The 110,248-nt window shown below is 63.4% G+C and carries 119 protein-coding genes (1 of these 119 cut by a window edge); 54 read left to right on the top strand and 65 right to left on the bottom strand.

What is annotated here, in order from left to right; all coding sequences use genetic code 11:
- The 4 genes from narH to Mgrana_RS01870 form a co-directional block, all read right to left on the bottom strand.
- On the bottom strand, positions 1–1,378 hold the 5' portion of the coding sequence (gene narH, locus Mgrana_RS01885) for a nitrate reductase subunit beta (protein ID WP_119355905.1). It extends 131 nt beyond the left edge of the window; only the first 1,378 of its 1,509 coding nucleotides appear in the window; its start codon is at positions 1,376–1,378; its stop codon lies off the left edge, out of view.
- Positions 1,379–1,472: 94 nt separating this feature from the next.
- Complete coding sequence (locus Mgrana_RS01880) at positions 1,473–5,063, bottom strand: nitrate reductase subunit alpha (RefSeq protein ID WP_119355904.1); 3,591 nt, start codon at positions 5,061–5,063, stop codon at positions 1,473–1,475.
- Positions 5,060–5,860, bottom strand: coding sequence for a c-type cytochrome (locus tag Mgrana_RS01875; RefSeq protein WP_119355903.1), 801 nt, complete (start codon positions 5,858–5,860; stop codon positions 5,060–5,062). Before Mgrana_RS01875 ends, Mgrana_RS01880 begins: the two co-directional genes overlap by 4 nt.
- The gene (locus Mgrana_RS01870) at positions 5,857–6,060 is read right to left on the bottom strand and encodes a hypothetical protein (protein WP_119355902.1); all 204 of its coding nucleotides are present in this window, start codon (positions 6,058–6,060) and stop codon (positions 5,857–5,859) included. Before Mgrana_RS01870 ends, Mgrana_RS01875 begins: the two co-directional genes overlap by 4 nt.
- 100 nt (positions 6,061–6,160) lie before the next feature.
- Here Mgrana_RS01870 and Mgrana_RS01865 point away from each other — a divergent pair, with 100 nt between their 5' ends.
- The 4 genes from Mgrana_RS01865 to Mgrana_RS01850 all read left to right on the top strand — a co-directional run bounded on the left by Mgrana_RS01865 (position 6,161) and on the right by Mgrana_RS01850 (position 9,997).
- Complete coding sequence (locus Mgrana_RS01865) at positions 6,161–8,125, top strand: AfsR/SARP family transcriptional regulator (protein WP_119355901.1); 1,965 nt, start codon at positions 6,161–6,163, stop codon at positions 8,123–8,125.
- Positions 8,126–8,159: 34 nt separating this feature from the next.
- Complete coding sequence (locus Mgrana_RS01860; protein ID WP_119355900.1) at positions 8,160–8,828, top strand: Crp/Fnr family transcriptional regulator; 669 nt, start codon at positions 8,160–8,162, stop codon at positions 8,826–8,828.
- 61 nt (positions 8,829–8,889) lie between these two features.
- Positions 8,890–9,195: a cupin domain-containing protein gene (locus Mgrana_RS01855; RefSeq protein ID WP_119355899.1), complete on the top strand. Its 306-nt coding sequence runs from the start codon at positions 8,890–8,892 to the stop codon at positions 9,193–9,195.
- 4 nt (positions 9,196–9,199) lie between these two features.
- Positions 9,200–9,997 carry a YwiC-like family protein gene (locus Mgrana_RS01850; RefSeq protein WP_119355898.1) on the top strand — a complete coding sequence of 266 codons (798 nt, stop codon included), beginning with the start codon at positions 9,200–9,202 and terminating at the stop codon, positions 9,995–9,997.
- Between the two features lie 20 nt (positions 9,998–10,017).
- Here Mgrana_RS01850 and Mgrana_RS01845 read toward each other — a convergent pair whose 3' ends face one another.
- From Mgrana_RS01845 to Mgrana_RS01790, 12 genes are all read right to left on the bottom strand, one after another.
- On the bottom strand, positions 10,018–10,464 hold the full coding sequence (locus Mgrana_RS01845) for a hypothetical protein (protein ID WP_119355897.1): 447 nt from the start codon (positions 10,462–10,464) through the stop codon (positions 10,018–10,020).
- 18 nt (positions 10,465–10,482) lie between these two features.
- A complete protein-coding gene (locus Mgrana_RS01840) occupies positions 10,483–10,749 on the bottom strand; it encodes an indolepyruvate ferredoxin oxidoreductase subunit alpha (protein ID WP_119355896.1) in 267 nt (88 codons plus the stop codon).
- A 162-nt stretch (positions 10,750–10,911) separates the two neighbouring features.
- Positions 10,912–12,306 carry a protoporphyrinogen oxidase gene (gene hemG / locus Mgrana_RS01835; RefSeq protein WP_119355895.1) on the bottom strand — a complete coding sequence of 465 codons (1,395 nt, stop codon included), beginning with the start codon at positions 12,304–12,306 and terminating at the stop codon, positions 10,912–10,914.
- A gap of 1 nt (position 12,307) precedes the next feature.
- A complete protein-coding gene (gene hemH, locus Mgrana_RS01830; RefSeq protein WP_119355894.1) occupies positions 12,308–13,261 on the bottom strand; it encodes a ferrochelatase in 954 nt (317 codons plus the stop codon).
- Between the two features lie 14 nt (positions 13,262–13,275).
- Positions 13,276–14,091 (bottom strand): chlorite dismutase family protein, encoded by an 816-nt coding sequence (locus Mgrana_RS01825; RefSeq protein WP_119355893.1) that lies wholly within the window; start codon positions 14,089–14,091, stop codon positions 13,276–13,278.
- Positions 14,084–15,154, bottom strand: coding sequence for a uroporphyrinogen decarboxylase (hemE, locus tag Mgrana_RS01820; RefSeq protein ID WP_119355892.1), 1,071 nt, complete (start codon positions 15,152–15,154; stop codon positions 14,084–14,086). The genes Mgrana_RS01825 and hemE overlap by 8 nt, the downstream gene beginning before the upstream one ends.
- Positions 15,151–15,963 (bottom strand): response regulator transcription factor, encoded by an 813-nt coding sequence (locus Mgrana_RS01815; protein WP_119355891.1) that lies wholly within the window; start codon positions 15,961–15,963, stop codon positions 15,151–15,153. The genes hemE and Mgrana_RS01815 overlap by 4 nt, the downstream gene beginning before the upstream one ends.
- Positions 15,960–17,105: a sensor histidine kinase gene (locus Mgrana_RS01810; protein WP_240631206.1), complete on the bottom strand. Its 1,146-nt coding sequence runs from the start codon at positions 17,103–17,105 to the stop codon at positions 15,960–15,962. The genes Mgrana_RS01815 and Mgrana_RS01810 overlap by 4 nt, the downstream gene beginning before the upstream one ends.
- 11 nt (positions 17,106–17,116) lie before the next feature.
- Positions 17,117–18,223, bottom strand: a complete 1,107-nt coding sequence (gene hemB / locus Mgrana_RS01805; RefSeq protein WP_119355889.1) for a porphobilinogen synthase — start codon at positions 18,221–18,223, stop codon at positions 17,117–17,119.
- Positions 18,220–18,909: a uroporphyrinogen-III synthase gene (locus Mgrana_RS01800; RefSeq protein WP_240631205.1), complete on the bottom strand. Its 690-nt coding sequence runs from the start codon at positions 18,907–18,909 to the stop codon at positions 18,220–18,222. Before Mgrana_RS01800 ends, hemB begins: the two co-directional genes overlap by 4 nt.
- A complete protein-coding gene (gene hemC / locus Mgrana_RS01795) occupies positions 18,906–19,808 on the bottom strand; it encodes a hydroxymethylbilane synthase (RefSeq protein WP_186813094.1) in 903 nt (300 codons plus the stop codon). The genes Mgrana_RS01800 and hemC overlap by 4 nt, the downstream gene beginning before the upstream one ends.
- Positions 19,801–20,985, bottom strand: coding sequence for an NAD(P)-binding domain-containing protein (locus Mgrana_RS01790; RefSeq protein WP_119355887.1), 1,185 nt, complete (start codon positions 20,983–20,985; stop codon positions 19,801–19,803). Before Mgrana_RS01790 ends, hemC begins: the two co-directional genes overlap by 8 nt.
- A gap of 89 nt (positions 20,986–21,074) precedes the next feature.
- Between Mgrana_RS01790 and hemL the strand changes: the two genes are divergently transcribed.
- Positions 21,075–22,403, top strand: coding sequence for a glutamate-1-semialdehyde 2,1-aminomutase (hemL, locus tag Mgrana_RS01785; protein ID WP_119355886.1), 1,329 nt, complete (start codon positions 21,075–21,077; stop codon positions 22,401–22,403).
- A gap of 7 nt (positions 22,404–22,410) precedes the next feature.
- Here hemL and Mgrana_RS01780 read toward each other — a convergent pair whose 3' ends face one another.
- The 6 genes from Mgrana_RS01780 to Mgrana_RS01755 all read right to left on the bottom strand — a co-directional run bounded on the left by Mgrana_RS01780 (position 22,411) and on the right by Mgrana_RS01755 (position 25,662).
- On the bottom strand, positions 22,411–22,686 hold the full coding sequence (locus tag Mgrana_RS01780) for a DUF3467 domain-containing protein (RefSeq protein ID WP_119355921.1): 276 nt from the start codon (positions 22,684–22,686) through the stop codon (positions 22,411–22,413).
- A gap of 17 nt (positions 22,687–22,703) precedes the next feature.
- The gene (locus tag Mgrana_RS01775) at positions 22,704–23,057 is read right to left on the bottom strand and encodes a roadblock/LC7 domain-containing protein (RefSeq protein WP_119355920.1); all 354 of its coding nucleotides are present in this window, start codon (positions 23,055–23,057) and stop codon (positions 22,704–22,706) included.
- 11 nt (positions 23,058–23,068) lie between these two features.
- Entirely contained in the window at positions 23,069–23,413 is a 345-nt protein-coding gene (locus tag Mgrana_RS01770) for a roadblock/LC7 domain-containing protein (protein WP_240631204.1), read from the bottom strand.
- Between the two features lie 82 nt (positions 23,414–23,495).
- Positions 23,496–24,083 (bottom strand): recombination mediator RecR, encoded by a 588-nt coding sequence (gene recR / locus Mgrana_RS01765; RefSeq protein WP_119355885.1) that lies wholly within the window; start codon positions 24,081–24,083, stop codon positions 23,496–23,498.
- Between the two features lie 49 nt (positions 24,084–24,132).
- Positions 24,133–24,447, bottom strand: coding sequence for a YbaB/EbfC family nucleoid-associated protein (locus Mgrana_RS01760; protein WP_119355884.1), 315 nt, complete (start codon positions 24,445–24,447; stop codon positions 24,133–24,135).
- A gap of 36 nt (positions 24,448–24,483) precedes the next feature.
- Entirely contained in the window at positions 24,484–25,662 is a 1,179-nt protein-coding gene (locus Mgrana_RS01755; RefSeq protein WP_308629366.1) for an MFS transporter, read from the bottom strand.
- 188 nt (positions 25,663–25,850) lie between these two features.
- Between Mgrana_RS01755 and Mgrana_RS01750 the strand changes: the two genes are divergently transcribed.
- Positions 25,851–26,558, top strand: coding sequence for a metallophosphoesterase family protein (locus Mgrana_RS01750; protein WP_119355882.1), 708 nt, complete (start codon positions 25,851–25,853; stop codon positions 26,556–26,558).
- Between the two features lie 3 nt (positions 26,559–26,561).
- Here Mgrana_RS01750 and queG read toward each other — a convergent pair whose 3' ends face one another.
- Positions 26,562–27,647, bottom strand: a complete 1,086-nt coding sequence (queG, locus tag Mgrana_RS01745; RefSeq protein WP_240631203.1) for a tRNA epoxyqueuosine(34) reductase QueG — start codon at positions 27,645–27,647, stop codon at positions 26,562–26,564.
- A gap of 28 nt (positions 27,648–27,675) precedes the next feature.
- On the opposite strand from queG, the gene Mgrana_RS01740 reads away from it, so the two are divergent.
- The 7 genes from Mgrana_RS01740 to Mgrana_RS01710 are packed head-to-tail and all read left to right on the top strand — an operon-like array spanning position 27,676 to position 32,616.
- On the top strand, positions 27,676–28,692 hold the full coding sequence (locus Mgrana_RS01740) for a homoserine dehydrogenase (RefSeq protein WP_119355880.1): 1,017 nt from the start codon (positions 27,676–27,678) through the stop codon (positions 28,690–28,692).
- Positions 28,693–28,714: 22 nt separating this feature from the next.
- Positions 28,715–30,004: a threonine synthase gene (gene thrC / locus Mgrana_RS01735; RefSeq protein WP_119355879.1), complete on the top strand. Its 1,290-nt coding sequence runs from the start codon at positions 28,715–28,717 to the stop codon at positions 30,002–30,004.
- A 51-nt stretch (positions 30,005–30,055) separates the two neighbouring features.
- The gene (locus Mgrana_RS01730; protein ID WP_119355878.1) at positions 30,056–30,448 is read left to right on the top strand and encodes a hypothetical protein; all 393 of its coding nucleotides are present in this window, start codon (positions 30,056–30,058) and stop codon (positions 30,446–30,448) included.
- A gap of 12 nt (positions 30,449–30,460) precedes the next feature.
- Positions 30,461–31,201: a signal peptidase I gene (gene lepB / locus Mgrana_RS01725; RefSeq protein ID WP_119355877.1), complete on the top strand. Its 741-nt coding sequence runs from the start codon at positions 30,461–30,463 to the stop codon at positions 31,199–31,201.
- 25 nt (positions 31,202–31,226) lie between these two features.
- The gene (locus tag Mgrana_RS01720) at positions 31,227–31,541 is read left to right on the top strand and encodes a hypothetical protein (RefSeq protein ID WP_119355876.1); all 315 of its coding nucleotides are present in this window, start codon (positions 31,227–31,229) and stop codon (positions 31,539–31,541) included.
- Positions 31,542–31,544: 3 nt separating this feature from the next.
- Positions 31,545–31,883, top strand: a complete 339-nt coding sequence (locus Mgrana_RS01715) for a hypothetical protein (protein WP_119355875.1) — start codon at positions 31,545–31,547, stop codon at positions 31,881–31,883.
- Positions 31,849–32,616, top strand: coding sequence for a nitrilase-related carbon-nitrogen hydrolase (locus Mgrana_RS01710; RefSeq protein WP_119355874.1), 768 nt, complete (start codon positions 31,849–31,851; stop codon positions 32,614–32,616). The genes Mgrana_RS01715 and Mgrana_RS01710 overlap by 35 nt, the downstream gene beginning before the upstream one ends.
- On the opposite strand, the gene Mgrana_RS01705 is transcribed toward Mgrana_RS01710, so the two are convergent.
- From Mgrana_RS01705 to Mgrana_RS01675, 7 genes are all read right to left on the bottom strand, one after another.
- On the bottom strand, positions 32,580–32,933 hold the full coding sequence (locus tag Mgrana_RS01705) for a hypothetical protein (protein WP_119355873.1): 354 nt from the start codon (positions 32,931–32,933) through the stop codon (positions 32,580–32,582). The genes Mgrana_RS01710 and Mgrana_RS01705 overlap by 37 nt on opposite strands.
- 19 nt (positions 32,934–32,952) lie before the next feature.
- Positions 32,953–33,402, bottom strand: a complete 450-nt coding sequence (locus Mgrana_RS01700; RefSeq protein WP_119355872.1) for a hypothetical protein — start codon at positions 33,400–33,402, stop codon at positions 32,953–32,955.
- 66 nt (positions 33,403–33,468) lie between these two features.
- On the bottom strand, positions 33,469–34,686 hold the full coding sequence (locus Mgrana_RS01695; protein ID WP_119355871.1) for a DUF4127 family protein: 1,218 nt from the start codon (positions 34,684–34,686) through the stop codon (positions 33,469–33,471).
- A 71-nt stretch (positions 34,687–34,757) separates the two neighbouring features.
- Entirely contained in the window at positions 34,758–35,627 is an 870-nt protein-coding gene (locus tag Mgrana_RS01690; RefSeq protein WP_119355870.1) for a CPBP family intramembrane glutamic endopeptidase, read from the bottom strand.
- A 46-nt stretch (positions 35,628–35,673) separates the two neighbouring features.
- On the bottom strand, positions 35,674–36,189 hold the full coding sequence (locus Mgrana_RS01685; RefSeq protein ID WP_119355918.1) for a hypothetical protein: 516 nt from the start codon (positions 36,187–36,189) through the stop codon (positions 35,674–35,676).
- Between the two features lie 19 nt (positions 36,190–36,208).
- Positions 36,209–36,400, bottom strand: a complete 192-nt coding sequence (locus Mgrana_RS01680; protein WP_119355869.1) for a hypothetical protein — start codon at positions 36,398–36,400, stop codon at positions 36,209–36,211.
- 116 nt (positions 36,401–36,516) lie between these two features.
- Positions 36,517–36,855 carry a LiaF transmembrane domain-containing protein gene (locus Mgrana_RS01675; RefSeq protein ID WP_147021085.1) on the bottom strand — a complete coding sequence of 113 codons (339 nt, stop codon included), beginning with the start codon at positions 36,853–36,855 and terminating at the stop codon, positions 36,517–36,519.
- A gap of 187 nt (positions 36,856–37,042) precedes the next feature.
- On the opposite strand from Mgrana_RS01675, the gene Mgrana_RS01670 reads away from it, so the two are divergent.
- From Mgrana_RS01670 to Mgrana_RS01660, 3 genes are read left to right on the top strand one after another with little or no spacing between them, the layout of a single operon-like run.
- A complete protein-coding gene (locus Mgrana_RS01670) occupies positions 37,043–37,396 on the top strand; it encodes a VOC family protein (RefSeq protein ID WP_147021086.1) in 354 nt (117 codons plus the stop codon).
- Positions 37,397–37,427: 31 nt separating this feature from the next.
- A complete protein-coding gene (locus tag Mgrana_RS01665) occupies positions 37,428–38,063 on the top strand; it encodes a response regulator (protein WP_119355866.1) in 636 nt (211 codons plus the stop codon).
- Positions 38,060–39,559 (top strand): histidine kinase, encoded by a 1,500-nt coding sequence (locus tag Mgrana_RS01660; protein ID WP_119355865.1) that lies wholly within the window; start codon positions 38,060–38,062, stop codon positions 39,557–39,559. The genes Mgrana_RS01665 and Mgrana_RS01660 overlap by 4 nt, the downstream gene beginning before the upstream one ends.
- Before the next feature lie 116 nt (positions 39,560–39,675).
- Here the strand turns inward: Mgrana_RS01660 and Mgrana_RS16670 are convergent, their stop codons facing one another.
- On the bottom strand, positions 39,676–39,966 hold the full coding sequence (locus tag Mgrana_RS16670) for a hypothetical protein (protein ID WP_147021087.1): 291 nt from the start codon (positions 39,964–39,966) through the stop codon (positions 39,676–39,678).
- A gap of 60 nt (positions 39,967–40,026) precedes the next feature.
- Between Mgrana_RS16670 and Mgrana_RS01655 the strand changes: the two genes are divergently transcribed.
- The 11 genes from Mgrana_RS01655 (at position 40,027) to Mgrana_RS01605 (ending at position 51,226) form a co-directional block, all read left to right on the top strand.
- A complete protein-coding gene (locus Mgrana_RS01655) occupies positions 40,027–41,430 on the top strand; it encodes an HD-GYP domain-containing protein (RefSeq protein ID WP_240631202.1) in 1,404 nt (467 codons plus the stop codon).
- On the top strand, positions 41,316–41,933 hold the full coding sequence (locus Mgrana_RS01650; protein WP_119355917.1) for a DUF5317 domain-containing protein: 618 nt from the start codon (positions 41,316–41,318) through the stop codon (positions 41,931–41,933). The genes Mgrana_RS01655 and Mgrana_RS01650 overlap by 115 nt, the downstream gene beginning before the upstream one ends.
- Positions 41,934–41,966: 33 nt before the next feature.
- Positions 41,967–42,974: an isocitrate/isopropylmalate dehydrogenase family protein gene (locus tag Mgrana_RS01645; protein WP_119355864.1), complete on the top strand. Its 1,008-nt coding sequence runs from the start codon at positions 41,967–41,969 to the stop codon at positions 42,972–42,974.
- Positions 42,975–43,309: 335 nt separating this feature from the next.
- On the top strand, positions 43,310–44,446 hold the full coding sequence (gene pilM, locus Mgrana_RS01640; protein ID WP_119355863.1) for a type IV pilus assembly protein PilM: 1,137 nt from the start codon (positions 43,310–43,312) through the stop codon (positions 44,444–44,446).
- Positions 44,439–45,104 carry a flagellar protein FliT gene (locus tag Mgrana_RS01635; RefSeq protein ID WP_119355862.1) on the top strand — a complete coding sequence of 222 codons (666 nt, stop codon included), beginning with the start codon at positions 44,439–44,441 and terminating at the stop codon, positions 45,102–45,104. Before pilM ends, Mgrana_RS01635 begins: the two co-directional genes overlap by 8 nt.
- Positions 45,085–45,744: a type IV pilus inner membrane component PilO gene (locus Mgrana_RS01630; RefSeq protein ID WP_240631201.1), complete on the top strand. Its 660-nt coding sequence runs from the start codon at positions 45,085–45,087 to the stop codon at positions 45,742–45,744. The genes Mgrana_RS01635 and Mgrana_RS01630 overlap by 20 nt, the downstream gene beginning before the upstream one ends.
- Positions 45,741–46,754 (top strand): hypothetical protein, encoded by a 1,014-nt coding sequence (locus tag Mgrana_RS01625; RefSeq protein WP_119355860.1) that lies wholly within the window; start codon positions 45,741–45,743, stop codon positions 46,752–46,754. The genes Mgrana_RS01630 and Mgrana_RS01625 overlap by 4 nt, the downstream gene beginning before the upstream one ends.
- 11 nt (positions 46,755–46,765) lie before the next feature.
- Positions 46,766–48,304 carry a secretin N-terminal domain-containing protein gene (locus Mgrana_RS01620; protein WP_119355859.1) on the top strand — a complete coding sequence of 513 codons (1,539 nt, stop codon included), beginning with the start codon at positions 46,766–46,768 and terminating at the stop codon, positions 48,302–48,304.
- Positions 48,305–48,395: 91 nt separating this feature from the next.
- Positions 48,396–49,547, top strand: a complete 1,152-nt coding sequence (aroC, locus tag Mgrana_RS01615; protein WP_119355858.1) for a chorismate synthase — start codon at positions 48,396–48,398, stop codon at positions 49,545–49,547.
- A gap of 82 nt (positions 49,548–49,629) precedes the next feature.
- The gene (locus Mgrana_RS01610) at positions 49,630–50,217 is read left to right on the top strand and encodes a shikimate kinase (protein WP_119355915.1); all 588 of its coding nucleotides are present in this window, start codon (positions 49,630–49,632) and stop codon (positions 50,215–50,217) included.
- Entirely contained in the window at positions 50,195–51,226 is a 1,032-nt protein-coding gene (locus tag Mgrana_RS01605; protein ID WP_119355857.1) for a 3-dehydroquinate synthase, read from the top strand. The genes Mgrana_RS01610 and Mgrana_RS01605 overlap by 23 nt, the downstream gene beginning before the upstream one ends.
- Positions 51,227–51,236: 10 nt before the next feature.
- Here Mgrana_RS01605 and Mgrana_RS01600 read toward each other — a convergent pair whose 3' ends face one another.
- The 4 genes from Mgrana_RS01600 to Mgrana_RS01585 all read right to left on the bottom strand — a co-directional run bounded on the left by Mgrana_RS01600 (position 51,237) and on the right by Mgrana_RS01585 (position 55,892).
- Complete coding sequence (locus Mgrana_RS01600; protein ID WP_119355856.1) at positions 51,237–52,520, bottom strand: NAD(P)/FAD-dependent oxidoreductase; 1,284 nt, start codon at positions 52,518–52,520, stop codon at positions 51,237–51,239.
- Positions 52,521–52,680: 160 nt separating this feature from the next.
- Complete coding sequence (locus Mgrana_RS01595) at positions 52,681–53,745, bottom strand: LacI family DNA-binding transcriptional regulator (RefSeq protein ID WP_119355855.1); 1,065 nt, start codon at positions 53,743–53,745, stop codon at positions 52,681–52,683.
- 20 nt (positions 53,746–53,765) lie between these two features.
- A complete protein-coding gene (melA, locus tag Mgrana_RS01590) occupies positions 53,766–55,115 on the bottom strand; it encodes an alpha-glucosidase/alpha-galactosidase (protein WP_119355854.1) in 1,350 nt (449 codons plus the stop codon).
- Between the two features lie 150 nt (positions 55,116–55,265).
- Entirely contained in the window at positions 55,266–55,892 is a 627-nt protein-coding gene (locus Mgrana_RS01585; protein ID WP_119355914.1) for a rhomboid family intramembrane serine protease, read from the bottom strand.
- 317 nt (positions 55,893–56,209) lie between these two features.
- Here Mgrana_RS01585 and Mgrana_RS01580 point away from each other — a divergent pair, with 317 nt between their 5' ends.
- From Mgrana_RS01580 to Mgrana_RS01570, 3 genes are read left to right on the top strand one after another with little or no spacing between them, the layout of a single operon-like run.
- Entirely contained in the window at positions 56,210–58,219 is a 2,010-nt protein-coding gene (locus Mgrana_RS01580) for an ABC transporter permease (protein WP_119355853.1), read from the top strand.
- A gap of 59 nt (positions 58,220–58,278) precedes the next feature.
- Positions 58,279–59,607 carry an ABC transporter ATP-binding protein gene (locus tag Mgrana_RS01575; protein WP_119355852.1) on the top strand — a complete coding sequence of 443 codons (1,329 nt, stop codon included), beginning with the start codon at positions 58,279–58,281 and terminating at the stop codon, positions 59,605–59,607.
- Between the two features lie 35 nt (positions 59,608–59,642).
- Positions 59,643–60,665 (top strand): aldo/keto reductase, encoded by a 1,023-nt coding sequence (locus Mgrana_RS01570; RefSeq protein ID WP_119355851.1) that lies wholly within the window; start codon positions 59,643–59,645, stop codon positions 60,663–60,665.
- 70 nt (positions 60,666–60,735) lie between these two features.
- On the opposite strand, the gene rplI is transcribed toward Mgrana_RS01570, so the two are convergent.
- The 5 genes from rplI to der all read right to left on the bottom strand — a co-directional run bounded on the left by rplI (position 60,736) and on the right by der (position 64,185).
- The gene (gene rplI / locus Mgrana_RS01565) at positions 60,736–61,185 is read right to left on the bottom strand and encodes a 50S ribosomal protein L9 (RefSeq protein ID WP_119355850.1); all 450 of its coding nucleotides are present in this window, start codon (positions 61,183–61,185) and stop codon (positions 60,736–60,738) included.
- 10 nt (positions 61,186–61,195) lie between these two features.
- Positions 61,196–61,471 (bottom strand): 30S ribosomal protein S18, encoded by a 276-nt coding sequence (rpsR, locus tag Mgrana_RS01560; RefSeq protein WP_119355913.1) that lies wholly within the window; start codon positions 61,469–61,471, stop codon positions 61,196–61,198.
- A gap of 11 nt (positions 61,472–61,482) precedes the next feature.
- Positions 61,483–62,319: a single-stranded DNA-binding protein gene (locus tag Mgrana_RS17200; RefSeq protein WP_119355849.1), complete on the bottom strand. Its 837-nt coding sequence runs from the start codon at positions 62,317–62,319 to the stop codon at positions 61,483–61,485.
- 124 nt (positions 62,320–62,443) lie between these two features.
- Positions 62,444–62,746, bottom strand: coding sequence for a 30S ribosomal protein S6 (gene rpsF, locus Mgrana_RS01550; RefSeq protein ID WP_119355848.1), 303 nt, complete (start codon positions 62,744–62,746; stop codon positions 62,444–62,446).
- 95 nt (positions 62,747–62,841) lie between these two features.
- Positions 62,842–64,185, bottom strand: a complete 1,344-nt coding sequence (gene der / locus Mgrana_RS01545) for a ribosome biogenesis GTPase Der (protein WP_119355847.1) — start codon at positions 64,183–64,185, stop codon at positions 62,842–62,844.
- Positions 64,186–64,278: 93 nt separating this feature from the next.
- On the opposite strand from der, the gene Mgrana_RS01540 reads away from it, so the two are divergent.
- The 3 genes from Mgrana_RS01540 to sucD all read left to right on the top strand — a co-directional run bounded on the left by Mgrana_RS01540 (position 64,279) and on the right by sucD (position 67,093).
- Complete coding sequence (locus tag Mgrana_RS01540) at positions 64,279–64,956, top strand: SDR family NAD(P)-dependent oxidoreductase (protein WP_119355846.1); 678 nt, start codon at positions 64,279–64,281, stop codon at positions 64,954–64,956.
- Between the two features lie 122 nt (positions 64,957–65,078).
- On the top strand, positions 65,079–66,218 hold the full coding sequence (gene sucC / locus Mgrana_RS01535; protein ID WP_119355845.1) for an ADP-forming succinate--CoA ligase subunit beta: 1,140 nt from the start codon (positions 65,079–65,081) through the stop codon (positions 66,216–66,218).
- Positions 66,215–67,093 (top strand): succinate--CoA ligase subunit alpha, encoded by an 879-nt coding sequence (gene sucD, locus Mgrana_RS01530; protein ID WP_119355844.1) that lies wholly within the window; start codon positions 66,215–66,217, stop codon positions 67,091–67,093. The genes sucC and sucD overlap by 4 nt, the downstream gene beginning before the upstream one ends.
- Here the strand turns inward: sucD and Mgrana_RS01525 are convergent.
- From Mgrana_RS01525 to Mgrana_RS01495, 7 genes are all read right to left on the bottom strand, one after another.
- Positions 67,090–67,938 carry a hydroxymethylglutaryl-CoA lyase gene (locus Mgrana_RS01525; protein WP_119355843.1) on the bottom strand — a complete coding sequence of 283 codons (849 nt, stop codon included), beginning with the start codon at positions 67,936–67,938 and terminating at the stop codon, positions 67,090–67,092. The two genes, sucD and Mgrana_RS01525, sit on opposite strands and share 4 nt — an antisense overlap.
- Positions 67,935–68,285: a DUF5615 family PIN-like protein gene (locus Mgrana_RS01520; protein WP_119355842.1), complete on the bottom strand. Its 351-nt coding sequence runs from the start codon at positions 68,283–68,285 to the stop codon at positions 67,935–67,937. Before Mgrana_RS01520 ends, Mgrana_RS01525 begins: the two co-directional genes overlap by 4 nt.
- Positions 68,286–68,305: 20 nt before the next feature.
- Positions 68,306–69,940, bottom strand: coding sequence for an MDR family MFS transporter (locus Mgrana_RS01515; protein ID WP_119355841.1), 1,635 nt, complete (start codon positions 69,938–69,940; stop codon positions 68,306–68,308).
- Entirely contained in the window at positions 69,933–70,370 is a 438-nt protein-coding gene (locus tag Mgrana_RS01510; protein ID WP_170146371.1) for a MarR family winged helix-turn-helix transcriptional regulator, read from the bottom strand. Before Mgrana_RS01510 ends, Mgrana_RS01515 begins: the two co-directional genes overlap by 8 nt.
- A 100-nt stretch (positions 70,371–70,470) precedes the next feature.
- Positions 70,471–70,677 (bottom strand): YgaP family membrane protein, encoded by a 207-nt coding sequence (locus Mgrana_RS01505; protein WP_119355839.1) that lies wholly within the window; start codon positions 70,675–70,677, stop codon positions 70,471–70,473.
- A 79-nt stretch (positions 70,678–70,756) separates the two neighbouring features.
- Complete coding sequence (locus Mgrana_RS01500; RefSeq protein WP_119355838.1) at positions 70,757–71,293, bottom strand: DinB family protein; 537 nt, start codon at positions 71,291–71,293, stop codon at positions 70,757–70,759.
- Between the two features lie 44 nt (positions 71,294–71,337).
- A complete protein-coding gene (locus tag Mgrana_RS01495) occupies positions 71,338–71,559 on the bottom strand; it encodes a hypothetical protein (protein ID WP_119355837.1) in 222 nt (73 codons plus the stop codon).
- A 296-nt stretch (positions 71,560–71,855) separates the two neighbouring features.
- Between Mgrana_RS01495 and Mgrana_RS01490 the strand changes: the two genes are divergently transcribed.
- Positions 71,856–72,650 carry an enoyl-ACP reductase FabI gene (locus Mgrana_RS01490; protein WP_119355836.1) on the top strand — a complete coding sequence of 265 codons (795 nt, stop codon included), beginning with the start codon at positions 71,856–71,858 and terminating at the stop codon, positions 72,648–72,650.
- A 504-nt stretch (positions 72,651–73,154) separates the two neighbouring features.
- Here Mgrana_RS01490 and Mgrana_RS01485 read toward each other — a convergent pair.
- Positions 73,155–73,748, bottom strand: coding sequence for a hypothetical protein (locus Mgrana_RS01485; protein ID WP_119355835.1), 594 nt, complete (start codon positions 73,746–73,748; stop codon positions 73,155–73,157).
- A gap of 302 nt (positions 73,749–74,050) precedes the next feature.
- On the opposite strand from Mgrana_RS01485, the gene Mgrana_RS01480 reads away from it, so the two are divergent.
- From Mgrana_RS01480 to Mgrana_RS01460, 6 genes are all read left to right on the top strand, one after another.
- Positions 74,051–74,467, top strand: a complete 417-nt coding sequence (locus Mgrana_RS01480) for a hypothetical protein (RefSeq protein ID WP_119355834.1) — start codon at positions 74,051–74,053, stop codon at positions 74,465–74,467.
- A 51-nt stretch (positions 74,468–74,518) separates the two neighbouring features.
- Positions 74,519–76,630 carry a S8 family peptidase gene (locus Mgrana_RS01475; protein ID WP_119355833.1) on the top strand — a complete coding sequence of 704 codons (2,112 nt, stop codon included), beginning with the start codon at positions 74,519–74,521 and terminating at the stop codon, positions 76,628–76,630.
- A 3-nt stretch (positions 76,631–76,633) separates the two neighbouring features.
- Entirely contained in the window at positions 76,634–76,825 is a 192-nt protein-coding gene (locus Mgrana_RS01470; RefSeq protein WP_119355832.1) for a hypothetical protein, read from the top strand.
- Positions 76,826–77,346: 521 nt separating this feature from the next.
- On the top strand, positions 77,347–77,838 hold the full coding sequence (locus Mgrana_RS01465) for a cupin domain-containing protein (RefSeq protein WP_119355831.1): 492 nt from the start codon (positions 77,347–77,349) through the stop codon (positions 77,836–77,838).
- A gap of 12 nt (positions 77,839–77,850) precedes the next feature.
- On the top strand, positions 77,851–77,973 hold the full coding sequence (locus Mgrana_RS17195; RefSeq protein ID WP_276309136.1) for a hypothetical protein: 123 nt from the start codon (positions 77,851–77,853) through the stop codon (positions 77,971–77,973).
- Positions 77,970–78,317, top strand: a complete 348-nt coding sequence (locus Mgrana_RS01460) for a nuclear transport factor 2 family protein (RefSeq protein WP_119355830.1) — start codon at positions 77,970–77,972, stop codon at positions 78,315–78,317. The genes Mgrana_RS17195 and Mgrana_RS01460 overlap by 4 nt, the downstream gene beginning before the upstream one ends.
- Positions 78,318–78,371: 54 nt before the next feature.
- On the opposite strand, the gene Mgrana_RS01455 is transcribed toward Mgrana_RS01460, so the two are convergent.
- The 4 genes from Mgrana_RS01455 to Mgrana_RS01440 all read right to left on the bottom strand — a co-directional run bounded on the left by Mgrana_RS01455 (position 78,372) and on the right by Mgrana_RS01440 (position 80,787).
- On the bottom strand, positions 78,372–79,166 hold the full coding sequence (locus tag Mgrana_RS01455) for a hypothetical protein (protein ID WP_206075033.1): 795 nt from the start codon (positions 79,164–79,166) through the stop codon (positions 78,372–78,374).
- A 259-nt stretch (positions 79,167–79,425) separates the two neighbouring features.
- Positions 79,426–79,623 (bottom strand): hypothetical protein, encoded by a 198-nt coding sequence (locus Mgrana_RS01450; RefSeq protein WP_119355829.1) that lies wholly within the window; start codon positions 79,621–79,623, stop codon positions 79,426–79,428.
- A gap of 124 nt (positions 79,624–79,747) precedes the next feature.
- Entirely contained in the window at positions 79,748–79,954 is a 207-nt protein-coding gene (locus Mgrana_RS01445) for a hypothetical protein (RefSeq protein ID WP_147021088.1), read from the bottom strand.
- A gap of 263 nt (positions 79,955–80,217) precedes the next feature.
- Positions 80,218–80,787, bottom strand: coding sequence for a hypothetical protein (locus Mgrana_RS01440; protein ID WP_119355827.1), 570 nt, complete (start codon positions 80,785–80,787; stop codon positions 80,218–80,220).
- Positions 80,788–81,057: 270 nt separating this feature from the next.
- Here Mgrana_RS01440 and Mgrana_RS01435 point away from each other — a divergent pair, with 270 nt between their 5' ends.
- A complete protein-coding gene (locus Mgrana_RS01435; protein ID WP_119355911.1) occupies positions 81,058–81,870 on the top strand; it encodes a DUF5602 domain-containing protein in 813 nt (270 codons plus the stop codon).
- 217 nt (positions 81,871–82,087) lie between these two features.
- A complete protein-coding gene (locus tag Mgrana_RS01430) occupies positions 82,088–82,468 on the top strand; it encodes a c-type cytochrome (protein WP_119355826.1) in 381 nt (126 codons plus the stop codon).
- A 4-nt stretch (positions 82,469–82,472) separates the two neighbouring features.
- Here Mgrana_RS01430 and Mgrana_RS01425 read toward each other — a convergent pair whose 3' ends face one another.
- Positions 82,473–85,781, bottom strand: a complete 3,309-nt coding sequence (locus tag Mgrana_RS01425) for an ATP-binding protein (RefSeq protein ID WP_119355825.1) — start codon at positions 85,779–85,781, stop codon at positions 82,473–82,475.
- Between the two features lie 184 nt (positions 85,782–85,965).
- The gene (locus Mgrana_RS01420; protein ID WP_119355824.1) at positions 85,966–86,358 is read right to left on the bottom strand and encodes a S1 RNA-binding domain-containing protein; all 393 of its coding nucleotides are present in this window, start codon (positions 86,356–86,358) and stop codon (positions 85,966–85,968) included.
- A gap of 186 nt (positions 86,359–86,544) precedes the next feature.
- Between Mgrana_RS01420 and Mgrana_RS01415 the strand changes: the two genes are divergently transcribed.
- From Mgrana_RS01415 to Mgrana_RS01400, 4 genes are all read left to right on the top strand, one after another.
- Positions 86,545–87,726, top strand: a complete 1,182-nt coding sequence (locus tag Mgrana_RS01415; protein ID WP_119355823.1) for an acyl-CoA dehydrogenase family protein — start codon at positions 86,545–86,547, stop codon at positions 87,724–87,726.
- A gap of 61 nt (positions 87,727–87,787) precedes the next feature.
- Positions 87,788–88,987: an adenylosuccinate synthase gene (locus Mgrana_RS01410; RefSeq protein WP_119355822.1), complete on the top strand. Its 1,200-nt coding sequence runs from the start codon at positions 87,788–87,790 to the stop codon at positions 88,985–88,987.
- Between the two features lie 43 nt (positions 88,988–89,030).
- Positions 89,031–89,588, top strand: a complete 558-nt coding sequence (locus tag Mgrana_RS01405) for a protoglobin domain-containing protein (protein WP_119355821.1) — start codon at positions 89,031–89,033, stop codon at positions 89,586–89,588.
- Positions 89,589–89,612: 24 nt separating this feature from the next.
- On the top strand, positions 89,613–90,395 hold the full coding sequence (locus Mgrana_RS01400; RefSeq protein ID WP_119355820.1) for an HAD family hydrolase: 783 nt from the start codon (positions 89,613–89,615) through the stop codon (positions 90,393–90,395).
- A 1-nt stretch (position 90,396) separates the two neighbouring features.
- Here Mgrana_RS01400 and Mgrana_RS01395 read toward each other — a convergent pair whose 3' ends face one another.
- From Mgrana_RS01395 to Mgrana_RS01375, 5 genes are all read right to left on the bottom strand, one after another.
- The gene (locus Mgrana_RS01395; protein ID WP_119355819.1) at positions 90,397–91,680 is read right to left on the bottom strand and encodes an ATP-dependent 6-phosphofructokinase; all 1,284 of its coding nucleotides are present in this window, start codon (positions 91,678–91,680) and stop codon (positions 90,397–90,399) included.
- Positions 91,681–91,729: 49 nt separating this feature from the next.
- Complete coding sequence (locus tag Mgrana_RS01390) at positions 91,730–92,068, bottom strand: hypothetical protein (RefSeq protein ID WP_147021089.1); 339 nt, start codon at positions 92,066–92,068, stop codon at positions 91,730–91,732.
- A 34-nt stretch (positions 92,069–92,102) separates the two neighbouring features.
- Positions 92,103–93,248 (bottom strand): NAD(P)/FAD-dependent oxidoreductase, encoded by a 1,146-nt coding sequence (locus Mgrana_RS01385; protein ID WP_119355817.1) that lies wholly within the window; start codon positions 93,246–93,248, stop codon positions 92,103–92,105.
- Between the two features lie 63 nt (positions 93,249–93,311).
- On the bottom strand, positions 93,312–93,554 hold the full coding sequence (locus tag Mgrana_RS01380; protein ID WP_119355816.1) for a sulfurtransferase TusA family protein: 243 nt from the start codon (positions 93,552–93,554) through the stop codon (positions 93,312–93,314).
- 9 nt (positions 93,555–93,563) lie between these two features.
- Entirely contained in the window at positions 93,564–93,977 is a 414-nt protein-coding gene (locus Mgrana_RS01375) for a DsrE/DsrF/DrsH-like family protein (RefSeq protein WP_119355815.1), read from the bottom strand.
- A gap of 180 nt (positions 93,978–94,157) precedes the next feature.
- On the opposite strand from Mgrana_RS01375, the gene ppsA reads away from it, so the two are divergent.
- The 3 genes from ppsA to Mgrana_RS01360 all read left to right on the top strand — a co-directional run bounded on the left by ppsA (position 94,158) and on the right by Mgrana_RS01360 (position 97,655).
- Positions 94,158–96,545, top strand: coding sequence for a phosphoenolpyruvate synthase (gene ppsA, locus Mgrana_RS01370; protein WP_119355910.1), 2,388 nt, complete (start codon positions 94,158–94,160; stop codon positions 96,543–96,545).
- Between the two features lie 62 nt (positions 96,546–96,607).
- Positions 96,608–96,877, top strand: a complete 270-nt coding sequence (locus tag Mgrana_RS01365) for a hypothetical protein (RefSeq protein ID WP_147021090.1) — start codon at positions 96,608–96,610, stop codon at positions 96,875–96,877.
- 16 nt (positions 96,878–96,893) lie between these two features.
- Positions 96,894–97,655: an SDR family NAD(P)-dependent oxidoreductase gene (locus Mgrana_RS01360; protein ID WP_119355813.1), complete on the top strand. Its 762-nt coding sequence runs from the start codon at positions 96,894–96,896 to the stop codon at positions 97,653–97,655.
- A 32-nt stretch (positions 97,656–97,687) separates the two neighbouring features.
- Here Mgrana_RS01360 and Mgrana_RS01355 read toward each other — a convergent pair whose 3' ends face one another.
- On the bottom strand, positions 97,688–99,658 hold the full coding sequence (locus Mgrana_RS01355) for a heavy metal translocating P-type ATPase (RefSeq protein ID WP_240631200.1): 1,971 nt from the start codon (positions 99,656–99,658) through the stop codon (positions 97,688–97,690).
- 186 nt (positions 99,659–99,844) lie between these two features.
- On the opposite strand from Mgrana_RS01355, the gene Mgrana_RS01350 reads away from it, so the two are divergent.
- Positions 99,845–100,753 carry a DUF4032 domain-containing protein gene (locus tag Mgrana_RS01350; protein WP_119355811.1) on the top strand — a complete coding sequence of 303 codons (909 nt, stop codon included), beginning with the start codon at positions 99,845–99,847 and terminating at the stop codon, positions 100,751–100,753.
- 60 nt (positions 100,754–100,813) lie between these two features.
- Here the strand turns inward: Mgrana_RS01350 and Mgrana_RS01345 are convergent, their stop codons facing one another.
- Complete coding sequence (locus Mgrana_RS01345; RefSeq protein ID WP_147021091.1) at positions 100,814–101,155, bottom strand: hypothetical protein; 342 nt, start codon at positions 101,153–101,155, stop codon at positions 100,814–100,816.
- 95 nt (positions 101,156–101,250) lie between these two features.
- Here Mgrana_RS01345 and Mgrana_RS01340 point away from each other — a divergent pair, with 95 nt between their 5' ends.
- Positions 101,251–102,171 carry an aldose 1-epimerase gene (locus Mgrana_RS01340; RefSeq protein ID WP_119355809.1) on the top strand — a complete coding sequence of 307 codons (921 nt, stop codon included), beginning with the start codon at positions 101,251–101,253 and terminating at the stop codon, positions 102,169–102,171.
- Here the strand turns inward: Mgrana_RS01340 and Mgrana_RS01335 are convergent.
- On the bottom strand, positions 102,155–102,790 hold the full coding sequence (locus Mgrana_RS01335) for a VOC family protein (protein ID WP_119355808.1): 636 nt from the start codon (positions 102,788–102,790) through the stop codon (positions 102,155–102,157). The genes Mgrana_RS01340 and Mgrana_RS01335 overlap by 17 nt on opposite strands.
- A gap of 38 nt (positions 102,791–102,828) precedes the next feature.
- On the opposite strand from Mgrana_RS01335, the gene Mgrana_RS01330 reads away from it, so the two are divergent.
- Genes Mgrana_RS01330 through pruA form a run of 3 tightly spaced genes read left to right on the top strand, consistent with a single transcriptional unit; the run spans position 102,829 to position 105,688 of the window.
- Complete coding sequence (locus Mgrana_RS01330; protein WP_119355807.1) at positions 102,829–103,752, top strand: proline dehydrogenase; 924 nt, start codon at positions 102,829–102,831, stop codon at positions 103,750–103,752.
- Positions 103,749–104,144, top strand: coding sequence for an ACT domain-containing protein (locus Mgrana_RS01325; protein ID WP_119355806.1), 396 nt, complete (start codon positions 103,749–103,751; stop codon positions 104,142–104,144). Before Mgrana_RS01330 ends, Mgrana_RS01325 begins: the two co-directional genes overlap by 4 nt.
- Entirely contained in the window at positions 104,141–105,688 is a 1,548-nt protein-coding gene (gene pruA, locus Mgrana_RS01320; RefSeq protein WP_119355805.1) for an L-glutamate gamma-semialdehyde dehydrogenase, read from the top strand. Before Mgrana_RS01325 ends, pruA begins: the two co-directional genes overlap by 4 nt.
- Before the next feature lie 70 nt (positions 105,689–105,758).
- On the opposite strand, the gene Mgrana_RS01315 is transcribed toward pruA, so the two are convergent.
- The 3 genes from Mgrana_RS01315 to Mgrana_RS01305 all read right to left on the bottom strand — a co-directional run.
- Entirely contained in the window at positions 105,759–106,763 is a 1,005-nt protein-coding gene (locus tag Mgrana_RS01315; RefSeq protein ID WP_119355804.1) for a S41 family peptidase, read from the bottom strand.
- A gap of 68 nt (positions 106,764–106,831) precedes the next feature.
- Positions 106,832–107,227: a YkvA family protein gene (locus tag Mgrana_RS01310; RefSeq protein ID WP_119355803.1), complete on the bottom strand. Its 396-nt coding sequence runs from the start codon at positions 107,225–107,227 to the stop codon at positions 106,832–106,834.
- A gap of 234 nt (positions 107,228–107,461) precedes the next feature.
- On the bottom strand, positions 107,462–110,248 hold a 2,787-nt coding region (locus tag Mgrana_RS01305; protein ID WP_240631199.1), incomplete at its 5' end, for an ATP-binding protein.

The raw sequence follows: 110,248 nt of genomic DNA, 5'->3' as shown, positions 1-110,248 counted from the left end.
GCTTGGTGGTGAGCTGGTAAATGGCCTCGATCTCCTCGGGGGTGGTGCCTGCCGCCTCCACGATTTTCAGGGTGGCTGGGTCTATGCTTCCTTCCACACTCTGACGGCGCTTGTAGATGCGTACTGCCAGCAACTTGCGCAGGATGGGTTTGATTACCTCCACATTGCCCGCCGCGAACAGGTTGGCCAGATACTCCAGGGGCAGGCGGGCTTTTTCCAGGTGGTTGAACAGCTCAAAATCTACCTTTTCGGGCGGGAGCTCGAGCCGCACCAGTCCCTCTTCGATGCTGCTCACGATGGGCGAGAGCGGGGGGATGTAGAAGAGCATGGCCATGGTGCGATACTCGGGGTGTAGCGGCAGGGCCAGCTTCCATACCTTGACGAACTTGTACACGGGCGAAGCCTGCGCGGCCTTGATCCAGTCCTCGCCCAGGCCGTTAGCCCTGGCCGCCGCAATCACCTGGGGGTCGAAGGGGTCGAGGATCGCGTCCAGTTGGGCCTGCACCAGTTCCTGAGTCTCGGCGTTCGCCGCCGTAGCAATCCGGTCGGCGTCGTAGAGGATGGCCCCCAGGTAGCGGATGCGGCCCACGCAGGAGTGGAAGCAGGCCGGGGCCTGGCCGGTCTCGAGGCGGGGGAAGCACAGGATGCACTTCTCGCTCTTGCCGGTGGCCCAGTTGTAGTAGACCTTCTTGTAGGGGCAGGCCGCCACACACATGCGCCAGCCCTTGCACTTGTTCTCGTTGACCAGCACCACCCCATCCTCGGCGCGTTTATAGATAGCGCCGCTGGGGCAGGCCGCCACACAGGCCGGGTTCAGGCAGTGGTTGCAGATGCGTGGCAGGTAGTTGAAGGCCACCCGCTCAATCTCGGCCATCTGGGCCTGAATCTCCGGGGCCACGCCCACCCAGTTGGGGTCGTTCTGGGCGTACAGGTTGCTTCCGCCCAGGTCGTCGTCCCAGTTGGGGCCCGCTTCCAGGTTCATGGGTTCGCCGGTAATCATCGAGACCGGGCGGGCTACCGGCTGGTCGTCGCCCTCGGGGGCACTGAAGAGGTTCTGGTAGTCGAAGGTGAAGGGCTCGTAGTAGTCGTCGAGTTCAGGCAGGGCGGGGTTATAAAACAGGTTAGTCAGGCCGCGGGCACGGGAATGAAGCCGGAGCTCCAACTGGCCGTTTTTCTTCTCCCAGCCCCCCTTGAACCGCTCCTGGTCTTCCCAGCCGGTGGGGTAGCCGGTGCCGGGCCGGGTCTCGACGTTGTTCCACCACATGTACTCGGTGCCCTTGCGGTCGGTCCAGAGGTTTTTGCAGGCCACCGAACAGGTGTGGCACCCGATGCACTTATCGAGGTGGAAGGTCATTGAGATGTGAGCACGGACATTCATAGTTCTCCTTCGGAGGTGTCAAAGGTCGCAGGTCGCAAGTCGCATGACAAAAAGCTTTTGATCTGAGACCTGCGACATGAGACTTGAGACATCCTCACCATTTCGGCTCCTCTACCCGCCGCACGTACACGAAGGTGTCGCGGTTGACCCCCACCGGCCCCCAGTAGTTGAAGGCGTAGGTGAACTGGGCGTAGCCGCCGCTCATCAGCACGGGCTTCAGGCGGGCGCGGGTGATGGAGTTGTTCATACCGGCCCGTTTGCCCCGCAGGGGCGACTTGGGGATGCTCAGGGTGCGCTCGGTGGCGTGGTAGACAAAGACCGTGCCCCTGGGGATGCGAGCCGAAACGATGCAGCGCTGCACAAAGACCCCGTTATCGTTGAAGAGTTCCACCCAGTCGTTGTCGCGGATGCCCAGCTCGGCAGCGTCTTTGTCGTTAAGCCAGATGGGGTAGCCCCCCCTCGAGAGGGTCATCATGCGGTGGTTGTCGGAGTAGGTGGAGTGGATGCTCCACTTGCCGTGCGGGGTGATGTAGTTCAAGAGCTTGCCCTGGGCCTGGGCTTTGGAGATTTCGGTTTCCAGCAGCATGGAGTGGTCGGGGCGCGGCTTGTAGGTGGGCAGGTGCTCGCCCCAGGCCAGGTAGTTCGGGTGGTCGAGGTAGAAGTGCTGCCGTCCGCTCAGGGTGCGCCAGGGGATGAGCCGCTCGAGGTTCAGGGTGAAGGGGCTATAAGCCCGGCCCCCATTGATGATGGCGCTCCAGGTGGGGGTGGTGAGCTGGCGACGCGGCTGGGCCACCAGGTCGGAGAAGCTGATGCGGGTGTCGCGCACCGGCTCGGCCAGGTCGGAGAGCTTTACACCGGTTTTCTTTTCCTCGTCTTTGAACGCTCGGTAGGCCAGTTCGCCGTTGGAGACCGGGTCGAGGTAAAGGATGGCCTCGGCGACCTGTTTGGCGTCCTCGAGGCTGGGGTACACGCGCCCGTTTAGCCTGCGGCCCTGGCGCTGGCGCAGGTCGTCGTAGAAGTCGGCTGCCGGAATGGTCAGGCCGTGCATCCCCACGCCGTTCTTTTCGAGGGTGTCGCCCAGCGAGATCATCTTCTCGTACACCAGTGGGTACTGCCGCTCGACGATGCGGAACTTGGGCAGGGTCTTGCCGGGGATGGGCTCGACCTGGCCTTTCTTCCAGTCGCGGTCATCGGGCTGGGCCAGCTCGTCGGGGGTATCGTGCTGGAGCGGAATCATCACGATGTCCTTGACGGGTTTGGAGAGGTGCGTTTGGGCCAGCTCAGAAAACTTCTGGGCCACGGCCTTGTAAATCTCCCAGTCACTTTTCGATTCCCATAAAGGCGGAACCGCCGCCTGCATGGGGTTGATGTAGGTGTGCATGTCGGTGGTGTTGAGGTCTTCTTTTTCGTACCAGGAGGCGGTGGGCAGCACGATGTCGGAGTAGAGGGCGCTGGTATCCATGCGGAAGTTCAGATCCACCACCAGGTCCAGCTTGCCCTGGGGGGCTTCCTTGCGATACCGCACCTCCGAGACGTGCCCATTGGCCTGTTCCTCGGCCACCGCATTGGTGTGCGTACCCAGGTAGTGCTTGAGGAAGAACTCGTGCCCCTTGGCCGAGGTGCCGATGGCGTTGCCCCGCCAGATGAACCAGACCCTGGGCCAGTTGGCGGGCGCGTCAGGGTCGTCTATGGCGAACTCTAATCGCCCCTCCTTGAGTTGCTGCACCACGTGGGCGATGATCTCCGCGTCGGTCTGGGCCCCGGCTTTCTGGGCTTCCTCGACCACTTCCAGACTGGACTTGTTGAACTGCGGGAAGAAGGGTAGCCAGCCCTTGCGCACGGCGCGGGCCTGGTGGTCTATGGTGTGGTCGGTTCTGGAGCCTACGGTCTTGTCGTAGTCCTTGTAGCCCCGCTCGTAGCGCCACTGGTCGGAGTGGACGTAGTGGAAGCTGGGGGTGTTTTGCTGGCGGGAGGGGTAGCCCCAGTCGCCCGCAAAGGCAATGGGCCCCCAACTGGCCTGGTTGGCAAGCTTCTCCTGCCCCACATAGTGGGCCAGCCCGCCGCCGTTCACCCCCACCGCGCCGGTGAGCATCAGCGCCACGATGCCCGCGCGGTACAGCAGGTTGTTGTGGTACCAGTGGTTGGCCCCGGCCCCGATAATAATCAGGTTCTTACCCTGGGTCTTTTCGCCGTTTTCGGCCCACTCGCGGGCGTAGCGGATCAGGGTCTCGCGGTGGATGCCGGTGTACTGCTCCTGCCAGGCCGGGGTATAGGGGCCTGCTTCCTCGTAGGAACTGGGATAATCGCCCTCCAGGCCGCGATCCACCCCGAACTGGGCCAGCAGCAGGTCGAAGACGGTGGTGACCGTAATTTGCTGACCATCCTTGCTGGTGATGTGCTTCACGGGCACACCGCGTCTGGACTTTTTGTCTGCGCCGAAGTCGTCGAACTCGAGCGGTTCCACCCCGTCGGCAACCTCCCTAAAACTCAGCAGTGGGCTAATTTCCTCACCCGTCTTGGCATCCTTAAGCTCTAAATTCCACTTACCTTTCTCGCTCTGCCAGCGAAACCCAATCGTCCCGCCAGGCATCCTGGGTCGCCCGGCCTTCTCGTCCCAGACCAGCAGTTTCCAGTCGCCGTTCTCTTCAGTTGAGTAATCCGCAAGTTGATTGGCCCGCAGATAGCGCCCCGGCCTGCCGTCTTTGACCTCGACCAGAATCGGACTGTCGGTGTAGCGCTTGAGGTAATCCAAGAAGTAGGGCACTTGCTTCAAGACGTAAAACTCCTTCAGGATGACGTGGTTCACCGCCATCCAGAAGGCTCCGTCCTGGCCTGGATTAATCGGCAGCCACCAGTCGGCGTACTTGGCCACCTGGTTGAAGTCCGGGGCAAAAACCGTGAACTTGGCCCCGGCGTAGCGCCCCTCGGCGATGTAGTGGGTATCGGGGGTGCGGGTCATGTTCAGGTTGGAGCCCACCACCGCAATAAAGCGGGCGTTGTACCAGTCGGCGGCCTCGTGCACATCGGTCTGCTCCCCCCAGATTTCGGGAGAAGCGTTGGGCAGGTCGCAGTACCAGTCGTAAAAGCTCAACGGCACCCCGCCCAGGAGCGAGAGGAACCTCGAGCCCGCCGCATACGAAATTTGCGACATGGCGGGAATCGGGCTAAAGCCAATTACCCGGTCGGGGCCGTGCTGCTGGATGGTGTGCACCAGCGAAGCCGCAATAATTTCCAGCGCTTCGTCCCAGCTAAACCGCCGGTAGCCGCCCTTGCCCCGCGCCCGCTGCCAGCGTTTGCGCTTCTCGGGGTCGTTCACCAGGCTTTTCCAGGCCTCTACCGGGTCGGGGTGTTTCTCCTTTGCTTCGCGCCACAGGTCGAGCAGGGCCCCGCGCACGTAGGGGTACTTGACCCGGATGGGGCTGTACAGATACCACGAATAGCTCACCCCGCGCTGACAGCCCCGAGGGGTAATGTCGGGCAGGTTGGGGTCAATGGCCGGGTAGTCGGTGGCCTGGAGCTCCCAGGTCACGATGCCGTCCTTGACAAACACCTCCCAACTACAACTGCCGGTGCAGTTGACCCCGTGGGTGGTGCGGACCCGCTTGTCGTGGGCGAAGCGGTTTCTGTAAAACTCCTCCCACTTGCGTTCGGTGGGGGCTTCGAGTTCCTTAATCCAGTCGCTCATGCGCTCCTCCTGCTGCGTATCCGTTCGGCCAGGCCCACCCGGCGGTTGCTCCAGAAGGTGTACGTCAGAACGAACAGCACCACTACCCCAACCAAACCTGCCAATGCCATGCGCCACATATCGGACTGGTTGGTGTTGGCGGGCTGGCCTGCTGTCTGGGCAAAGAATGCGGTGAGGGCCGAGATTTCTTCAGGGGTGAGGGGTTTGCCCTGGTAGCTTTCGCGCATCACCGGGAAGGCGATGTTGCTGAGTACGCCTTGAATGCCCGCCGCTCCCAGGCGGGTGTGCAGGTCGGTGAGGTTGCGCCCCAGGCTGCCCCCACCCATGGGGCCAAGGTTGCCTGCCGTGTGGCAGGCCATGCAGGGCGCACCGCCGTTCTGCAAGCGGGTCTGCCCACTAAAGAGGGCTCTGCCTTGGGCCGCGAGTTCGGGGCTCGCAGCCGGGGTAGGTTGCGGGGATGCTGCCGGGGGGGAAGCCTTTCCTCCCAAGCCCTTTAGATAGGCCACAATGGCCTTGGCGTCGGCCTCGGAGACCTGGGGCATGGCGGGCATTGTTCCGTTGTAGGCCTGCCCAGCCACCTCGAGCGGCCCACTGAGGCCCTCCCGAATCACCTTGAGCACGTGGGCTTCATCGGCTGCCCGGGGGTTCGCGGCCAGGGGCGGGAAGACGCCTGGGATGCCCTGGGCGGTGGGCCCGTGGCAGCCTGCACAATGGCTTTGGTAGAGGGCCTGGCCATCCTGGGCCCAAGCCAGACCCCAAAGCACACCCGCCCATAGAATCAGGGGGATTCCCTTCATGCCAACCTCCTGTTTGTGCGATCTTGTTCTGATTCCAGCCAGGACAGAAGCGCCTCGAGCTCGAAGAAGGGACGCTCGAGGCCCGTCCGGGCATCCTTGATGCGGCCTTCCCAGTGGCCGGCCTCATCCGGCCACAACAGCACCAGATACACCGGCGACTTGGGCGGGGGTAGGTTGCGGGGGGTGGGCTCCTGGGCCATACACCCCTAGCTTTCCCCTACCCTCTAAACGCCCGCTTACAGCCTCGGGACATTTGCACCATTCGAAGCCTCTAGGCTGTAAACCAACGGGAGGTAAAGTTTGAACCGCATCCGCTGGCAACTGGACCCTCGGGGGTGCATCCGCGCCTGGGGACCCGGTGCGGCGGCCTTTTTTCGTCTGCCAGCGGAACAGGTACTGGGCAAACCCTGCGCCGAGGTAGTTCGGGGCACCGATGGGTTTGGCCGCCCTTTGTGTGGGCGCTGCCCGGTACTGCGCGAGATCAAATACGGGGCCTACCAGGCCAGCACCGCGCTCTCTTGTGGCGGTAAGCGCCTGCGTTGCCAGGGGTTTGCCCATGGCGATATCCACATCGAGCTCAAGCCCGAAAGCCAGCGGGATTCCAGCGAGGTGCTGGCCTCGCTCTCCTGGGCGGTACGCAAGCTGACCGACGAGCCCGAGCGCTTCTTCCAGACCTTGCAGGTTTTCCTGGCGGGTCTGCGCAAAAACCTGGGCATGGAAGCGGCCGAGCTGTTCCTGGCCGACCCCCAGGAGCGCTACCTGGTGCTGACCGCCTACGATGGGGTACACCGCGAGGCGTTCATGGAGAAGCCCTGGTTTGCCTGGGGTGAGGGCTATCCGGGGCTGGTCGCCCTGGGGCACCGGGCCCTGGTTACCCACGACCTGGCAACAGACGCCCGCTACCTGCGGCAGAAGGTCAAGAAGCTGGGCTACAAGACCTATGTGTGCTACCCCCTCGAGCTTCCCCAGGGTCTGATTGGGGTGCTGAACCTGGCCAGCCGCGACCCCCAAATAGACGATGAAGCCCTGCTCGAGCAGCTCTCCCTGATGGGCCCCATGCTGGCAGCCTCGCTGTACATGGTGCTGACCCGGCTGGGCGAGCGAGGGCTGCTCTCCATTGCGGCGGCACTGCGGCAGGGCCACGAATCCCAGGGCCTCGAGGCGTTCCTAGCCCAGGCCACGACCCTCAGCAGGGCTTCGTGTGTGCGGCTGGTACTTCAGGATGGGCGCAACCTCAGCCAGGGCCGCTGCGAAGCGCCGGAGTGCCCGCACGTGCAGCAGTGTCCGGTCTGGCAGGGCAAGGTGCGGGGGGTCAAGGTGGGGTTGGAGCCCTGCCCCCATACCGCAGAAGGGCGGCTCCGCTACTGCTTGCCGCTGTGGTCGGGTGGGAGCGTGGTGGGGGTGCAGCAATTTCACTTTGCCCGCACACCTCAGCCGCCCAGCCAGGCGGTCGCGCCGATCCTGTGGCTGGAGCGTCTAGGGGCCGAGGCCCTCTGGCCCCATTCAGAGCAAGCTGAGAAGGAAAGCCCCTTGCTGGAGATTCACACCCTGGGGGGCTTGCAGGTACGCCGTAGGGGCGAGTTGCTCTCGGCCAAGGCCTTTGGTCGCCGCCAGGCTTACACGCTGTTAAAACTGCTGCTCGCCCACCGGGGCCAGACCCTTTCCAAAGAAGAGCTTTGTGAGTGCCTGTGGCCGGGAGAAGACCCCCGCGAGACCCAGCGCCGCCTGCATGTGCTGATGCACGGTCTGCGCCAGGCCCTGGAAACCGACCCCACCCAGCCGCAGATTGTGCTCCGCGAGGGCGAGGGGTACCGTTTTGCTCCACAGGTTCGCTATTTCCTGGACTTAGAGCGCTTCGAGGCGTTGTTGCACGAGGGCGATGGTCTGGAGGGCACCGCAGCGCTGGAGCGCTACCGCGAAGCCCTGGCCCTCTACAAAGGTGACTTCCTGGCCGACGAGCCCTACGCCGACTGGGCCGAGCTCGAGCGCAGCTACTTGCGTGAGCGGGCAGTGGGGACTTTGTTCCGGGTGGCCCAGATCGCCGAGGCGCTTCACCTGGTGCACGAGGCCCAGTCGGCCTATCGCCGCATCCTGACCCTCGACCCCTGGCGCGAGGAGGCCTACCACGCCCTGATCGGAACGATGGTGCTTTCCGGGCAGGAGTTCGAGGCCCGCAGCCTCTTCGCCCAGTACCGAGCGCGGATGGAACGCGAAGGTTTACCGGTTTCCCCGGAGTTGGCCCATCTGGTGCACATGAGCGCCTGAGGGAAGCCCTGCGGAGCCCAGTAGACTACAGGCGGTGGAAGCCGTTACGGTTTTGGCCCAAAGCCTGCTCTTTCGTGAACTCGAGCCCACAGACCTGAGGGCCCTTGCAGCGGAGGCTCACTTCCGCCTCCTGGCCAAGGGAGAGACCCTCTTTCTCCAAGGTGACCCGGTAGACTCGCTGCACCTGGTGGCCCAGGGGTTGATCAAGGTCTACCGCCCCGATCCCAAGGGGGGCCGGCAGATTGTCCTTCACCTGGAAGGCCCCCACCGCCCGGTAGCAGCCGTTGCAGTGTTTCTGGAGCGGCCCCACTACCCGGCTTCGGCGGAGGCGCTCGAGGAGAGCCGGGTACTGGTCATTCCCCGTGAGGTCTTTGACCGCCTGGTGGACACCCGCCCGCCGGTGGCCCGGGCCATGATCCGCTTCCTGGCCCGGCGACAGCAGCAACTGGTGCATCTGCTGGATCGGCTGGTCTTCCATCAGGTAGGGGCTCGGCTGGCCGAGTACCTCCTGCACCGCACTGAGGTCGAAGGCCCGGGATTTCACCTGCCCACCAACCCCGAGCTGGCCGCTCTCCTGGGCACCGCCCCCGAGCCGGTGAGCCGCAAGCTGGGGCAGTTCTTCCGCGAGGGCCTGATTCGCATGCAGGAGCGCCGGGTTTGGATTGAAGACCCTGCCGCCCTACGGGCTATAGCGGAGGAGTAAGGGCAATTAAGCTTGACCCCAGTCATGGCTCGAGCCCAGCCAGGCATGGTGCCATAGGCCTATGGCCTATCGCTACATCCTCGATCTCCAACAAGAAGCCACCATTCAGGCTAAAGAGGTTGTGAGCCGCTTGCTACACCGCGAGGGAGGTGTACGTACCCGGATCTTCGCCTTCGACGCGGGCCAGGAGCTGGCTGCCCACAGCGCAGCGCATCCGGCCATCCTGCAAGTCCTCTCGGGGCAGGGGCGCTTGACGCTGGGCGAGGCCAAACCCGGCACCTGGGTCCATATGCCCGCCGGACTGGTCCACGCCATCCGGGCCGAAAGTCCCCTAACCCTGCTGCTAATCTCCCTTCCCAAGGAGTGAACCCATGATTGCACCGCCTCGAGGCATCAAAGTTCCGCTAAAGTCTGTAGCCCTGCCTAACGAGCACGGGGGCTGGGGGTTTACCCTCGAGCCCATTCTGTTGGGCTTGCTGGTGGCCCCAAGCTGGGCCGGACTGGGCTTGGGGATTTTTGCCCTGGCGGCCTTTTTCACCCGCCATCCCCTGAAGCTTTGGCTCTCCGACCTGCGCAGGGGCAGGCTCTTCCCCCGTACCCCACTGGCCCGGAGTTTCGCACTGCTGTACGGAAGCCTGGCCCTGACCGGGCTACTCTTGGCCTCCCTCCTGGCCAGAGGGCCCTTCTACTGGCCGCTGCTGACCGCCTTGCCGTTGATGGCCCTTCAGCTCTGGTTCGACGCCCACAACCAGGGGCGCAACCTGCTCCCGGAGATCTCCGGTGCGGTGGCGATGGGCTCTATCGCTTCAGGGATCGCGCTGGCCGCCGGCATGGAACCCTGGCCGGCCCTGGGCCTGTGGCTGGTTTTAGGGATGCGGGCCCTGGCCGCCATCTACTACGCCCGAACCCAAGTGATGCGGGCTCGAGGGGTCAGGGTAAGCCCCCGCTCCGCTTATGGGGCCAGCTCACTGGCGACCGGGGTCTTGGCTGTAGGGGCCGTTTTCGGCCTGGTCCCCTGGCTGAGCGTGCTGGCGCTGGGCTTGCTGCTGCCCGTTTCGCTGTACACCTTCTCCCGCCCACCCACTCCGGCCAAGGTGGTGGGCTGGACGCAGATGGGCTTCGGTCTGCTCATCGTCGTGCTGACAACCCTCGGGGTGAGAATGCCCTGAGGCCAGGCGCTGCCTTTGCCTTATTGCTCTGGGGCTTTGGCCTCCCGCTTAGCCCGGAGCTGGAGCAGCATCTCGCCCGTCACTACCCGCCGGGTCATCGCGTAGATGAAGAGGCCCACCGCCCCGAGTTGCAGCAGCCCCGCGCCCCCCAGAAAGAGCCTCAGAACAGGGTTACCGCTGTGGAGCATCCAGGGCTCGAGCACCAGCCGCAGAATCAGCCCGGTGTTGAGGGCCATATAGGTAGCCGCCTCGAGCCGGTCTTGGCGCAGGCGGCCTGGGCGAGGCATCATCCAATAGGCCACCCCCATCACCATGCTGAGGAAAAACCCCATCAGCCCAGCGTGGACGTGGCCGGTCTTGAAATAGGGGATTAGGCCGGGCCAGAGGTAAAAGGCCGTACCGCTCAGCGCGGTATAGGCCAGGTAGAGCAAGCCGGTACGGATAAACAAAAACTCCCAGAAATACATGCTCGGGGCTCCGATCTGCTAGGGTTCCCCTTCCAAACGATGCCGATTGGGCCCCGCCGATAGCCGGCGGTTTTTCTCCACGCAGCTCGCCCACAGCTCGGGCAAGTCTTCCTCGGGGTAGATGGCTGAGACCGGGCAGGCCGGGACACAGGCCCCGCAGTCAATGCACTCGTCGGGGTGGATGTAGAGCTGATCCCCGCCGTCATAGATGCACTCCACCGGGCAGACTTCCTGGCAGCTTCGATCTTTGACCCCAATGCAGGGCTCGGCGATCACATGGGGCATCGGGCCCTCCGAGGAACTGGGGTGCGAACAGCGGGGATCGGACTCTGCATGCGGCTCACCTCAGCCCCTAGCTTTGAAGCACCAGGGCAACCCTGGCCATGACTCAGGTCATAGCCAGGAGTTTGGGCTTTTCCCAGGGCTCGAGCCACCCCGGCCTGCGGTTCAAACCCCTCCCGGCTCTACTGTCACCGGGGGCAGCGAAGCCCCCTGTAAGAACCCCACCGCCTTCAAGGCCCTCTCCTGGCCCATTCGCACCACCTCAGGCAACCCCACACCGTGATACGCGGCTCCGGCCAAAAACAGCCCCGGCAAGGCTTCGGCCTCGAGGGCCTGCTGCACACGATTCAGGTGGCCCACCGTGTACTGCGGAAGCCCTTGCTCCCAACGAAAAACCCAAGCCCGCTGCGGCTCCGGAAGCCTGCCCCACAACCGACTCAGGTCGACTTTGGCCAGGTTCAACAGGGTGGCCTCGTCCCCGTCCACCCCGGAGAAATACGCCCGCACCAGGCTGTAGCCCTCAGGAGCCCGAGCGGCCCACTTCTGATCGGTCCAGGTAAAGCCCCGTACCCGAAACCCGGCGTTTGCCGCCATCAGCATCCCATGCCCCACGCGAGGGGGCAGCTTCTCCTGGGGAAAGGCCAAGCTCACCGTAGCCGAGCGGCCATAGGGAATCTCCCCCAAGGCTGCGGCGGCAGCAGGGTGCAGCCCCTGGAGCAACCGAGCCGTGACCGGCCCTGGGGTAGCCAGGAGCACCGCATCAGCCTCGAGCCCCCCCTCAGCGGTGAGCACCTGCCAGCCTTCGCCCCGTTGCCTCAGCCCCTCCACTGGGGTGCCCAGGCACACCTCCACCTCAGGCAAATGGGCCCCTAGGGCTTCCACCCAGCTTCCCAGCCCCTGTTTGAGCGAAGCAAAAAGCCCCCCGGCCTCGCGGCTGCCCCGCTCTTTTCGCTGCTGCAAGGCCCCCCGGATCAGGCTGCCGTGGGTTTGCTCGAGGGCCTTGAGCTGAGGGAAGGCCGCCAGGGTGGAGATCGCATAAGGATCCCCACCATAAATCCCCCCCGAGAGGGGCGCAGCCAAGCGCTCCCACAGCTGGGGTCCCAGCCTGCGGGTGATAAAAGCCCCAAAGGGCTCATCCTGCTCTGGCCCCTTGGGCAGGACGAGGTCAAGGGCAGCTCGAGCCTTGCCCAAAGGGCTCAGCAAGGGGCTCATGGCCATCGCCCGCAGATCCCCTGGGATGACCATCTGTAACCCCGGCGGAATCGGCAGGGCTTGATGCCCGTCGTGAATCAGCGCGGAGGGCTGGGTGGGGATGGTTCCAACCATCTGCGCCTCGAGCCCCAGGTCTTTCATCAGGGCGATCGCCCAGGGCTTGTAGCGCACCACCGCGTCAGGGCCGCCCTCGAGCACAAACCCCTCCTCGACCACCGTGGTGATCTTGCCTCCCAGCCGGGCTTCGGCCTCGAGCAGGGTGATCTTCAGCTCCGGGGCCGCCCGCCGGGCGTAATAGGCAGCCGAGAGCCCCGAGATTCCCCCACCGACAATGATTAGGTGCGCCATCTCAACAAAACTCCGCCCATTTCCGAGCCACCACCTCGCGCAACACCTCGATGTAGTCGGGATCGGCATTGAGGCTACGGGTACGCAAGAGGCGAAGCCCTAGCTTTTGTGCGGTGTTTTGAGCCTCATAATCGAGGTCGAAATAGACCTCTAGGTGGTCGCTGGGGAACCCCACCGCCGTCACCACCACCTCTTTGTAGCCTTGGGCAGCCACTTCCTCGAGCTTTTGGTTGATGTCCGGCCCAATCCAAGGCTCAGGGGTCCGCCCCGCCGACTGCCAGGCCGTATCCCAATGCTCCAGCCCCAGGCGCTGGGCCACCAGCTCCGCTGTGGAGCGAATCTGGCCGGGGTAACGCCCGTCCTGTGCGGCCCGCTCGGGGATCGAGTGAGCGGTGAAGAGGAACAAGGCCTTAGAGGGCTCGACCAGGCGCCAGCGCTGTTCCCCCACCCGCGTGCTCACCGCTTGAATATAGCCAGGGTGATCAAAGTACTCCTCTACATAGCGGATTTCAAAGGGGTTGCCCAGCTCAGCCAAGGCCTCCTGTACCTTCTGCTGGTATTCAGCGGTGCTGCGGGCGGAGTAGTGGGGGGCCGCGATGATCCCCACCGCTTGCCGCACCCCATCCTCGGCCATGGCCTCAACCGCCTCCCGGATCAGCGGATGCCAGTGCTTGGTGCCATGATAAACCCGCGCCGGACCGCGCACCCTGGCCCCAGGAGAGGCTTGCAGCAACTGCGGATACAACGGCAGGGTGGCATTGAGGGCGGCCTCGAGCCGCACGGCTTGGGCAAAGGTGATCTCGTTGAGCGGGCTGCGCCCAATGAGGTGGTAGCGCTCCTCGAGCTCCTGCAAAAGCTCTTTGGTGGGGGCTCTTCCCCGGCGGATATCGGTGTAGTAAGGCTCGATCTCGTGACGCTGGTAAGGCGTACCGTAGGCCATAAACAGTATATTCATAGGGTTCCCCGTGGCTAGGCCAGATCCTCCATCACCTCGCGGATGGGCTTCTTGATGCAGGTGAACATCGGCGTATCGGAAAGGGTGTATTGGCTGGCCTCGGTGAAGCGCAGGCGCTGTACCAGATCCACAAACTCCTGGGGGTAATTGGAATCGAAGGCCACCACAAACTCCTGATCGTCAATCCCATAGGAATAGGAGGTGTTGAGGGTTACCCCGGTAAACGGCGCCGAGACATAGATGTGCTCGTCCATCATCCCCTGGCGGGCCTGAGGGGAGAGGTCGTACCAGGGGCGGGTTTTGATGAAGGGGTAGACGAAGAGATACCCCCCCTGCCCCGGCAGCAGATGCACCCCCTCCCCCTCGGGGTTGAAGCGGTCCACATAAATTGAGCGCTTCTGCATCGAGAGAAACGAGTAGGGTTGGCTCAAATACCCCATCAGCTGGGTTTTGTTGAGCTCGGCCTGCATGGCCTGAAACTCGTTTATGCTGAAGGCAATCCGCCAGAGCATGAAGTCCACATCTGCGCGGGTCCCCACCAGCGAATAACTGCGGAGGATGAAGCCCTCTCCGCGCTCCGACCAGCGGCACACCACCTCGGAAAACTCGGCCTTGGCGGCCTCGCGCTCGGCCTTGGGCAAACGGCGAAAGGCCGGATCCAGCTTGTAAAAGGCATAGTTGAGGAACTGGCGCTTGGCCTGGTCGGGGGCCTTGCGGCTGATCAGCCCGGCAGGATCAAGGTCCACCATCCGGCGGGTCTGCTTCTCGCTGTACTCGCGCGGTCCGGAGGCTCGAGGTTGGGTGGGAGGAATTTTGGCTTCGTCAGACATGCTTTGGCTCCTGTAAACGACTAAAGCTGTGTACCACCTCGGCCAGGTGGGCCACATGATCCGGCGGGGTGGTGCGGATAACCCCGTGGCCAAGGTTGAAGATGTGCGCCCCCCCCAACCCCGCCCGCAAAACCTTATGGGCCTCGCGGGTGATGACCTCCCTCGAGGCCAGCAGCACGCTGGGGTCAAGGTTGCCCTGCAGGGTCTTTCCAGGAAGCTGAGGGCGGATGCGCTCGAGGCCCAAGCGCCAGTCCACGCTCACCGCTTCACAGGGCAGCTCAGCGATGACCGGATAGAGGTGCGAAGCCCCCACCGCTAAGTAGATGCGGGGCACCCCCAGCCCCTCCAGGGCGCGCAAGATCGCGCTGTTATAGGGAAGGGCGAACTCACGGTAGGTGGCCGGGTCGTGCAGACCGGCCCAGGAATCAAAAAGCTGGATGGCCTGGGCCCCGGCCTCGACCTGCATCCTCAGGTAGCGGATCGAGACCTCGGTGAGCTTGGCCAGCAAGGCGTGGGTAGCGGCGGGCTCGAGGCGCAAAAAAGCTCGGAAGTCCTCGTACTCCTTTGAGCCCGCCCCCTGAATCAAGTAGGTAGCCAAAGTCAGCGGAGCCCCACCAAACCCAATCAGCGGAACCCCTTGGGGCTCGAGCTCCCTGCGGGTCAGTCGGAGGGCTTCGGCCAAAAAGGGGGCCAGTTCCTCGCTGCTGGGCACCCGCAGGGCCTCAACCTGTGTCTGGGAGCGAATGGGATCGGCCACCACCGGGCCCGGACTAAAGGCGATCTCCACCCCCATCGCGGGGAGGGGGGTCATGATATCGCTGAAGATGATGGCCGCGTCCAGCGGAAATCGCCGCAGGGGCTGCAGGCTGACCTCAGCCGCCAATTCAGGGGTCCTCACCATCTCCCAGAACGAGGCCTTGGCCTTGATGGCCAGGTATTCAGGCAGATAGCGCCCAGCCTGGCGCATCAGCCACAGCGGGGCCCGCTCCGTATCCTCCCCCCAGGCTGCCCGGAGGAACAGCGGGGTCGAGGGCTTTGGGCTAGGATTTTTCTCAAGACTCATGCGGATTCCTCATCAGGCAGGCCTTCCAAGCGATCGGTACGACCGTGCACTTTGTGCATACCCTCCAAGCGGTCGGCACGACCGTGCGCGTTGCGCATATTTTCCAGGCGGGTCTTGGCGTCACCTTCTGGGGTAAACCGGTACCCCACCCCCCAGACGGTGTGAAAGTAGATGGGGCTCGAGGGGTCAGGCTCGAAGAGGCGGCGCAAGCGCAGTACGAAATTGTCAATCGTGCGGCTGGAGGGGAACACCTCCTGGCCCCATACCCGGTCCAGGATCTCGTCGCGGCTCACCACCTCCCCAGCCCGTTCGGCCAGCAGCCTGAAGATGGCCAGCTCGCGCTCGCTGAGCAGCTCTCTGCGCCCCCCTTGCAGGTGGGCAGTCCAGGTGTGGAAGTCCACACGGTACCCACCAAAGCGGTACTCCGACACCGTGCGGTGCTCCTCCCGGCGGCGCAGCAGGTTCTCCACCCGAGCCAGGAACTCCGGCAGGTGAAAGGGCTTGCCCATGTAGTCATCCCCCCCCACCCGCAACCCCTCGGTACGCTCCTCGGGGGCGCCTTTGGCCGACAGGAACAGCACCGGGGCCGAAAATCCCGCCGCCCGCATCCTACGGCAGACCTCGAGGCCACTCAGTTTGGGCAGCATCACATCCAGCACCACCAGCTCAGGCTCCAGCGCGCGCCACAGGGTTTGAGCCGCCTCTCCATCTGTGGCCACAACAACCCTCAAACCCTCGCTCTCGAGGTTGTCGGCCAGAACCTGGGCCATGGCCGGCTCGTCTTCTACAATCAGCACCTGACCCTTCACGCCGGGCTCCTCTCTGGGGCTGAAACCGCCCCGCTGCGGAGCGGCAAGCGCACCCGGAAGCGGCTGCCCTGAGCCAGGGACTCCGCCTCCACGCTTCCCCCCATCAAGGCGGTGATCGAGCGCACCAGGTAAAGCCCTAGGCCCAGGCCCTGGGTCTCCCGGGTCGCCTCCTCACCCGAGCGGTAAAACGGCTCGAAGATACGGGCCAGCTCACCCCGCCGCAGCCCCACCCCACGGTCTTCGACCTCGAGCACGGCCTGGCCCTCCTGGGCCTTCAGGCGCACCCAGATTGGCTTCTCACGCCCAGGGCTGTATTTCAGCGCATTCTCCAGCAGGTTAGAAAAGACCAGTCCGAAGGCTTCAGGATCCAGCTCAACCCAGAGGGGCTGGGGGGCAGGCTCGAAGGTCAGCGAGGCCCCTCGAGCCTCCAGCACCGCGCGTTGGTGAGATAACGCCTGGGCCACAACCGGGTTGAGGTCGTGAACTCCACGATCGGCTTGATGCAGGCCCTGCTCGAGCCGGGCGGTGGCCAGCAAGCGCTCGGAAAGGCTTTCTAAGCGCGAGATTTCCTGGTTCATGTGCTGCAGGTAATCGCGCTGCTTCTCCTTGGGCAGCTCGCGCAGATCCAGGGTTTGCGCCAGCAGGCGCAGGGTGCTGATGGGGGTGCGGAACTCGTGGGTGGCTGCCATCAAGAAGTTCTGCTGGCGCCGCTTGAACTCGCGTTCAGAGGCCAGGCTATGAGCGATGATCCACAACCCCGCCAGCATCACCACCAGGAAAAAGGGGCCCTCAAAAGCGAACATCCGCAGGTAGCGCAGCTGGCTCTCGCGGTAGCTAAGAAGGGGCTCAGGCCGCACATACACGTTATCCCCCTGAATCTCGAGCTGGGGGAAGTCCCGCCGGAGTTCCTCGGCCAGAGCTGGGCGCTCGGCTGGGCGGGTTTCCGCCCAAAGCCGCTGTACCAAGGCAGCCTGCTGCAGCCAGGCCGTCTCGGCATAGGCTACAGTCTGCTGAATGTAGTGCCGCTGGAAAAGGATCCACCATCCTACCTGAGCCACCAAAAACCCCACCACCAGGGCAAAGGTCACCCAAACCCAGCGCCTCGAAAGCCGGGGTTGGAACCGAGGCCGATAACGAAACAACCCATCCCCCCTTACAACCATTCTCCCTCGAGGGCCTGCAGGGCATAGTAGGTGATGATCAGATCAGCCCCAGCCCGCTTGATGGCCTGTAGGGTTTCGCGCACAGCTCGAGGCTCCTCCAGCACCCCTGCCTGCACCGCCGCTTTGAGCATGGCATACTCTCCGCTGACCTGGTAGGCCACCAGGGGCAGATGGGTCTGGGGGCGCAACCGGGTCAGGATATCCAGATAAGGCAAGATCGGCTTGACCATCAGGAAATCGGCCCCCTCGGCCTCATCCAGAGCCGCCTCGCGCAGGGCTTCACGGGCATTGCGCGGATCCATCTGATAGGTAGCCCGATCCCCAAAGCTCGGGGCGCTGTGGGCAGCCTCACGGAAGGGGCCATAAAAGGCGCTGGCATACTTGACCGCGTAGGCCAAAATACCCACCTCGGTCTGTCCAGCGGCGTCCAGGGCCCGGCGGATGTACCCCACCCGTCCGTCCATCATGTCCGAGGGGGAGACGAAATCCACCCCGGCTTCGGCGTGGGTCAGCGCCATCCGAGCCAGCTCAGGCAGGGAGGCGTCGTTGTCAATGATCACCCCCCGGGGAGTCTCCTTGAGCAGCCCACAATGGCCGTGCGAGGTGTGGGCGCACAAACAGACATCGGAGTAGAGCACCACATCGTTGCCAAAAGCAGCCCGCGCGGCCCGCAGGGCGGTAGGGACCGGACCCTCTGGGTCGGCTGCGCTCGAGCCCCGCTCGTCTTTGGCCGAGTCGGGCAGCACCCCAAACAACATCACCGAGCGCACCCCGAGGTTCAAGGCCCGCTCGAGCCCGTGCAAAAACCCCTTCAGGCCCAGCCGGGAGACCCCTGGCATCGAGGCGATGGGCTCCTCGCCCTCACCGGGGATCAGAAAAAAGGGCAGAATCAGGTCGCTCGCCCGTACCACCGTCTCGGCCACGCTCTCGCGCAAAGGGGCACTCGAGCGCAGGCGGCGGGGGCGGTAGGGCAGGAGGTTCTGGTCCTGCGGGCTGTTGGTTGCCGCGCTCTGCTGGCTGTTGGTCAGGACACTCTGCTGGCTATTGGTCTCAGCGCCCCACGGGCGGTGGGTCTGGACCCCGGTTTTGACGGTCATAGTTCTCCTCGTATGGTTTCCACCGCCTTGAGCACCCCTCGAGGGTTGGCCGCGGGGGCGGTTATACAGGACAAACCCCGCTCGAGCAGATGCTTGGCGGTAATCGGGCCAAGGGCTACCAACCGGGCTTCCTCCGCCACCTTAGAGGGCAAGGCGGTGATGGCCGAAGGGCTTCCCAGCACCACGATATCCGGTAGCGGTAGCTTCGGCGGCCAGGGCTTGGAAAGGGTGGTATACACCACCAGGGTGCGCACCTCGAGCCCCCCCCGGCGGAGCTCCTCGGCCAGGGTGGGCAGGGCCAGGTTGCCCTGAGGCACCCCTACCGGCCCCCCTTCCCCGCGCTTCAAAAACGCCCGGGCCAACCCCAGGCCGCTGGCTTCAGTGCTCACCAGCTCGGGCTTAACCCCAGCTTGCTCCAAAGCCTTGGCGGTGCCCTCCCCTATCGCCCCTAGCCGGTGACCCTGGAACCCTCCCCCCAGCTCCTCAACCGCCCGCACCGCCGCTGCGCTGGTAAACAACCACCAGGGGCAGTCCTCCAGAGGCTCCAAGCTGACCCCCCGCAGGGTTCGGGTTTGCACCAGGGGGACCCGCAGCACCTCAAAGCCGTGGGATTCCAACAGGGCCTCGAGCCCCTCCAGCCGGCCCTCGGAGTGGGTCAACGCGACCCGCAGCGCCCGCTCGCTCATCCCCCCACCCCCTGCGGAAACTCGGCTTGAATTTGGCCGAACACCGCCTCGGCCACGGCCTCAGGGGAGGCTGCACGGGCTTGGTAGAGCCGGCCTCCATACCAAGCCAACAGCTCGAGCCCCCCCTCCCCTACAACCTGAGCGCTGGCCCCCAGGGCCAGTTGGCATCCCCCGGCCAGGCGGGCCATCAACCCCCGCTCGGCCGCCACGCTGCGCTGGGCCAGAGGGTCATTCAGCCGGGAGAGCAGCTCGAGCAGTTCGGTATCCGATGCCCGGGCCTCGAGGGCCAAGGCCCCTTGGGCCGGCGCCGGAACCACCAAGCGGGGCTCGAGCACCCGGCTGTGCAACCCCCTCAGGTCCAGCTCGAGCCGGTGGACCCCAGCCTGGGCCAGCAAAATCGCCCCGTACTCCCCCCGGCGCAGCTTCTCCAGCCGGGTGGGCACATTGCCGCGCAACTCCGCCACCTGTAGATCGGGGCGCAGGGCCTCGAGCTGGGCTCGGCGCCGCACCGCACTGGTACCCACCCTTGCCCCCTTCTTGAGGGGCAGCAGCCCCTCCTCTGGAGCGTACTCTTCTGGCCTCACCAGGAGCAGCTCCCGCGCGTCCTCGCGCACCGGGACCGCAGCCAGAGTCAAGCCGTTCACCCCCGCGCTGGGCAGGTCTTTAAAGGAGTGCACCGCCAGGTCCGCTTGTTCGGCCAAAACCGCGTCCTGCACAGCCTTGGTGAAGAATCCCTGTCCCCCCATCTGGGCGAAGGGCAGCCGCTCGCGGTCGCCCTGGGTCTCGACGATCACCAGCTCGCTCCCCCGGCCCAACCGGGCCAGCTCGGCAGCAACCCAGCGGGCCTGCCACAAAGCCAGCCGGCTTCCCCGTGTGGCAATGCGCACAGTCCTAGGCACGCGGGGCCTCCTCGAGATCCGCCCGGCCTAACCCTGCCGCCTCGAGGAACGCCTGGGCTGCTTCCAGGCCGTGTTGCCGGGCCAGGCCCCGCAACCCCTTGAGCGGGAGGTGGGCAAAGCGGTTAGCCAAGCGCTCGAGCTCGCTGGGCTCCAACAGCTCACCCAGCAAATCCTGCAGGGTGGCCTGGTAACGCTGGCGCAGTTGCGCGATGGCCTTTCCAATCTGTCGCTCCGCCCACTCCCCCGAGGCAGCCTCCACTTCCTCCTGCACAATCCGCTCGGCCTGAGCCAGATGCGCCCGCAACTGTTCGCGCCGCGCTTCTCCCAAAGCCTGCATGGCCTCGTGGTCAATCAGGCGGATGCGGGGTGGAACCGCCTGGGGGTTTACGTTGCGCGGCAACCCCAGGTCTGCAATCACCCTAAGCTCGGGTTGACGCTGCATAAACCCTTCCCCCAACAGGAATTCTACCGGGGTTGCACTCACCAGGCCATGGACCCGCGGAGCCTCCCTCAGAAAGGCCTCTAGGCTCATGGCCTGAGCCCCCAGCTCTTCTGCGAGGGCGCGGGCTTTCCCCAACGAGCGGTTCACCAGGAGGAGTTGGGTGGCCGCCCTGGGGGCTAAGCTGCGGGCGGCCAAGCTCCCCATCTCCCCAATCCCCACCACGGCTACCCGCGCTGCCTGCGGCAGGGATCGCTCGAACTCGGGCCGGGCCAGGCTGAAGAGCGAAGCGTTGGCGGGAGCCAGCGGAACCTCGCGACGCACCCGCTTGGCAATGCGCAGGGCGGTCTGAAAGGCAAACCCCACCGTGGGGCCTACCGTTCCGGCTGCGCGTGCCGCCTCGAAGGCCGCACGGACCTGGTTCATGATCTGGTCTTCGCCGGGGTTGAGCGAGTCGAGCGAGGCCGCTACCCGGCACAACTGCTCGAGGGCCGCCTCGCCTTCATAGGCATAGCTCCGCACCCCTTCGGGGGCCAGGGCCGCCCGGGCAGCCTCCACGCTCACCCCCTCCCGCAAGGCCACCACCAGGTCACAGCGGTTGCAGGTGGTGATGGCCACCCTCTCCTGAATCGCCTCGAGCTCCGATAGAGGGCGCTCCTGGAGCCAGCGAGTCCAGGCCTCGAGGGCCTGGGTTCCCCCGCGCCGTTGCGACACCCCAATGAGCACCAGGCGTTCCATACCAAATACTGATTATCACTACCGGTAAAGAACAAGTGTCACCAAAGTGTCAAAGCGGCATCCCTCTCGAGTTGTGCTATGTTCAGGCCATGAGCACCCGTACCCCCCTGATCCAGCGTTCCCAAGAACTGTTCGAGCGGGCCCAAACCGTAATTCCCGGCGGGGTTAACTCGCCGGTGCGGGCCTTCAAGGCCGTCGGCGGAACCCCCCGGTTTATCGCCAGAGCTGAGGGGGCGCGGCTGTGGGATGCCGACGGAAACGAGCTGATCGATTATCTAGGCTCCTGGGGGCCGATGATTTTGGGGCACAAGCACCCCAAGGTGCAAGCGGCCCTGCGCGCGGCCCTCGAGGAAGGCACCAGTTACGGCGCCCCTACCGAGCGTGAGGTTCGGTTGGCCGAGTTGGTGTTGCAGGCTTATCCCAGCTGCGACATGGTCCGATTCGTCAGCAGCGGCACCGAGGCTACCATGAGTGCGCTGCGGCTGGCTCGAGGCTATACCGGTCGGGACCGGATCGTGAAATTCCGAGGCAACTACCACGGCCACGCCGATGGGCTGCTGGTGCAGGCTGGTTCGGGGCTTCTGACCGCAGGGGGAGGCAGCGCTAGATCGGCTCCCAGCAGTGCCGGGGTGCCCCAGGCGTTTGCTGAGCTGACCCTGGTGGCTGATTACAACGACCCAGAAAGCCTCGAGGCGCTCTTCGCGTCACAGGGGCCAGAGATTGCCGCGGTGATCTTCGAGCCGGTGGTGGGCAATGCTGGGGTTCTCATTCCCACCCCTGAGTTTCTCGAAGCGCTGCAAGGCCTGACTCGAGCCCATGGCGCTCTGCTCATCGCCGACGAGGTGATGACCGGATTCCGCCTGGCCCCAGGCGGGGCGGTGGAGCGGCTGGGGCTCGAGCCCGATTTGGTCTGCTGGGGCAAGATTATCGGGGGTGGGCTGCCGGTGGGGGCCTATGGCGGCAAGCGCGAGATTATGGAGCAGGTGGCCCCCAGCGGGCCGGTGTATCAGGCCGGAACCCTCTCCGGAAACCCCATCGCCATGGCGGCGGGGATCGCCACCCTCGAGGCCCTGGCCGAGCACCCTCCCTACGCCCAACTCGAGGCCTACGGCCAGGCCTTGCAGACCGGGCTAGAGGAGATTGCCCGCTCCGCCGGGGTTCCGGCCACGCTCAACCGGGCAGGCTCAATGATCACCCTGTTCTTTCGAGAGGGGCCTGTCCAGACCTATGCCGAGGCCGTGGGCTCCGATACCGAAGCCTTCAAGCGATTTTTCCACGGACTCTTGGAACAAGGAATCTACTGGCCTCCCAGCCAGTTTGAAGCGGCGTTCTTCTCAGCCGCTCACGGCGAAGCCGAGCTCAAGGCCACCCTCGAGGCTGCCGAAGCCGCCCTGCGAAACCTTGCCGCCGGACGCTGACGCCGACTCAGGCCCGGCTGGGGTCCACGGCCTCGGGAATAGGGCCAAAGGTTTGCTCGTAGCGGCTGATGTTTTCGGCCAAACTATGGAGCAGGGCCTTGGCATGCTGGGGCGAGGTGATGATGCGGGCCACCACCAAAGCCCCGACCACATTGGGATCGGTCTGGGGTTGAAGCAGGGCAAAGTCCAGGTAGAACTCATTCTTCTGGTGGGAAAAGACGGCGAAGTTAGCGTACTGGCCACCGGCGGTCTCACGGTCAATGTCAATGCGCAGTTCGGGCATGGTGGGTTGTGCGTCGTTCACGCTAAGGCCTCCTTGAGGCGGGGAATGCTTTTCTTGAGCTGAAGGCGAAGGCGGCCCAGATGTTGCATGGAATCCATCAGCACCACCAGCAGGTAGTTCCGCTCCAGAGGAACCAACAGCAGAGGTCCCTGCGGGTACTCTACCATGACTTCTTCCACCTCCCCGCGCCCCAGCTCTTGGGAAAGCGCCCTGGCCGAGGCCAGAGCGGTGGAAGCCGCCCCCCCCAGAAAATCCACGTCGGGGGCCTGCTCACCCCGTAGGCTTTCCACTATGAAGCCATCCTCGGCCACCAGGGCTGAGGCCAGCACACCGGCAGTGGTTTGCAGCTCTGCAAGCACCATTTGCACCATAGGCATCCCTTTCACAGCGTCTTAGCAAGGCGCAGGGCCAACCGCGAAAGCTCATTCCCCACGCTCTTCCGGTCTGCAGTGCGGTCCACCACCGCCCCTAAACAATAGCGCCCAAACACCACCGCCAACACCTCACGCTGCTCGGTGGCCAGGCTGAAGCGCTTGGGCGACCCCCCCAGGCTCTTGCTGAGGGCCTGGCTGTTCCGCAATAAAGTGGCCAGTTCCGCCGCCAGCAGTTCAGGTTCAGGGCTCGAGTTCCCCGCGCTCTCAATCACCAGACCATCCTGGGAGGTGAGCACCGCTTGACGAATTCCCAAAGGCTCGAGCGACTTGAGCACCAGGTTAAAGTAGCACAAGGCCCTGGGGGGGCTTGGCCCAATTGCACCAAAAACCGGCCTCCGGGGTCACAGGCTCCACCCTGCAGTTCGGGCTGAGGGTTTACGAGTAGCCGCGCCGGTTCTCCAGGGCCCGCGCCAAGGTGACCTCGTCGGCATACTCGAGGCTCCCCCCCACCGGCAAACCATAGGCCAGGCGGGTCGAACGAACCCCCATAGCCGCCAACCGCTCGGCCAGATAGCTCGAGGTGGCCTCCCCCTCGACGGTCATCCCCGTCGCAAGAATCACCTCGCGCACCCCTTGGAGGCGCCCAAAGAGTCCCTCGAGGTTTAGCTGCTCCGGGCCAACCCCCTCTAACGGGTTCAGGGCTCCCCCCAGCACGTGATACAACCCCTCATATTCCCCGCTGCGCTCGATGGCCATGAGGTCATTGATGGTCTCCACCACACAAATTAGACCGTGGTCGCGCTCGCTGTCCGAGCAGATGGGGCACAGCTCGGCCTCGGCCAGATTGCCACACCGCTTGCAGGGGTGCAGGCTTTCTGCCCCCTCAAGACCCTCGAGCAATTCCCTGGCCGCATCTGGGTTTTGCACCAAAAACAACCCCAGCTTTTGGGCACTCTTAGGCCCCACCCCCGGCAGTCCAGCCAAGGCCCGCACCAGCTTGAGGAGTTTCTCAGGGTAGCGCATAGGTCAATCGCCTAGGGCAAGGCAGGGCCCTTCCCCTGCCTCCTCCCGGCTAGAACATGCCCCCCAGCATGTTCCCAATCCCACCCAACTCCCGGCTCATCTCCCGCTCGGACAGCTCGTGGGCTTTGGTTTGGGCGTCCTGAACCGCGACCAAGATAAGGTCTTCCAGGGCTTCTAGGTCTGAAGGATCCACCGCCTCGGGCTTGAGCTTGATCCCCTGGATATGCCCATGGCCATTGGCGGTAACCTCGATGAGCCCACCCCCGGCGCTGCCCACCACGCTCATGCTGCCCAGCTTCTCCTGAACCTCCGCGGCTTTTTTCTGGGCCTTTTGGGCCTCTTTCATAATTTTTTGGATGTTCATCGCTCCTCCGTCAACAGCTCTATTATAGGGGAGCCCTCAAGCAGGTTTGGCTGCCGGAATTCCACCGCGCAGGGCCACTCCAACCACCGAAGCGCTGACCAAAAGCCCCGCCAGCAAGAACACCAGCGGAGCCCCCAGGTGAGGTTCTGCCAGCCCGGCCAAGGCCGCCCCAATGATCTGCGCGGCGGCCATCACCGCCTGGAACGCAGCAAACACCCGACCCCGAATCTCGGAGGGGGTATTGCTCTGAAGGATCGAGCGGGCTGGAATGATAAACAAGGTATTGGCCACCCCCGAGAAAAAGAAGGCGATCAAGGTCCAAGCAAACACCGGCAGCGCCCCAATGCTGGCCTCCAGGATTCCAAACGCGGCCAATCCTAGCAAAAACAGTCGCTCTCGAGGAACCCGCCCACTTAACCCACCAAACCCCAGGGTGGTGAGCATCACCCCCAAGGCCATTGCCGATTCGATCACCCCAAAACCTGCCGCCCCCACCCCCAGCACCTTATTGGCAAAGATGACCATCAAGACCCCTTCTACCGAGCCAAAGCAAGCCGCAGTGAACAGGAGCCCTACGGTGGTTCGTATAGCGGGGTTCGACCATAAAAATCGCACCCCCTCTCTGGCCCGCAGCCAGTAGCCCGCGCTCCCCGTTGCCTCAGGGGCCAAGCGGGGCAGGCCCAGCAACAGCAGGGCCGAAATTACGTAGGTAATGGCGTCGAAGTAAAACGCTATGGCTGCCCCCACCGTAGCCACCAGCACCCCGGCTACCCCCAAAAAGGCCACCTCGGCAAAACGTTGGGTGAAGGCCATCAGGCCATTGGCTTCATCCAATCGCTCGGCTGGGACCAAGTCGGGGATTGAGGCGTTGGCCGCAGGGTCAAACAGGGTGGTCAGGGTTTCCACCAGGAACACCAGCCCTAAAATCACCAGCAGGAACTTTCCCCCCAACAACGGGATCAGCGGTACCAGCACAGCCCGTCCAAGATCAGCCAGAATCATGACCCGGCGGCGGTCTTGGGTGTCGGCCCAGGTGGCCAGCAGTGGCCCCGCCACAATCCGGGCCACAAACTGCGCCACCAAGGTCAGGGAGACCCACGCGGCCTCTCGAGTCAGGAGGTACATCAGGGTGAGCAGGGCAATCCGATGCACCTGGGTGCCCGCTTGCGAAACCAATTGGGCCAAAAACAAACGGCGAAATCCAGGGTGGCGCAAAGAGGTCCACATAGGGGATGTGGCGACATATTACTATACCTTGGTATTGGTTATGCACCCGTAAGCCGGGTGGGTCTGGGCTTACCTGGGGTGAACAGTGCATAAAGGTTACTCAACCTGCCCCTTTGCCGGTTCCACTGAGCCATCTAACCCGCCTTTATGGCTAAATCATGGCAGAATGAGTTGCCATGCGCCTGGGCATCATCGCCGAGATTCACGCCAATCTTCCAGCCCTCGAGGCCGCCCTCGAGGCCTTACGCAAAGAAGGGGTTGAGCAGATATGGGCCATCGGGGATATCGTCGGGTACGGCCCGCATCCCCGCCAAGTGATCCGCAAGCTGGACCGCGAAGGCATTCCCTGTGTACCAGGAGCCGCCGACCTGCGCGTAGCCTACGCCCTCCCAGCTCAGGCTCGGGAGGGCATCGCCGAGACCACCATCCTCTGGACGCGGGCCCAGCTCGGCTCTCGAGAGATGAACTTTTTGCGCAACCTACGCTCGCGCCACCGCCTGGATACCCCAGGCGGACGGCTGATGGCCTTTCACGGCTCCCCCGAAGACCCTGAGCAAAAACTAGACCTCGAGGCCCACCCCGCCGAGATCCTCAAGATGCTCGAGGGGCTGCGTTCGCGCTATGGGGTGGTAGCCGGACGGCACATCCCCTTCCGCCGGGCGGTTCACAAGGGCGTCATCTATGACCCCGGTTCGGTCGGCTTGAGCCTGGGCGGTGAGCCTGGGGCCGATGTGCTGATCCTCGAGGACGACATCAACGGGGATCTGGTGCATCACTTCCTCAAGCTGCCCTATGATTACGGCCAGGTGGCCTTCGATCTGGCCGCCTGGGAGCTGCCCGAGGTATTGGCCGAGGTGGTGCGCCAAGGGCGGTTTCCGCAATAGGGGCTATCGGCCGGCCAGAACCGCCTGGGCTTCCTGGGCCACCTCGGGCTGGGGGTCATGGCCCAGCCGGGCCACCGCGTCCCAATCCCCAAACCGGGCCAGGGCTCGAGCCGCGGTGGCGCGAACGACGGGGTTTACATCTCCAGCCGCCCTGCGCACCAGCGGCAGGTGCTCCTGCCGGTTGGCCAACACGATCAGGGCGTTGCGGGCCATTCGGGTACGGCCTGGGCGCAAGAACACGGTTCGCTCATAGCGTCGGGCAAAGGCCCGGCTGGAGAGCGAGAAGAATTCCTCGAGGTCGGGGTGGGCCAGCTCAGGTTCCGGACGAAACCCCGACCAGAAGACCTGGGGCTTGCGGTTCCAAGGGCAGACCTCCTGGCAGAGATCGCAACCAAACAGCCAATCCCCAATTAGGGGCCACAACGGGGCCGGAATCAGCCCCCGGTGCTCGATGGTCCAGTAGCTGATGCAGCGCCGGGCGTCCAGGGTTCCGTCCCCCAGCAGGGCCCCGGTGGGGCAGGCGGTCAGGCAGCGGGTACAGCGTCCACAGCGGTTGGGATAGGGCGGGGCGGGCTCAGGGGGCTCGAGGCTCGTCAGCAGCAGGGCCAGACTCAGGTAGGCTCCCTCCCCCATCCGCATCAGCATGGCGTTGCGGCCAACCCAACCCAGCCCGCTCAGGACGGCATAGCTCCGCTCCGAAAATGGGCCGGTGTCCACATATCCCTTGGCTTGCACCCCCAGCTTGGCCGCGCAGTCCTCGAGCTCCCTCAGGTAGGGCTCCAGCAGGACGTGGTAGTCCCGCACCCAGGCGTAGCGCGCCACCCGACCCAGCCGCACCCCGCCCTCAGGTGGGCCCGGGTCGGGGTAGGCCTGGGGCGCGGCCAACACCAGCACACTCCTGGCCCAAGCAAAGCGCTGCGCCGGCTCGAGCCGGGTGCTGGGGAGCAAGTAGTCCATGGAGGCGTGGTTTCCCGCCTCGAGCCAGGCTCGGTAACGCCGCTGGGCCTCTTCCGGCAGGCCGAGCGGTGCCCATTCCGCGAGAAACCCCCGCTGCTGGGCTTCTTGGCGTAAGGTAAACCAGGGCTCCACCCCTTCACTTTCCCATATACTTCTGCGCATGGAAACCATTCGGGTTGCACTTTTGGGCGCGGGTACGGTGGGCTTGGCTTTCGCCGGATTGTTGCCTCAGCACCGGTCTCGCTGGGCCGCACTGGACGTACAGCTCGAGCTGGTCAAGGTTTTGGTACGCGATGAGCACAAGCCCCGTCCTGGCCTTCCAAGCCGCCTCCTCACCACCCAAACCCAAGGATTTTTACAGGATGTGGACGTGCTGGTAGAGGTGGCGGGTGGAACCGGCCTGGCCGGGGATATGGTGATCGAGGCCCTCGAGGCCGGAATCCCGGTGGTTACCGCCAACAAGGCCCTTCTGGCCGAGCGCTGGGCCGAGCTGCGGGAGTATGCCGAGGGGGGCGAGTTGTACTACGAAGCCAGCGTGATGGCCGGAACCCCGGTGCTGGGCGCGCTGGGCAGCCTGTGGGGAAACCAGACCCGAGAGCTGCACGGCATTGTCAACGGAACCTGCAGCTACATTCTCCGACGGATGGAAGAGGGCTCGAGCTACGAGGCGGCCTTCAGGGAAGCCGGGGAGCTGGGCTACTTGGAAGCCGATCCCAACCTCGATGTGGGCGGAATTGATGCAGCCCATAAGCTCACCGTTCTGGCCCGGCTCACCGTAGACCCAGGCCTCTCCTGGGAAGAGGTTCGGGCCCGAACCAGAGGGATTGCCCACCTCACCCCCCAACGGTTGCACGAGGCTCGTGTCGAGGGGCGGGCCGTGCGGCTCGTGGCCAGCCTCTATCCCGAAAAGGGGCAGTGGGTTGCGGCGGTGCGCCCGGTCCAGCTCCCCTTGAGCCACCCCCTGGTCACCCTGGGCAGCGGACGCAACGCCCTGGTCTATCGCGGCGACCCCATCGGAGAGCTGGTTTTCGCTGGGGCCGGGGCTGGCGGAGGAGTAACGGCCAGCGCGGTGCTGAGCGACCTGTACAAAGTGCTGCTGGGCATACCGGGTAACCTGCCCATCCCCCAGGCGCTGCCGGCTCCAACTGTGGAGATCGAGCCGCTCGAGGAGGTTTAGAGATGTCGTAACATGGCAACCGATGATCGGCTACTATAGCACCCGTGACCCCCAGAAAACGCCGGTGTCCTTTGAGGAAGCCCTGCTCGAGGGCCTGGCCCCTGATGGGGGGTTATATGTCCCGAACCGCGTCCCCAAAATCCATCCAGCCCACTGGATGGAGGCCGGGACGATCGCTGAGGTGGGGTGCCGGGTACTGCCGGGTTGGTTGGGCCAGGAAATCCCTGCCGAAACGCTGGAATCCATCATCCGAGACGCGCTGAATTTCCCCTGCCCGCTGGTGCGGCTGCGCGACGACCTGTTCGTGCTCGAGCTGTTCCACGGCCCCACCCTCTCCTTCAAGGACTTCGGGGCGCGCACCATGGCCCGGTTGATGCAGCATTTTCTGCGCCAGCGGGGCGAGCGGCGGATCATCTTGGTGGCCACCTCGGGGGATACCGGCAGCGCGGTAGCCGACGGTTTCGCCGGGCAAGACAACCTCGAGGTGGTACTGCTTTACCCCAAGGGCAAGGTCAGCGCGGTTCAGGAGCGACAGCTCATCGTCCGGCGCAAGGGGGTGCGGGCCCTGGCGGTGGAGGGCAATTTTGATGACTGCCAGCGCATAGTCAAGGAAGCCTTTCTGGATCCAGAGCTGGCCCACCTACCCCTGTCCAGCGCCAACTCCATCAACATCGGACGGCTCCTGCCGCAGTCACTGTACTACCTGTGGGCTGCCGCCCAGACGGGCTCCCCCACCCCCCTCAACTTCTGCGTTCCCAGCGGGAACCTGGGCAACCTGACCGGTGGGGTGTTGGCGGCCTTGATGGGCCTGCCGGTGGGGCATTTCATCGCAGCCCACAACGACAACCACTTCTTCCCGGACTTCCTGGCCGGTCGGGCCGAGGCCTACCAGTTCCTACCCACCATCGCCACCCTCTCCAACGCCATGGATGTAGGCTCGCCCAGCAACTTCGAACGGCTGTACGCCTTGCTCAGCCCCGAGCGAATGCGGGAGTGGATCTGGGGCACCACCGTCTCCAACCCCGCGACCCTAGAGCGCATGGCTCAGGTGTACCAAACCCACGGCTACCTGGCGGATCCCCATACCGCGGTGGGCCTCGAGGCCGTCGAGCGTTACCGTGCCCGCACCGGTGACCCCACCCCTGTGGTGGCCCTAGCTTCTGCCCATCCGGCCAAGTTCCCTGAGGTGGTCTCCAAAGCGCTGGGCCTACCCGGACCCAAAGAAGCTGCGCTGGAAGCCTTGTGGGGGCAAGAAACTCAGGTCCACACCGTAGCCCCCACCCTGGAAGCCCTAAAGGACCTGCTGCTGTAGCCCTTTCGAAGGCTTCAGCTTCCCATCATCTGAAGGGTTATCCTGCTAGGAGTGCGCAGCGTTGGCCGCATCCCCTGGCAGGCCGTCTCTCGGCTCTTGCCCTTTTTGGCCCTGCTGCTGATCCCCATCGCGGAAGCCCGTTACCTTTGGGTGGATGCCCTGAGGCCCGTCTATCCCCCGCCCTCCTGTGCTGCTGGGCCCGACTGCACCAAAGCCATGCCGGTCTCGGTGGGGCTGCTGGCGGAGATCCAAGCCACGCCGGCCTCGAGCCCCGCCGTTCTCCCGACCGCCCTCCCCCACCCCATGCCCCAGCAACGCGGGGTAGGCCCGGCCTCGAGGGCAGGCCAGCCCCATCCAAACTCCTCCATCAAGGCTACCCCCAGAGCCCCGCCCTGCATCTCTGAGCCTCAGGTGTCTATGGATCCCTCGTCCCTAACCTCATAAGGAGTACTCCGAATGCTGCAAAACTCCGAGATTGCTCGAGAAGCCCCTTCGTTTTGGCGATACCTTTGGCTGGAGTGGCTGCGCCCAGTGAGCGAAGCCGTGCTGGTGGCTCTACTGGTGACCACCTTTCTCTTCACCACCGTGGGGGTGGTGGGTACCAGCGACCTCCCCAACCTCAAATCCGGCGAGCGGCTCTGGGTGCCCAAATACCAAACCTGGCTGCATCGCTTCGGCTGGGGCAGCTTTCAGCGGGGAGAGCTGGTGGTGGTCAAACCCCCGCTCACCTCGCCCTATGCGGTGCAGCCGCTTCCGGTGCTGGGCCCGTGGGGGGCGACCTTTCGGCCCTTCTTCATCAAGCGAATTGTAGGGCTACCCGGCGATCGCCTGCGGATGGTCGCAGGACAGCTCTACATCAACGGGCGGGCGGTTCAGGAAAGCCACACGGTGCCGTACTGGCAAAAGCTGGGCCAGTGGGATCAGACCTCCGCCCTGGCCAACTCCGACACCTGGCCCTTCCGCCATGGCCAGGCCGGCGATTTTGTGGTTCCCCAGGGCATGTACTTTGTAATGGGGGACAACCGCAGCCCCGGAGGCTCGGAGGACTCGAGGGACTTCGGCCCAGTCCCCCTGAGCCAGATCGGGGGTCAGGCCAGCACGGTGGTGTGGCCCCCTTTGCAACGCGACCTCTACGGGCACTGGCAACTCAACTGGGGCAGCCTGCAGATCCCCCCTGGGCTGCGGGGTCTGCCCTGAGAACGTGATACGCTGGAGCGACGGTATGGCTAATCCTAAAGCAAAAGAAAAACCCAATAAGGAACCCTTCCCTGGGGCCTACTTCCTCGGGCTCGTCATCACCCTGGCCTTGCTGGTGGGCGTGGTAGCGGTGGGGGCTGGACTGCCCCCCGCGGTCTCCGGCTTTTTGGTGACCCTGCTGTTGGGAGTCACGGTAAATCCCAAATACGCAATCGGCTTTCTCTGCGCGGGGGTCTTTTCCGCCGTGCTGGGCTTTGCCGGCAAGGAGCCCCAGGTGGCTTGGGGTGGGGTGGGGTTGATCCTCTCGAGCCTGATCGTCTGGCGGTGGATTAAGTCCTGAGCTATGCGCCCCCGCCTTACCCCTGAACGCCTGGCCCAGACCCTAACCCTGGCTGGGGTGATTGCCGCGGTCTGGTTTTACCTGGTGGCCCGCAGCGATTTTGGGGTGGCTTTGGCGGTCGCCACCCTGGTGGGCAGCGGGGTGGTGCAGTACGGCAGCGGCAAACCCTTTATCATCCCGCTGTTTGCCCTGGTTCTGGGCCTGCTGCTGGTGGTTGAGGCGATCAATGGCAAGCTGGCGGCAACCCTGATTGGAGCGGGCTTGGGAACCGGCCTGCCCTATCTGGTCTATCGCCTGAGGAGGCATCATGAAGGCGGCTCTTCTTCATCTGGCAACCCGTGACACCCCAGAGCGCACCCTCGAGGCCGCCCTGAACTTGCTCGAGCAGGCCTACCAGCAGGGGGCCAACCTGGCGCTTTTGCCAGAGCTTTTCCCCAGCGGGTACCGCTACCCCGACGCGGTGCGAACCCCCCAGGTGCTCTCGGCCTTACAGGGCTTCGCCCAGCGCACCGGGATGGTCGTGGCCGGAGGGGTGCTCGAGACCTCAGGAGAGCGCTACGCCAACCGCGTGCACGTGCTGGGGCCAAGCGGCCCGATGGCCCGCTACACCAAAACCCACCTGATCCCCGCGTTCGGCGAGCCGGAAACCATGGTGGCGGGGAATCAGCTGGTGACCCTCGAGCTCGGGGGCTTTAACCTCGGCCTGGCCATCTGCTTCGACCTGCGCTTCCCCGAGCTATTCCGCGCCTACGCTGTGGACGGGGTGAATTTGTTCCTGGTCCCCTCGGCCTGGCCGGCCAGCCGGGCCTACGCTTGGGAACTGCTCACCAAAGCCCGGGCGGCTGAAAATCAGGCTTATCTGCTGGCGGTGAACCATGCTGAGGAACCCTTTGGGGCCGCGAGCCTGGCCCTGGATCCCCTGGGCATGGAACTGACCCGGCTCGAGTCCGAAGGGGTGCGGGTGGTGGAGCTAACCCCAGACCTGCCCAAGCGCCTGCGCGAGGAGTTCCGGGTGCTCTCGGAGCGCCGCCCCGAGCTTTACGCCGGCCTCTTGAAAAGCCCGGCGACCAAGTAGACCAGGGTCCCCAGCATGAATCCATCCCCCCAGGCCGGAGTGTAGGGCCAGAGCTGATAAAAATCAAAGCGGGCATACAGCAGCAGCGGCCAAGGCAACAGGGCCCAGACCAGCCCATATTGCCGGTATCCCACGGCCAGCAGCGCAGCCAACCCCACCCCCCGCAGATACATCAGCCAGCCCGATCCCATCTCGTTTTGATAGATGAACCAAATGAGGTTGAGCCAGATCCCCATGACCGCCCAGTTCCAGCGCAGGCGGTGCCTCAGCACCCCACCCAGACCAGCCAGACCGATCCACACCAACACATCCAGCATGGCCACAGTCTATCGTGCTCTAACCTCGGCCCTGGCTGAGCCGGGGTTGGTCCAGGAAGAACGCCCTGCGGTTTTCCGGCCACATCAGCCAAATTAGCCCCAGAATTGGCTGAATCAGGGGCAAGAAGCCGTAATCAATCCCGTAGTCGTGCCAAACGGTGCGCCCAATCACCCCCGGCTCGAGCAGGCTCAGGGTGCCCACGAGCAAGACCCCTGCGGTCTCGAGGGTCAAGATCCCGACCGCGAGCCACCAGGCCCAAGGTTTGCGCAACACAAACCCCAAGGTCGCCAGCAGGTACAGCAAGGCCGCCACCGCAGACAGCGCAGGGGGGAATTTATCGGTTACGCCCGGCTTGAAAAAGAGCTGGTAGACGGCTCGAGTCCCCGCCGAGAGCGCCAGCACAGGATAAGAAACCGCCAGAATCTGCCCGATGGCCCGAACCACTGTGGGGGTCAAGCGGTGCGACATGTACCCCAAGCTACCCACAAACAGGACCGGGGTTTGTATGGGAAATCCCGCTTTTGGTCCTGCTCCCTAGGGCACCGAAGCTGCATTTTCCCAGCGCCAGTTGAAATACGCTTCAAAGCTGCGCCGCCAAGGGGTCCAGAGCCCCGTTAGCTCGAGCTTTCCCAGGTCGAGCACCGGGGTGGGCTCGTGCTGTAAGCGCTCCAGCACATAGCGCTGGGCCTCCTCGGTCAGCGGCTCGGGGAAGCGAGCCCGCACCCAGGGCCGACCCACCTCCCCCCACAGGTACTCCAGCCAGGACCGGGCCAGCACCTCGGTACGCCGCAGCTCATCGTTTAGGAACAGTCCTCCCTGGGCCAGCGCGGTCCCGATGTTGTTGGAGGGGGTACCCCAGGCCGAGTAGGCCGCCAGTTGGGGGAGTTCCTGGGTTCCCAAGAGGTATTTCATCAGGGCCGGGTCCCCTCGGTTAACCCGGGCGATATCCGCCACAGCCACCCGCCCTTCGCGCAGGCCACGCAAAATGGTGAGGAGCCCCTGGCGTGGGTCGGGGCCGGTATACGCAACCAGCACCAGATCAGGGTTTCGCTCCACCTGAAGGGCTCCGGCCGATTGGAGCAGGCGGGACACGCTCTCCTCGAGTGGGATGCCGTCATAGCGCACCACCTGCTTGGCTGCGGCGGGGTTGTCGTATAGCACTTTGACCCGTAACCCCGGCCGCAGGGCCCGCAGCAACAATACCTGCCCGGTCTCATCGGCTCCAGGACGGGTAAACACCTGGAGGGTGGCCGCTTCAGCCAGGGCCGGGGAGCCCGGCAGGGCGTCATCCCAGGGCACCTCTACATAGTCGAAACCCGCTTCTGGGGTAAGGGTACGGAGCACCTCGAGGTTGCGCGCCCGGTCTTTGCTATCCGGGGCTCGAGGGATGATTCCAAAAATCAACACCCGCCCACCGGTGCGGAGCTTCCAGGCCAAAGCCGGGGCGATACGCCCCTTGGCCTCCTCAGCGGAGATGGTGGAGGTGCGGCTTTGCACCAGCCCGCCATATACCAGGGCATCCATGCTGACGATGAGCCTGGTGCCTGAGGTGCGATCCAGCCAAGCCGCTAGCTGAGCAGGATCGGCCCCATTCTGGCCCTGATACAGCTCCGGTGGCGGACAAAGAACCAGCCCCCAAGTGCAGGGCAGCCAGTTGGGGGGCCGATTATCGAGAGGAATGTACAGGGTCAAGCCATTCTGAGCATCAGCCAGGCTCCACAGCAGGGTAAACACGAGGGGCAAAAGGCGCATCGTTCTGAAGTCTAGGAGAGGCTCAGATGAGAAACGATTAGACGGCGATATGGATGATCAATATTTTAGAGCTATCCACCCCACACCGCCTTTAGCCGCTTGGCCGGTTCCCAAAGCCGGGTTCCCCGAGCATACACAACATAGGTAAAGCCCAGCAGGGTCAGGGCCAGCAGCACATCGAAAATTAGGCGCTCTGGAGCCGTAAGGCGCTGTGCAAACTGGAATACCCCGATCCCTAGGGAAACCCCGTCATTGTTGCCCTGCAAGAACAGATCGGCAGCGAAGTTGTGAAAGGCATGAACCACAGTGGTCACCACGAGCGAGCCGCTCTTGAGGTACAGGTAGCCCAAGGCCATTCCCACCAGGAAGTGGCTGATCAGCAGAAAATCCGGCTTCTTGAAGAAAAGGTGGGTCAGCGAGAACAACCCCGCGGAGACCAGCAGGGAAACCAAGGCGGGGTACCTCGAGAGGAGCCGCCGAAAGATAAACCCCCGGTTCAGTACCTCTTCCTGCAGCACCCCCAGTTCGCCCAAAAATCCAATCAGCAGAAGCCCCACCGAAGGTAGCTCCACCGTAAACGGGTGGATTCCCACACGGTTCAGGAGCACCATATAGCCCCCGGTGAGGCTCAGGGTCAGGAGCCCTGCACCCAGGGCAAACCCCGCATCCTTACCCCCGAAGGCAAACGAAAAGGCCTTGGCTGGAACCCCCCCCAGTTTCTGGGCATAGAGCAGGAATAAGCCACTCAGCACCCCGGCCAGCAGCACATCGGCCCACATCCGGGTGACGGGATCGTGCATCACTGCGTTGCCCAGCCCAAGGGCCAACAGCAGGCCAAAAACCAAGCCGGTTCCTAGCACAAAGACCCCGATTGCTCCCAGAATTTGGAGGGCGATCTGCCGCAGGGTCGCTTGGTTGGACAAAGGTTTGGATAGGGTCATACGGTTCTCCTCGAGGGATCTACGGATTCAGTTTTGATTTACCGAGCTACGCCAGGGCCTGCCGGGACTGGGCCAGCAGCCTGGCCCGCAAAGCCAGGCCCAGGGTGCGGGCCACAATCATGCTCAGGGCCATCAGCACAAAAGCTGCCCGCCAGGCTTCAGCGCCGGTAATTCCATGTTCGTAGGAAAACCGCCCCACCTGGGAAGCCCAAGCATGGGTCGCTAGCTCAGCGAAGAGCATTCGCCCGCCAATAACCCCAATCCAGACCGCTGCATAGCCCCAACCCGCACGAATCACGATCTGACCTTGATCCCCACTCCAGCGCACGTCCATCAAGGCCAAGGCAAGCAAGCCAAATAGGGCGCCCGCTGCCGAGGCCAAGAGGTACATCGCCCCGTTGCCCCCTTGCAGGGGGAGGCTGCCCAGGAAAAAGAAGGCCACCCCTGTGGTGATGAGTGCGGGCCGCAGATAGGTCCAGCGGTCCAAACGGCGCTCGCCGAGTTGGGTCAGAACCATCAAGGCCAAGAGGCTAAGGTTGAGTACGAGGTCTAAGGTGCTCATGTTCATCTCCTTTGGGGGGTTACAGCGGTTTCCATCCAGTGTTCTTTCGGTTCAGGCGCAACGAAAAGCGCCGCAGCCAGATCAAGGGGAGGTGAAGCCCTGTCGAGGGGGTTCGAGCGGCTCGAGCCCTCCCCTCTTGCCGGGCTTCCGCCCGAAGGGCCTCGGTGTGCTGCTGGGCTAAAGCGATCTGAAGTTCCAGGTTGGCAAACATGGCTCCTCCCTTTGGATCAATCTGAGTGTCGTTTTTCTGCGTCCTATACGCCTTGTCACTCGGCACAAGGCGGTTCTAGTACCTTTGGCCAACCCACGCTGGAGGGCTGCACTCCCTCAAGCTCTGGGGCTATGAGGCCGCACCATTGCGGCCAGACCAAGCCCAATCAGAATCAGTGGCCAGACCCCAGCAAGGGCGAGGTTGAACAAGAAGGATGCGCCCAGCAGGGTCAGCACCCCGCCTCCAACCGCTGCGGCCAAGGCTCTGCCGGAGAAGCCCTGGTCAGCCTCGAAAAAGCCATAGGCCCGGGCCAAGGCCAAAACCCCTGGCCCCAGCAGAAACAAGGCCCACCAGTTGCCGAGATCCAAGCCGGTGAGGTTTTGGATCAGGAAAACCCCACCGAGCGCCACCAGCACCATCCCGCCGATCATCGAACCTGCCCGCTGCGTCTTCATGGCTTCCTCCTGGGGGGCGGCATCGCCGCCGAACCTGGAGGCCATTAGAGCCTTTTCCGGGGCGGGGGCCATCGTCCGGCGGGGACAAAGGGCCATTGGCCTTAAGGACAATGCCCCTTTCCCCCGAGTGGCCTACCCTAGGAGGGTCTTTAGTCGCTAAGGAGCAGACCGCGCTATGATTGACAGCTTGGCAAAAGTACGCCTGTACACCCCCAACCTCGAGGAAGCCCTCGGTTTTTATCAGTTGCTGGGGCTGCATGTGATTGGAGAAACCCCGGCCCGTAAGGGGTATCGGTCGGTCAAGCTGGGATTTGCTAAGGGTCAGGCCCACCTAGAAATCCACAATGACCCCATTCTCCAGTTCGCCGACGTGGTGCTCGAGGTCTCCGACATAGAAGCCATCTACCGCCAGCTCCGCTGTAACCCCAGCGTGCTCTGGCTCCAGCTCCCCACCCAAACCCCCTACGGTTGGAGCGCAAGCCTGCGCGGCCCCGATGGGAACATGATTGGCCTGGTTTCCAAGGGCGCTGCAACCCCCTAACCAAGCCCCAGCCCAGTGGCATACTGAAGCGGTGAGCGATTCTCCCATCAAGGTTCTGCTGGTAGATGACCACGGTGTGGTCCGCCAGGGAATGCGGCTATACCTCTCTGCCGATCCCCAAATTCAGATTGTGGGTGAGGCCAAGAACGGCCAAGAAGCCCTGGAGCAGGTTGAGAAGCTCGCTCCAAACGTGGTGATCATGGATCTTTTGATGCCGGTCATGGACGGTATCAGCGCAACCCGCGAAATCAAGCGGCGCTTCCCTGAGGTGGAGGTGGTCGCAGTGACCAGCGTCCTCGAGGACAAGAAGGTGGTGGATGCGGTACAGGCTGGGGCCATGGGCTATCTGCTCAAGGACGCCGATGCCACAGCCCTCTCCGAGGCCATTCACGCCGCCAATCGAGGCGAGGTACGGCTGCATCCCGAAGCGGCCAAACGCCTGGTGCGCGAGGTGCGCACCCCCCAGATGCGCGAAGCCCTTACCCCCCGGGAAACCGAGGTGCTCCGCTTGCTGGCCAAAGGCCTCTCCAACAAAGCCATTGCCCGTGAGACCGGGGTGGAAGAGCGTACGGTAAAAGCCCACGTGAGCAGCATTATGGCCAAGCTCGAGGTAAGCTCACGCACCCAAGCTGCGCTCTTTGCCCTCAAGGAAGGATTGGTCGAGTGAAACCGCTCGATCCTGCGCTGCTGTACAGCCTGGTGGCCTCCTCTTTGGATGGGATTGTGGTCCTCGAAGAACGCTGGAAGGTGGCCTATGCCAATGCCGCCGCTTGCCGGATCCTAGAACGGCCAGAACAGGAAGTTATAGGGCACAGCATTCTCGAGTTCATCGCTCCACACTACCGCGCTGCGCAGCAAGCGCAGGCTACCCGTGGGGTGGCCGGGCTTTACGACACCATCATTCGTAGGCCAGGCGGGCAGGAGCGAATCGTCACCTACTCCACCGAGCTGTTGGAGAACCCCGAGACCAGCTTTGCCATCCTGCGGGACGTGACCGAAGAACGCCAGGCTCAGGCTGAGCTCGAGCGCAAAAACAAGCAGCTTGCGGCTTTGCTCGAGGTCTCCCGCGATGTGGCCTTGACCTTGGAGCTTAAGCCCCTGCTGGCCCAGTTGTTGGAGAAGCTCGCTGGGTTGGTGGAGTATTCGGGGGCGGCAATTTTCGTGCTGCATGGCGAGGTGCTCGAGCTGCTCTGCTACCATGGCCCACTCCCCCAAGAACAGCTGGTCCAGAGCTGGGATCTACAGGTTGCCACCCATACCGCCGAGGTCATCCGCAGCCGCAATCCGGTGGTCATTCCTGACGTTCACGCCGATACCCAGATGGCCAAGGCCTTCCGGGTGACCGCCCAAACTCAACTGGGGTACATCCCCGAGCGTATCGGCACCTGGATGGGGGTTCCGCTCATGGTGCGTGACCGTATCCTGGGGGTGCTGGCCTTTGACCACCAAAGCCCTCAGGCCTACCGTCAGGAGCAGATCGAGCTGGCCCAGATTTTCGCTCAGCAAGCGGCCGCCGCCATCGAAAATGCCCAGCTTTTTGAGCAGGCTCAGGGTAAGGCGGCGCTCGAGGAGCGGGCCCGGCTGGCTCGAGAGCTCCATGACTCCGTCTCCCAAGCCCTCTACGGCATTGTCCTGGGGGCCAGGGCCGCACTGAACGCAGCCGAACATAACCCCCAGGCCCTGCGTGAGCCGCTCGACTACATTCTCTCCCTCGCCCAGGCTGGGATCGCCGAGATGCGGGCGCTGATCTTTGAGCTGCGCCCCGAGTCCCTGGCCGAGGAAGGGCTGGTGGCCGCCCTAGCCCGCCAGGCTGCAGCGCTCAAGGCCCGGTATGGCCTCGAGGTTGAAACCCATCTCGGTGAAGAGCCTGAGATTCCCCTCGAGGCCAAGGAAGCGCTATATCGCATCGCACAAGAAGCCCTGCACAACGTGGTCAAGCATGCCGAGGCCACAAAGGTTAGCCTCCGGCTCGAGCACAGCCCGCAGCAACTCGTCTTGCAAGTGCAGGACGATGGTCGGGGCTTTGATCCCCACCAGGAGTTTCCTGGGCACCTAGGCCAGCGCACTATGCGCGAGCGGGCCCAGGCCATCGGGGCCCGGCTACACCTCATCAGCGCCCAGGGCTGCGGCACCCGCGTGAACGTTTCGCTCGAGCTGGGCTAGGCTCAGGCCTTCACCTCGAGCTAATCCACCGGTGGCATACTGGTCTTGGATACGTAACGCCCTCTTGAATTTTTTGGTTCAAATATCACAGCGTATCCCGGAAGCACGGCCTAACATTAGCTCAGCCTGCCCATTGCAGGCGCAAATTCTCGGGTTTGTGTTTCTGTTGCAGTTTTGATTGAGTTAAAATCAAGACTTTTTAGTCTTTTGCCTATTGACGGCAAGGGGTCGTATGGGTATGCTCCTGCCAGTTGGAAGCCAAAAACAAAACCCGCTTCCACACCGTCTGGGAGGACACCATGAAAAAGACCGCTCTTAAGATCGCTGCTCTCATTTCCTCCTTGATTGCCCTCGCATTCGCCGCTGGTGCCGCTACCAGCTGGGGTTAAGCCTTCCTGTAAGGCCATTTCGGTGCAGGCTGTGATGCCTGCACCTGTTCTTTTGGTTTTGGGCGGTAGACTCACCCTGTGCGGCCGTGGTTTGAACTGCCCCCCCCTAGGGTACTGGCCTACATCTTGGCCCTTCTAGGGCTGCTAGTCGGGGTTGAAGCCCTGCTGTGGCGGCTCAGCCACCACCAGCCCTTTAGCTGGCTGGACGTGGGGTTTTGGGCGGTGCTGGCCTTCATCGGGACCCGAAGCAGGGTACAGCTCCCCTTCGATGCCTCAATGTCCCACCTCTTTGTGGTGGCCCTGGCCATCGCCGTATACCTTCCTGGCTGGCTGGCCCCGCTGGTGGTTTTTTTGGCTTCTGTGGATAGGAAGTTCGGGCGGCCCGACTACCCTTGGTATAAGGAGCTGTTCAACAAGACCCAGCACGGGCTGGCCACCGGGCTCAGCGCCCTGGTGTGGTATTTTTTCACCACCTACGGGCGGTTCTTGGGTGGAGAAGTAGGGATATACGTAAGCCAGGGGCTGGGGATAGGACTTGCCTCGGTGGTCTTTGTATTCATAAATATTTCGGCTGTTGCTTATGTTATCCACCTGGTCTCGGGGGCTTCTTTCCGAAAGATATGGTTCGAGAACTACAGCTGGCTCTGGAAAAGTTGCCTTATCCTGGCTCCGGTTGGGTTGCTGCTGGCCAAGTCCTACACCACCCCCATCCTGTTCGGCTGGGGGGGGTTTACGGTGTTGTTCCTGATGCTCCTGCTGTACTACTCCCGCTACTACTGGGACGAAAAGGTGAAGCTCGAGGAGGCCTTCGACAACACCGTTGAGGTGTTGATGCGAACCATTGACGCCAAAGACCCCTATACCCGCCTGCACTCCGAGCGGGTTGCTGCCATCGTGGCCGACATGGCCGAGCGCATGGGGTTTGACAACGCCGATCTCAAGCGCATCACCTACGCGGCCCGGATTCACGATATCGGCAAGGTAGCCATCCCCGACTCGGTGTTGCTCAAGCCCAGCAAGCTGAGCGCTGAAGAGTTTGACCTGGTCAAAAGCCACGCCAACCGGGGGGTTGAGGTACTGAGGCCGGTGCTGCCCTTTGTGGCCAAAGGGGTGAAGCAGGTGATCTTGTACCACCATGAGCGCTGGGATGGCAACGGTTATCCTGAACGGCTACAGGGGGAGCAAATTCACCCTTGGGCGCGGCTGGTTTCGCTGGCCGACTCCTACGAGGCCATGACCGCTGGGCGGTCATATACCCAGGCCAAGTCGCCACAAGTCGCCCTTGATGAAATAATAGCTCTGGCCGGGCGCCAGTTTGACCCCGAAGCCGTTAAGGTTTTCGAGCAAGCTTGGCTCGAGAACCCCATCTGGAAAGACCGGGAGGTTTTCTTACGAGCCTATTCCTCGCTGCTGCCCTCGTCGGAGTTGCCCTTGCCCTCCTCGCCGGAGCCCGTCCCCGCGACCTTGCCGGTCTCGAGCTAAAGGCGGGTTGGGCCTTTGTCCTAGCGGCCCTCCTTAACGGGGGGCTAGCCCTCGCTACCTACAAGAACCTGCTCCCCCCCGAGGTCGCCGGGCCGCTGGCCAAGCTGCTGGTGCTGCTGTTGGTGGGGTATGGGTTGTGGCTCAACAACCATCTCAGGGGGTTGTGGTTCGCTACCCTGGGGCTTTTGAGCAATACCCTGGTGATTTTTGCCAATGGCGGTCATATGCCCGTGAGCCCGGTGGCTCTGCGGGCGGCCGGGATGGAGTATGCCATTGACGAGGTGGCGCGAAAATACGATGCGGTGCACAGCCTGATGGACGCCTCCACCCGCTTGTGGATGCTGGGAGACATTATCCCTTTGCGAATCGGGGATGTGTACCATAAGGTCATCAGCATTGGGGATGTGTACCTGGCCATAGGCGTAGCCCTGACGATCCTCGAGGGCGCCCTGCAGGCCCGGCGCAAGGCCGAAGAACCCTTTGACATTGACCTGCGGTTTTAAGTTCAGCGCTACAATGGCCCAGGGTGATTTCACGTGAAGAACAACTACAAGATTTGTCTTATCGAGGGCGACGGCATCGGGCACGAAGTAATTCCAGCTGCGCGCATCGCCCTAGAAGCCACCGGGCTACCGCTCGAGTTCGTCGAGGCTCGAGCGGGATACGAGCTCTTTGAAGAGGTGGGCACCTCAGTACCCGACGCCACCGTAGAAGCAGTCACCCACACCGACGCCACGCTATTTGGGGCCGCAACCAGCCCCACCCAGAAAATCCCTGGGTTCTTTGGGGCCATCCGCTACCTGAGGCGCAAACTCGACCTCTTTGCCAACGTGCGCCCGGCCCGGCATCACCCCGTGCCGGGCTCACGCGAGGGGGTGGATTTAGTGGTGGTGCGGGAAAACACCGAGGGGCTTTATGTGGAGCAGGAGCGCACCTACTTAGGGGGCGAGATCGCCATTGCCGACACCGTAATTACCCGCCGGGCCAGCGCCCGCATCGGTGAATACGCTGCTCGGCTGGCGGCCAGCCGCCCGCGCAAAAGTCTGCATATCGCGCATAAGGCCAACGTACTACCGGTGACCCAAGGCCTGTTTTTGAGCACTGCTCGAGCCGAGGCCGCCAAGCACCCCGAGGTGACCACCCAAGACATCATCATTGACAACTGCGCCATGCAGTTGGTGCGCGCTCCGGAGCGTTTCGATGTGATCGTCACCACCAACCTCTTTGGGGACATCCTCTCCGACCTCACCGCGGGGTTGGTCGGGGGCTTGGGGATCGCCGCCAGCGGAAACATCGGCCTCGAGCATGCGGTCTTTGAGCCGGTGCACGGCAGCGCCCCCGACATCGCCGGAAAGGGCATCGCCAACCCCGCCGCCACCATCTTCTCCGCCGCGATGATGCTGGAGCATCTGGGTGAACACGCCGCCGCAGCGCGGCTCGAGCGAGCGGTTGACAAGGTGCTGGCAGAGGGACCTCGTACCCCCGACCTGGGCGGCAGGGCCACCACCCGTGAGTTTGCTGAAGCGGTGGCTCGAGCCTTCTAGGCCCATTTTCCGTCTATCCGGGTGCGACCGGGGGTCTGAGACGAAGATTAATCTTGCCTTTAGATACGCTTTTCCTGCTTGAGCTTTGCCCTTGGATATCGTAAAACCCCTTGGGCAGGGAATTCTTCGTTGCTCCAGCGCTTAGGCGTCCTCCGCGACTTGCATGGCCCAGGCTGCCCTTAAAACCCCATGAGCATCGAAAGGTTAAGGCCAATGTGCAAATGCCCGCGTAAAACCCCAGAGGTCAAGTAAAGTAGGCGATGTGAGCACGGAAACGCGGTTTTGCCATGCTATACTTACACACACCATGAGATTTGTGTGGGAAAGGGGTCGGCGTGCGTGACTTCTTTGGCGGCTTATTGCGGCCCAGGGTCGAGGCGCTCGGCCTAGAGATCGGGACGTCCAACCTCAAGCTGGTGGAGCTCTCGGGGAACCCACCCTCTCTGCGTGGTCTGGCAATCCGGCCAACCCCCCCTGGGGCCATCCAGGAAGGCTCGATTGTAGAGCCTGGGGCGCTGGCCAACGAACTGCGAGAGATGCTCGGGGAACTCCGAACCCGCAAGCGCTACGTGGTTACTGCGGCCAGCAACCTCTCGGTGATCACCCGCACCCTCCAGGTCCCCAAAATGCCCCTCAAGCAGATGGACGAGGCGGTGCGCTGGGAAGCCGAGCGCTACATCCCTTTCCCCATTGACGAGGTGGTTCTCGATTACTCGCTTCTGGACAGCCATGAAACCATACCCGATGGCGAACAGATGGACGTGGTGGTCGGGGCTGCGCGCCAAGAGACCGTGGCCAGCCTGGTTGAAACCCTCAAAGCCGCCGGCCTCGAGCCGGTGGTCATTGACGTTAAGCCCTTTGCTGGGCTGCGCACCCTCGGGGGGCGGCTCAAGGGAACCGACCGGGAGCCCATCACCCTGTTCCTGGAGATCGGGGCTGAAAGCAGCGCGCTGGTGCTCACCCGGGGCGAGCGCCTGCTGCTGAACCGCATCATCAACCTCTCCGGCAAGGACTTCACCGCCGCCATTTCCAAAGCCTTCAACCTAGACCCGGTAGCGGCGGAAGACGCCAAGAAAAACTACGGTCTGGCCACCATCCCTACCGAGGATGAAGACCTGCTCCTGGACTTTGATGCCGAGCGTGAGCGCTTTAATCCCGCACGAATGTACGACGCCATCCGCCCGGTGTTGGTCGAGCTGACCACCGAGTTGCGCCGCAGCCTCGAGTTCTTCCGGGTTCAGGTCGGAGATCTGGGGGTGGATCAGGGCTTCGTCGCCGGAGGGGGCAGCAAGCTGCGCAGCCTGGTGCCCCTGCTGGCCGACACCCTGGGCATCCCGCTGGAGATTGCAGACCCCTGGCAGGGAATTCAGGTGGACAAGAGCAAGTTCGATCTGGATTACCTCAGGGGGTTATCCGCAGAGTTCGCGGTACCGATCGGCCTGGCCCTACGGGGGGTGAGTCCGCTTGATTAATCTCAACCTGCTCCCTAAAAACCTACGCCGCCGGGTTGAGCCTGGCTGGTGGCGGTTGGCTGCCGGGGTCTTCGTGCTGGCCATCCTGGGTACGGTGGGTATCCTGCACTACAACGCCCTAACCCGGGTACAGGCCCTGGAAAACGAGCGCGACCAGCTTCAGCTCGAGGTCAACGTGCTGCGGCCTTTCATCGCCGAGCAGAACCGGCTCAATAGTCAGCAGCAAGACCTGCAGCGGCTCCTCTCGGTACGCAACGCCCTGCGGACCAAGTTTGTACCCTGGTCCGATGACCTAGCATTGGTCATCAACCAGATCCCCCGTGAGGGCAAAGGCTTTGGGGTAGCCCTCAAGAGCATCTCCAGCAAAGCCCTTACCCCCCAGGAAGTCAGCGCGGGCACCGCCAACGGCGCCTACGACGGCAAACCGGTCAACGTGGAGTTTGCCCTGCAGGGCCAGGCCTTGGGTCAGAATGCCCTGATCCGCTTCGTACAGGCCTTTGAGTCCTCCGATCGCTTCGGCATCAACTTCCAACAGGCCAACCTGGACCAAAACAGTGGGCTTTACAACTTCGGAGCCACCATCGGCTTAATTGCCCCAACCCAGACAGCCCAAGTCAACAACCCAGGAGGTGCGCAAAATGGTAGCCCTTCTCGCTAGAATGGGCCAGCGCGAGTGGGCCATTGTCTCCATTGTGGTGGCCCTGCTGTTGGGGCTGCTGTGGTACTTCTTCGTTACCCAGCCCCTGCAAAACCGTATTCCCGACCTCGAGGCCAACATTCAGCAGCTCCAAAGCGAGCGGGACAAAGGCCGCGCGGCCCAGGCTGCCCTGCCCCAGCTGCGCGCTACCATTGCGCAGCTCGAGGCCGAGCGTCAGGCTTTCCTGCGTGAGCTGCCCCCTACCGAGCAGATCGGTCAGGTGCTGAGCCTGCTGGCCCAGCGGGCCAGGGAGAGTGGGGTGGTGCTCAAAACCCTCAACCGCACCCCCGGCGGCCCCTCGGATGTGGCCAATGTGCGCAGCACCAATCTGGCTATCACGGTGGAATCCCCCTTCCCCGAGTTGTATGTCTTTTTGAAGCAGCTCGAGAACCTGCAACGCTTCTCCACCATCTCCGGGCTCAACCTGGCCTTGGGGGGCGATCAAACCGCCAATCCACCCATCAATACCAGCCTAACCATGACGGTCTACACCTACACCGGACAAGGCTCGGAAGCTCAGCCTGCGGTCCAGGGCCAGCCTACCCAGGGCCAGCCAGGACAAGCCCCTAACCCATCCTCCCAGCCTGGAGGTCGGCCGTGAATTTTCTCCAGCGGATGCCCCAATCAGCCAAGGTTGCCCTGGTCGCAGCTCTGCTGGTTGGCGCGGTGGCCACGTGGTATCTAGGCTTTGTGCGGCCCAATCAGATGGCCCAGCAATCCCTTCTTCCTCCCACCCAGACCAATCCGACCCCCCAAACTGCCCGGCCGTTGGAGGTTTTACCCCTACCTTTCTTGGTCACGGAGGCCCCCAAAACCCCTACAGACACCAAGGGTGAGGCCGTCGCCAGCACCCCTACCGCTCCTGCGCCCAAAGTGACCGTTCCCCCCAACCCCTTTGTACCGCTGATCGTAGAGAACCCGGCTCAGGCTACCCCGGTGGCCCAGGCCACCCCGCCGGCCAGCGCGCGACCCAGCCTGAGCCCCGTCACGGCCCGCCCGATTCCCATGCAAGCAGGTCGGGTCACCGTGCAGCAGCCGATCACCCCGCTGCCTCAAGCCAACCTACCGGCCACCCGGCCCGCACAGCCCAGCACACCTAGCCTGACCGCCGTGCAGGGCCAGGCCCGCCTTAGCCCAGGCGGCAACGGGAACAGCTTGCCGGGATCGCTTAGCCTGAGCAGTGGGGCCCTGCCCATTCGCTTGGCCCCGCTGAGCCGTGAGCTGAGCGCAAGCAGCCCACAGGATCAGACCACTGCTGCCCTAGACCCCAGCCTCGAGAGCAACACCCGCCTCGACTATGCCCGAGCGGAACTGGATGCTCGAGTCAACCAAGTGCTCCAACCCACTAGCAACCTCAGCAAACCCCAAGAGGCTGTGGCGGCTAGTGGCGTGGGGCAGTATGTGCGCGAACAAGGGCTCAAGCTCTCGGGCGTGGTCTTGGGGGCCACCAACGTAGCTATTTTCCAGACCAAAGATGGCTTCGTGGTGTTACCGGTAGGCCGAACTCTACCCGGAAGCGAGATTCTACTCAAAAGCCTAAACACGAAAGAAGCGCTGTTGGTGCGGGGTTCGGAGACTCTGAACCTCCCGGTTGAAGACCAAGCCCCTTGAGGCGGTGAACCATGAGAAGACTTGTTGCCCTTTTAGTGATCCTCAGCCTAGCCATGGCGGGTAGCCTCCCCAAGGACGCCCGTTTCGATCAGCCGGTTACCAACGTGGGGGCCAATATGCCCTTGGCTGCCCTGCTCGAGGCCCTCGCCAAGAGTGTAGGGCTCTCCCCCATCCTCCGCGATATTCCCCAGGTTACGGTCAATGCGGACCTAGACAAAAAGCCCTTCCGCCAGGTCTGGGATCTCCTGATCAACGCCTATGGCGACGGCAAACTGGATTATGCCCTGCTGGACAACAATGTGATCGTAGTAGGGCCGCCGGCCATCGTGCAGCAAGCCCAGGGGCAGCAAGCCCAAACCCCTCCAAGCAGCGAGCCCACCACTCGAGAGTTTTACAATGTTCGCTCCTCGGAACCGGCCCAGTTGGCCCAGTTCATCCAGCAGGAAATACCTGGGGTAAAGGTGAGCGTTACCCCTGGAGCCAACGTGCTGGTGGTGACTGGAACCGCCAAGCAACAGGCCGATGTCAGCGCCCTGCTACAGCGGGTAGACCAGCCCAAGATCACAACTACCGTACCCATAGTGCAGAAGTCGTTCGCCCTTTCCCACGCTAAAGCGGTGGAGCTGGCTCCCGTGCTGACCAACGCCCTGCAAGGGGGAAACCCGGCCTCCTCCAGCGGCCCGGCGCAAGGCCAAGCAGGGGGAACCGGCGCGGCTACAGTGGTTGCGGATGCTCGGTCCAACACCATCATCGTCACCGGGACCCCCGACCAAATTGCCCTGATTGACCGGCTGATCCCCCAGCTAGACCGCCCGGTTCAGCAGGTGCAGCTCCAGATTCGCGTCCAGAGTGTGAATAGCGAGGTGTTTCGCAACCTTGGGGTTACCTGGCAAACCATCTCCGGGGGCAACCTGGTCGGCAGCATTCTAGAAACCGGGCTGAACCTCATCTTTGATGCCACCCGCAGCCTGACCTCGCTCAACATTCGGGCCACCCTAGATGCCCTCGAGGGCCAGAGCCTTTCCCGCCGGCTGAGCGATACCAACCTGCTGGTCGAGGACAACTACGGCGCCGATACCGGCGACCTCAGAACCACCGGAGCCAAGGGGGCCGAGGTCAAGGTAGGAGGATTGCTGATTATCCCGCTCACTACCGCCACCTCCACCGGAACTGCCCAGACCAGCACCCGCGAAGTTGACTATGGCTTGTTGGTGCGGGTACGTCCGCAAATCACCAACGATGGCAACGTGATCTTGGAGGTGTACACCCAGGTTGGCGACGACCCCACCTCTGGCCCGGTCTCTGGCAGCGTTCGAATCCCCCAGCAAACCACCCTGTCCAAGCTGCGGGTCAAGGACGGCCAGACCCTGGTACTGGGGGGCCTAATCCAGAAAACCACCACCAACAGCGAGACCAAAGTGCCCTTTTTAGGGGATATCCCCCTGCTGGGCGAGCTGTTCAAGCAGAGCAAGCGCGACACCAAAGACGATGAGCTCATCGTCATCATCACCGCCAACATCGTCAAAGATCAAACCGCAGCCGCCCGCTAGTCTGGGCTTTGGGAAGGACCGGGGCTTCGGCCCCGGTCCTGCTTATGGGGGAGCCATTTATCCTTCGAACCTACCGTGTTAGGCTGGCATTATGCGTTTTTTGACCGCAGGGGAATCCCATGGCCCCCAACTCACTGGAATCATCGAAGGTCTGCCCGCTCAGTTGCCCCTCAGCGCTGAGGACATCAACCCCTGGCTCCGAAAGCGGCAAGGAGGCTATGGGCGCGGACGGCGAATGGTGATCGAGACCGACACCGTGGAGTTTATGAGTGGGGTGCGGGCGGGTCGCACCACCGGGGCCCCGGTTACGCTTGTCATCCGCAATACCGACTACCGCAACTGGAGCGAGATCATGGACCCGGCCCCCGGCAATGAGCCGCGCAAAAAAGCCCTCACGGCGGCCCGCCCCGGCCATGCTGACCTTTCCGGGGGGATGAAGTACGGCCACAAAGACCTTCGCGATGTGCTCGAGCGGGCCTCGGCCCGGGAGACCGCAATGCGGGTGGCGGTGGGTGCCGTGGCCCATAAGCTGCTGGGGGCGTTTGGGGTCAGGAGCGCAGCCTATGTGCCGGGGATGGCCGGGGTTTGGAGCGAGCGGGCCTTTGACTGGAGCCTGCTCGAGCAGATCGAGGCCAGCCCCGTGCGAATGACCGACCCCAGCGCCGAGGCCGAGGTGATCGGGCGGATAGACGCGGCCAAAGCTGCCGGGAACACCCTGGGGGGGATCATTGAGGCCCGGTTTCAAGGGGTGGTACCGGGACTGGGCTCACAGATGCACTGGGAGCGTAAGCTCGATGGGCGCATCGCTCAGATGGCCATGAGCATCCCGGCGGTCAAGGGGGTGGAGATCGGGGCCGGTTTCGAGAACGCCATGAAGCCAGGCTCCGAGGTTCACGACGCGATCTACTGGGAAGCCGGGCGTGGCTACTACCGCCAGACCAACCGGGCCGGGGGGACCGAAGGGGGGATGACCACCGGCGAGGAGTTGGTGGTGCGGGCTGCCCTCAAGCCCATCGCCACCCTGATGACCCCGCTGCCCACCGTAGATGTGGTGAGCCATACCCCCGCTGATGCCGCTAGGGAGCGCTCCGATACCACGGCGGTACCCGCAGCCAGCGTGATCCTGGAGGCTCTGGTGGGCATCGTGCTGGCCCAGGCTTACCTCGAGAAGTTCGGCGGCGATACCCTGGAGGAGCTCGTCGAACGGGTCGAGCGCTACAAGGCCCGTGTGCTAGCCTATTGAGATATGGCCTTGAGCGTTGACCCTCTACCCTCCGCGGCGGGACCCATTCCTGCTCCGGCACTTTTTGATCCGCGGTTCCCCCATGCTCAAGGTTGAGCGCCCCACCACCTGGGTTGCGCTCACCGGGTTCATGGGCGTGGGCAAAAGCCGCATCGGGCGGGAGCTGGCCCGTGAGCTGATGCTGCACTTTATAGACCTGGATCGCTATATCGAGCGCGAAACCGGGCTCTCCATCCCCGATATCTTCCGCCATCTCGGGGAGAGCACCTTCCGGCAGCTCGAGGCGGAGGCCGTGGCTGAGCTCACGGGGAAAGACTTCCTGGTGCTCTCCCTGGGGGGTGGAACCTTCGTGGGTCCCCAAAACCGCGAAAGCCTGTTGCAGCGCGGGCCGGTGGTGAGCCTGTGGGCCAGCCCGCAAACCATCTACGAACGGGTCAGCCGCCGCCCTGGGCAGCGCCCGATCCTTGACCCTCCCCACCCCGCCCCTGGGGAAGCCCCCAAAGACCTGGCCGAGCTGGCCTACGAGCGCATTCAACGTCTACTGGCCGAGCGGGAAGCCATCTATCGTCAAGCCACCATCCATGTCTCGACCGATGGACGGCGGGTTCCTGACGTGGTGGACGAGATCATCGAGAAGCTGTGGAACTATGCCGACAACGCTCAGGATTGAATCGCCCTTTCCCTATCCCATCCTCCTGGGGCGGGGGCTCGAGGTCCCCCGCTCAGAAGGGCCTAAGGCCCTGCTTTACGACACCGCGGTCGAGGGCTTTGCCCTTGGCTTGGCCCAGCGCCTGGAAATTCCCTACCGCTTAGGGCTGGCAGGGGGCGAGGGGGCCAAGACCCTCGAGACCTATGCCCAGGCGCTGTCCTGGCTAGCCGGGAAGGCCTTGCCGCGCAACACCACCCTCTATGTCGTGGGTGGGGGCACCCTGACGGACCTGGGCGGTTTTCTGGCCGCAAGCTACCTGCGGGGGATTCGGTTCATCAATGTTCCTACCACCACCTTAGCCATTGTGGACGCCTCGGTGGGCAATAAAACCGGAATCAACCTCCCCGAGGGCAAAAACCTGGTGGGTGCTTTTTACGCTCCTGAAGGGGTTTACGCTGATCTAGAGGCCCTGGCCACCCTGCCTGAGACCCCCTTCAAGGAAGGCTTGGTGGAGGCCTTCAAGCATGGCCTCATCGCTGGGGACGAGGGCCTGCTCGAGGTCGAGCCGCTGAGCCGCTCAAGCCCGGCCCTCGAGGCCTACCTGGCTCGAGCGGTGGCGGTCAAGATCGCGGTGGTTGAAGCCGATCCAAGGGAAACCGGTGAGCGCCGCAAGCTGAACCTGGGACACACCCTGGGGCATGCCCTCGAGGCGGCTACCCAGCACCAGCTCTCCCACGGAGCCGCGGTTGCCTACGGCCTGCTGTTTGCGGCCCTTCTGGGCCGGGCTCATGGCGGCACGGACTTGACCCCAGCGGTACAAAACCTGCTGGCCTGGCTCTCCCCTCCCCGGCTACCCCCGCTGGAGTGGGAGGCGCTGGCCCCTTTCATGGCCAGGGACAAAAAAACGCTCGGCACCTCACTGCACTGGGTGGTGCCGATGGGGATGGGCAAGCTAGAAATTCATCCCATCTCCGAAGAGGTGCTGCGCCAAACCTACGCAGAGTTCCTCTCCCTGAGCCCGAACCCCTGAGCTCTTTCGGCTATGTCCTGACCGTCTCCCTCACCTCCTGCGGGCTCGTCTCGGGAAACGCCACCCGTTTGTGCAGAATGCGCACCGCAAAGTCGTAGGTGAAGTAGCTGTAGGCCCAGTTTGCCATTACCAGAAGGCGGTTTCGGAAGCCGATCAGATAGTAGAGGTGTACTACCAGCCACAGCGCCCAGGCCGCGAAGCCCTTGAATCGCAGCCGCCCGATCTCGGCGATGGCGTGGTTGCGGCCCAAGGTTGCCAGGTTGCCTTTGTCGATGTACCTGAACGGCTTTTGCCGCTGTCCCCGCACCGCACGCACGATGTTGCATCCAGCCAAAACCCCCTGCTGGATGGCGGTCTGGGCTACCTGCGGGTACGCCTTCCCATCGTCGCCGGCGAGGGCGTTGGAGTCTCCGGCCACGTAGATCTCGGGGTGCTCGGGGATGAAAAGCTCCGGCGCGGTGACGATCCGGCCTCCGCGCCCGGCGGGTAGCCCCGGAATTGCCACCCCGGTGACCCCCGCGGCCCAGATGGTGCTGAAGCTGGGCACAAAGCGCCCGCTCTGGAACCGCACCCCCCCTGACCCGACCTCAGCCACCGGGTCGCCGTAGACTAGCTCGACCCCCATCGCCCGCAGGAAGCGCTCGGCGTAGCGGCTGCTGGACTCGCTGAAGGCGCTCAGGATGCGCCCGAACCCCTCCACCAGCACGATCCGCATCTCCCCCGCGATCTCCGGGATGTCGCGCGAGATGACGTGCCGCTTGGCCTCGGCGAAGGCCCCGGCCAGCTCCACCCCGGTCGGCCCGCCGCCCACGATCACCGTGGTCAGGAGCGATTTGCGCCGCTGAGGGTCACTCGTGCGAGCAGCCTCCTCACAGGCCGAGATCAGGCGGTCACGGATGCGCAGGGCGTCCTCGAGGCCCTTCATTCCCTGGGCGTACTGCGCCACCCCCGGCAGGCCAAAGTCATTGGTGCGGGTTCCCACCCCGACCAGCAGGTAGTCGTAGGGCAGCAACTGGCCGTCCACCGTCACGGTCTTGGCCTGGGGATCAACCCGCTCAGCGTTGCCCATCAGGAAGCAGGCGTTTGTATAGCGGCGCAGAAAGGCCCGGATGGGAAAGGCGATCTGCGGTGACTCGAGTCCACCTGAGGCTACCTGGTACAAGAGCGGTTGGAAGAGGTGATAGTTGTTACGGTCCACCAGCGTAATCCGCAGCCCCGGCTCACGGGCCAGTTCGCGCACCGCATTCAGCCCAGCGAATCCCGCCCCCAGTACCACCACGTGCTTCTCGGACATGAAGCCCTCCCTGGGCCAGCCCGTCTTACCCAAAAGACACCGACCCTCAGGACATTTGTACTTCTTTGTGAAAGGAAGTACAAGAAGACACCTCACACTTCATCTCGGGCAAACCGGGTCAGGAGGTAGGGCCTCCGGTCTGGGACGGCCTATACGCTGCTCAGCGTTGATACGCCTTGGCCTTTTGTTTAGCCCCACACGAGGCACGGACAATCAGCGGGGCGGGCAGGCGAATCTGGGGGCGCTCCGGCACAACCCCCCGAATCAGCCCGGAGAGCATCTCCACCGCCAGGCGTCCCTGCTCCACTGCCGGAATCTGGATGGTAGTTAGGGGAGGGATCAGGTATGGAGCGGTAGGGATATCGTCATACCCGACCACCGCAATATCTTGGGGGATGCGCAACCCCTTTTCATGAATCGCCGCCATGGCCCCCAAAGCGATGGTGTCATTTCCGGCGAACAGGGCGGTGGGATAGGGTTTTCGCTGCAGAAGCTTCTGCATAGCCTCGTAGCCGCTGGCTGCGCTGTAGTTGCCAAAGCGGACCAGCTTTGGGTTGTACTCCAACCCCGCCGCCTCGAGCGCCAAGCGATACCCCTGATGCCGGGTCTGGGTAGCGAAATAGTTGTCCGGCGAGAAGGTGATGTGCGCGATTCGGGTGTGGCCCAGCCCGATAAGGTGCTGGGTGGCTCGGCTGCTGGCCTCGAGGTCGTCGGTCTCCACCGCGTAAACCTTCTCCTCCAGCTCTGCCCAGCGCCTAAACCCGATCAACACCACCGGAAAGTTGCGCCGGATCAGCTCGGGGAGTTGCTTGTCGTCCGAGCGCAGGTTAAGCACGATCAAGCCATCAATCCGCTGTCCACGCACCAGCTCGAGGTACACATCGGCTCGAGAGACATCTTCAACCGTCTCTAAAAGCACCCGGTAACCGTGCCGATGGCTAGTATGGCTGAGGCTGTAGAGCAGTTGAGGGATATAGGCATCCACCTTCAGGTGCTCGGCGTGGGAAACCACCAAGCCCAGGGTGAGAGTCTGCCCACTCACCAAGCTGCGAGCGGCAGCGTTGGGCACGTATCCCAGTTCTGCGGCTGCCTGCAGCACCCGGGCCCGGGTCTCCTCGCTGATATTAGCCCCAGGCACATTGTTGAGCACGAAGGAAACCGTAGTCCGCGAAACTCCGGCGCGCTTAGCGACTTGATGGCTGGTAACCCGGGATTTGGGCGTCATTTGGGGAAGGTGGCCCTCATTCAGCTCCGCATTACCGGCTTGGAGCGCAGGGGCTCGGGAATCCAGTCTCCGTGAGCAGCCAACAGCTCGTCCACCAAGCTCCAAATCTGGTCCAGATCGAGCTCGGCCGCGGTATGGGGGTCTAACATGGCTGCGTGGTAGACGTGCTCCCGCTTACCGGTGAGCACCGCCTCAACCACCAGCGACTGCACGTTGATGTTGGTCTGCATGAGGGCGGCCAACTGGGGGGGCAGGCTTCCAATGCGCGTGGGCTGAATCCCGTTTTTATCCACCAGGCAAGGCACTTCCACACAGCACCCCTCGGGGAGGTTCTCAATCAGGCCATGGTTGAGCACATTGCCATAGACCACCCGGGGCGTGCCGGTCTCCTGGCTATGGATGATCAGCGAGCCATACTCGTGGCTGCGGTGTACCGGAAGCGGATGGGTGTTTTGCTCCAGCTCCTCGCGCAGGTGTTCCCAACCGGCAATCTGCTCCTCGCAGCGGCGGATGTACTCGTCCAGGGGAATGCCGAACCTCTCGATCAGGTCGGGGCGATCGCGCTTGATGAAATAAGGGGTGTACTCACTGAAGTGCTCGCTGGACTCCGTAACGAAGTAACCCAGGCGGCGAAACATCTCATAGCGCACCTTGTCCGCCAGCTGCACCCCCCCACCATGCCCACGATAGGCCGTTTTGCCGCTCTCGAGAAAGGCCCGAATCTTGGGATAGAGATCCTCGCCGTTTCGCTCGAACCTGAGGTAAAAAGCCATGTGGTTGATCCCAGCACAGAGGTAGTTGATCTCCTCAATGGGCACCTCAATATCCTGAGCCAGCTGCTCGGCGGTGCCCTGCACGCTATGGCATAAGCCCACGGTCTTGGTACGGGTGGCCTTGAGCAGGGCCCAGGTGTTCATGGCCATGGGGTTTACATAGTTGAGGTGCAGCACATCCGGACAGAGCCGCTCCATCTCGTGGCTCATCTCCAAGAGCACCGGGATGGTGCGCAGGCCCCGCATGATCCCACCGATTCCCAAGGTATCCGCGATGGTCTGGCGCAGACCGTACTTTTTGGGAATCTCAAAATCAAGGACCGTCCCAGGCTTGTACCCGGCCACCTGGATCATGTTGATGGCGTAGTCAGCCCCCTCGAGGGCCTGCACCCGGTCCGTGGTCGCGATGATTCTGGGCTTAGCCCCCAGACTCTCCGCTAACTTATGCGCCACAATCTCCGAGGTCTTGAGCCGCTCCGCATTGATATCGTAGAGCACCAGGGTAGACTCCGAGAGCTCCGGAAAGCTGAGGATATCCCCCATCAAGTTCCGAGCAAATACCGTGCTGCCTGCGCCGATGAAGGTGATTTTAGGCATACATCTTCTCCTTACGCTAAGGCCAAAGGGCCTCTTGATCAGGGCTGATTTATCGCCGATTAACACCTGCTACTAACGCGCGTCAGTACGATACCGCGTGCGCTTTTATCTGTCAAGCGTGGGCGAAGCGGTGTCAAAACCCCCGGGAGATCAAGGCCGGCGGTAGCGCTGGGGTACAATGAAAAAGCGCACCAGCAGGGCTCCTCCGATAAACCCCCCGATATGAGCCCAGAAGGCAATCCCTGGCACCCCCCCCGCGCTCTGCCATAGCTGAAGCAGGGCCCAGTAGCCCAGATAAATTAGGGCAGGCACAGGCAGGGGGAAAAAACCCACCAGTGAGAAGATCAAGGCCCTGGGAAAGAGCACAATATACGCCCCCAGCACCGCTGAAATGGCTCCTGAAGCCCCAATCATTGGGGCATCTCCCCCGATCAGGCCCTGGAAAAAAGCGGCAATCACCCCACCCAACAGATAAAACACCAAGAAGCGCCCGTGGCCCATACGGGCTTCTACGTTGTCGCCAAAAATCCACAAGAACCACATATTGCCCAAGATGTGCGCGATGCTGCCATGCAGAAACATGCTGGTAAACAGGGTTGCCCATTGCCCACTGGGGTCGGCGAAAAAACGCGAGGGGACAAAGGCATAGGCCGAAAGCACCTGGGCAGGATCGGTGAGAAAATACGTGTAAATGAAGGCCAAAAAGTTGAGCAAGATCAGTGAATACACCACCACCGGGCGAATTGGCAAACGGTTGAGGTCATACAGTGGGAACATGGCTTCCAGATTACCCCAGTGGAACCCGCAATTAGGAATTGGCCCTTTGGAGCCCACCGAGAGGGCCTTCATCCCCCTTTCATATTAGAAACCTAGAGTGCTCGAGCGCCTTGTGCAAATCGCATGAGGTAGACTTCTGTAAAAGGAGAATATCCCGCCGTGGAAAGCCCTGGCAGTTGCCGACTTAAGCCCGCCCCTGGGGGTTTCTACCTGGCGTCATAGCTATTCCGGCAACCTCCGGGGCCCAATCAAACCAAGGAGGTTGTCATGCATTTCCCCATCTCCAAACTCCACTTCTCCACTCAGGGAGGCCCCCGGTGAACCGGATCTTCCCTACTCCAGAAGCAGTACGCCCGCACCGGCCTTTCTCACGCTGGGATCTACTGGTCATACCTGGCCTGATCGCCTTGTTTGTGCTGGTGGAGCTGGGGCTCAAAGGAGCCGCAGCCCCGTTCGGCCCCAAAACCCCGGACCTCACCGTTTCGCTCAATCCGGCCAACCTGCCCTACTATGGCCTGCGAACGCTGCTGCGCATGGCCGTGGCCCTGGTCTTTTCATTTGGCTTCACCCTGGTCTATGCCACCATTGCAGCCCGGGTCCGAGGGGCTGAGCGGGTGATGATCCCGGTGCTTGATTTTCTGCAATCCCTCCCCATCCTGGGGTTCCTCACCGCAACCACCGCGATGTTCCTAGGGATATTTCGGGGCAGCTTGTTGGGCCTGGAAGCCGCTGCGGTCTTCGCCATCTTCACCTCGCAGGTCTGGAACATGACCTTCAGCTTCTATGCCTCGCTGACCACCCAGCCCAAAGAGCTCCAGGAGGCCGCCCTGATGCTGCGGCTCTCCCCCTGGCAGCGCTTCTGGAAACTCGATGTGCCCTATGCCATGCCTGGGCTGGTCTGGAACACCATGATGTCGGTCTCGGGTGGCTGGTTCTTCGTGGTGGCTTCCGAAGTGATCAGCGTGGTGGGGCGTGATCACCCCCAATTTCTACCCGGTGTGGGCTCGTATGTGGCCCTGGCCATTCAGCAAGCCGATGTCCGAGCCATGATTTACGCTGGCCTCACCGTACTGGTGCTGGTGTTGCTGTATGACCAGCTCTTCTTCCGACCCTTGGTGGCCTGGAGTGAAAAGTTCAAGATCGAGCTCTCCCAAGGACAGGACACCCCCCACTCCTGGGTGCTGACCGCCTTACAGCGGGCTCGGTTTGCCGGGCGGATCGCACAGCTACCCGTGCCCCTGTGGGAATGGCTCTGGCGGGCAACCGCGCTTAAAAACCGACCGGTTCGGGTCAAGGAGGTCCGTTCCATCACCCCCCAGCAGCGGCTATTGGGGTGGGGTTCTACGGCCCTTATCGCCATCGTTGCCCTCAGCTCCCTTGCCTATCTCTGGACCTTTCTATTCGGGCCAGGGTGGGGGTTTGCCCATGGACGCCTTCTCCAGCCCAACCCCAACCTCAATCCTGAGTTTAGCGCCAGTATGGCCAAGCGCTTCGAGGATCTGGGGGTCCGCCGCTCATCGGAAAATGCGGTCTGGTTATCGGAGGTGTGCCGCATCTCCAACAACGGGCAGACCATAAGCCCTGAGCTGGCCAAACTCCTGACGGAATACCGGCTCGAGCCCACCGGATGGCTCGAGCGCTGTGCCAAACCTCTGGCCCCCGCAGGGAAGGTTTCACTGTTAGAGGTGCTTCACGTGCTCAAGCTCGGCTTGTTTACCGCTTTGCGGGTCACGCTGTTCGTGCTGCTGGCCATGCTGTTCTGGGTACCGATCGGGGTTTGGATTGGGTTGCGGCCTCAGCTTGCCGGTTGGGTGCAGCCCCTAGCCCAGTTTGGGGCCGCGTTCCCGGCCAATCTGTTGTTCCCTATTTTTGTCATCCTGATCATTCATTTTCACCTCAATCCGGAGTTTTGGACGGCCCCGTTGATGGTGCTGGGAACCCAGTGGTACATCCTGTTTAACGTTGTGGCTGGGGCCACCGCCCTTCCCTCCGATCTCAAAGAGGCCGCCAAGGTCACCGGCCTCAAGGGATGGAGCTGGTGGCGCCGCCTGGCGCTGCCAGCCATCTTCCCGGCTTTTGTTACCGGTGGGATTACCGCTACCGGGGGGAGCTGGAATGCCAGCATTGTCGCCGAGGTGGTGAGCTGGGGCGATGTCACCCTTACCGCTACCGGCCTGGGCGCTTATATTGCCCACTGGAGCACCGGGGAGTTCAACCCCCATGTGGGTCTGGGCATGGTGGTCATGGGGCTGATGGTACTGGCCTACAACCGGCTGGTTTGGCGGTCCTTGTACCGATTGGCCGAAGAGCGATATAAGCTGGCTTAAGCGTGACCAGCCCGGTCCATTGAAGGCTCTCTGCACCCCTTTCCGAAAGGATTCCCCGCATGACCCCTCCCCCCAAAACCTCCAATCCAGTCATCCTCAGCGCCCAACACCTCTCCAAGTTCTTCGTGAGCCCCGAAGGCAAACCGTTCACGGTGCTCGAGGACATCAGCCTCGAGCTGCGCGAGGGCGAAATTGTGGCCCTGTTGGGCCGTAGCGGCTCCGGGAAAAGCACCCTGCTGCGCACCCTGCTGGGCTTGATTCCGCCCAGCCGCGGCGAGGTGCGTTACCGCGGCCAGCCGGTTACCGGGCCCATGCCCGGGATGGCCCTGGTGTTTCAAAGCTTTGCCCTGTTTCCCTGGCTTACCGTTCAGCAAAACGTAGAGCTGGGGCTCGAGGCCATGGGCATTCCGGCCGCGGAGCGTCGGCGCCGGGCCCTCGATGCCATCCGGCTCATCGGGCTTGATGGGTTCGAGTCGGCCTTTCCCAAAGAGCTCTCGGGCGGGATGCGGCAGCGGGTAGGGTTCGCCCGGGCCCTGGTCACCAACCCCGACGTGCTGTTTATGGATGAGCCCTTCAGCGCCCTCGATGTGCTCACCTCAGAAACCTTGCGTTCGGAGCTGCTGGATCTGTGGGCTGAGCAGAGAATCCCCACCAAAAGCATCCTGATCGTAACCCATAACATCGAAGAAGCCGCCCTTATGGCCGACCGTATCCTGATCCTCTCCGCCAATCCAGGGCGGATGCGCTCTGAGATCCAGGTACCCCACCCCCGGCTCGACAACCGCAACCACCCTGCTTTCAAGGAACTGGTCGAGCAAATTTACCGCATCATGACCACTCCAGCCGGGGGAGCCAGCACCCCCACCCTCCCTGCCGAGCCCCGCAGCCTGGGCTACCGGCTTCCCGCGGCCAGCGCCGAGGCCTTGGTGGCCCTGTTAGAGCGGGTGGGAGAGGAGCCCAACTACGGGCGTGAAGACCTGCCCCGGTTGGCCGATGAGATGCAGCTCGAGGTGGATGATCTCTTTCCCCTGGCCGATGCCGCAGCCCTTTTAGGCTTGGCCGAGGTCAAGGAAGGCGACATCCAGCTCACCCCTCAGGGCCGCCTTTTTGTTGAACAAGATGGCAGCGCCAGAAAAAGGGTTTTCGCGGCCCGTCTGTCTGAGCAGATCCCGCTAATCGCCCATATCCTGCGGGTGCTGGAGGCTCGCCCAGGCCGGAGAGCACCCGAGAACCGCTTCCTGCAAGAACTCGAGGACTACATGTCCACCGAGGATGCCGAAGCGGTTTTGGCCACCGCCATTGATTGGGGGCGCTACGCCGAGCTGTTTGAGTACGACTACAACGCCGGGGTGCTCTCCATGGAAGAACCCGTACCCATCGCCCGCTGACGGGGCTCGAGCCCCGAGGGGTATAATTGGAGCCTATGGCTTATCGAAGACTTGGGAACAGTGGTCTGCACATCTATCCTATCGCCTTAGGCACCATGCAGTTTGGCTGGAGCGCAGACGAAGCCGCCGCTCAAGCGGTGATGGATGCTTTCGTCGAAGCCGGGGGCAACCTGATCGACACCGCTGACATCTACACCGTTTGGTCGGAGAAAGGCGACAACCCCGGCGGGGTTTCTGAGGAGATCATCGGGCGCTGGATGAAATCTCGCCGCAATCGGGATCAGGTAGTCATCGCTACCAAGGTGCGGGGGGCGATGGGGGTGCGGGGCAGCGAGGGGCGAAACAGCCCTTACCAGCGCGAAGGCCTCTCTCGCAAATGGATCCTCAAGGCCTGCGAGGACAGCCTGCAGCGACTGGGGGTGGATTACATTGACCTATACCAGGTTCACTGGGTGGACAATCAGGTCCCCATCGAGGAAACCCTCTCTGCCCTTACGGATCTGGTGCGGCGGGGATATGTGCGCTATATCGGCTGCTCCAACTTCTCGGCCTGGCGCTTGATGCAGGCCTTGTGGAGCTCGGATAAGCACGGTTATGAGAGCTTTGTTTCGATTCAACCGGAATACAGCCTCGTGGCCCCCACCCGCTACAACTTCGAGCACGAGATCGCCCGGGTCTGTGAAACCTATGGCCTGGGAATTATCCCCTACAGCCCCTTGGCCGCAGGGTTTTTGACCGGGAAATACCGCCGCGATCAGCCCCTACCCCAGAGCGTGCGGGCTCAAGAGATCACCCACCGGCGTTACAGCGAACAAAACTGGAACATCCTGGATAAGGTTCTGGAGATCGCCGGGCAGCGGAACGCGCACCCTGCGCAGGTGGCCCTCGCCTGGCTTCTGGCCAAGCCGCAGATGACGGCACCCATCGTGGGGGCCAACACCGTAGCCCAGCTCAAAGATTTGATGCCCGCGGCTGAACTGAAGCTCTCTGCCGAGGAGTTCCAGGCCCTTGAGGAGGTCTCCGGCTGGCAGCGCTCCCGCACCGAGCTCGAGCGCTAAACCTCGCCTCCTGCCCGGCAAACACAACCCCCGCCAGAAGGCGGGGGTTGATGCTTAGAGCGCTTTAGGGTCAAGCCTTTTCGGCTCCCACGCTCACCTTAAGATGAATGGGGACTTCAGGATGGGGCTTGTAGACCAAGGTGTACTCGCCTAAGTCCTTGATCGGCTTCTCCAAAAGCAGCCGCTTGGGATCAATGGTGATCCCGTGTTGGGCTTCCAGCGCCTGAGCCACCTCACGGCTGGTCACCGAGCCGTAGATCTTCTGGTCTCCCGCTTTCACCCGCAGTTGCAGGGTGATGGGCTCCAAAAGCTCCTTCAGGCGCTCCGCCTCCGATTTGCGCTCGGCAGCCTTCTTGGCCTGGGCGCGAATTTTGGCCTCCAGGGTTTTAAGGTTGCTCTCACTGGCTACGGTAGCGAACCCGCGCGGCAGGAGGTAATTGCGGGCATAGCCCGGCTTGACGTTGACCACGGCTCCTACATCGCCGAGGTTTTCCAGGGGCTCGAGCAAAATCACTTTCATTGCGGACCCCCTATTTGCGCACCAGCTTTTCGGTGAAGGGCAGCAACCCCATCATCCGGGCCCGCTTGATGGTGCGGGCCAGCTTGCGCTGATCCTGAGCGTTGAGCCCACTGCGGCGGCGGGGCAAAATCTTCCCGGTCTCCGAGAGGAAGCGCTTCAGGACTTCCACATTCTTGAAGTCGTTGAGGTCAAAGGCCCCTACCGCAGCGGCCACTTTGGGTTTGCGGCTGCGGCGCAATCCCCGCTCACCGCGCTCGGAGCGGTCTTTGGCGCCCCGGTTCTGCATCTTTTTGGTGCTCAAAACGGTAAATCCTCCTCAGGTGGAAAATCGTCTTCTAAGCCTTCATCAATGTTTACCTTGCCCGCACGGCCTTTTGGAGCAGCCGTTGCCGCTCCCTGGGAACCGGCTCCACCTGTATTCGTTCCAGTTCCACGGGCAAGTCGCTCCAGACGGCTGGCCTCCACACGGGTGGTGAAGCGGCGAGTACCATCTTGAGCAGTCCAGGAGTCGTTTACCAAGCGCCCGATTAGGAACGCTCCATCCCCTTTCTTGAGTTCCCCCGCGAACTCGGCCAGCTCTCGCCAAGCCTGAGCCTCGACATAGTGCACCTTCTCCTGCTCTTGCCCCTTGGACACATACCTCTCGTTCACCGCCAACGAAAAGCGGGTCACTGCAGTGCCTTGCGGGGTGTAGCGCAGTTCAGGATCCCGGGTCAGGTTGCCTACCAGCACCACCTGATTGAGCCCGTCCCGCAGGCGCTCCTGGCCCCGGGCATCGGTGATGGTAAGGGAACCCTTCTTCCCCTCTAGGCTGACCACCTCGATCCGATCAGCCCGGATATCCAGGCTGCTCTTCTTCTGCCCGTCCTGTTCCCAGGAGCGGTACTCGAGCCGCCCTTCCACCAAAAGGGCCGTCCCTGCTTTGAGGGAGTCGCCCCAAAACTCAGCGCTTTTGCCCAACAGCTTGACCCGGTGGTACCAGGCCAGTTCACGGGCCTGCCCCTGCTCATCGGTAACGGTGTCATTACCGGCCAGGTTGAGCTCGAGCACGGCCAGGCCGCCCGGGGTGTAGCGCATCTCGGGGTCTTGGGTCAGGGTGCCTATGAGGGTGACGCGGTTGAGGCCTCGAGCCATATGAATCAGTCCTTTTCGTTACGGTCAGTGTACTGCTTGCTCTCCCCTCGACACCCCATGTTTGGGGCTAGAGGCAACGGTTTGGGTCTATGCTCTAAACCTCTGAAACTCAAGCCCTGGCGGGTTACTTCTTCCGCCATTCGGGACGGTCGCGGATGATGGTAACGCGACGGACGTGGTCACGCAGGCGGAGCTCCTTCTCCAGCGCGGCGTTGCTCTCCCCACTCGCTTCCACGGTATAGAACACCACATTGCCTTCCGGGTCCTTCTGAATCGGATAAGCTAGGCGGCGGTTCCCCCAGTCGTCGGTGTTCTGGATGCTTACCCCGTGACGCTCGAGGGTGGCCTTGATGATCTCCTTCTCCTGTGCAGCCTGGGCCGCATCGAGGTTGGGGTTGAGGATCAGACCGATCTCGTATTGAGCCATACTCACCTCCTTTCATCCGGTGCCCCATCAGCACAAAAAAGCGCCGACCTCAGGGTCACGCAACAGCAAAGTATAGCAGATGATGCCCCCGCAAACTAGGCTTCCTTCTCCCCCCCACGCCGCCCCCGGAAAACCATCCGAAAGGGAATTTCCGAGAGGCCCAGGTCCTCACCGATGCGGTTGCGCAAAAACCCCTCAAAAGGCCGGGTCACAAACTCCGGGTAGTTGCAGAAAAACACAAAGGTCGGGGGGGCCACCTCGGGCTGGGTGAGGAAGAACAGCTTGAGGGGCTTGCCCTTGAAGTTGGGAAGCATGGTCTGGGTAGTCCAGAGCGAGAGCCAGCGGTTGAGTTCGGCGGTCTCGAAGCGCACCCTGGCCAGGTGGTACAGCCGCACGGCCTCCGAGAGCAGCTTATGCAGGTTCTGCCCGGTCAGGCTCGAGACATACAGCTTGGGCAGGCGCTCTAGGTGCGAGAGCTGGAGCTTTAGGTCGGCCCGTACCTTGGGGGCTTCAGTTTTGGAGACCAGATCCCACTTGGTCACCGTCAGGATCACCGGTTTACCGGCCTGCAAGGCCTCGTTGGCCAGTTTCATCTCGAAATCGCCCAACTCCCGGGGATCTACCACCACCAGCACCACATCCGACTCTTCAATCACCGCGTGCGAGCGGCGGATGGCCAGCTCTTCAACCCCAGTCTCGGGACGGCGGCGAATTCCGGCGGTATCCACCAACAAGAAGCGGTTCCCGCCGTAGTCAAACTCCACATCTATGGCGTCGCGGGTGGTCCCCGGCAGCTCCGAAACAATCACCCGCTCCTCGCCCAAAATGGCGTTGAGCAGGCTGGATTTCCCTGCATTGGGGCGACCCACGATGGCCAGGCGAATCGGCACCACCTCGGGCTCGGCCTCCCCCTGACGCACCGGCAAACGCTGCCAGATGGCCTCCTCGAGGTCATCGAAGCCCCTCGAGTGGACCGCGCTGGTCGGCACCGCCTGGCCAAACCCTAAGGCATAGAGATCCCCCAGGTAATGCTCGTGTTTGGGGTCATCCACCTTGGTAGCCACCAGAAGCACCGGCTTGCCCTGGCGACGCAGGAAATCGGCCACCTCGAAATCGGCTGGGGCCAGATCGGCCCGGCCATCCACCACAAACAGCACCAGATCCGCACCCTGAATGGCCCGCTCCACCTTGGCCTTGATTTTCTTTTCCCACACGTCCCCAGACCACAGTCCCCCGGTATCCACCAGCTTGAACCGGCCCCGGTCGCTTTCCACCTCGCCCTCTTTGAGGTCGCGGGTTACTCCGGGTTGGTCGGCCACCACCGCAAAGCGCCCCTGACCGGGGCGGCTCACTGGGCCAGGGTGCTTCTGGCCCAGCAGCTTGTTGAATAAGCTGGACTTACCCACGTTGGGGCGACCTACAATGACCACACGATGCATACGTCTCCTCGGTTGCGATGCCGAACAACCCACCCTGCCCCAAATGACCATTGGCCCGGCAACACTCGATGTTAGCATACCGACAGAAGCTGTATGGAGGCGAAGGTTTGTGCCATTGTAGGGATGGGCCGGGGCATTGGCCTCAGCGTGGCCCGGCGCTTTGGGGAGATGGGATACCGTCTGGCCTTGCTGGCCCGCAGCGAGGAATGCCTGCAAAACTACACCGGGGCCCTCGAGCTAGACGGAATTACTTCCCTTCCACTGGCCGCGGACGCCAGCCGCCCCTTCTCCCTCATCTCCGCCGTGCGGGAAGCGGAAAAGCGGCTGGGGCCGGTAGGGGTGCTGATCTACAACGCTTACGCCTGCTGTCCGACCCGGCCTTCGGAGCTCAAGGTGGAGGAGCTCGAGGCCACCCTACGGGTCAATCTCTATGGGGCTGTAAACGCCGCACAGGCCGTACTGCCCTCGATGCTAAGGCGCAAAGCCGGAAGCTTGCTCTTCACCGGCGGTGGGCTGGCCCTGCGCCCCAGCGCCGCCGAGGCCGCCCTTTCCATAGGGAAAGCCAGCCTACGGGCCTATGTCGGAGCCCTGGCCCAGGAGCTGGCCCACGAAGGCATTCACGCCGCTACGGTGACCATTTGTGGAAAGGTTCAGCGCGGCACCGCCCTCGACCCCGACCTCATCGCAGAAGCGTTCTGGAAGCTGCATACCCAACCTAGAGAAGGCTGGCAAACCGAGGTGGTTTTCAAACCCCCGCATGACCAACCCTAGAACCCCCCAGCGCTATAGGCCGGTGAAAACCTGAAGCCGTGACCGTGTAAACGTGCGTTAGGCGTACCTCACTCGCCGCTACTGAGCGACGTATAATACCCGGCGGTATCGGAGGTGCTCTCTTGAACCTGCATGAATATCAAGCCAAAGAGTTGCTGGCCCGCTATGGTATCCCGGTGCCCCCAGGGAGGGTGGCTTATACCGCGGATGAGGCCAAGGCGATCGCCAGTGAGTACGGGGATACCGTGGTGATCAAAGCCCAGGTTCACACCGGAGGGCGAGGCAAAGCCGGAGGGGTCAAGCTGGCCAAAACCCCCGAGGAGGCCCGGGAAAAAGCCAGTCAGATTCTCGGGCTCAACATCCGGGGCTTCGTCACCAAAAAGGTGTTGGTTGGCAAGGCGGTGGATATCGCCAAAGAGTACTATGCTGGGCTGATCCTGGATCGTGTAACCCAGCGGGTGGTGTTGATGCTCTCCAAAGAGGGGGGGGTGGATATCGAAGAGGTGGCTGCCGAGCGGCCTCAGGCCATCCTCAAATACCCCATCAACCCCGCTACGGGGCTGCGGCCCTTTGAGGCTCGAGAGCTGGTCAAGCAGGCCGGTCTCGAGGGCAACCTGGGCAAGCTGGCCGGGGTGCTGGTGCAGCTTTATCAGGCCTATGTGGGGGTGGATGCCTCTACGGCCGAGATCAACCCTCTGGTGGTCACCGCTCAGGGGGAGGTGGTGGCTGCGGATGCCAAAATTGTCCTCGACGACAACGCCCTCTACCGCCACCCCGACCTCTCGAGGCTGCGCGAAGCCGAGGCCGAGCATCCCCTCGAGGTCGAGGCCAGCAACTACGGTTTCGCCTACGTCAAGCTGGAGGGCTCGGTGGGGATTATCGGCAACGGCGCGGGTTTGGTGATGTATACCCTGGATCTGGTCAACCGCAGCGGCGGCAAACCCGCCAACTTCCTGGATATTGGGGGCGGGGCTAAAGCCGATGTGGTCTACAACGCCATTAAGGTGGTCTGCAAAGATCCCGATGTGAAGGGCATTTTCATCAACATCTTCGGGGGCATCACCCGGGCCGACGAGGTGGCCAAGGGTGTAATTCAGGCCATGAACGACGGCATTCTGACCAAGCCGGTAGCCATGCGGGTTGCAGGCACCGCTGAGGAAGAGGCCAAGAAGCTGCTCGAGGGCAAACCCGTGTACATGTACCCCAGCTCGATCGAAGCAGCCAAAGCCATCGTGGAGATGGTCAACGGGGGTGGGCGATGAGCATTCTGGTAGATCAAAACACCCGCGTGTTGGTTCAAGGGATCACAGGGCGCGAGGGCCTCTTCCACACCGAGCAAATGCTCAAGGCCGGAACCAAGGTGGTGGCCGGGGTCACCCCTGGTAAGGGCGGCCAGACCGTGCAAGGCATACCGGTATACGACACCGTAAAAGAAGCTGCGGCCCAGCACGGGGTAGATGCCTCGATCATCTTTGTGCCCGCAGCCGGGGCCGCAGATGCGGCGCTCGAGGCCGCCCACGCCGGAATACCTTTGGTGGTGCTCATCACCGAGGGCATCCCCACCATGGACATGGTCAAGGCTGTGGCCGAGATCAAAGCCCTGGACAAGGTGCGCTTGATCGGTGGAAACTGCCCAGGGCTGATCACCCCTGCGGCTTGCAAGATCGGCATCATGCCGGCCAGCGTGTTCAAGCGCGGCAGGGTGGGGCTGATCTCCCGGTCGGGCACCGTGACCTACGAGACCGCCAAGGCCCTCTCCGACGCCGGGCTAGGGATCTCGACCTGTGTCGGCATTGGCGGTGATCCGATCATCGGCAGCACCTTCAAGGACCTGCTTCCGCTTTTCAACGCCGACCCCGAGACCGAGGCGGTGGTGATCTGCGGCGAGATCGGTGGCTCCGACGAGGAGGACGCCGCGGCTTACGTCAAGGCCCACATGAAAAAGCCGGTGGTGGGGTTTATCGGCGGGCGCAGCGCCCCCAAGGGCAAGAAGATGGGCCATGCCGGGGCCATCATCAGCGGCAATGTGGGGACGCCGGAGTCCAAGCTGGCGGCCTTCGCTGAAGCGGGGGTGCCGGTAGCCGATACCATTGACCAAATTGTGGAGCTGGTGCGGGCTAAGCTGCAGGCTTCCTAACCATACCAGGCCCTTAGGCGAGCGGCTTCCTGTGCAAGCTCCTGAAGGGCCTCGAGCCTAACCCCCACCCCCAGGCCCCTTTCCTCAAGGTAGGGGATCACCGTCTCCGAGGCCAGGTTGCCCACCAGGCTGTCCCCCGCAAAGGGACAGCCGCCAATGCCCCCCAGGGCTCCCTCGAGCCAGCGGATCCCACTGTCCAGCACAGCCTGCACCTTCTCGAGGGTGCCCTCCGGCCTGCTGTGCAGGTGTGCCCCGAGGGAGAGCGGCCCAAACACCTGAGCCACCGCGCTGAGGGTCTCCCCTATAGTCTGGGCGGTGGCCACGCCGTAGGTGTCGGCCAGCGCAATCTCCCGAATGCCTAGCGCGCGCAGCCGACCCACGAATTCCACCGGCAGATCCGGACTCCAGGGGTCCCCATAGGGGTTGCCAAACCCCATTGAAAGGTAGACCACGAAGCGGAGCCGGTCTTGCGCCTGCTCGGCCATGCGGGCCACCACCGCCCAGGACTCCGCGATCCCCCTGTTGAGGTTTTTGCGCTGGAAGGTCTCGGAGATGGAAAAGGGGTAGCCCACGCTGGTCACCTGAGGGGCTGCGAGGGCCCGCTCGAGGCCCTTCTCATTGGCCACAATGACCAAGTACTCCCGCCCTTCAGGGGCAGGCAGTTGGGCTAACACCCGCTCGGCATCGGCATGCTGGGGGACCCAGTGCGGCGAGACCAGGCTGGTCAGATCCAGGTGGGAAAACCCAGCCTCTAAAAGCCTTTTCAGGTACGCCACCTTAACCTCGGTTGGGATCAAGCCGGCAAAGCCCTGCCAGGAGTCGCGCGGACACTCCACCCACTTCATGGTTCACCTGTGTAGCGGGCAATCCCCTCGGGCTGCACCACATACAGCTCCCCCCGGTGCGGAAACCCCTGTCTAAACACATCCCTAAGGCTCATCTCGATCAGCTCCGGGTCAATTACACCTGGGCGCAGCACAATCCGGGGGGACGTGATGGGAAAGCGCATCGGGTCAGAGAAGTCGAGATCCAGCGTGATCAGCACACAGTCTTGGCTCTCAACGTAGCGGTATAAAACGTAGTCCGAGCACCCGGCCAAACCCACCTCCCGAGCGGTGGTGACCTCATGTCCCTGGGTGGTGAGCCACCAGTAGATGCGGGTCGGTATGTTTTCGTCGAGCAGAATTCGCACCGCCCAATTTTACCCGGCCCCTAATCCTCCGCTGCGGAAAAAGCCTGGCGGGTCACCGGAGCGGGCCTCGAGCCCTGCAGCTCGAGCGCCGGCAACTGCAGCACCACCACCAAGGCCAGCATGCTGAGGCCTGCAGCCACGAAAAAAATCTCGCTCAAAGCCCCGCTTAGGGCCAGGCGCAAGCCGTGCACCACTGCATTGGCCAGATCCATCCCTCCCAACCGGGCCAGGGTTTGCTGGGTATGGGCCAAGGCTTCAGGGCTATCGAGCACCTTGGGGTTGACCAGGTCTGCCAAAGCGGAGGGCGAGAGCTTGGCGGCTGCGCCCCCCAGGTTCGAAAGCAGGTGGTGCGCCAAGTAGCTGCTCATGATGGCCCCAAAAACCGTGGCCGCTACGGTAGAACCTATCTGCCGGAAAAACTGGTTGGCACTGGTGGCCATCCCCAGGGCGGCTCGAGGGGTGGCATTTTGCACAGCTACCGTCAGAAGCGAGTTGATCGGCCCTAAGGCCAAGCCCAAAAGCACCATAAACGCGAAGGCCAACCACAGCGGGGTGTCCAGGCTAAGACGGCTGGTCAAAAGCTGAGCCCCCACCATCAGTACCGCCCCCGCTACGATAAAGGGCTTGTATCGCCCGGTGCGGCTAACCGCCCTCCCCGCCCACGTGCTGGTCACAATTAGCCCCAGCATCAAGGGGGCCAACACCAGCCCCGATCCAGAGGCGGTCTCCCCCTTTACGCTCTGCATGTAGAGCGGCAGATAAAGGATCGCTGCGTACATCCCCGCAGTGTTGAGAAAACCGGCCAAATTAGCGATGAGAAAGGTGGGGTTACGGAACAGGCCCAGATCGAGAAGGGGGGTTCTGGCCCTCCACTCCCACCCTACGAACAACAGGCCGAAGATGATCGCCCCGCCCAGCAGGCCAAGGGTTTGCCAGGACTCCCAGGCCTGAGCATTGCCCGCCCAGGTTAGGCCCAGCAACAACGGGACCAAGGCGGCAGCGAGCAGGACAATACCCAGATAATCTACCCGGCCCTCAGCCGGGGTGCGTCTGGCCGGTAGATAACGGGCGATCCCCCAAAATGCGGCAACCGCAAAGGGCAGATTGACAAAGAACACCCAGCGCCAGCCGACATGATCGGTCAGAAAGCCCCCCACGATGGGGCCAACCACGCTGCTAATCCCCCATACCGCACCGGTATAGCCCTGATAACGCCCCCGCTCCAACGGGGTAAAAATATCCCCGATGGTGGTGAAAGCCATGCTCATCAGCATCCCACCGCCCAGCCCCTGCACCCCACGGAAGAGAATCAGCTCGAGCATGTCTCCAGACAAACCTGTGAGGGCCGAACCCAGGGCAAACAACACAATCCCCAGCAGCATCAAGGGCTTGCGCCCATAGAGGTCAGAGAGCTTACCGGCCACCAGCACGGCCAAAGTGCTGGTGAGCGAGTAGCCCACGAAAGCCCAGGCGTAGTATTGCAGCCCCCCCAGCTCGGCGATGACCCTTGGCATGGCCGTGCCCACCACCGTGAGGTTGAGGGAGGACAGAAAGAGCACCACCAGCACCCCCATAAAGGCCAACAGCTTTTCCTGTGCGCCGAGCCCGGAGGCATCGGGTTTAGAGGTCACTCGCCCCTTACGAACCTCAGGCATAGCGGGCCTCCTTGAGGTAAGGCTCGAGGGCCGCCAAACCCGATAGGGCCTCAGACAGCACGGTTTCCGGGATATGGCCATAGTGCTCCTGCAGCACCTGGGCCACGATCTGACGGGTCTTCAGCCGAGCCTGAAGGCCTTGCTCGGTCAGATAAAGCTGGAAGCGCCGTAGGTTGTTCTGGTCCATCCTGCGTTCTACCAAGCCCAGTTCCACCAGGCGGTTGAGAATGCGGCTAACCGTAGGCGGGGGAACCTGCATCTCTCGAGCCAGCTCGCTCGGGCTGTGCACCCCCTCTTCAATCAGCCGCAGTGCGGTTAGCTCGGTGAAGTCCAGGTGCAAGGCCTGCTCCAAGGGCCTATCCAACACCGCTCGAACGCTGCGGGATAGGCGCAAAAGCGCAGAGGCTGTTTTCAGTAATAAGTCTTCCACTTGAAATACTTTATCATGAAAACCCCTCGGCAACAATCCATAGCCCCGGCTGGGGCCGGGGCTATAAGAAATCTGTAGGTGGGGAAGGGTCAAGAAAGCATCAGGCCGAGCTTTTCCCTCGAGTGTTGATCTTGAGCGCGGCCCAGATCGGGCAGAAGTTGAGCGCTGCGGTGACCACCATGATCACACCCAGCAGAGCGAAAATCCACTTCCAGCCTCCCACCGCCACAAACAGCGCGATCAGGAAAAACACCACCGCCAGGATCCAGCGAACCATCCGGTCCGTGCTACCCATGTTAGGGGTCATATCTGCCTCCTTGGGCTTAAGCTTAGCACTCCGCTAAGGGACAAATGCTCCATGTCCCACACAGACCGCCGGAGCTCCGCTAAGAACCCCCTCCAAGCCGCTCCTGAATCTGATTGAGGTGGTGGCGCTCGTGATAGACCAGGGTTTGCAGCCAACCCAGCGCGGTGAGGTCTCCCCAGAATGGATGCCGGTAGACCGGGGTCTGCGACAATACCGCCTGGTTTTCCCCAACTTCTTCCAGTAGCCTCGAGCGCACCGCCTCGAGCCGCGCACGCAGCTCCGCCCGCGAGAGCCCTCCTTTGGGTTCGGTCGGCGGCGGAGCCAGCAGACGCCCATCCTCTCGCACGCGCATTGAAGGCAATGGGGGGGGCAGCTCGACGTCGCCCCGCATCCCCTTGATCAGGCGGCGAATCACCTTGCCGGCCCCTTCTTCAACCGCTGCGATGTGTTCCAGCACCTCTGCTGGGCTCCAGGTTTCGGGAGCCGGTCGGGCGAAAAGCTGGGCCTCCGGAAGGGCCTGCAGCAAGCCCAACACCTCCCGTCGTGACTGCTCGAGCAACCGCACACAGGCCTCAGGGCCACCGTACCGGGCCAACGACTCCGCCTTTGGGGTCATGGCGGCATTCTACTTGGTTATAGGGCCGGCCCCCAGGCTAAAGCCTAAGGCTCGGAGGAAAGCTTGGAGAAGGCTTCCTCTATACGCGAAGACACCGGCAGGCTGATCAACCCCCGCAGGTACAGCTCATTAACCGCATCCACCCCCGCCACCTGGCGAAGCTGCTCGAGCGAAACCCGCTGTTCCCCCCGGGGCAGGCGCACCTTTACCTGATCCATCGTTCCGGGCACCCACTCACACTGGATATCTATCATTGTTACCTGCATTTGACACCTCCTATAACCTTCAGCCCTTCAGAGCCAGGTACCGGATCTCGCGTAGATGTTGAGCCTTGTCCAACAAACTAACGCTCGACGCTGAGGTTCAACTGAGTGGGGGAAATAGGGACCAAAGCCCAACAACACCGTAGTTAAACGGTAGCATCGGGATCGGTGAACAATGTCCCGATGGAGCCTTATGGTGCATCTCGACAAGGTGAACTTCATTAGGAAAGCGCTTCCACTTGACCGGGTAGAAGCTGTGGGCATGGCCACAAAAGCGGATGCGGTAAGATGTTCGCATCATGATTTCCATTGACCTTTCCGGCAAAAAAGCCCTGGTGATGGGGGTAACCAACGAATACAGCCTGGGCTGGGCCATCGCGCAAAAGTTGGTGGCGGCGGGAGCCGAGGTGGCCCTGAGCTATCAGGGGGAGCGGTTGCGCGAGAAACTCGAGAAGCTCACCGCGGACCACCCCCATCGGCGGCTCTATACCGTGGACGTAACCGACGAGGCCGCCCTCAAGGCCATGTTCGAAGATCTAAGCCGCGCATGGGGGCGGCTGGACTACGTGGTCCATTCGATTGGGTTTGCCCCCCGCCCCGCCATGGAGGGTCGCTTTATCGAGACCACCGCCCAGGACTGGAACACCGCCCTTCAGGTCTCGGCCTATTCGCTGGTGGCGGTAGCCCGCGAGGCTGAACCGCTGCTGCACGAGGGGGGAAGTTTGGTCACCCTGACCTATTACGCCGCTGAAAAGGTGGTGCCCAAGTACAACGTGATGGCCATTGCCAAAGCTGCACTCGAGGCCAGCGTGCGTTACCTGGCCTACGAGCTAGGGGCCAAGGGGATACGGGTCAACGCCATCAGTGCCGGGGCGGCCCGCACCGTGGCCGCCATGAGCATTCCCGGATTCCGCAAGATGACGGCCAAATATAGCACCATCGCCCCTCTAAAGCGAATGATTACCCATGAGGAAGTGGGCAATTTAGGGCTCTATCTGCTCTCCCCCTTATCCAGCGGCACCACCGGCCAAACCATCTATGTGGATGCAGGGTACAGCATCATGGGCATGGATCTGGATGATGGCCAGGGATAAATGCAGATCAGGTTCTGAATTCAGAGTATCCGTTTGCCCAGGGAATGATCTGGGCCAGATAGTTGTCTGCCCTCGAGCCGTTCTGATACCCTCTGGACCCACCATATAAGCATGCAGTGCGGCGCACCCGCTTTTAATGTTTGATCAGGTAGCGGGCCCGGCCAGCACCATAGCCCGCACGTCGGCTTGCTGAATGGCCAGGGCAACATACGAGCCCACACCGGGTAGAAATTGGGGGTGATCACGCCCCAAACCGCAGCAGCTTCCAGGCCTCACGGTCCGTGACGTACTGGAGTGAGCCAGAGCGCCACAAAAACCCTGCGCCACCCAAGCTAGAAGCCACTTGGGGAGCCAGGGATTGGCTTCCTCATGGCTGGTCCACCGCTCCCTCGAGCTCTCCTCACTGCTGACCTGAAAAGGGCCGCCCGGCGAGGGCGGCCTGAGGAGGCGAAATCGGGTCCAGGTCGAGCCGAGCGGACCCGTTGCTGGGGCCATGGGTCTCCCCTAGTGGGTTCCCAGGGCCGCGCGGGGGCTCCAGGCTGGGCGACCCTCGGCGAACACCACGTACCCTAGCAAGAGCCAGCCCAGCGCAGTGTGGGCACCAAAGACCCACCCCGGCAGTTCCTGGCCGGTGAGGGCAGTGAGGAGCAGAGTCGCCGGCAGCGAGAGACCGCACAGCAGGGGCACCAGCCGATGCCAACCCGAGAGCCCCCCGCTCAGCAGTACCGCCACGCTCACCGCGAAGGTCAGGACCATGCTCAGCGGCCAGGCCAGGTCGGTAACGATGTAGAACGGGCTCGAGGTGGGTACCTTCAAGATGTCCATCAACGACTGACCGAGGGCCAGGGGCAGCGTCACCAGCGGGGCGGTAGCGAGGAACCTTCCCAGCGAACCGCGCCCGCTGGCCTGTAGCCGCCGCAGGCCGATCATGGCGGCCAGCCAGCCCAGGGCGAAGGCCGCGTAGAGCAGGGCGCCGGTCACGTCGGTTTGTTCGTTGGGGGTCTTGGCGAAGCCGTGGCGCAGGCCCTCGAGCAGCAGGGCGGGGGCGCCGATCATCGCCAGTAAACCAAGGGTGCAGGTCGAGAGGGGTAAGTTCATGGTCTTCTCCTTGGGCTCAACCGAGCCGGGCACAGGCTAGCCGGGGGGCCGTGACGGAAGCGTGACAGGGGACCGGGCACCCTCCTGGACAGGTTTATCCTCTGCCGTGCAGATGGTTGCGGGGGCCAGGATGGCTCGGCGGCCTCGCCCCGAATCCTGCGTTTATCACTCCAGAGGAGGAAATACCCGCGGTGCGCTTGGTCAGTCACTCTCCAGTCACGCGGCCCTCCCCATACTGGCCGCGTTCCCGGCAGAGGCTGGGGGGCCCACAGAACGCAGGAACACCAGACAAGGAGAAGATCATGAAGCAACTTTTCGCGGTTTTGGCAGGTGCGCTGGTGGTGGCGATGACAGCGTGCGGCGGGGGCGGAGCCGGTGGAGGCGTCCCGGACGACGCCATCCAGGGCAGGGTCTCGCTACTGGGCGGCTCGGCCAAGGGCACCCAGGTGATCGCCTGTACCCTCGAGGGCGACACCTGCAACCTGGGCGGGACCGCCGAGGCAGGCTCGGACGGCAGCTACCGCATCCCCGGGCTCAAGAGCGGCCAGAAGTACGTGGTGCTGGGCCTGCTCGACGCCGACAACGACGGCCAGCCCGACTACGGTGGGGTCTACGGCGGCCCCAGCAACCCCACCCAGGTCAGCCCGCCCAAGGGCGGCGTGGACTTCACCCTAAGCGCTGGAAGCAGCCAGAGCCTGCGGCCGTCGTTCAAGCGCTAACGAGAAAGGGCGTCAGGATGAATCGGCCTAAGGCCCCTTTGGAGGAAATCTATGCGACTAAAAATTCTAGGATTCACAACGCTGATGGCCCTGCTCGCAGCCTGCGGTGGGGGCAATGGCGGCACGAACCCGCCCCCGGCGAGCAACACCCTTTCCGGCACGGTGCGGCTGGGGAATAAGGCCAGCAGCGCTCAGATAGCCTCGAGTGGGCGACTCCTCACCTCGGATCAGGAAGAGTTCGTCCCCGGCGAGGTGATCGTGCGGTTCAAACCGAGCCTCTCGGTGCAGTCGGTGAGCAGTTTGAGTGTGGGCGGAGTGAGTCTGCAGCGGGTGCGGGCGCTGGGGCTGGAGTCCACCGGCCTTTACCGCGCCAGCACCGACACGGCGGGCACGCTGCGGCTCGTTCAGGGGCTGCGGGCCAGGGGCGACGTACTGTGGGCACAGCCCAACTTCATCCAGAGGGCGCTCAAAACCCCCAACGACGAGTTTTACCCGTACCAGTGGCACTATCCCGCCATCAACCTGCCGCAAGCCTGGGACATCGAAGACGGCACTTCCAGCCCGGTCACGGTGGCGGTGGTGGACACCGGCGTCCTGGTGCAGCATCCCGATTTCGCGGGCAAGCTCCTTCCCGGCTACGACTTCATCACCGACCCACGCCAATCGAATGACGGCGACGGACGCGACGCCAACGCCGACGACCCCGGCGACGAGCCCGGCGGCGACAGCAGCTACCACGGCTCGCATGTGGCGGGGACAATTGCAGCGGCGACCAACAATGGCACCGGCACTGCCGGAATTAGCTGGGGGGCCAAAATTGTCCCGGTGCGCGTCCTGGGCGTGGGCGGCGGCACACTGGCCGACATCGCTGACGGGATGCTGTGGGCAGCAGGGGTCAGCGTGGCGGGCATTCCGGCCAACCCCAACCCCGCGCAGATTCTCAACATGAGCCTAGGCGGGAAAGGCCGCTGCGCCGACTCCCCGGCCTACCAGGACGTGATCAACCAGCTCCTCGCTAAAGGGATCATCGTGGTAGTGGCGGCGGGCAACTCCAACGAGGATGCCGCCAATTTCCGCCCGGCAAGCTGCTCCGGGGTGATCACAGTGGGGGCCACCGAGTTCCAGAACGCGAGAGCCCGCTACTCCAACTTCGGCCCGCGCATTGACCTGATGGCTCCTGGCGGGGACGTGCAGGCCGACCTCAACAACGACAACTTCGCCGACGGGGTGCTCTCCGAGCACCGCAACGATGCCAAAAACGACTATGACTACGTGTTCTATAACGGCACCTCGATGGCCGCACCGCATGTGGCGGGCGTGATCGCGCTGATGAAGAGCAAAAAGCCCGCCCTGACTGGGGCCGAGGCTTTGGACATCCTGCGCCGCACCGCCCACCCGCTGGATGGCACGGCTTGCACCGGGCAAGGTCCGGATTCCCATCCTGGCTCCGACTGTGGGGCAGGTCTGATTGACGCCTTCGCCGCGCTGCAAGCCCTGGATGGCGGAGGTGGAACAAACCCCAACCCCGACTTCACCCTGAGCCTCTCGCCCAACAGTCTGGTAATCCCGCCCGGCAGTAGCGCCAACACCACGCTCACCGTCACGCGCAGCGGCGGCTTCTCCGACTCGCTTTCCCTGAGCCTCAAAGGGGCTCCAAACGGGGTCACGGGCAGCCTGAATCCCAGTGGCAACAGCGCCACCCTGACCCTAAACGTGGCTGCCAGCGTGAAACCCGGCTCCTACGCGCTCACTCTGGAGGCCGCCGGCGGCGGAAAAACCAAAACCGCGTCCTTGAGCCTCGCAGTGGGGACGAGCGCGGCCAAGCCCACGCTCGAGGGCGCCTACGTAATCGCCTGCTTCTACTTAGGCAATGACTGCGACCAGATTAAGAGCAGAATTATCCAGGTCAAGGGCCAAACCAGCGGGCCATACAGCTTCGGCGACCTTGCGGCGGGCGACTACCTGCTGTTCGGCTGGAAAGACCTCGACGGCGACAAGGATGTGAGCGCCGGTGACTACCTGGGAGCCTACGTGGAGAACGGACAGATCGCCCTGGTGCGCCCCAGCAAGAGCGGCCTCAACTTTGCCTTGGAAGAGGTGCAGGGCACCGGAATGCTCTTGGACCAGGTGCAGCACGCGTTGAGGAGCTTGCGCTCGAGGTAGGTTATGACCACCCCCAAACTCTTCGTGATTCGGGTTTGGCTCGAGCCCACCGGCGAGGGCGGGAGCGTTTGGCGGGCCTCGGCCACGAACACCCGCACTGGTGAGCGCAGGTACTTCCAGCACCCGAGCGAGCTGGTGCAGTTCCTCAATGCCTCGGTCGGCGGCGCGATGGGCGCGACAGAACCCTCGAGCTAACCCGAAACCCTTTTCGCGCATAGACGGACTTTTGCCCGTCTGTGCTTTTTGCTGTCTGGGAGCGCTCTTACAAAAGCTGTTGCTCAGTCACAGGCTCTCGCCTACAGTGCTGGCGCAACCAGGCAAAGCCTGCCATTACCACCAGGCAAAGCCTGTCGTTGCCACCAGGGGAGCCCGTGCAAAGGAGAAGATGATGTTCAAATCCGACGGCAGCACCTGTGGCGGGCGCGGCGGCAACGGCCTAACGCGGGCCTTCATCTACCTCCAAACCCCCGACTATCAAGAATAAGTCCGCGCGACCCAATCGAGCCTTCCCAACCGGGGAGGTTTTTGTTTTAGGGCCGGGGATCATTTGGGCGAGGAGTCCGCGAAGCCATTACCGCGCTAAAGCAGGAATCTCGAGGCGTTATTTCTGCGTCCCAGACGATCGGTTACCGGCGAGGAGCTATCCACCTTTCCCGAGCTGTCACAGGCTGGTCACAGAGACGAGCCTAAGCTACCCGTGTACAAAGGAGAACTCCATGAACCCCATCCCAGCATCCCCGGCTCTAGGCACCTCGCTCAATGTCTTGGGCACCACCGTGACCTACCTCGCCACCGAGCGCGAGACCGCCGGCAACTACGCCCTGTTCGAGCTGACCCTTCCCAGCGGGGAAGGCATGGTGCCGCACCAGCATCCGCTCGAGAGCGAGCACCTGTACGTGCTCGAGGGGCAACTGACGGTCCGCCTGGAAGACACTTTGATGCAGCTCGAGGCCGGGCAGAGTCTGTTCATCCCGCGCGAGGCTGTGCACGCTTTCCAGAACACCGCCGCTGTACCCGCCCGGGTGCTGGCGACGCTCTCGCCCGGCTTCCCACACGAGAAGTTCTTCGCCGAGTTGGGGCGGGCCGCTGACCTGCACGACAAGTTCCTGGCCGAACTGGGACTACGCAGCGGAACCCCGAAGCCCACTGTAGACCTCGAGGTGCTCGTGGCCACCGCCGAGCGCTACGGAATCACAATCCTGCCCTGACAGGAGAACCTCATGCGCCGCCTTATCGCTGCCCTGTATCGCTGGCTGGGCCAACGCCAGCGGAGCCCGCTCGAGGCCCACCCCTGGCTGCTGAGCACACCCGGTGGGCAGTCCCTGAGGGAGTTAGGCTCATGAACCTCCCCCCCCAGGAAACCCTGGTGCGCGAGTTGTTCGGCGCCTTTGCCGGGCATGACCTCGCCACCTTACAAATCCTCCTCTCCCCAGCTTTCGTGCTGCACGTGCCGGACCACCTGCCCTGCGCGGGCAGCTACCGGGGTTGGGAAGGGGTGCTGAGGTTTTGGAGGGAGATGGCTCATCAGGGCAAAAGCGCCCTCGAGGCCGAGATCCAAAGGGTGTTGACCGGCCCCGACTACGCCGCAGTGCTCGCCAACGACCACACCGAGCCCGGCAAAAGTCGGGTGGTTTACGTGCTGCGGCTCGAGGAGGGCCGGGTAGCCGAGTGCTGGATGCACACCTGAGGCTGGGCCTCGCATAGCGAAGGCTTCTCGGCGGATACGAAGCTGGTCGGCGAATCAGGCCAGGCGGTGGTGCATCCACACGTTGGGCTCGACATAGACCGCGTGGTCCTGAGCCAAGGAAACATGCACCGGAACCAAGGCCCCGGGCACCAGGGTTTCCCCGTCGGTGTCGAAGGGCAACCCGGTCCACCCGCGCCAGTCGTCCAGGGTTCCGGCGATCGTCATCGAGTAGGGCGCCACCTTCACCACGGTGCCCCCTGCGCGGGCATGAACCCGCAACCAGGGGTCAGCGGGCAGCCCGTCGGCTCGAGTACGCCGAGCATACTCACCCATCGGCGTGCGCGGCTCGGTGTGCTTTTGGCTGGGGCGCACCGGTGCGAACAAATCCTTGAATCCCAACCGTGCGGCGTTGGCCCGCATCGCCGACAGCATCTGAGCTGAGATTCCCTGACCACTCACCTTGGGGTGCACCACGATCTCCAAGGCCGAAACCGCGTTGGGGATTCGCCCCAGCAGGGCATCCCCGTCGGCCCAGCGCACCACCGTGTCCCAGCCGCCGTTGGGCAACTCGAGGCGGCGGAACTCCGGGCCGAAACCGAAGGGCACACTGCACCCCCGGGCCAGTACGGTATCCGGCTGGCCTTGATCAAAAGCCAGCAGGATATAGTCGTGGAAGCGCTCGAGCCGACTCGGCGAAAAGTACAGGTTGGCAGTGGGGTCGTGAAGCATAAACTCCGGCCAGGCCGATACGAGTTCGTCGGCCCACATTGCCGCCTCGAGGTCGGGGCGCTCGGTCAGGGATACGACTTTGAGGTTCAGAAAAGCCCTCCGATCTAACCACCTGGGCACACTCGATAGCCTCTACCGCAGCGCCTGATCTGGCCTGGGTCGGGACACGTTACAGCACACCGTGCGTCGTAATGGTGGGAAACGTGGCTCGAGCAAGCCCATTTGCGAATCCCGCCATGGAAATATGAAACTCCGGCCATGGATATGGCAGTCTCCTTGTGGAAACCGTAAAGCTCGGGTGGGTCAACCCTAAAGGACTCCGGTCGCTCTTCGGCCCGGAGTCCCAGGGCTAAGGCCGAGCGGGTGGCCCTGTCGCTGGTTAGCCAAGGCTATCCCCTCGGTGGGGGCTCGGCGCCCAAGCTCCGAGGATCTGTGTCAGCCGGGTCAGGGTGGCCTCGAGCCAGGCGCCGGACGAGCGCGGCGGGGCTTGTGGTCGGTCCCGGCGGTGCGCTGCGGCTTGGGCGAGCATCTCGAGGCGGTGCAGTTGGGCAAGGTTACGCTGGAGTTCGAGGTTCATAAGGTTCCTCCCTTGGTTCGCCTAGGATAGACCGGGAGGCGTGACCGGCCTGTGACAAGGTCAAAGTCGCAGCAGAAGCCAAAAACCTCCCGCTAAAAGCGGGAGGTCTGCGGGCCAGGCAATCTCAGGACCAGTAGCAGGTCAGGGCAAAGTCGTGGTTGCTGCTGTTGACCGCCCCACCCATCAGGATGCGCACGGTGGGGACGCGCTCGTCGGGTTGCAGGGCCAGCGCCCGGGCCTGGTCGTCCTTGGCCCCACCGACCGGGGGGATTATCGCGCCGCTGAAGCCGTTAAGCCGCTGCACACTCAATCCGGCTTCGCCACCCTGCAAGATCGGCAGTTTGTCGGTCGCGGGTTGTAGATCGAAAGAGGATTTGGGGTCGGGCTGAGGATTGGGCTTAGACGGCGACGAGCAGGCTGCCAGCAAGCCCAGGACTGCAATCCAAAATGTGGGTTTGAGGTTCGTGGGGTTCTCCTTGGGGTCGGGGCCCCCCGAACGCCGCGCCCAATCTAGGCGCGGCGGTGGGACCAAACTGTGATCACCGCGAGGCCAAGACAAACCGCCGGCCCAGCCGCCGGTCTCGAGCCCTACCCTCAGGCAGCGGTCTTGGGGGCCAGGGGCTGCCGGGGCTTGGGACGGAGTTCGAGGTACACCCGCAGGGCGGCCAGGGCAGCCACGCCCGCCACTCCTACAAGCAGCCCAGGCTTCACCGTCATCAGAAAGACCAGTCCCAGCGCTAGCCCCGAGCGCAGAGCCAGCCAGGCCGAGTAGCCGCGGTCCTCGAGCAGAGCCCGCACTGCCGGGGTCAGGGGGCCTTGCCCCGCCCGCATCTCCCGGCCCAGCGCGGCCTGCCAGGGGGGGTCGAGACGCTTGCTCCCCACGAACACCAGCAGGAAGATTCCAAGCGCCAGGTCGGCCCAGGCGATCCGGAAGCCCCAGGTCGTTACCATTAGGGCTAAGCCGGTGAGGAGCAGCAGCGGTGGGGCGAGCTTGCCCAGTGGCCCGATGGCTTTGAGCAAGGCCAAGGCTGCGCCGAGTCCAACGAAGTCCTTGGCTCTTCGGGCTTGGAGCAGGGCCACAGTCCCCACCCCTTCCGCGGCAAAGAGGGCCAGGGCAGCAAAAACGTGGATCAGCTTGAGTGCGAGGTACAGGGTTGCCAGCATAGGGTTCTCCTCCAGTGTCCCTCAGGACAGGCCCGAGGATAGGGGTTGCACTGTGACTCATTCGTGACTCTTGGGGTAGGGCCCTGGAAACCCCGCCCAACCCGCTCGATGCAGAAGCATTCGCACCTTTGTCCCCTTTCGGTCAAGCTCACCGCACCAGCCCTGTTCGCCGAAATGCGGTGGCGATGGACTTAGCCGGAGCAGTCACAGGCTGGTCACATGGAGGTTTTTACCCTGTGTTCGCAACCCTCAGGGGTGCAAGGAGAGACCATGAACAAAGCGTATAGAGTGGTGGTTGGCTTGGGAATCCTGGGGCTGGGCACGCTGGCGGTGATGGCACAGCCGCAAGGCAAAACGGTGATGGGGTCAGAAGGAATGCTCTTCGGGGCCAAGGTCTCGAGCTGGGCTAAGCTCAACGGCAAAGGCGGGGTGCAGGAGGCCGGGGTCACGATCCCCCTTGCGGCCATCGAGAAAGCTCCCCTGCCCACCCCGAACACCCCGCCCCCCAGCGGCGAGCCGATGATGATGATGCCCACGCTGAGCCTGGAGTTTCCGGATGTGGTCAAAAAGACCACCTTCTTAGACCACCTGGACCTTTACTGGGAGCAGTTCGGCCACCCGCCCGAGCGCTACCTGGCCCCCCACTTCGACTTCCACTTTTTCGGGGTTTCCCAGGCCCAGGCGATGGCGGTGGACTGCAAAGACCTGACCCCGCCCGCGATGGAGATGACCCCCAAGGGCTATGCGCCCGCCGTGCCTCCAGGGGCCAAGGCCGCCGAATTCTGCGTGCCAATGATGGGTTTCCATGGGCTGCCGCTCTCGGAGTTCAGCGCCCCCGGGCAGCTCAAGCCCGGTCTCTTCGACAAGGTGATGATCGCGGGCTTTTACAGCGGCAAGTACACCTTCACCGAGCCCATGATCACGAGGGAGTTCCTGCTCAAAAAGCAGAACTTCAGCTTCGAGGTGCCCCGCCCCGCCAAAGTCGGGCGCAAGACCCTCTACCCTACCGTCTTCACCGCCACCTTTGACGCCAAGGCCAACGCCTACAGCTTCGTCTATAGCGGCTTCGAGGCGGGCGAGTGAGCTGTGATCGCGTTCCAGGAAGCGGCCTTGAACAAGGGTTGGGGGCTGGACGGGGTAAGTCTTTACGGTCCTCTTCAAGGGGCGAACCTCGAGGTTCGCCCCCAAGCTGCAGCTATATGAAACGCATCCGGGCCCCGCAAGCAGACCGCCGAGGTCAAAGGTCTGATTGCAGGCATGGGATTGCCCCTAACACCAAACTCGCCGTAAGGAGAATGCGATGAATCGCCCCTCTACTCTGCTCCTGGTGCTCATCACAACCCTGGTCTTCGCCCAGCCCCCGGCCCCATCCATCTCCACCCAAGCCCAACGGGGGATGGCCCTGGTTTTGCAGCAGTGTGCGGCCTGTCACGGGGCGCGGCTCGAGGGCCGCTACGGCCCACCCTTATCCGGGCCACACTTCCTGGGTCGCTGGGGCGGCAGGGGTGCCGAGGAGCTGCGGCGCTACATCCTCACCCGGATGCCGCTGGGTCGCGCTGGGAGCCTAAGCCAGGAGCAGACCCTGGACCTCCTCGCCTACCTCCTTCAGGCCAACGGCGTTCTCCACGCCGAAACACTGAATCTTGAGGCCCTGCCCAAGCTCGTGCTCCCCCGGCCCTGAGCGCTCAGAGGATTTGCCGGTGCAAGGGCTGATTGAGGAAATCGGCCCGCAAGTCTTTGGGCAGGCCCAAGGCCGTCTGGTGAATCCAGTCCTGGGCGGCCTCGAGCTGCGCCTTGGCTCCCGTGTCGCCGAGGGCCTCGAGGATTTGAAACGCGGCGAACCGCACCTCGGCAGGGCTCAAGAGCGAAAGCGGATATCTCAGGGCTTCCTCGATGGTGGCTTTGGCCTCCTCAAGCCGTCCCAGCTTTAGCAGCGTCCGGGCTTTGTAGGTCAAGGCCGCCGCTTCCACCAGCTTTAGCCCCAACGGCCCGACCAGGTCCAAGGCTTCCTCGCACAGGCTCAGGGCCACCTCGGGAGCAGCGAAGCGGGCCTTCATCAGCCGGAGCTGGGCTTGCAGCTTGGGTTTGGGGATTTGGCCCAGCAGGGCTTCGGCCTCCCCCAGCGGTTGCGGGTTCCCCGTGACCTGAGCCAGCAGTATCTGGGCCGTGACGTTCGACGAGAGGTGGGTATCATGCTGGGCAAGGAAGTCCCTGAGTTCGGCCTGAGCCCGCTGGCATTGCCCTAGCGCGTACAAAACCTGCGCCAGCACTAGATAAGTGACCTTTGGGGGCTCAGCCAGGTCGAAGCGCTCGGCCTCCTGGGCCGCCGCCCAGGCTTCGGGCAAGCGGCCCAGTGCTAGAAAGGTCCGAGCCTCGGCGGCGCACGGCCACACCAGTCCTCGGTCACTCACCGCCACCCGCGCCGCGATCTCCTTGGCCTGGGCGATATCGGCTAGGACAACCTCGGCCTGACCCAGAACCAGCATGCTGTGCGCCCGGCGGCTGAGGATGCGGGCCTTGGCATAGTGGAACTGGTCGTGATGGTCAATCATCGCCAGGGCCGTGTCGAACTGCCGGACGGCCTCGGTGTGGCGGTCCAAGGCGGCCAGCAGGACGCCCTCGTCCTCGATGGCAGCCCCCTGGGCCTCGAGTGCCTGCGGGTCGCCCAGTTCGCCCATCTTCCCGGCCAGGCGCTTGTACGCCGCCAAATGCTCCCAGGCGAGAGCGAAGCGGCCCAGCCGGATGCAGCATATCAGCGCGGTTTGATGCAGCGTGGCCCCGCTCCAGGGGTCGTCGGGCTGGACGCTCGCCAGGGCCTCGTCCACCTTGGCGAGTGCATCGGCAAAACGCCGGGTCATGTACAGCCAAACCGCCCAGTTTGCCAGTGCCCGGGTCTTCTCTTTGGGGTTGCGTGCCAGCTGCACCAGTCGGGCACTGGTCGCCCTCATCTCCTCGAACGAACCGCTCACCCCCAGCACCTCAAACAGCTCGGCCACCGCCTCGTACTCCCTGGGGTCGGAGTGTCGGCGGTAGATGGCAATGGCCCGCTCGCAGAAGTCTCGAGCCTCCGCGGGCAGCGAGCCGTTCATGGCCTGCTGTGAGGCCCGGACCAAGAACCCTGCGGCGCTGGGCTCGTCGCCCGCTTCCAGGTAGTGCTGAGCAATGCGGGCCGGACTCGCGTTCTTAATCCCCTCGAGCCAGCGCGCGACTCTAGCGTGCAAAAGCTGCTTTACCGCGAGTGGGGTTCCCGCCAGCACGGCCTCGAAGACCAGGTCGTGCACGAAGGCGTTACCTCGCAGGATCTGTGCCGCCTCCAACTCGGCGTGGGCCTCGGCCAACTCCATCGCCGGGTGCTCCAGCACCGTGCCCGCCAGCTTCAGCTCGAACTCGCTCCCCGCCACCGCCGCCACCCGCGCCAGGTTGAGGGCAGCCGGCGAGAGCCGCGCCAAGCGCCGCCCGATCAGGGCCGCCACCTTGCCGGGTGGTGCCAGGCGGACCGGTAAGCCCTGCTCCAAAGTATCGGTCTCGATGAGGTGCTTCAGGGTCTCGAGCACGAACATCGGGTTGCCCCCGGTGTAGCGCGAGAGTCCCGCTGCCAGGTACTCCGGCGCAGGGATCTCTAGCCCCTTCAAGAGCGTCAGCACCGACTCTAGCTCCAGCGGCTGAAGCTCGATCAAAACAGCTTGGCCGGTCTCCACGAACTGCAAGGCAAAGTGGTCCATGACCTCGGAGTTGTCGCCGCTGCGGTAGCAGCCCACATATCCACGCAGCCCGGCACCCCCCAGCGGAAACACACTGTTCATCAGGTAAGTTCCCACCTGGTTGCTGGCCTCATCTTGGAACTGCAGGTCGTCGAGCAGCAGCGCGTCGTGGTGGCGCGCCAACAGATCGAAGATTTCGCGGTGGGCCTCGAGAAAGCGTACCTGGTGGAGCGGGCTGAGGTCCGGAGTGGCATCGGCGTCGCCCAGCTCAGGCATCCAGGGAGCCAGGGTCTGGCGCACCCAGGCGGGCAGCGGCTCGCCTGGGTACTTCGCCAGGATGGCCCGTAGGTGGCGGAAGTTGGAGGAGTAGGGCACCCCCACGTCACCTGGGCGGGCCTCGAGGCGAACATAACCGCCCTTGCTCGCCAGGAAGTCGCTCACCAGACGGGTCTTGCCCACGCCAGGCTCGCCCTTGACGAAGATCAGCTTGCCCGCCTCCCACGCCGCCTCCATCGCGGCCCACTCCCGCTCCCGCCCGGCCAGCACCGGCGGTCGCAATACGGCTGCCGGGATCACGCTCCTTTGCAGCTTGGCCGGGGCATCGGGCATGGCAGTGCCCGCCTCGATCATCCGCAGCAGCTTGAGGGTCTCGGGCAGGGGCTGGGTTCCCAGCTCCTGGGCCAGTAGGGTGCGGCAGCGGCCCAAGGTGGCGAGTGCCGACCCCCGGTCCCCCAGCAAGTACTGAAGCCGCGCCACCTGGCGGTAGCCCTCCTCGGAGAGGGGCTCCACATGCAGGCGAATCTGGGCGTATTCCAATGCGGCTTTGAAGTTCCCGGCCCGCTCGAGGCGACTCGCCTCGCCCTCAGCCGCCCGGGCCCGCAACTCGCGGAACTCCTCGCGCGTGCTCTGTACCCATTCGGCGAAGTCGGGCAGGTCGTCGTAGTCGAGCCCCTCGAGCAACTCCTGGTCTTGCTCCAAAAGCTCCAGAGAAGGGGTTTCCAGGTAGGAAAACTTCTTGAGATCCACCTCGACCTCGGGGTGCAGTTCGATGCGGTCCTCACCCAACACCACCTCGCCCCCCGAGAGCCGCAGTCGGCGCAGCAGTTGACGCATATTGTTTCGGGCGGTGGTCTCCCCCGACTCCGGCCATAGCCACCCCGCCAGCTTGTACTTGCTGACCGGTCCTTCCAAGGCCAGGTAGGCCAGCACCGCCGCCGTCTTGCGCTCGAGGGTCACTGTGCCTGAAGGGCCGGTCAGCCGAGGTGCACTGAGAATATGCAACCTGAATCCCATATCCACTCCCCTGCCGGCCTGTCGGCGACCTCAATCATATCTGGCCGGTAGCCGCCGAAAAATGCCCCCTGGGGGCATAGCTTGGTGACCATACGACCAAGCGCTTGGTCGGAACATCGGCCCTTCAGCCCTAAAGCCAGAGCCCACCGAAGCGGTGGGCTCTCTCGAGTTGGGCCCCTGTCGTTTAGCGGCGTTTACGCCCCCCTTTTCCACCGGGCTTTTTACCCCCTCCACCCATCCCACCAAACTCCCCGCCTGAGCCACGCAAAAAGCTCTTGAGCTTGTTCTCAAACTCGGGAGCCTGCCGGGGCAGGCGCTTGGGTCGGGGGGGTTCTACCGGCGGGGCGGTGAGTTCTTTAATCGAGAGGTCCAGGCGGCCTTTTTCATCGCGGCCCAGCACCATCACCTGCACGGTCTCCCCTTCGGTAAGGTGGTCGCGGATGTTTTTAACGAACTCGTGGGCAATCTGCGAGATGTGCACCAGCCCTGATTCCCCCGAGGGGAACTCCACAAAAGCCCCAAAATCCATGATCCGAGTCACGCGACCTTCTACGATAGCACCGGCTTCAAGCTCCATTCAGGCTTTCCTCCCAAAAGCGTAAACCCAACAGCATGCACACACCTCTGCTTGTAGGGGATTCACGGTACATCACTATATCACCTGAAGCTCATTTTTGTGCCAGACCACTGCATTTCTTATATAACGTTTTTATAGTACCTGTTATAAAAAATGATATACTATTGCCATAGGCAGGAGGAGTCTATGGTCACCGATCAGCGCAAGGAGCTATGGTTTGAGCTCGAGCCCGAAGAACGCCAGATCATGGGCGCACTGCGTGAGTTTCTTCAGGCCGAGGTGGCTCCTACCGCACAAGAACGCGACGAGCGCGGGGAATTCCCCTTCGGAATCGTGAAAGAGTTGGGCCAGATGGGGGTCATGGGGGCACAGGTTCCTGAGCAATACGGTGGGGCCGGACTTTCCACCCGCAGCTTCGCCCGTATTATCGAGGAGATCGCAGCCATAGATGGGGCCTTGGCCCTCACCGTAGCCTCGCACAACTCCCTGTGCACGGGCCATCTGCTGCTGGCCGGGAATGAGGCCCAAAAGCAGCACTACCTACCTAGGCTCGCTCAGGGCGAAGTGCTGGGGGCTTGGGGCCTGACCGAGCCCGGAAGCGGTTCGGATGCCGCTGCCATGCGTACGCGGGCCGAGCCCACCCATGAGGGCTGGCGGCTCAGCGGTTCCAAGCAGTTCATCACCCAGGGTTCAGTGGGTGGAATTTATGTGGTCAATGCCCGCACCGATCCCGCCCCAGAGGGCAAGAAGCACCTGGGGCTCTCGGCTTTCATTTTCGAAACCCCCATCGAAGGGTTCAGTGTGGGGCGCAAGGAGAAAAAGCTCGGCCTGAACGCCTCTGATACCGCGCAAATCCTCTTCGAGGGGATCAGCTTGCCCCCAGAAGCCCTGTTGGGCGTGCGGGGTCAAGGTTTTTATGACGTGATGCGGGTGCTCGAGGGCGGACGCATCGGGATCGCAGCGATGGCGGTAGGGCTGGGGCGGGCCGCCCTCGAGTTTGCGGCGAAATATGCCCTGGAGCGCGAGCAGTTCGGCCAGCCCATCGCGGAGTTCCAAGGGGTTTCTTTCAAGCTGGCGGAGATGGCCACGGGCTTAGAAGCGGCTCGGTTGCTCTACCTCAAGGCGGCGGACCTCAAAGACGCCGGTCGCCCCTTTGGGATGGCTGCAGCCCAAGCCAAGCTCCTGGCCTCGGAAGTGGGCGTCCGGGCCTGCGATGAGGCCATCCAAATTCTTGGAGGATACGGCTACCTCAAGGATTACCCGGTGGAGCGCTACTGGCGCGACGCCCGGCTAACCCGCATCGGTGAGGGCACCAGCGAGATCCTCAAGGTCATCATCGCCAAAAATTTGCTGGCCCAGTATAGGTAGGGGCTACGGGGCCTTCCGCTCGAGCTTCCCGCTTGGGGCCTAGGGCCTTAAGCTAGTAGCCGTGCCAGGGATTGCGATCATAGGAGCCCAGTGGGGCGATGAGGGAAAAGGTAAGGTCACCGACGCGCTAGCCGAAGCAGCTGATTTTGTGGTGCGCTACCAAGGCGGAGCCAACGCGGGGCATACCGTAGTGGCCCAGGGCAAAACCTTCAAGCTCAACTTGCTGCCCACCGGGGTCATTCATCCCCAGGCCACCAACGTGCTGGGCGACGGAATGGTGATTGATGCCTACCGCTTCGCTGAGGAGTTGAAGCAAGTACGGACCGAAGGGTTGAACCCCAAGATTCTGGTCTCGGAGAAAGCCCATCTGGTGCTGCCCCACCACAAAGCGGTAGAGGCCCGCCACAACTTCGTGGGCACCACCGGGCGGGGCATTGGCCCGGCCTACTCCGACCGGGCCCGGCGGGTGGGAATTCGAGCCGGGGATCTGCTCGAGGAGACCGTGCTCAGGGAGCGGGTCGAGACCCTGCTGACCGAGAAGCCCAACTCGACCCGGGAAGCCGGTTGGGACAGCCCGCAAAAGGCCCTTGCCGACCTACACCAAATGCGCGACCTACTGGCACCCTATCTTGCCGATACCGGAGCCATACTGCGCGAAGCCATCAAGAGCGGCAAAAAGGTGCTCTATGAGGGGGCCCAAGCCACCCTGCTGGACCTCAACTATGGCGACTACCCCTACGTGACCAGCTCCCACCCCACGGTGGGCGGAATTCTGGTGGGGGCCGGGGTGAACCACAAGGGCCTCAACAAGGTCTACGGGGTCGCCAAGGCCTACGCCACCCGGGTGGGCAACGGCCCCTTCCCCACCGAGCTGCCCGAGGCGGAGGCCGAGTACCTGCGGCAAAAAGGGGGGGAGTTTGGGGTGACCACCGGTCGCCCCCGCCGCACCGGCTGGCTGGATCTGCCCCTGCTCAAATACGCCTGCGAGGTGAACGGCTTCGACGGGCTGGTGCTGACCAAGCTTGACGTGCTGAGCGGCTTCCCCAAAGTGAAGGTAGGGGTGGAGCATACCCCCGGTGGGGTGCGCTATCTGGAGCTCGAGGGGTGGGGTGAGTTAGCCGGGATTCGCACCCGAGAAGCCCTGCCATCGAGCGTGCTACAGCTCATCGAGTTGATCGAATCGTACACCGGGGTGCCGGTGGTGATGTTCTCCACATCCCCGCGCCGTGAAGACACTTTCGGCGCAGTAAGTTGGGTTTAACCGCGCTGATCCCCGCCAAGCGGTTCAGGTACAATCGGTCTACATGGACCCCCAAGAGCTGCTCGAGAAGCTCCTGGCCCGCACCGGGCTGGGCGAGCTTCATATCGCCACCTTGCGCAAGCTCGAGGCGGTGATGGGGCCGCTGGCTTCCGAGGTGGCACTGGCCTTCTATGACTATCTGGGCCGCGACCCGGAGATGCGCGAGATTCTTTGGGCGGTGCCTGGGCGGGTGGAGCGGCTCTATGGAAGCTTCGCCCGCTGGTACCGCGAGCTGTTCTCGGGGTGTTACGACGTAAGCTACAGCGCACAGCGCATTCGCATCGGGCTGATCCACGCGGCGGTAGGAGTCAAGCCCAGCTTCATTATGCCAGCCATGGGGATCGTGCAGGAGCTATCGCTTGAGCACATGCGGGACAGCTTGCGCGGGAGTGAGCTCTTGGCTGGGATGGAAGCCCTCCAGAAAATCCTGGCCATTGATCTGGCCCTGCTGCAGGAAGGGTATAACGCGGCCATGGAAGAGGGGTTTCGCATGGGGATGGGGGTCAGCCAGCGGGAGGCCCTGGCGGCGGGGGCCCGAGTGCTGCTCGAGCGGGCCCAGTAGCCCCGTTTCCCCTACAATGACCCTGTGATTCGGGCAGTGCTGTTTGATCTCGACGAAACCTTAATTCTCGACCATCCTGTTTCCCTGCACGCCCTCCAGAGCTGCGCGTTCTATGCGGCCTCGAGGTACAGCCTGGACTGGGACCGGCTGATCCTGGACTTTAGCCGACACGCCAAGCAGTTGTGGGAGGGCTCACCAACCTTCGAGTACACCGAACGCATCGGCCATAGTTACGGAGAAGGGCTATGGGCGCGCTATGCCCAGACCCACCCCGCGCTGGCCCGGTTGCAGGAGTGGGCCCCGCAGTACCGGGCATCGGCCTGGAGCGCGGCGCTGGCCGAGCAGCAAATTGAGGACCCCGCCCTCACCGAGGCGCTGGTCCAGCGGTTCATCCGTGAGCGGCAGCTCTACCCCCGCTATCCCGAAGTGGATTCCCTGCTGAAAACCTTGGCTCCTGGTTACAAAATCGGCATTGTGACCAACGGGGTTCCTGAGCTACAGCGCGACAAGCTCGAGGGATGCGGCCTGATGCCCTATGTGGAGGCCGTCGCGGTCTCGGGCGAGCTAGACCTGGGCAAGCCCGAGCCCGGTATTTTCCAATCGGTGTGTGCAGCCTTGGGGGTTGAACCCGCCGAGTGCGTGATGGTGGGGGATAACCCCGAGCGGGACGTAGCGGGGGCCATTCGCGCGGGGATGAAATCGGTATGGGTAGACCGGGGGTTCAAGCCAAGGGATGCCCGCTTTCAGGCCGACCTGGAACTGCGAAACCTGCTCGAGCTGCTGCCCTGGCTCGAACAACAGTCCTGACTCAGCTCATATCCGGCTGGCCTGTAGCCCCCAGCACCCTCTGCCACAGCTCGCTCTGGGGGTGAATTTGCTTGCGCTGGGCAGTGGCCAAGGCCAAGGGGACATAGGCAAAATGCCCGTTCCAATAGCCGATCATCAGGTCGGTACGCCCGGCCATTCCGGCATGAACCGCGTGCTGTCCCAAGGCCAGGCAGTACTCCGAGTCCGCGGCGTTGGCCGCTACGCCCCGGATGATGTAGCTGGGGTCAATGTACTTGATGCTGAACTCGAGCCCACAGCCCTGCAGATAGCGACTGATCTCCCCCCGCAGGAAAAGCCCCACATCGCCCAAGCGCAGATTCCCCGAGGCATCGCGCTCCCCGCTAGAAGGGAGCAGTTCCTGCGCGGCTCCTTCGGCCACCGCCACCACCGCGTGGCCTCGAGCCCGCAAGCGGGCCTCGAGCGCCCCCAGGAAAGCCTCTAAGCGGAAGGGCACCTCCGGGACCAAGCAAAAGTTCACGTCGCTGTTGGCTAGGCTGGCATGGGCGGTAATAAAACCGCTGTGGCGACCCATCAGCTTGACCAGCCCAATTCCACCCAAGGCCCCCCGGGCCTCCGCATGGGCCGCCTCAAGGGCTCGGGTGGCTTCTTCCACCGCGGTAGCAAAGCCAAAGCTGCGCTCGACCCAGAGGATGTCGTTGTCAATGGTTTTGGGAATTCCCACCACCGCGATCTCCAGACCGCGCCGCAGGATTTCTTGGGCCAAGGCCGAGGCCCCGCGCAAGGTCCCGTCTCCGCCTACTGCAAACAGCACCCGCACCTTTAGCCGCTCGAGGGTCTCGATCATGTCACCCAGCTCCTGCGGGCCGCGCGAGCTGCCCAGCAGGGTTCCGCCTTTGGTGTGGATGTCCTCGACCACTGCGGGGGTGAGGGAAAGCGGCTCGAGGCCGTTTTTTGCCGCCAATCCGGCATAACCGTAACGGAAGCCATAGATCGTGGGCACCCCGTAGGCATAGGTCAGGCTCAGCACCACCGAGCGCAGCACATCGTTGAGGCCGGGGCACAACCCACCGCAGGTTAGAATTCCACAGGCAATCGTGCTGGGGTCGAAAAAGAGCTCGCGGCGCGGCCCGGCCATCTCAAAACTGGGCGGTTCGCGGTGCAGGTAGGGCTCGAGCTCCTGCAGGGTGGAGGGCAACAATACCCGATCCCGCTCCACAAAGGTGGAGCGGATCTGCAACAGGGGGTTGGGAAAACGGGTGGGGCCTAAAACCTTCACCTGGGTGGAGAGGGAATCCGGCAGCATGGGGCGATTGTAGCGCCTGGGGACTGCGGATGAAGCCGCAGCCCCCGGCTCAAGGGGAGGAGGGCTCGAGCAAATGGGTGAGGCGGTTGCGCTGGAGGTGCTCGAGCACCTCTGCCGGGATGGGGTCTTCAGCCGCACAATAGTCGGTGGCGCAAACCTCTAACCCCGCCAGATAGGCCTCGTTGTGGGCCCAGAGGTGGAGCAGCCAATTGCTTTGGGGATCAAAATCCACCGCCCCATCCAACCCCCGCGACAGCCAGACCAGGGGGCCTTTGCCATAGGCCAGGGCGTAGAGTTCAGCCCGAAGATGGCGGGCAAAGGCCCCGTTTCCCTCCACCAAAGCCCCCGTTCTCAGCACGGTACCGTCGCTGAACCTCCAAAACGCCACAACCGCCTTCCTTTCCGTTCCTACCCGGGCTTTCTCACACCACCCCTGTGGGCACCAAGTACCAGTAGGCCTTGTTGAAGGCTATTTTTTCGAAGTGGACCAGGGTGCTGGGGGCGGCGGGCTGGGGTGGACGCTCGTAGGTGAAATCAAGCAGGCTAGCCTTGTTGTGCCCGGTCTCGAGGAAACACATCACGTGTCCGTCATAGGTGGCATGCTTGGAATCGGGGTTGCGCTCTTCGATGGCGGCGGTGATTCGTTCAGCAATGACCGGGGCCTCGAAGTGCGCGGTAGAGCCCGCCTTGGAGATGGGCAGGTTGGTGGTGTCCCCCAGGGCGTAGATGTTGGGGTAATCCCGAACCTGCAGGGTGGTGCGATCGGTGTACACCCAGCCTTGGGCATCGGCGACGGGGCTGCCCTCGAGGAACTTAGCCCCCCGATGAGGCGGTACCATCACCAGCAGGTCGTAGGGAAGCTCGGTGCCCTCGAGGCTATAGGCAATTTTCTTTTGCGGGTCCACGCTCTCGAGGTTAAAGAAGGTCTCGGCCTTGATTCCACGCTCCGCCAGCAAGGGCTCGGCGATCGCGGCCACGCTTTCGATGGAGAACACCCGGTTGATGGGGTAGGTATAGGTGATCTCGGTGTTCGCCCGAATGCCCCGGCGAGTCAGGTACTCGTCGAGCAGGAAGGTGAATTCCAGCGGGGCTACCGGGCACTTATGCGGCAACCCCCCAACCCCTACCACGATCTTGCCTCCTTGGAACTCCTCGAGCGCGGCGTGGAGCTTCCAGGCGGCTTCCTCGGTGTAGAAGTGGTGGCCCCCCTCAACCAGCCCCGGCACGTCTTCGGGGGTCACCCTCGAGCCCGTGGCGAGCACCAGATAGTCATAGTTGAGGGTTTGGTCCCCCTCGAGGGTGACGCTCTGGGTTTCGGGATGCAGGGCCACCACCTTGCCGATCTCCAGGTTGACCCGTTTGTTCAAGAGGCTCCGCAAGCTACGCGAGAGGGTACGGGGGTCTTGCCAACCGAAGGGCACATAGAGCCAGCCCGGCTGGTACAGGTGACGTGAAAGTGCGGAAACAAGGGTAATTTCAGCACGATCTTGCAGCTTTTTCGCCAGAAGGTTGGCGATCAGGGTCCCGCCTGTACCGCCTCCAAGTACCAGAATCTTAGGTGTGCTCATAATTGCCTCGCATGCCTCAAGAAAACCCTTCCCTAAGCGCGTATCGCCGCCCGCAGGCCCCGGCTAGTGCGTTTTTCGCACGATGAAGCGTGTGGCCCCGCCTTCGACCTCCTCGAGGCCTACCAGCTCGTGGTTGGCCTTGGCCACCCAGGCCGGGATATCCTTGGCCGAGCCAGGGTCGCTGGAGAGCACCGCCAACACATCCCCCACCTGAGCAGATTTAATCGTGCGGATAAGCTCCATCAGTGGGCCAGGGCAAAAGCTGCCGCGAGCGTCAATCTCTTGGGTGATGGGTACAGTAGTCATAGTAACCTCCTAAATGAACACCGTCTGGGCGCCTTCAGATTTCTGAATGAAGGTGGCAACCCCTACGACCTCTTCGACCAAGGGCTCGAGGTCTTCTTTCTTGAGGTCAAACATGTCCATCGTGGCCCCACAGGCGTACAGGTGGACCTCCCCGATCTCCTTGGCATCCTTGAAGTTTTTGAGCCAGTGCGGCACCTGCTTAGCCTGCATGATCTGGGCCATCTGGGCTTCCATCCCGGCGAACTCATCGGGCATTACCATCGGGGCGTTCTCTGCCCCTTTGCGGAAGGCGTTGAGCCCGCCGAAGGTGAGGAACACCGTGACCTCCTTTCCCATCGCTGCCGCCCCGGCAGCCAGAATCGAAGCCGCCATCAACTTGTCTGTGGTGCCACTTTCAAGGATCATTGCGAGCTTTTCCGACATGGCCGAACTCCTTTCACCCTGATTATCTTCCGCAGCCTTGGGAAATATGTCCCCTGCTCCTGGGCAGGCCAGTCCGCCCGCAGGTAATGCCCTGGTAACGTCTCCGCATTACCTTCAGGCCAAAGGGGGTTTTTTATGGAGATCACCCAGATACCCCAGGCTCAAGGGGCCTCCAGCGGGCTGCGCTGGATACGTTGGCTCGAGAGCGTCGGTCTCGAGGAGGTGCCTCTGGTGGGCGGGAAAAATGCCTCCCTAGGCGAGATGATCCGCGAGCTCTCACCCCTGGGCATCGCTGTCCCCGGTGGGTTTGCCATCACGGCCCAGGCCTATCGGCACTTCGTAGAAGAAAACCACCTAGCAGAAGCCATCCGCGAGATCTATGCCGAGCCCACCTCGGCGGTGCAAGCCCTAGAGGCTCGAGCCCACCGGCTGCGCACCTTGATCCTGCAGGCCCCGATGCCAGAAGACCTTAAGGGAGAAATCACCCGCTGCTACCGCGAGATGGCCGAACGATATGGGGGGAAAGAGCCCTACGTCGCGGTGCGCTCCTCAGCTACCGCGGAGGATCTGCCCACCGCCAGCTTTGCCGGGGCCCACCAGACCTTCCTGCAGGTGCACGGGGAGCTCGAGCTCCTGCGCTCGGTACAGGAGTGCTTTGCCAGCCTGCATACCCCCCGGGCCATCCGCTACCGCGAGGACATGGGCTTCCCCCACGAAAAGGTGCTGCTTTCGGTCGGGGTCCAGCTCATGGTGCGCAGCGACCTGGCCAGCTCAGGGGTCATCTTCACCCTCGATACGGAGACCGGGTTCCGGGAGGTGGTGGTGATTGATGCCATCTGGGGGCTGGGGGAGAACATCGTTCAGGGCAAGGTCAAACCGGATGAATTCAAAGTGCACAAACCCACCTTGGCCCAGGGCTTCCGGCCCATCGTGAGCAAAAAGCTGGGGACCAAGGAGTTCAAGCTGGTCTACAACCAAGCCACCCATCGGCTCGAGAACCTCCCGGTCTCCCCCCAGGAGCGGGCTCGCTTTACCCTCAGCGAAGAGGAAATCCTGACCTTGGCCCGTTGGGCCATCCGCATCGAGGAGCACTACTCCCAAAAGCGCGGCCAACCCACCCCCATGGATATCGAGTTCGCCAAGGATGGGTTGAGCGGCCAACTCTTCGTCGTACAGGCCCGGCCCGAGACCGTCCAAAGCCAAAAACTCGGCCCACAGCTCGAGATCTTCACCCTCAAAAGCCGCGGAAAGGTGCTGGCGGAGGGGATTGCGGTGGGGCAAAAAATCGCGGTAGGTCAGGCCCGGGTGATCCACGACCCCAGGGAGATCCAGCAGTTTTGCGATGGGGAGGTTTTGGTCGCCGAAAACACCGACCCCGATTGGGAACCCATCATGAAACGGGCCTCGGCCATCGTCACCGAGCGCGGAGGCCGCACCTCACACGCCGCCATCGTGGCTCGAGAGCTGGGCCTCCCGGCGGTGGTGGGAGCCGAAGGGGCCCTGGGGGCGATCCCCATCGGGCAGACCCTCACCGTTTCCTGCGCCGAGGGAGAGGTGGGGCGGGTGTATGAGGGGCGGCTCGAGTTCAGCACCGAACAGCGAGACCCCACCGCGCTGGGCCCGACCCGCACCAAGATCATGGTCAATGTGGGGAACCCCGAGCAGGCCTTCGAGCTGGCCCGGTGGCCCAACGATGGGGTGGGGCTGGCCCGGATGGAGTTCATCTTCGCCGGCTATGTCAAGGTTCACCCTCTGGCCCTGACCCGCTACCCCACCCTGCCGCTCGAGGTGCAGCGTCAGGTAGAGGCCCTGACCGAAGGCTACACGGATAAAACTGCCTATTTCGTGGACAAGCTGGCTCAGGGCATTGCCACGCTGGCCGCGGCCTTCTATCCCAAAGACGTAATCCTGCGCTTCAGTGACTTCAAGACCAACGAGTATGCCGCCCTGGTAGGAGGGGCCGGATTCGAGCCCAAGGAGGAAAACCCCATGCTGGGTTGGCGGGGGGCCAGCCGCTACTACCACCCGGATTACAAGGAGGGGTTTCTGCTCGAGGTTGCCGCGGTCAAACGGGTGCGTGAGGAGATGGGGCTCAAAAACCTCAAGGTGATGATCCCCTTTTGCCGCACCCCCGAGGAAGGGCGCAAGGTGCTGGCGGTGATGCAGGAAGGGGGGTTGGAGCGGGGCAAGGATGGGCTCGAGGTCTACGTGATGGCCGAAATCCCCTCCAATGTGCTCGAGGCCGAAGCTTTTGCTGAACTGTTTGACGGGTTCAGCATCGGCTCCAACGACCTGACCCAGCTGATCCTGGGGGTAGACCGGGACTCCGCTCAGGTCTCGGGGCTTTTCGATGAGCGGCTGCCTTCGGTCAAGCGGGCCTGTACCCTGCTGCTGGAGGCCGCCCACGCCCAAAACCGTACGGTGGGCATCTGCGGTCAGGCTCCCTCCGACTATCCCGAGTTCGCGGCTTTTCTGGTGGAGCACGGGATTGATTCCATCAGCCTCAACCCCGACTCGGTCTGGCGGGTCAAGGAGCGCATCCTGGAGGTGGAGCGGGCCCAACGCTAAAGGCCCTTATTCCTGTGCGGAAGGCCCTCCTGATCGCACAGGCTGCAAAGGAGGAGGGGGTTATGAAGCGTGAACGGGTGGTGTTGTTGGGGGGACAGGTGGTCATAGGCGAGGAGATCGAACCCAGTGAGTTTCCCGATCTCGAGACCTTCCGCCGCCAGGCGGCCCGCTGGGAGGGGCCGGAAAACGTGCTGGTGATGCGCAATGCCCGCATCGAGCGCGGGGCCCACAGCGAGCGGCTGGACTATCTGTTGCTAAAACGCGATGAGATCAAGGCCCTGGGGATCGGCCTGGGGGTGGAAGGGTTGGCCGGAGCGGGGCTCGAGCGGTAATCCAGAGGGGGATCGTATGCGCGGACTCAGGGATAAAGTGGCCATCGTGACCGGGGCGGCTCATCCCGACGGCATCGGGGGAGCCACCGCCCGGCGGCTGGTTGAGGAGGGGGCCAAAGTACTCCTCACCGATGTGGAGGATGAGGTGGGCCAGGCCTTTGCCCAGGAGCTCGGTGCGCTCTACCAGCACCATGACGTGAGCCGCGAGGCCGACTGGCAGGCGGTGGTCGAGCAGGCGGTACGCACCTATGGCCGCCTGGATATCCTGGTCAACAACGCCGGGGTGGGCACGTTTGCCGATGTGGAGCAGGAGACGCTCGAGGGGTATAACCGGGTCATCGCCATCAACCAAACCGGGGTCTGGCTGGGGATGAAGCATGCCGTGCCCGAGATGCGCAAAGCTGGGGGTGGGAGCATCGTCAATATCTCCTCGATTTTCGGCACGGTGGGTGGGTTCGGGGCCTCCGTCGCATACCACTCGGCCAAGGGTGCGGTGCGGCTGATGACCAAAAATGCCGCGTTGCGCTATGCCAAAGAGGGCATACGGGTTAACTCGGTGCATCCTGGATTCATTGACACGCCGATGATCCGCCCGGTCAAGGATCCCTCAGACCCCGCGATGGCCGCAACCCTACAGGCAATCCTCAGCCTAACCCCCATGGGGCGCTTGGGTAAGCCCGAGGAGATCGCCGCGGTGATCGCTTTTCTGGCCTCGGAAGAGGCCTCATACTGTACCGGGGCTGAGTTTCACGCCGACGGAGGCTGGACCGCAGCCTGATCGGGCGGCCTGGACTCCTCTAGGGCTGGCCCTCAGGAGGCCGCCGTTTCCAGTTCTAGAGGCTCTTTGAGTTCAGATGGGCTCGGCCCAAAGTCCCTGAAACCCAGCAGCCGCAAGCCCATCATCACCACAAAAACCGTCCCCCCCTCGTGGGCTAAAACCCCCAGCGGTAGGGGTACTTGCCCCAGCAAAGCCAAGGCCCCTACCACCACAATCACGCTCAGGGCCAAAAGGAGGTTGAACCGCACGGTGCGGTTGGCGGCCCGGGCCAGGGCCAGGGCTCCGCTCAACCTCGAGAGGTCGTTGTTCATCAGCACGGCATCGGCACTCTCCAGCGCGACATCCGAACCCGCCGCCATCGAGATGCCCACATCGGCGCTGACCAGGGCGGGGGCGTCATTGACCCCGTCGCCAACCATCGCCACCCGCCCCTCGGCCCGCAGATCGGCAATGATTCGGAGCTTCTCCTCGGGCAACAGCTCCGCCCGTACCTCGGGCACGCCAATTGCTTGGGCAATATGCTGGGCCACCGCCAAGCGATCGCCGCTGAGCATCACCACCCGCAGCCCCCGCCGGCGCAGGGCTTTGACCGCCGCAGCGGCCTCGGGCCGAGGGGTATCGGCCACCGCAAGCAGGGCCACAATGCGGTTTTCCCGGCCCAGGAGCAGGGTGGTGAACCCCTGGCCTTCGAGCCGCTCGAGGTGGGCCTGGACAAAAGCGGATAGGCTGGCCCCCTGTTCCTCCGCCAGGATGCGGGTCCCGGCCCAGACCCGCTGGCCCTGCAGCTCCCCTACGATGCCCTTGCCGCGCAGGGCCTGAACCGCTGTCACCGGCGCGGCCTCCCCCGAGAAGGCTGCGGTAATGGCCTTGGCAATGGGGTGCTCGCTGTACCGCTCGAGGCCCGCGGCCAGGGCATGGGCCTGATCCCGGCTGCCCTCGAGGGGAAGAAGCTCCACCAGCCGCATCCGCCCCTCGGTCAGGGTACCGGTTTTGTCGAAGGCCACAATCCGCGCCTGAGCCAAAGCCTCTAGCGCCGCCCCGCTCTTGAACAAAACCCCGGCCCTGGCCCCTGCGGCCATGGCCGAAAGCACCGCGACAGGGGTGGAGATCACCACCGCGCACGGACTGGCCACCACCAGAAAGGTCATGGCCCGATACCAGGCCTCTGCCGAGGACAGGCCCAGCAGGTAGTGCATGAGCCCATAAATCAGCGGGACCGAGAGCAGCACGGCCAGGGTGTAAGGACCCTCGAGCCGCGCCGCGAACTGCTCGGTAGGGCTCTTGGCGGCTCGAGCCGCCTCGACCAGTTGAATCAGGCGGGCCAGGGTGCTCTCGCTGGCGGGCCGCTCTACCCGAGCCGCCACCACCCCCTGGCCGTTCAAGGTCCCGCTTTTCAGCACATCCCCCGGCCCCTTGTGCACCGGTACGCTCTCGCCGGTGATGGCGCTCTCGTCCACATAGGTATGGCCTTCCTCGAGCCGAGCGTCCGCCGCGAAGCGTTCCCCCGGGCGCACCAGCATCAGATCCCCCACCTGTAGGTCCTCGAGGCTTACCCAGACCTCCTGGTCCCCGCGGCGCACCGTAGCCCCCTCCGGGCGCAGGGCCATGAGGGCTTCGATGGCCCTGCGGGTACGGGTAAAGGCCCAGTCTTGCAGGGTGTTGGAGAGGCTGAAGAGAAACAGCAAAATGACCCCGTCGGCGGCCTGGCCCACACTTAGCGCCCCCAGGGCCGCGATCACCATCAACAGGTTGACATCCAGCTTGTGCTCCTTAAGCAGGGTCTGAAGCGCAGCCAGGGCGCTGGGAACCCCTCCGGCCAGGAAAGCCACAAGGTAAAAAACCTGCTCGAGCCCGTCCTGACCGGCTCGAGCCGCGGCCAGCTCTCCGATCAAACCAACCAGGGTCAGGCCGGTTAAGAGGAAGCCCCGAGGGACCGGATTGCTCCAGAGTAGGGAGAGAACTCGGTTTGGCTGCCGGGGAACCCCCGATTGGACCATGCCCATAGGTTAACTGTAATTCAACCCGGTTACGGGCGCATTACCAGCTTGTCCCAATTCGCCCCCTGCAGCAGGCCCGGTTTTGGAGCGAATCCGCGGAGTTCCCCAGCGGGTCAGGGCAGCGTCAAGGGTTGGGGGTGTCAATGCCCCGTTCACACACTTGTAACCAGATTAACAAGCTAAACTTGAGCTGTGGAGTTGGACCGCCAGGCCCAGTTCGAAGCCGAGGCCCTGTCGCGCCGGGTGCTGTTGCACGATTTGTTGCATCGCCTGCGCGGGGAACCCAACACCCTCCTGCCCTTTGCGGTGGTCAGCGAGTTACGCCCTAAAGGCGAGTACTACAAAGGTCTTCAGACCATCGAGGTGGACAAGATCGTCGGCTCGGTGGATCGCTACGACGACTTCGATGCCCATTTTTTACCCCGCGAACCCCACACCGTGGAGCGCTGGACCCGCATCCGCACAGCCCAGCTCAGCGGTACCGAGTTCCCGCCGATTGAGGTATACCAGGTGGGGGAGGTGTATTTCGTCAAGGATGGCAACCACCGGGTCGCGCTGGCCAAAGCCCTCGGCCAACACTACATTGACGCCTACGTGATCGAACTGAACGTCCCGGTAGACCTAGACCCTAACGACACCCTGCACGACGTGATCCTCAAGGGCGAGTACGCACGGTTCCTCGAGGCCACCCACCTTCATACCCTGCGCCCCGATCACCCACCCATCCTGTTTTCCAAGGCCGGGCGCTACGATGTGCTCCTGGACCATATCCGCACCCATCAGTACTTCATGGGGCTCAACCAAAAGCGCCACGTCAGCTGGGAAGAGGCGGTGACCGACTGGTACGATCAACTCTATGCCCCCACGGTGGCTGAAATCCGCGAGAACGGGGTCCTGCAGGAGTTTCCGGGCCGTACCGAAGCCGACTTATACCTGTGGATCTCCGATCATCGCTACTACCTCTCCCAGGCCATTGGCCATGACGTGGGGCCGGAGGAGGCCGCGCGCTCGGTGCGGCGGGCTGCCCACAAAGGGCCGTTGCTGCGGGCCCTGGAGTGGTTAAGCCGGTGGTTTCAGCCCCGCAGCCCACAGATGGGCTGATGGCGTGTGAAAAAGCAGAGACTGGGTTTGGCAGCCCAGTCTCTGAGTTTTAAGGGGCGCTCAGCGCCCCCGGGGGACCTTGACCTTCGCCCCTTCAACCCTCGAGCTGAAGGGAAACCTCCCCTCCTGGGTGAAGGCTGGACCGCCTGCACTGCGGATAAACAAGCCGGTCAGATAGGCCACCACCGCCCCCATCACAAAGCGGTAGGCATCGGTGTCGTGCAGCCCAGCCCCCATCAACGCAGCGGCAAAAACCAGCATGAAGGCGGTGCAGGCCCAGAACAACCCACGCCGCACGCTGGGCGCGAAGCTGCGCCCGGCCTCGTGCATCTTTCCCAGATACAGCGACACACCCATCAACCCAACCCCGCTTGCCAGTACCGCTCCAAACACCGTTTCCATGCTGAGGCCAATGTTAGCCAGAAAGCATGAGGAGGCTCTGCGCATCTGCACATGAGAGCGCAACATTAAGGCTTCGCAAACCGTAGACTTGGGCCATGGCTACGAAAATCCTCGAGAACGCCCATCTGCGCCTGGAGATTAACCCTGAAGTAGGGGCGAGCCCCGCTGCGTTTGAGGCCAAGCGGGGGGGCGCCTGGCTACCCATTCTGCGGCCCACCCCCCGGCCCCTGCCGGAGAAATCCAGTCCTTACAGCAGCTTCACCCTAGCACCTTACTCCAACCGCATCCGCGGGGCCCGGTTCAGCTTCCAGGGCCGGGAATACCTGCTCAAGGCCAATCCGCCTGAGGGCAATGTGGTCGCGGGGATCACCATTCACGGCGATGTGCGCAACCGCCCCTGGCAGGTGGAGCGAGAAACCCCCGACACCCTGGTGGCCCGCTTCGACTCGGCCCGATTCCCCGACAGCAACTGGCCCTGGGCCTATCGCGTGGAGGCAACCTATCGGCTCGAGCAAAACACCCTCGAGACCTACCTCGAGCTGATCAACGCCTCCTCCGAGGAGATGCCCGCCGGTTTCGGCATCCACCCTTATTTCATGCGCACCCTGGCCGGTTCGGAGGATGCACGGCTGCAATTCCAGGCCAAGGGGTACTACATCCCAGATGAAACCCTGATCCCTACCGAGGGCATGCAGCCCATCCCCCCTGAGCTGGATTTCCGCCTTCCCCGCTCCCCCGGCCATCAGCATATTGACACGGTGTTCGGGGGCTGGGGGGGGACTGCCCGGCTCGAGTGGCCCGGTTCTGGGGTACACCTGCACCTCGAGGCCGATCCGGTTTTCTCGCACTTCGTGGTCTTTACTGCCCCGGATGGAACCCTGGCCCTCGAGCCCGTCTCCAACGCCACCGATGGCTTTAACCTGATGGCCAAGGGGGTCCGCGGTACGGGGGTACGCATCCTGGAGCCCGGGGGAAGCCTGGCCGGGAGCATCCGGATGACTATCGCAGGACTCTAATCCCCGAAGGGGTGCGAATCCGGGCTTCTAGGCGAGGTTCTGGGCCGGGCTCCAGGCCCAGTTCGGGCTCAGCCCCGAGCCCCACCAGCACCGCACGAACGGCTTCGGGATGCGGGTAAAACCCCACCAGCTCGAGCAGCTCGCAGCCAGAGGGGGGAAGCGAGTCGGTCGGGTGGGCCGCTCCCCACTGAATCAGGCTGGGGACCAGCCCCCCTTCCCGCAGTTTTCCATCCGCGGGCAGGCTAATCTGCCAGTGCAGGTGGCCTCGGTAGGCCTCCCTCACCTCCCCCAAGGCTACCGGTGAAGCCGCCACCGAGGCATGGATATCCTCGGTGCGGGCCACCCAGTGCAGCAAGCAGGGGCGTTCTCGAAGCCGGGCCTGCACCCAGGGCTCCTCCAGGCCAAACCAGCGGGGGTGCTGGGGGGGTGGGGCCTCAGGGTCAAGGGCCAGCACCTCGAGGTACCGGCGGGCTCCCAGGCGGAGCAGCCGGTTGTGGGTGCCCATCTGGGGGTGCTTTCCGCCGGGGGAAAGGGCCACCCCCAAAAAATCGCCCACATACTCCGCCCCTTCCTCCAAAGACCCCGCCGCCACGACCAGGTGATCCAAGGTGACCGCCATATCGCCATTATGGACTGGGGCGGACTATCATGAGGGCGATGGATCTGAATCAGAGTTACCGTTCGTTGGTGCTGGCGGTAGCGCAGCACCCCAGCGTGAAGCACCTGATGCTCACGCGGGGCAAGGGCTTTTCCCGACGCTTTGTTGCGGGCGACACCTTGGAGGAAGCCCTCCAGGTGGTGGAGGCCCTCGAGGCCGACAAAATTCACGCCATCCTCGACTTGTTGGGTGAAATGGTGACCTCGGAGGAGCAATCCCGGCAGTTCCAGGCCGAGATTCTTCGCCTGATCCAGGCCCTTGCCGCCAAACCCTACCCCCGCTATGTGGCCCTTAAGCTCACCCAGCTCGGGTTGGATCTCGACGAGGCCCTGGCTGTTGAGCTGATGCAGGGCCTGCTCGAGGAGGCCCGCAAAACCGAGTGCTTCGTGCGGATTGACATGGAAGATTCCCCCCGCGTAGACGCCACTTTGCGGGTGTACCGACGGTTGCGCGAGGCTGGGTATACCAACACCGGGATCGTGTTGCAGAGCTATCTCAAGCGCACCGAGCGGGACCTCGAGGCGCTTTTACCGCTCAAGCCCGCGGTGCGCATCGTCAAGGGAGCCTACAAGGAGCCGCCCGAGGTGGCCTTCCAGGACAAGCGGCTGATTGACGGACAGTACCTGGTACTGGCCAAAAAAGCCCTGGAAAATGGGCTCTACACCGCCATCGCTTCGCACGACCCGCACATCATCGGCGAGATGAAGCGCTGGACAACCGAACGCGGCCTAACCCCGGAGCAGTTCGAGTTCCAACTGCTCTACGGGGTGCGTCGGGATGAGCAAAAGCGCCTGGCCGCCGAGGGGTACACCGTGCGGGCCTATATACCCTACGGCACCGACTGGTATCCGTACCTGTCGCGCCGCATCGCCGAACGACCCGAGAACCTGATGTTTGTGGCCCGCAGCCTGGTGCAAGGATGAGCCTGACCCTCGAGCTGCTCCCCGAACCCTACGCGATCTGCCGACTCGCGGCCCACTCGCCCATCCCAGCCTGGGCCGAGGGCGGGGGGTTTGTCGGGATCAGCCGCAGCCCCGAGGAGCTTTCCATCGTCTGCTGGGAAAGCAGGGTGCCGGCTGGGGTCCAGGCCGAACGCGGGTGGCGGGCCCTCAAGCTCAGGGGGCCTTTCGAGTTCTCCCTGTGCGGCATCCTGGCCTCGGTATTAAATCCGCTGGCCCAGGCCCAGATCGGTATCCTTGCGGTCTCTACCTTTGACACCGATTACGTGTGGGTCAAGTCGGGTCAGCTCGAGCCAGCCCTCCAGGCCTTAGAATCAGCAGGACATGTAGTTCAGATCCCTAAGGAGCACCCATGAGCCTAGACCCCTATCGTCCCGAACCGATCGAGACCTTCTTTGACCTCGAAAGCTACGAAGCCCTCAAAAATGCCCTGGCCGAGGTGCGCGGTCAGTTTGGCCGGCATTACCCCCTCATCATCGGGGGGGAGAAGGTCGAGACCCGCGACAAAATCGCCAGCACCAACCCCTCCGACCCGGCCCAGGTGGTGGGCTACACTTCCAAGGCCGGAGCCCCTGAGGCCGACGCGGCCTTAGATGCGGCCTGGCGGGCGTTTCAGGGCTGGAAGGATTGGTCGCAGGAAGCGAGAACCCGGGTATTGCTCAAAGCAGCCCAGATCATGAAGCGCCGCCAGCGGGAGCTCGAGGCCTGGCTGGTCTACGAAATCGGCAAGAACTGGGGCGAGGCCGCTGCAGACGTGGCCGAGGCCATAGATTTCACCCGCTACTACGCCCTCTCGGCCCTCAAATACAAGGACGGCGCCCCGGTGGTGCCCTTCCCCGGCGAGGACAATGCGGCTTTCTACATCCCCCTGGGGGTGGGGGTGGTCATCGCACCTTGGAACTTTCCCTTGGCCATCCTCACCGGAATGACCGTGGCGCCCCTTGCGGTGGGCAACTGCGTGGTGGCCAAACCCGCCGAAGATACGGTGGTCATTGCGGCCAAGCTCTTCGAGATCCTGGAGGAGGCCGGGCTCCCGGCAGGGGTGGCCAACTTCCTGCCTGGGGATGGAGCCGAGGTCGGGGCCTATCTGGTACAGCACCCCCGTACCCGCTTCATCAACTTCACCGGAAGCCTGGAGGTGGGGCTGCGCATACATGAGGCGGCCTCCAAGCTCAGCCCCGGACAAATTTGGCTCAAGCGGACTTTTCTCGAGCTCGGGGGCAAGGATGGCCTGATCGTGGACGAGACCGCCGATCTGGAGGCGGCCAGCCTGGCTACCGTGCAGAGTGCCTTTGGCTTTCAGGGCCAGAAGTGCTCGGCGGCCAGCCGCCTGATTGTGGTGGATCGGGTCTACGAGCCCCTGATGGAGCGAATCCTCAACCGGACGGAGGGGCTGGTGGTGGGGCCCGCCGACGAGAACCCCGACCTGGGCCCGGTGGCCAGCGCACAGCAGGAAAACACCGTGCTCTCCTACATTGAGATTGGCCAGAGCGAGGGCAAGCTAGCCCTGGGGGGACGGCGGCTGGAGGGCAGCGGCTACTTCATCGCCCCCACCCTCTTCGAGGGGATAAGCCCCCAGGCCCGTATCGCCCAGGAAGAGATCTTTGGCCCGGTGCTCTCGGTGATTCGGGTTCCCGATTTCGACGCGGCCCTCGAGGTGGCCAACAGCACCCGCTTTGGCCTTACCGGCGGGGTATTTTCCCGGAACCGGGAGCGGCTCGAGCGAGCCCGCCGGGAGTTCCACGTGGGCAACCTCTACTTCAATCGCAAGATCACCGGCGCGCTGGTGGGGGTGCAGCCCTTTGGCGGGTTCAACCTCTCCGGAACCGACACCAAGGCCGGAGGGCCGGATTACCTGCTCAACTTCTTACAGATGAAATCGGTGACCGAGCGGTTCTAGGGCGCTCTTCACCTATAGCGCTTTGTCCTGGACAGAACCGGGGCCGCCGGGAAACTCGAAGCCCCGAGCCCTAGGGCCCCTTGAGGATGTAGCGAATTGCGGCCTCGAGCTGCTTTTGGGGGTCGGGCTCGAGCCGGTCGGGTTCTACCCCCCGGCCCTCCCAGGTCGGCCCGCTGAAGGGGGCCAGCACCCCGTTGGCCACCAGCGCCACCCCCCCATCGGGGAAGCAGTATGGGGTCAGGGCCTCGGTGTTGCCCGCCGTGCGAACCCCGATCAGGTAAGCCCGCTTGGCATCTTTGAGGGCCCCGGCCAACCCCTCAGCAGCAGAGTTCACCTTTTCATCAATCAGCACCACCAAAGGCTTTGTGGTCTGGGGCCTGCCGGCCAAGGGGGGAGGAAAGGTGGGGAGCGGCACCGGGAAAACCCCGCGGCTCACCAACCGCCAGGGGACTCCGGTCATGAATACCCCAGCCGCCTCAGCCATTCGCAGCACCAGCCCACCGGGATTGCCGCGCAGGTCCAACACGTACCCTTTGGCTTTGGCGTCGTAGCGGCGTACTGCGTTTTGAAGGGCACTCACCCCCTCACTTTCAATCAGGTTGCTCAGCTTGAAGACCACCACCCCCGAACGCAGGCTAACCTGGGGCGCAGGGTAGGCCTTAGGGGCAGCCTTTTTAGGCTTGGAGGCGGACAGGGGCTGGCCCGCGGCCTCCCCGGGCACTGGCGGTATCTCCGGTAGGCTGAGATCGGAATCCTTGAAGGGCAGGGCCTGGCACTCGCTCCCCTTCAGGTACATGCGGGCCAGGGTAGGGCTCAGCACCCTCGAGTGGTCATCCTGCAGGCGCCCATACATCTCGTCCAGCAGAGCATACAAAGCTTCCCAGTCCCGAATTCGGGCCAGCTGGGCCCGGTACTCCTCGCCGATTGCAGCCCAGTCATGCCCGTTGTAGTCGGTTGCATAGTAGCGATCCTCGACCAGCTTCCAGGCTTGGGCAAAGCGCAGGGCATAGGGATTGGAGGCTTGCGCAGCGGCAAAGCCCAGCAACAGGCCCAACCAAAGCACGAGCGCGCGCATACCGTGATGATATACGGTTTAGAGGCCCAGCATCTGTCTAAATGATGAGTGGTTCTCTATAAGCGGGCTCAAAATCTCCGGAGCGCCCTATAAGCCCAGACCCCGCAAAGCACGCCTACCCCCAACCAGATCAAAACGATCAATGCCGCCGCCGCCCAACTTACCGGTTTCCCACCCCCCATCGCTTCCCGGGCCCGGAGCCGGCTCTCGGCTAAAACCATCTGAGGGACCAGTTGTAGGGCCAAGGCAATCCCCAGAGGGATCAGCACAAGGTCATCCAGGTAGCCAAGAACCGGGATAAAATCTGGGATCAGATCCACGGGGCTGAAGGCATAAGCAACCACAGCGGCAACAACCAGTCTGGCATACCAGGGCGTCCGAGGGTCACGCGCAGCCAGGTACAGGGCAAAGGTCTCGGTTTTGAGCTGGCGTGCGCGTTGCTTCAGCTGCTCGAGCCCTGCCATGGGCTCATCATAAAGGCCCAGACGGGATGGGTTTCGCCCGTGAGACGTTGCTCGAGCTTGCCCTGGTCAACATCTTTAGCAGGGGGCCTGGCAAGGTTTTGGGGTTGGCGTGGCAGGGAGCGTGGAACGCACCGCATTTCTAACCCAAGCCAACAACCATAGTCTCACTCCCACACCTCACCCATCACCTCTTCCCAGATTCCGGCATTACGTTGCCGCGTTTTCGCAGAACTGCTACATCTCCCCCAATGAAGACTTTGGCGTTTGAGTGCCCAATCGCGCCAACGCCTCCTGTAGCTCCGGATGCTCCTTCAGGCTCTCGGATAGGGCCTGCAAGCCCTGCTCGGCCAGGCGTTGCTGGTTCAGGGCCTGGTACAAATCCCCCTGGGCACGCAAGGCCGCCATCACTGCCTGGCGCAACGAGAGCTTTTCTAAGGGGGGTATTTCCTGGGCCTGCAAAAGCCTTAGCCCCGCTTGCAGGTCTTCGGGGGAAACCTGCCCCAGCCGGGCCTGGGCCAAAAGCCGAACGCTCCAGAGCTGCGAGGCGGTGGTGGGATCGTCGGTGTGGGCATCCTGCACCGCCTGCAATGCCAGTGCCGGTGTGTCCAGCTTCAGCCAGGCCAGCCCCTCCACCCAGGCCATGCGCGGGGGGTTCAGGAAGCCGGCCAGGCGGGGCTCCTGGCGCAGGCGCTCGAGCCGCTCCAGGGCCTGTTCGGGGCGCCCCAGCGAGACCTCGCAGCGGGCCAGGTGGGTCTCGGCCCAGGGCACTCGGCTCCACAGCCCCAGTTCCCGTGTGGCCTCGGTGGCGGATACCAACAGGGCGGCAGCCTCGGCGGGCTGGCCCAGCCAATGCAGATCGTCGGCCAGCACCACCTGGTAGAACAGGGCGTCGGCCCGGTGGCCGCTTTTCTGGCTGAGTTCCAGGGCCTGCGATACCGCCCGGTAAGCGGCCCCCAGCTCCCCCCGGTACCAGTACACCAGGCTCAGGTTGTTGAGAAACTTGGCCTCCATCTCGGGGTTTTGCGGCTCACGGGCGCTTTGCAGGCCCTCCTCGAGGGGGCCCAGGGCGGCCTCGAAGTTGCTGCGCTGGTAGTGGATGGCAAACAGGTTCAAGAGGGCATAGCGCAGCAGGGTCACGTCCCCCATCTCCCGTGCCTCGGCAATGGCCTGTTCGGCGAGCTGCACCGCCTCCTCGTAGCGGCCCTGGGCAGCGGTGAAGGTGGCGGCGTTTTGCAGGGCGTTGTTCTGGCCGGTGCGGCTGCCCAGCGCCAGGGCCAGGGCCCGTTCGGCCTCGGTGTAGCCCAGGGCGGCTTCCAGGTTGCCCTGCCGGTAGGCGAAAATGCTGAGCCAGTCGTAGATTTCCAGGGTGAGGGGCTGCTCTGGCAGGTGCTCTAGGGCTTTCAACAAACGGGCTTCGGCAGCCTCCAGATCGCCGGTGGCGGCCAGGGCCCGGCCCCCCAGGTACAGCGCCCGGGCCTGTAGGGGTGCGGCCAAGTTCCCGGACTGCAACACCCCCTCGGCCTCCGCTAAAGCCTCCCGGTAGCGCCCGCAGAGCAGGTGATGCTCGGCCCAGCCCAGCCGGGCCTCGGCCTGCAAGGGGGCCTCTCGCAGTTCGTCGGCCAAGTGCTGCATGGCCTCAAGGGCCTCGGCCCAGGGGGTGCGCTCGTCCAGGGTTTGCCAGAGCCGGGCCCGTTCGCGCTGAATCTCGAAGGCCACCCGGCCCTCTGCCCCATCGGACAGGGCTTTCTGGTACTGTTCCAGGGCCTCGGCGTGGGCATAGACCCGCACCGCCGCCTCGGCAGCCCGGATGCGCCAGGGGATGGCCTCATTGGGCTTCCCGCCCTCTTCCCAGTGCTCGGCGATGCGGGCCGGGCTGTCGCCCTGCCGCTCCAGGCTCTGGGCCAGTTTGCGATGCAGGAGCTGACAGCGCTCCGGGCTCAGGCCCTCCCGAACCGAGCGCCGCAGCAGGTCGTGGCTGAAGGCGTAGCCTGGGCCCCAGGGGCGCAGAAGGTCGGCGGCCAGGGCTTGCTCGAGGGCCTCCAGGCTTTCCCACTCCGACAGGGCAGTGGCCCCCCTCAGCGCCTCCAGCCCGAAGCCATCGCCGGCCAGGCTGGCGGCCTCCAAAAGCCGCCGGGGTGCAGCGCCCAGGTGCTCCAGGCGGCGCCACACCACCTCGCGCACCGAGGCCGGCAGGGGCAGCTCGCGGTAGTCGGTGGTCTCCTGGTCGTAGGGGGTGCGCCAGCCCTCCGGGCCCGTTTGCAACGCCCCCGACTCAAAGAGCGACTTGAGGGTCTCGAGCACAAACAGCGGGTTGCCCCCGGTGGCCCCGTACAGGCGCTGGGTGAAGCGGATGGCCCCCGAGGCGCCCGAGAGGGCCCGCACCAGCCGCAGGAGGTCGGTTTCGGAGAGCGGCTTCAGGTCAATCAGAAGGGCTTGGCCTTGAAGGGCCTGTTGCCGGAGGGTCTCCTGGACCAGGGGGTTCAGCTCTTCCGGGCGGAAGGCCACCAGCGGGCGCAGCACCCCTTCGGGCAGCAGCCGGGACATGGCGTAGGCGGCCACCTCGTTGCTGGCGGCATCCTGCACGAACTGCAAGTCGTCGGTGATGATGCTTCTCACCCCCTGCTGCCCCAGGGCCCGGATCACCTCGGTGATGGCCTCCAAAAGCCGCAGCTTGCCCTCTGCGGTGGTGATGGGGGGCGGCGGCTCGTCCGAGAGCTCGGGCACCAGTCGGGCCAGCTCCCGCCGCGCCCAGGGCGGGAGCGGCAGGTTCGGAAACTGGGCCAGCGACTGCCGGATGGCCCGACTGTAAAAGGCATAGGGGATGCCGCTATCGGAGGGCTGGGCCTGCAATAGAAAAAAGGGGCCTTTGTGCTGGGCAAACTCGAGCAGCAACCGGCTTTTCCCCACCCCCGGCGGCCCCGCCAGGTAGATGGCCTGCCGGGCCTCCCAGGCCGCTTCCATGCGGGCCCACTCGCGCTCGCGCCCGATCAGGGGGGGGTGGAGTGCGGCACCCTGCGGGGC

The organism is Meiothermus granaticius NBRC 107808 (assembly GCF_003574355.1).
Lineage (GTDB): Bacteria > Deinococcota > Deinococci > Deinococcales > Thermaceae > Meiothermus > Meiothermus granaticius.
Note: the sequence above shows the minus strand (reverse complement) of the source record. Positions and strands in the feature narration are given on the sequence as shown.

Excerpts from the sequence above, each read along its gene's own strand:
- Mgrana_RS01695 (WP_119355871.1), bottom strand. The coding sequence starts at position 34,686 with ATGCGCCTTTTGCCCCTCGTGTTTACCCTGCTGTGGAGCCTGGCTGAT.
- Mgrana_RS01790 (WP_119355887.1), bottom strand. The coding sequence starts at position 20,985 with ATGGAACGCCTGGTGCTCATTGGGGTGTCGCAACGGCGCGGGGGAACC.
- lepB (WP_119355877.1), top strand. The coding sequence starts at position 30,461 with ATGCTGCAAAACTCCGAGATTGCTCGAGAAGCCCCTTCGTTTTGGCGA.
- Mgrana_RS01775 (WP_119355920.1), bottom strand. The coding sequence starts at position 23,057 with ATGGTGCAAATGGTGCTTGCAGAGCTGCAAACCACTGCCGGTGTGCTG.
- Mgrana_RS01690 (WP_119355870.1), bottom strand. The coding sequence starts at position 35,627 with ATGACCCTATCCAAACCTTTGTCCAACCAAGCGACCCTGCGGCAGATC.
- Mgrana_RS01375 (WP_119355815.1), bottom strand. The coding sequence starts at position 93,977 with ATGTCGGAAAAGCTCGCAATGATCCTTGAAAGTGGCACCACAGACAAG.
- Mgrana_RS01855 (WP_119355899.1), top strand. The coding sequence starts at position 8,890 with ATGGCCTATCGCTACATCCTCGATCTCCAACAAGAAGCCACCATTCAG.
- Mgrana_RS01345 (WP_147021091.1), bottom strand. The coding sequence starts at position 101,155 with ATGGAAACGGTGTTTGGAGCGGTACTGGCAAGCGGGGTTGGGTTGATG.
- Mgrana_RS01685 (WP_119355918.1), bottom strand. The coding sequence starts at position 36,189 with ATGAGCACCTTAGACCTCGTACTCAACCTTAGCCTCTTGGCCTTGATG.
- Mgrana_RS01870 (WP_119355902.1), bottom strand. The coding sequence starts at position 6,060 with ATGGCCCAGGAGCCCACCCCCCGCAACCTACCCCCGCCCAAGTCGCCG.
- Mgrana_RS01415 (WP_119355823.1), top strand. The coding sequence starts at position 86,545 with ATGGTCACCGATCAGCGCAAGGAGCTATGGTTTGAGCTCGAGCCCGAA.
- Mgrana_RS01325 (WP_119355806.1), top strand. The coding sequence starts at position 103,749 with ATGAGCCTGACCCTCGAGCTGCTCCCCGAACCCTACGCGATCTGCCGA.
- Mgrana_RS01405 (WP_119355821.1), top strand. The coding sequence starts at position 89,031 with ATGGACCCCCAAGAGCTGCTCGAGAAGCTCCTGGCCCGCACCGGGCTG.
- Mgrana_RS01850 (WP_119355898.1), top strand. The coding sequence starts at position 9,200 with ATGATTGCACCGCCTCGAGGCATCAAAGTTCCGCTAAAGTCTGTAGCC.
- Mgrana_RS01620 (WP_119355859.1), top strand. The coding sequence starts at position 46,766 with ATGAGAAGACTTGTTGCCCTTTTAGTGATCCTCAGCCTAGCCATGGCG.
- hemL (WP_119355886.1), top strand. The coding sequence starts at position 21,075 with ATGAGCACCCGTACCCCCCTGATCCAGCGTTCCCAAGAACTGTTCGAG.
- Mgrana_RS01825 (WP_119355893.1), bottom strand. The coding sequence starts at position 14,091 with ATGTCTGACGAAGCCAAAATTCCTCCCACCCAACCTCGAGCCTCCGGA.
- Mgrana_RS01395 (WP_119355819.1), bottom strand. The coding sequence starts at position 91,680 with ATGCTGCCGGATTCCCTCTCCACCCAGGTGAAGGTTTTAGGCCCCACC.
- Mgrana_RS17200 (WP_119355849.1), bottom strand. The coding sequence starts at position 62,319 with ATGGCTCGAGGCCTCAACCGCGTCACCCTCATAGGCACCCTGACCCAA.
- Mgrana_RS01740 (WP_119355880.1), top strand. The coding sequence starts at position 27,676 with ATGGAAACCATTCGGGTTGCACTTTTGGGCGCGGGTACGGTGGGCTTG.
- Mgrana_RS01720 (WP_119355876.1), top strand. The coding sequence starts at position 31,227 with ATGGCTAATCCTAAAGCAAAAGAAAAACCCAATAAGGAACCCTTCCCT.
- sucD (WP_119355844.1), top strand. The coding sequence starts at position 66,215 with ATGAGCATTCTGGTAGATCAAAACACCCGCGTGTTGGTTCAAGGGATC.
- Mgrana_RS01595 (WP_119355855.1), bottom strand. The coding sequence starts at position 53,745 with ATGACGCCCAAATCCCGGGTTACCAGCCATCAAGTCGCTAAGCGCGCC.
- Mgrana_RS01355 (WP_240631200.1), bottom strand. The coding sequence starts at position 99,658 with ATGGGCATGGTCCAATCGGGGGTTCCCCGGCAGCCAAACCGAGTTCTC.
- Mgrana_RS01340 (WP_119355809.1), top strand. The coding sequence starts at position 101,251 with ATGGCTACGAAAATCCTCGAGAACGCCCATCTGCGCCTGGAGATTAAC.
- Mgrana_RS01310 (WP_119355803.1), bottom strand. The coding sequence starts at position 107,227 with ATGGCAGGGCTCGAGCAGCTGAAGCAACGCGCACGCCAGCTCAAAACC.
- Mgrana_RS01570 (WP_119355851.1), top strand. The coding sequence starts at position 59,643 with ATGGCTTATCGAAGACTTGGGAACAGTGGTCTGCACATCTATCCTATC.
- Mgrana_RS01875 (WP_119355903.1), bottom strand. The coding sequence starts at position 5,860 with ATGAAGGGAATCCCCCTGATTCTATGGGCGGGTGTGCTTTGGGGTCTG.
- Mgrana_RS01440 (WP_119355827.1), bottom strand. The coding sequence starts at position 80,787 with ATGCTGGCAACCCTGTACCTCGCACTCAAGCTGATCCACGTTTTTGCT.
- Mgrana_RS01315 (WP_119355804.1), bottom strand. The coding sequence starts at position 106,763 with ATGCGCGCGCTCGTGCTTTGGTTGGGCCTGTTGCTGGGCTTTGCCGCT.
- melA (WP_119355854.1), bottom strand. The coding sequence starts at position 55,115 with ATGCCTAAAATCACCTTCATCGGCGCAGGCAGCACGGTATTTGCTCGG.
- rpsF (WP_119355848.1), bottom strand. The coding sequence starts at position 62,746 with ATGGCTCAATACGAGATCGGTCTGATCCTCAACCCCAACCTCGATGCG.
- Mgrana_RS01335 (WP_119355808.1), bottom strand. The coding sequence starts at position 102,790 with ATGGCGGTCACCTTGGATCACCTGGTCGTGGCGGCGGGGTCTTTGGAG.
- Mgrana_RS01540 (WP_119355846.1), top strand. The coding sequence starts at position 64,279 with ATGGAGGCGAAGGTTTGTGCCATTGTAGGGATGGGCCGGGGCATTGGC.
- recR (WP_119355885.1), bottom strand. The coding sequence starts at position 24,083 with ATGCGCTACCCTGAGAAACTCCTCAAGCTGGTGCGGGCCTTGGCTGGA.
- Mgrana_RS01475 (WP_119355833.1), top strand. The coding sequence starts at position 74,519 with ATGCGACTAAAAATTCTAGGATTCACAACGCTGATGGCCCTGCTCGCA.
- Mgrana_RS01430 (WP_119355826.1), top strand. The coding sequence starts at position 82,088 with ATGAATCGCCCCTCTACTCTGCTCCTGGTGCTCATCACAACCCTGGTC.
- Mgrana_RS17195 (WP_276309136.1), top strand. The coding sequence starts at position 77,851 with ATGCGCCGCCTTATCGCTGCCCTGTATCGCTGGCTGGGCCAACGCCAG.
- Mgrana_RS01600 (WP_119355856.1), bottom strand. The coding sequence starts at position 52,520 with ATGTCCGAGAAGCACGTGGTGGTACTGGGGGCGGGATTCGCTGGGCTG.
- Mgrana_RS16670 (WP_147021087.1), bottom strand. The coding sequence starts at position 39,966 with ATGGCCTTACAGGAAGGCTTAACCCCAGCTGGTAGCGGCACCAGCGGC.
- Mgrana_RS01485 (WP_119355835.1), bottom strand. The coding sequence starts at position 73,748 with ATGAACTTACCCCTCTCGACCTGCACCCTTGGTTTACTGGCGATGATC.
- Mgrana_RS01380 (WP_119355816.1), bottom strand. The coding sequence starts at position 93,554 with ATGACTACTGTACCCATCACCCAAGAGATTGACGCTCGCGGCAGCTTT.
- Mgrana_RS01460 (WP_119355830.1), top strand. The coding sequence starts at position 77,970 with ATGAACCTCCCCCCCCAGGAAACCCTGGTGCGCGAGTTGTTCGGCGCC.
- Mgrana_RS01630 (WP_240631201.1), top strand. The coding sequence starts at position 45,085 with ATGGTAGCCCTTCTCGCTAGAATGGGCCAGCGCGAGTGGGCCATTGTC.
- Mgrana_RS01500 (WP_119355838.1), bottom strand. The coding sequence starts at position 71,293 with ATGACCCCAAAGGCGGAGTCGTTGGCCCGGTACGGTGGCCCTGAGGCC.
- Mgrana_RS01605 (WP_119355857.1), top strand. The coding sequence starts at position 50,195 with ATGCCGACAACGCTCAGGATTGAATCGCCCTTTCCCTATCCCATCCTC.
- Mgrana_RS01575 (WP_119355852.1), top strand. The coding sequence starts at position 58,279 with ATGACCCCTCCCCCCAAAACCTCCAATCCAGTCATCCTCAGCGCCCAA.
- Mgrana_RS01840 (WP_119355896.1), bottom strand. The coding sequence starts at position 10,749 with ATGCCCCATGTGATCGCCGAGCCCTGCATTGGGGTCAAAGATCGAAGC.
- Mgrana_RS01360 (WP_119355813.1), top strand. The coding sequence starts at position 96,894 with ATGCGCGGACTCAGGGATAAAGTGGCCATCGTGACCGGGGCGGCTCAT.
- hemG (WP_119355895.1), bottom strand. The coding sequence starts at position 12,306 with ATGGCGCACCTAATCATTGTCGGTGGGGGAATCTCGGGGCTCTCGGCT.
- Mgrana_RS01705 (WP_119355873.1), bottom strand. The coding sequence starts at position 32,933 with ATGCTGGATGTGTTGGTGTGGATCGGTCTGGCTGGTCTGGGTGGGGTG.
- Mgrana_RS01680 (WP_119355869.1), bottom strand. The coding sequence starts at position 36,400 with ATGTTTGCCAACCTGGAACTTCAGATCGCTTTAGCCCAGCAGCACACC.
- Mgrana_RS01610 (WP_119355915.1), top strand. The coding sequence starts at position 49,630 with ATGCTCAAGGTTGAGCGCCCCACCACCTGGGTTGCGCTCACCGGGTTC.
- Mgrana_RS01800 (WP_240631205.1), bottom strand. The coding sequence starts at position 18,909 with ATGAGCGAGCGGGCGCTGCGGGTCGCGTTGACCCACTCCGAGGGCCGG.
- Mgrana_RS01495 (WP_119355837.1), bottom strand. The coding sequence starts at position 71,559 with ATGCAGGTAACAATGATAGATATCCAGTGTGAGTGGGTGCCCGGAACG.
- Mgrana_RS01435 (WP_119355911.1), top strand. The coding sequence starts at position 81,058 with ATGAACAAAGCGTATAGAGTGGTGGTTGGCTTGGGAATCCTGGGGCTG.
- der (WP_119355847.1), bottom strand. The coding sequence starts at position 64,185 with ATGCATCGTGTGGTCATTGTAGGTCGCCCCAACGTGGGTAAGTCCAGC.
- Mgrana_RS01465 (WP_119355831.1), top strand. The coding sequence starts at position 77,347 with ATGAACCCCATCCCAGCATCCCCGGCTCTAGGCACCTCGCTCAATGTC.
- Mgrana_RS01480 (WP_119355834.1), top strand. The coding sequence starts at position 74,051 with ATGAAGCAACTTTTCGCGGTTTTGGCAGGTGCGCTGGTGGTGGCGATG.
- Mgrana_RS01715 (WP_119355875.1), top strand. The coding sequence starts at position 31,545 with ATGCGCCCCCGCCTTACCCCTGAACGCCTGGCCCAGACCCTAACCCTG.
- aroC (WP_119355858.1), top strand. The coding sequence starts at position 48,396 with ATGCGTTTTTTGACCGCAGGGGAATCCCATGGCCCCCAACTCACTGGA.
- Mgrana_RS01515 (WP_119355841.1), bottom strand. The coding sequence starts at position 69,940 with ATGCCTGAGGTTCGTAAGGGGCGAGTGACCTCTAAACCCGATGCCTCC.
- rpsR (WP_119355913.1), bottom strand. The coding sequence starts at position 61,471 with ATGCAGAACCGGGGCGCCAAAGACCGCTCCGAGCGCGGTGAGCGGGGA.
- Mgrana_RS01700 (WP_119355872.1), bottom strand. The coding sequence starts at position 33,402 with ATGTCGCACCGCTTGACCCCCACAGTGGTTCGGGCCATCGGGCAGATT.
- Mgrana_RS01365 (WP_147021090.1), top strand. The coding sequence starts at position 96,608 with ATGAAGCGTGAACGGGTGGTGTTGTTGGGGGGACAGGTGGTCATAGGC.
- hemB (WP_119355889.1), bottom strand. The coding sequence starts at position 18,223 with ATGACCGTCAAAACCGGGGTCCAGACCCACCGCCCGTGGGGCGCTGAG.
- hemH (WP_119355894.1), bottom strand. The coding sequence starts at position 13,261 with ATGAATATACTGTTTATGGCCTACGGTACGCCTTACCAGCGTCACGAG.
- Mgrana_RS01780 (WP_119355921.1), bottom strand. The coding sequence starts at position 22,686 with ATGCCCGAACTGCGCATTGACATTGACCGTGAGACCGCCGGTGGCCAG.
- Mgrana_RS01450 (WP_119355829.1), bottom strand. The coding sequence starts at position 79,623 with ATGAACCTCGAACTCCAGCGTAACCTTGCCCAACTGCACCGCCTCGAG.
- Mgrana_RS01420 (WP_119355824.1), bottom strand. The coding sequence starts at position 86,358 with ATGGAGCTTGAAGCCGGTGCTATCGTAGAAGGTCGCGTGACTCGGATC.
- Mgrana_RS01470 (WP_119355832.1), top strand. The coding sequence starts at position 76,634 with ATGACCACCCCCAAACTCTTCGTGATTCGGGTTTGGCTCGAGCCCACC.
- hemE (WP_119355892.1), bottom strand. The coding sequence starts at position 15,154 with ATGAGTCTTGAGAAAAATCCTAGCCCAAAGCCCTCGACCCCGCTGTTC.
- rplI (WP_119355850.1), bottom strand. The coding sequence starts at position 61,185 with ATGAAAGTGATTTTGCTCGAGCCCCTGGAAAACCTCGGCGATGTAGGA.
- pruA (WP_119355805.1), top strand. The coding sequence starts at position 104,141 with ATGAGCCTAGACCCCTATCGTCCCGAACCGATCGAGACCTTCTTTGAC.
- Mgrana_RS01490 (WP_119355836.1), top strand. The coding sequence starts at position 71,856 with ATGATTTCCATTGACCTTTCCGGCAAAAAAGCCCTGGTGATGGGGGTA.
- Mgrana_RS01330 (WP_119355807.1), top strand. The coding sequence starts at position 102,829 with ATGGATCTGAATCAGAGTTACCGTTCGTTGGTGCTGGCGGTAGCGCAG.
- Mgrana_RS01675 (WP_147021085.1), bottom strand. The coding sequence starts at position 36,855 with ATGAAGACGCAGCGGGCAGGTTCGATGATCGGCGGGATGGTGCTGGTG.
- thrC (WP_119355879.1), top strand. The coding sequence starts at position 28,715 with ATGATCGGCTACTATAGCACCCGTGACCCCCAGAAAACGCCGGTGTCC.
- Mgrana_RS01385 (WP_119355817.1), bottom strand. The coding sequence starts at position 93,248 with ATGAGCACACCTAAGATTCTGGTACTTGGAGGCGGTACAGGCGGGACC.
- Mgrana_RS01425 (WP_119355825.1), bottom strand. The coding sequence starts at position 85,781 with ATGGGATTCAGGTTGCATATTCTCAGTGCACCTCGGCTGACCGGCCCT.
- Mgrana_RS01710 (WP_119355874.1), top strand. The coding sequence starts at position 31,849 with ATGAAGGCGGCTCTTCTTCATCTGGCAACCCGTGACACCCCAGAGCGC.
- Mgrana_RS01760 (WP_119355884.1), bottom strand. The coding sequence starts at position 24,447 with ATGAACATCCAAAAAATTATGAAAGAGGCCCAAAAGGCCCAGAAAAAA.
- Mgrana_RS01585 (WP_119355914.1), bottom strand. The coding sequence starts at position 55,892 with ATGTTCCCACTGTATGACCTCAACCGTTTGCCAATTCGCCCGGTGGTG.
- Mgrana_RS01845 (WP_119355897.1), bottom strand. The coding sequence starts at position 10,464 with ATGTATTTCTGGGAGTTTTTGTTTATCCGTACCGGCTTGCTCTACCTG.
- Mgrana_RS01880 (WP_119355904.1), bottom strand. The coding sequence starts at position 5,063 with ATGAGCGACTGGATTAAGGAACTCGAAGCCCCCACCGAACGCAAGTGG.
- Mgrana_RS01525 (WP_119355843.1), bottom strand. The coding sequence starts at position 67,938 with ATGAAGTGGGTGGAGTGTCCGCGCGACTCCTGGCAGGGCTTTGCCGGC.
- Mgrana_RS01750 (WP_119355882.1), top strand. The coding sequence starts at position 25,851 with ATGCGCCTGGGCATCATCGCCGAGATTCACGCCAATCTTCCAGCCCTC.
- Mgrana_RS01505 (WP_119355839.1), bottom strand. The coding sequence starts at position 70,677 with ATGACCCCTAACATGGGTAGCACGGACCGGATGGTTCGCTGGATCCTG.